Annotated in this window: 131 protein-coding genes and 2 other annotated features (1 of these 133 only partly in view); of the genes, 95 read left to right on the top strand and 36 right to left on the bottom strand. The window is 33.0% G+C overall.

Going from position 1 to position 115343, the window contains the following annotated elements:
- From BN863_RS14690 to BN863_RS14550, 29 genes are all read left to right on the top strand, one after another.
- A protein-coding gene (locus tag BN863_RS14690) for an NAD-dependent epimerase/dehydratase family protein (protein WP_038531892.1) crosses the window boundary here: on the top strand, positions 1 to 169 show its 3' end. It extends 854 nt beyond the left edge of the window; the window shows 169 of its 1023 coding nt (coding positions 855-1023); its start codon lies off the left edge, out of view; the stop codon is at positions 167 to 169.
- A 6-nt stretch (positions 170 to 175) separates the two neighbouring features.
- Positions 176 to 1036 (top strand): ABC transporter permease, encoded by an 861-nt coding sequence (locus tag BN863_RS14685; protein WP_038531891.1) that lies wholly within the window; start codon positions 176 to 178, stop codon positions 1034 to 1036.
- 26 nt (positions 1037 to 1062) lie between these two features.
- On the top strand, positions 1063 to 2325 hold the full coding sequence (locus tag BN863_RS14680) for an ABC transporter ATP-binding protein (RefSeq protein ID WP_038531890.1): 1263 nt from the start codon (positions 1063 to 1065) through the stop codon (positions 2323 to 2325).
- 175 nt (positions 2326 to 2500) lie between these two features.
- On the top strand, positions 2501 to 3184 hold the full coding sequence (locus BN863_RS14675; RefSeq protein WP_038531889.1) for a sulfotransferase family 2 domain-containing protein: 684 nt from the start codon (positions 2501 to 2503) through the stop codon (positions 3182 to 3184).
- Complete coding sequence (locus BN863_RS14670; RefSeq protein ID WP_038531888.1) at positions 3184 to 4143, top strand: glycosyltransferase; 960 nt, start codon at positions 3184 to 3186, stop codon at positions 4141 to 4143. Before BN863_RS14675 ends, BN863_RS14670 begins: the two co-directional genes overlap by 1 nt.
- 57 nt (positions 4144 to 4200) lie before the next feature.
- Complete coding sequence (locus tag BN863_RS14665) at positions 4201 to 4992, top strand: glycosyltransferase family 2 protein (protein ID WP_051774867.1); 792 nt, start codon at positions 4201 to 4203, stop codon at positions 4990 to 4992.
- Positions 4993 to 4995: 3 nt separating this feature from the next.
- Positions 4996 to 6135, top strand: a complete 1140-nt coding sequence (locus BN863_RS14660; protein WP_038531886.1) for a glycosyltransferase family 4 protein — start codon at positions 4996 to 4998, stop codon at positions 6133 to 6135.
- Complete coding sequence (locus BN863_RS18130) at positions 6122 to 7147, top strand: glycosyltransferase family 2 protein (protein WP_051774866.1); 1026 nt, start codon at positions 6122 to 6124, stop codon at positions 7145 to 7147. The genes BN863_RS14660 and BN863_RS18130 overlap by 14 nt, the downstream gene beginning before the upstream one ends.
- Positions 7148 to 7156: 9 nt before the next feature.
- A complete protein-coding gene (locus tag BN863_RS14650) occupies positions 7157 to 7942 on the top strand; it encodes a hypothetical protein (RefSeq protein ID WP_038531885.1) in 786 nt (261 codons plus the stop codon).
- Positions 7942 to 8784 carry a glycosyltransferase family 2 protein gene (locus BN863_RS18125; protein WP_051774865.1) on the top strand — a complete coding sequence of 281 codons (843 nt, stop codon included), beginning with the start codon at positions 7942 to 7944 and terminating at the stop codon, positions 8782 to 8784. The genes BN863_RS14650 and BN863_RS18125 overlap by 1 nt, the downstream gene beginning before the upstream one ends.
- The gene (locus BN863_RS14640; RefSeq protein ID WP_038531883.1) at positions 8784 to 9680 is read left to right on the top strand and encodes a polysaccharide pyruvyl transferase family protein; all 897 of its coding nucleotides are present in this window, start codon (positions 8784 to 8786) and stop codon (positions 9678 to 9680) included. Before BN863_RS18125 ends, BN863_RS14640 begins: the two co-directional genes overlap by 1 nt.
- A 12-nt stretch (positions 9681 to 9692) precedes the next feature.
- Positions 9693 to 10733, top strand: a complete 1041-nt coding sequence (locus BN863_RS14635; RefSeq protein WP_038531882.1) for a glycosyltransferase family protein — start codon at positions 9693 to 9695, stop codon at positions 10731 to 10733.
- A 29-nt stretch (positions 10734 to 10762) separates the two neighbouring features.
- A complete protein-coding gene (locus BN863_RS14630) occupies positions 10763 to 11731 on the top strand; it encodes a glycosyltransferase family 2 protein (RefSeq protein WP_038531880.1) in 969 nt (322 codons plus the stop codon).
- A gap of 16 nt (positions 11732 to 11747) precedes the next feature.
- Entirely contained in the window at positions 11748 to 12770 is a 1023-nt protein-coding gene (locus BN863_RS14625) for a glycosyltransferase (RefSeq protein WP_038533735.1), read from the top strand.
- Between the two features lies 1 nt (position 12771).
- Positions 12772 to 14037: a glycosyltransferase family protein gene (locus tag BN863_RS14620; RefSeq protein WP_038531879.1), complete on the top strand. Its 1266-nt coding sequence runs from the start codon at positions 12772 to 12774 to the stop codon at positions 14035 to 14037.
- 11 nt (positions 14038 to 14048) lie between these two features.
- Entirely contained in the window at positions 14049 to 15299 is a 1251-nt protein-coding gene (locus BN863_RS14615; RefSeq protein WP_148304626.1) for a glycosyltransferase family protein, read from the top strand.
- A 27-nt stretch (positions 15300 to 15326) separates the two neighbouring features.
- Positions 15327 to 16487, top strand: a complete 1161-nt coding sequence (locus tag BN863_RS14610) for a glycosyltransferase family 4 protein (RefSeq protein WP_038531876.1) — start codon at positions 15327 to 15329, stop codon at positions 16485 to 16487.
- Positions 16488 to 16543: 56 nt separating this feature from the next.
- Positions 16544 to 17536, top strand: coding sequence for a glycosyltransferase family 2 protein (locus BN863_RS14605; RefSeq protein ID WP_038531875.1), 993 nt, complete (start codon positions 16544 to 16546; stop codon positions 17534 to 17536).
- On the top strand, positions 17526 to 18326 hold the full coding sequence (locus BN863_RS14600; protein WP_038531873.1) for a sulfotransferase: 801 nt from the start codon (positions 17526 to 17528) through the stop codon (positions 18324 to 18326). The genes BN863_RS14605 and BN863_RS14600 overlap by 11 nt, the downstream gene beginning before the upstream one ends.
- Before the next feature lie 210 nt (positions 18327 to 18536).
- Positions 18537 to 19556 carry an acyltransferase family protein gene (locus BN863_RS14595; RefSeq protein ID WP_038531871.1) on the top strand — a complete coding sequence of 340 codons (1020 nt, stop codon included), beginning with the start codon at positions 18537 to 18539 and terminating at the stop codon, positions 19554 to 19556.
- A 66-nt stretch (positions 19557 to 19622) separates the two neighbouring features.
- A complete protein-coding gene (locus BN863_RS14590) occupies positions 19623 to 21023 on the top strand; it encodes a hypothetical protein (protein WP_038531870.1) in 1401 nt (466 codons plus the stop codon).
- Positions 21024 to 21040: 17 nt separating this feature from the next.
- A complete protein-coding gene (locus tag BN863_RS14585) occupies positions 21041 to 22036 on the top strand; it encodes a glycosyltransferase family 4 protein (protein ID WP_038531869.1) in 996 nt (331 codons plus the stop codon).
- Positions 22029 to 23168 (top strand): glycosyltransferase, encoded by a 1140-nt coding sequence (locus tag BN863_RS14580; RefSeq protein ID WP_038531868.1) that lies wholly within the window; start codon positions 22029 to 22031, stop codon positions 23166 to 23168. Before BN863_RS14585 ends, BN863_RS14580 begins: the two co-directional genes overlap by 8 nt.
- A gap of 10 nt (positions 23169 to 23178) precedes the next feature.
- Entirely contained in the window at positions 23179 to 24126 is a 948-nt protein-coding gene (locus BN863_RS14575) for a UDP-glucuronic acid decarboxylase family protein (protein ID WP_038531867.1), read from the top strand.
- A complete protein-coding gene (locus BN863_RS14570; RefSeq protein ID WP_038531866.1) occupies positions 24127 to 24672 on the top strand; it encodes a WcaF family extracellular polysaccharide biosynthesis acetyltransferase in 546 nt (181 codons plus the stop codon). It begins immediately after the preceding gene.
- A complete protein-coding gene (locus BN863_RS14565; RefSeq protein ID WP_038531864.1) occupies positions 24672 to 25427 on the top strand; it encodes a glycosyltransferase family 2 protein in 756 nt (251 codons plus the stop codon). The genes BN863_RS14570 and BN863_RS14565 overlap by 1 nt, the downstream gene beginning before the upstream one ends.
- A 161-nt stretch (positions 25428 to 25588) precedes the next feature.
- The gene (locus BN863_RS14560) at positions 25589 to 26737 is read left to right on the top strand and encodes a glycosyltransferase family 4 protein (RefSeq protein WP_051774862.1); all 1149 of its coding nucleotides are present in this window, start codon (positions 25589 to 25591) and stop codon (positions 26735 to 26737) included.
- A 70-nt stretch (positions 26738 to 26807) separates the two neighbouring features.
- Entirely contained in the window at positions 26808 to 27569 is a 762-nt protein-coding gene (locus BN863_RS14555; RefSeq protein WP_051774861.1) for a polysaccharide biosynthesis/export family protein, read from the top strand.
- 10 nt (positions 27570 to 27579) lie between these two features.
- Positions 27580 to 29973, top strand: coding sequence for a GumC family protein (locus tag BN863_RS14550; RefSeq protein ID WP_051774860.1), 2394 nt, complete (start codon positions 27580 to 27582; stop codon positions 29971 to 29973).
- A gap of 86 nt (positions 29974 to 30059) precedes the next feature.
- On the opposite strand, the gene hemN is transcribed toward BN863_RS14550, so the two are convergent.
- Positions 30060 to 31421, bottom strand: coding sequence for an oxygen-independent coproporphyrinogen III oxidase (hemN, locus tag BN863_RS14545; RefSeq protein WP_038531863.1), 1362 nt, complete (start codon positions 31419 to 31421; stop codon positions 30060 to 30062).
- Positions 31422 to 31826: 405 nt separating this feature from the next.
- On the opposite strand from hemN, the gene BN863_RS14540 reads away from it, so the two are divergent.
- Both BN863_RS14540 and BN863_RS14535 read left to right on the top strand, forming a co-directional pair.
- Positions 31827 to 33101: a DEAD/DEAH box helicase gene (locus BN863_RS14540; protein WP_038531861.1), complete on the top strand. Its 1275-nt coding sequence runs from the start codon at positions 31827 to 31829 to the stop codon at positions 33099 to 33101.
- A 3-nt stretch (positions 33102 to 33104) separates the two neighbouring features.
- Complete coding sequence (locus BN863_RS14535; protein WP_038531860.1) at positions 33105 to 33323, top strand: VF530 family protein; 219 nt, start codon at positions 33105 to 33107, stop codon at positions 33321 to 33323.
- 575 nt (positions 33324 to 33898) lie between these two features.
- Here the strand turns inward: BN863_RS14535 and BN863_RS14530 are convergent.
- Entirely contained in the window at positions 33899 to 34438 is a 540-nt protein-coding gene (locus BN863_RS14530; RefSeq protein ID WP_158409029.1) for a S24 family peptidase, read from the bottom strand.
- A gap of 303 nt (positions 34439 to 34741) precedes the next feature.
- Between BN863_RS14530 and BN863_RS14525 the strand changes: the two genes are divergently transcribed.
- The 17 genes from BN863_RS14525 to BN863_RS14450 all read left to right on the top strand — a co-directional run bounded on the left by BN863_RS14525 (position 34742) and on the right by BN863_RS14450 (position 43187).
- Entirely contained in the window at positions 34742 to 34942 is a 201-nt protein-coding gene (locus BN863_RS14525; RefSeq protein WP_038531858.1) for a hypothetical protein, read from the top strand.
- A gap of 18 nt (positions 34943 to 34960) precedes the next feature.
- Entirely contained in the window at positions 34961 to 36958 is a 1998-nt protein-coding gene (locus tag BN863_RS14520) for a hypothetical protein (RefSeq protein WP_038531857.1), read from the top strand.
- Positions 36959 to 36978: 20 nt separating this feature from the next.
- Positions 36979 to 37836, top strand: a complete 858-nt coding sequence (locus BN863_RS14515) for an AAA family ATPase (RefSeq protein WP_038531855.1) — start codon at positions 36979 to 36981, stop codon at positions 37834 to 37836.
- A gap of 12 nt (positions 37837 to 37848) precedes the next feature.
- Positions 37849 to 38490: an AAA family ATPase gene (locus BN863_RS14510; protein WP_051774858.1), complete on the top strand. Its 642-nt coding sequence runs from the start codon at positions 37849 to 37851 to the stop codon at positions 38488 to 38490.
- 1 nt (position 38491) lies between these two features.
- Entirely contained in the window at positions 38492 to 38857 is a 366-nt protein-coding gene (locus tag BN863_RS14505) for a hypothetical protein (protein ID WP_038531854.1), read from the top strand.
- Positions 38858 to 39011: 154 nt separating this feature from the next.
- Positions 39012 to 39305 carry a hypothetical protein gene (locus tag BN863_RS14500; RefSeq protein ID WP_038531852.1) on the top strand — a complete coding sequence of 98 codons (294 nt, stop codon included), beginning with the start codon at positions 39012 to 39014 and terminating at the stop codon, positions 39303 to 39305.
- A gap of 61 nt (positions 39306 to 39366) precedes the next feature.
- Positions 39367 to 40035 (top strand): hypothetical protein, encoded by a 669-nt coding sequence (locus BN863_RS14495; protein ID WP_148304624.1) that lies wholly within the window; start codon positions 39367 to 39369, stop codon positions 40033 to 40035.
- Position 40036: 1 nt separating this feature from the next.
- Complete coding sequence (locus BN863_RS18515) at positions 40037 to 40192, top strand: hypothetical protein (RefSeq protein ID WP_158409027.1); 156 nt, start codon at positions 40037 to 40039, stop codon at positions 40190 to 40192.
- Entirely contained in the window at positions 40189 to 40608 is a 420-nt protein-coding gene (locus tag BN863_RS14490; protein ID WP_038531850.1) for a hypothetical protein, read from the top strand. Before BN863_RS18515 ends, BN863_RS14490 begins: the two co-directional genes overlap by 4 nt.
- 73 nt (positions 40609 to 40681) lie before the next feature.
- The gene (locus tag BN863_RS14485; protein WP_038531849.1) at positions 40682 to 40933 is read left to right on the top strand and encodes a hypothetical protein; all 252 of its coding nucleotides are present in this window, start codon (positions 40682 to 40684) and stop codon (positions 40931 to 40933) included.
- A gap of 1 nt (position 40934) precedes the next feature.
- The gene (locus tag BN863_RS14480; RefSeq protein WP_038531848.1) at positions 40935 to 41225 is read left to right on the top strand and encodes a hypothetical protein; all 291 of its coding nucleotides are present in this window, start codon (positions 40935 to 40937) and stop codon (positions 41223 to 41225) included.
- A complete protein-coding gene (locus BN863_RS14475; RefSeq protein ID WP_038531847.1) occupies positions 41216 to 41425 on the top strand; it encodes a hypothetical protein in 210 nt (69 codons plus the stop codon). The genes BN863_RS14480 and BN863_RS14475 overlap by 10 nt, the downstream gene beginning before the upstream one ends.
- Positions 41400 to 41735: a hypothetical protein gene (locus BN863_RS14470; RefSeq protein WP_038531846.1), complete on the top strand. Its 336-nt coding sequence runs from the start codon at positions 41400 to 41402 to the stop codon at positions 41733 to 41735. Before BN863_RS14475 ends, BN863_RS14470 begins: the two co-directional genes overlap by 26 nt.
- Positions 41732 to 42196 carry a hypothetical protein gene (locus tag BN863_RS14465; RefSeq protein WP_038531844.1) on the top strand — a complete coding sequence of 155 codons (465 nt, stop codon included), beginning with the start codon at positions 41732 to 41734 and terminating at the stop codon, positions 42194 to 42196. The genes BN863_RS14470 and BN863_RS14465 overlap by 4 nt, the downstream gene beginning before the upstream one ends.
- A gap of 176 nt (positions 42197 to 42372) precedes the next feature.
- Positions 42373 to 42564, top strand: coding sequence for a hypothetical protein (locus tag BN863_RS14460; protein WP_038531842.1), 192 nt, complete (start codon positions 42373 to 42375; stop codon positions 42562 to 42564).
- A 28-nt stretch (positions 42565 to 42592) separates the two neighbouring features.
- On the top strand, positions 42593 to 42829 hold the full coding sequence (locus BN863_RS14455; protein WP_038531840.1) for a hypothetical protein: 237 nt from the start codon (positions 42593 to 42595) through the stop codon (positions 42827 to 42829).
- A gap of 121 nt (positions 42830 to 42950) precedes the next feature.
- Entirely contained in the window at positions 42951 to 43187 is a 237-nt protein-coding gene (locus BN863_RS14450) for a hypothetical protein (protein ID WP_038531839.1), read from the top strand.
- A 27-nt stretch (positions 43188 to 43214) separates the two neighbouring features.
- On the opposite strand, the gene BN863_RS14445 is transcribed toward BN863_RS14450, so the two are convergent.
- From BN863_RS14445 to BN863_RS14435, 4 genes are all read right to left on the bottom strand, one after another.
- The gene (locus BN863_RS14445; RefSeq protein ID WP_148304623.1) at positions 43215 to 43664 is read right to left on the bottom strand and encodes a hypothetical protein; all 450 of its coding nucleotides are present in this window, start codon (positions 43662 to 43664) and stop codon (positions 43215 to 43217) included.
- Position 43665: 1 nt separating this feature from the next.
- On the bottom strand, positions 43666 to 44523 hold the full coding sequence (locus BN863_RS14440; RefSeq protein WP_038531837.1) for a hypothetical protein: 858 nt from the start codon (positions 44521 to 44523) through the stop codon (positions 43666 to 43668).
- A 194-nt stretch (positions 44524 to 44717) separates the two neighbouring features.
- Complete coding sequence (locus BN863_RS18510) at positions 44718 to 44888, bottom strand: hypothetical protein (RefSeq protein ID WP_158409025.1); 171 nt, start codon at positions 44886 to 44888, stop codon at positions 44718 to 44720.
- 77 nt (positions 44889 to 44965) lie between these two features.
- A complete protein-coding gene (locus tag BN863_RS14435) occupies positions 44966 to 45205 on the bottom strand; it encodes a hypothetical protein (protein ID WP_038531836.1) in 240 nt (79 codons plus the stop codon).
- A gap of 178 nt (positions 45206 to 45383) precedes the next feature.
- Between BN863_RS14435 and BN863_RS14430 the strand changes: the two genes are divergently transcribed.
- The 3 genes from BN863_RS14430 to BN863_RS14420 are packed head-to-tail and all read left to right on the top strand — an operon-like array spanning position 45384 to position 46428.
- Positions 45384 to 45788 carry a hypothetical protein gene (locus BN863_RS14430; RefSeq protein ID WP_038531835.1) on the top strand — a complete coding sequence of 135 codons (405 nt, stop codon included), beginning with the start codon at positions 45384 to 45386 and terminating at the stop codon, positions 45786 to 45788.
- A gap of 47 nt (positions 45789 to 45835) precedes the next feature.
- Positions 45836 to 46018 (top strand): hypothetical protein, encoded by a 183-nt coding sequence (locus BN863_RS14425; protein ID WP_038531834.1) that lies wholly within the window; start codon positions 45836 to 45838, stop codon positions 46016 to 46018.
- Positions 46019 to 46020: 2 nt separating this feature from the next.
- The gene (locus tag BN863_RS14420) at positions 46021 to 46428 is read left to right on the top strand and encodes a hypothetical protein (RefSeq protein WP_038531833.1); all 408 of its coding nucleotides are present in this window, start codon (positions 46021 to 46023) and stop codon (positions 46426 to 46428) included.
- A 96-nt stretch (positions 46429 to 46524) separates the two neighbouring features.
- Here BN863_RS14420 and BN863_RS14415 read toward each other — a convergent pair whose 3' ends face one another.
- The 8 genes from BN863_RS14415 to BN863_RS14380 all read right to left on the bottom strand — a co-directional run bounded on the left by BN863_RS14415 (position 46525) and on the right by BN863_RS14380 (position 52947).
- Entirely contained in the window at positions 46525 to 47037 is a 513-nt protein-coding gene (locus BN863_RS14415; RefSeq protein WP_038531832.1) for a hypothetical protein, read from the bottom strand.
- A gap of 12 nt (positions 47038 to 47049) precedes the next feature.
- Entirely contained in the window at positions 47050 to 47562 is a 513-nt protein-coding gene (locus BN863_RS18120; RefSeq protein ID WP_051774857.1) for a phage virion morphogenesis protein, read from the bottom strand.
- Between the two features lie 86 nt (positions 47563 to 47648).
- Positions 47649 to 48818, bottom strand: coding sequence for a phage minor head protein (locus BN863_RS18505; protein ID WP_262486733.1), 1170 nt, complete (start codon positions 48816 to 48818; stop codon positions 47649 to 47651).
- Between the two features lie 107 nt (positions 48819 to 48925).
- Complete coding sequence (locus tag BN863_RS14400; RefSeq protein ID WP_051774855.1) at positions 48926 to 50221, bottom strand: phage portal protein family protein; 1296 nt, start codon at positions 50219 to 50221, stop codon at positions 48926 to 48928.
- A complete protein-coding gene (locus tag BN863_RS14395; RefSeq protein ID WP_038531831.1) occupies positions 50221 to 50640 on the bottom strand; it encodes a phage protein Gp36 family protein in 420 nt (139 codons plus the stop codon). The genes BN863_RS14400 and BN863_RS14395 overlap by 1 nt, the downstream gene beginning before the upstream one ends.
- Positions 50637 to 52151, bottom strand: coding sequence for a hypothetical protein (locus BN863_RS14390; protein ID WP_051774854.1), 1515 nt, complete (start codon positions 52149 to 52151; stop codon positions 50637 to 50639). Before BN863_RS14390 ends, BN863_RS14395 begins: the two co-directional genes overlap by 4 nt.
- On the bottom strand, positions 52148 to 52411 hold the full coding sequence (locus BN863_RS14385; protein ID WP_038531830.1) for a hypothetical protein: 264 nt from the start codon (positions 52409 to 52411) through the stop codon (positions 52148 to 52150). The genes BN863_RS14390 and BN863_RS14385 overlap by 4 nt, the downstream gene beginning before the upstream one ends.
- Entirely contained in the window at positions 52408 to 52947 is a 540-nt protein-coding gene (locus tag BN863_RS14380) for a terminase gpP N-terminus-related DNA-binding protein (RefSeq protein WP_038531829.1), read from the bottom strand. Before BN863_RS14380 ends, BN863_RS14385 begins: the two co-directional genes overlap by 4 nt.
- A gap of 157 nt (positions 52948 to 53104) precedes the next feature.
- Here BN863_RS14380 and BN863_RS14375 point away from each other — a divergent pair, with 157 nt between their 5' ends.
- The 27 genes from BN863_RS14375 to era all read left to right on the top strand — a co-directional run bounded on the left by BN863_RS14375 (position 53105) and on the right by era (position 72176).
- Positions 53105 to 54259: an ATP-dependent Clp protease proteolytic subunit gene (locus BN863_RS14375; protein WP_038531828.1), complete on the top strand. Its 1155-nt coding sequence runs from the start codon at positions 53105 to 53107 to the stop codon at positions 54257 to 54259.
- Between the two features lie 81 nt (positions 54260 to 54340).
- Positions 54341 to 55345 (top strand): hypothetical protein, encoded by a 1005-nt coding sequence (locus tag BN863_RS14370; protein ID WP_051774853.1) that lies wholly within the window; start codon positions 54341 to 54343, stop codon positions 55343 to 55345.
- Between the two features lie 60 nt (positions 55346 to 55405).
- Positions 55406 to 55855: an N-acetylmuramoyl-L-alanine amidase gene (locus tag BN863_RS14365; RefSeq protein WP_038531827.1), complete on the top strand. Its 450-nt coding sequence runs from the start codon at positions 55406 to 55408 to the stop codon at positions 55853 to 55855.
- Positions 55856 to 55857: 2 nt separating this feature from the next.
- Positions 55858 to 56337, top strand: a complete 480-nt coding sequence (locus BN863_RS14360; protein ID WP_148304622.1) for a hypothetical protein — start codon at positions 55858 to 55860, stop codon at positions 56335 to 56337.
- A gap of 7 nt (positions 56338 to 56344) precedes the next feature.
- Complete coding sequence (locus BN863_RS14355; RefSeq protein ID WP_038531825.1) at positions 56345 to 56710, top strand: hypothetical protein; 366 nt, start codon at positions 56345 to 56347, stop codon at positions 56708 to 56710.
- Positions 56710 to 57942: a DUF2586 family protein gene (locus tag BN863_RS14350; RefSeq protein ID WP_051774851.1), complete on the top strand. Its 1233-nt coding sequence runs from the start codon at positions 56710 to 56712 to the stop codon at positions 57940 to 57942. The genes BN863_RS14355 and BN863_RS14350 overlap by 1 nt, the downstream gene beginning before the upstream one ends.
- 2 nt (positions 57943 to 57944) lie before the next feature.
- Positions 57945 to 58388 (top strand): hypothetical protein, encoded by a 444-nt coding sequence (locus BN863_RS14345; protein WP_051774848.1) that lies wholly within the window; start codon positions 57945 to 57947, stop codon positions 58386 to 58388.
- 4 nt (positions 58389 to 58392) lie between these two features.
- The gene (locus BN863_RS14340) at positions 58393 to 58734 is read left to right on the top strand and encodes a hypothetical protein (RefSeq protein WP_038531823.1); all 342 of its coding nucleotides are present in this window, start codon (positions 58393 to 58395) and stop codon (positions 58732 to 58734) included.
- A 243-nt stretch (positions 58735 to 58977) separates the two neighbouring features.
- Positions 58978 to 61002 (top strand): phage tail tape measure protein, encoded by a 2025-nt coding sequence (locus BN863_RS14335; protein ID WP_038531822.1) that lies wholly within the window; start codon positions 58978 to 58980, stop codon positions 61000 to 61002.
- A complete protein-coding gene (locus tag BN863_RS18115; protein ID WP_051774846.1) occupies positions 61002 to 61616 on the top strand; it encodes a DUF6046 domain-containing protein in 615 nt (204 codons plus the stop codon). The genes BN863_RS14335 and BN863_RS18115 overlap by 1 nt, the downstream gene beginning before the upstream one ends.
- A gap of 8 nt (positions 61617 to 61624) precedes the next feature.
- Positions 61625 to 62584: a hypothetical protein gene (locus BN863_RS14325; protein ID WP_148304621.1), complete on the top strand. Its 960-nt coding sequence runs from the start codon at positions 61625 to 61627 to the stop codon at positions 62582 to 62584.
- A complete protein-coding gene (locus BN863_RS14320; protein WP_038531819.1) occupies positions 62581 to 63066 on the top strand; it encodes a hypothetical protein in 486 nt (161 codons plus the stop codon). Before BN863_RS14325 ends, BN863_RS14320 begins: the two co-directional genes overlap by 4 nt.
- Before the next feature lie 5 nt (positions 63067 to 63071).
- A complete protein-coding gene (locus tag BN863_RS14315; RefSeq protein ID WP_038531817.1) occupies positions 63072 to 63275 on the top strand; it encodes a hypothetical protein in 204 nt (67 codons plus the stop codon).
- Entirely contained in the window at positions 63275 to 63556 is a 282-nt protein-coding gene (locus BN863_RS14310) for a hypothetical protein (protein WP_038531816.1), read from the top strand. The genes BN863_RS14315 and BN863_RS14310 overlap by 1 nt, the downstream gene beginning before the upstream one ends.
- A complete protein-coding gene (locus BN863_RS14305; RefSeq protein ID WP_038531815.1) occupies positions 63553 to 63909 on the top strand; it encodes a hypothetical protein in 357 nt (118 codons plus the stop codon). Before BN863_RS14310 ends, BN863_RS14305 begins: the two co-directional genes overlap by 4 nt.
- On the top strand, positions 63910 to 64230 hold the full coding sequence (locus BN863_RS18110) for a hypothetical protein (protein ID WP_051774844.1): 321 nt from the start codon (positions 63910 to 63912) through the stop codon (positions 64228 to 64230).
- A 1-nt stretch (position 64231) separates the two neighbouring features.
- Positions 64232 to 65071, top strand: a complete 840-nt coding sequence (locus tag BN863_RS14295) for a hypothetical protein (RefSeq protein WP_038531814.1) — start codon at positions 64232 to 64234, stop codon at positions 65069 to 65071.
- Positions 65061 to 65555 (top strand): hypothetical protein, encoded by a 495-nt coding sequence (locus tag BN863_RS14290; RefSeq protein WP_038531813.1) that lies wholly within the window; start codon positions 65061 to 65063, stop codon positions 65553 to 65555. The genes BN863_RS14295 and BN863_RS14290 overlap by 11 nt, the downstream gene beginning before the upstream one ends.
- 2 nt (positions 65556 to 65557) lie before the next feature.
- A complete protein-coding gene (locus BN863_RS14285) occupies positions 65558 to 66337 on the top strand; it encodes a phage baseplate protein (protein ID WP_038531811.1) in 780 nt (259 codons plus the stop codon).
- Between the two features lies 1 nt (position 66338).
- Positions 66339 to 66989, top strand: coding sequence for a hypothetical protein (locus BN863_RS14280; RefSeq protein WP_038531810.1), 651 nt, complete (start codon positions 66339 to 66341; stop codon positions 66987 to 66989).
- Between the two features lie 7 nt (positions 66990 to 66996).
- Positions 66997 to 68238, top strand: a complete 1242-nt coding sequence (locus tag BN863_RS14275; RefSeq protein WP_038531809.1) for a leucine-rich repeat protein — start codon at positions 66997 to 66999, stop codon at positions 68236 to 68238.
- A 12-nt stretch (positions 68239 to 68250) separates the two neighbouring features.
- Positions 68251 to 68712: a hypothetical protein gene (locus BN863_RS14270; protein WP_038531808.1), complete on the top strand. Its 462-nt coding sequence runs from the start codon at positions 68251 to 68253 to the stop codon at positions 68710 to 68712.
- Positions 68713 to 69186 (top strand): hypothetical protein, encoded by a 474-nt coding sequence (locus BN863_RS14265; protein WP_038531807.1) that lies wholly within the window; start codon positions 68713 to 68715, stop codon positions 69184 to 69186. It abuts the gene before it with no gap.
- 2 nt (positions 69187 to 69188) lie between these two features.
- Positions 69189 to 69512 carry a hypothetical protein gene (locus BN863_RS14260; protein WP_038531805.1) on the top strand — a complete coding sequence of 108 codons (324 nt, stop codon included), beginning with the start codon at positions 69189 to 69191 and terminating at the stop codon, positions 69510 to 69512.
- 195 nt (positions 69513 to 69707) lie between these two features.
- On the top strand, positions 69708 to 70532 hold the full coding sequence (locus BN863_RS14255; RefSeq protein ID WP_038531804.1) for a DNA adenine methylase: 825 nt from the start codon (positions 69708 to 69710) through the stop codon (positions 70530 to 70532).
- Between the two features lie 204 nt (positions 70533 to 70736).
- The gene (locus BN863_RS14250) at positions 70737 to 71141 is read left to right on the top strand and encodes a hypothetical protein (RefSeq protein WP_038531803.1); all 405 of its coding nucleotides are present in this window, start codon (positions 70737 to 70739) and stop codon (positions 71139 to 71141) included.
- A 150-nt stretch (positions 71142 to 71291) separates the two neighbouring features.
- The gene (gene era / locus BN863_RS14245) at positions 71292 to 72176 is read left to right on the top strand and encodes a GTPase Era (RefSeq protein ID WP_038531802.1); all 885 of its coding nucleotides are present in this window, start codon (positions 71292 to 71294) and stop codon (positions 72174 to 72176) included.
- Positions 72177 to 72180: 4 nt separating this feature from the next.
- On the opposite strand, the gene BN863_RS14240 is transcribed toward era, so the two are convergent.
- Positions 72181 to 72675: a hypothetical protein gene (locus tag BN863_RS14240; protein WP_038531800.1), complete on the bottom strand. Its 495-nt coding sequence runs from the start codon at positions 72673 to 72675 to the stop codon at positions 72181 to 72183.
- A gap of 86 nt (positions 72676 to 72761) precedes the next feature.
- Between BN863_RS14240 and der the strand changes: the two genes are divergently transcribed.
- The gene (gene der / locus BN863_RS14235; protein WP_038531799.1) at positions 72762 to 74069 is read left to right on the top strand and encodes a ribosome biogenesis GTPase Der; all 1308 of its coding nucleotides are present in this window, start codon (positions 72762 to 72764) and stop codon (positions 74067 to 74069) included.
- Between the two features lie 116 nt (positions 74070 to 74185).
- Here der and BN863_RS14230 read toward each other — a convergent pair whose 3' ends face one another.
- The 6 genes from BN863_RS14230 to BN863_RS14205 all read right to left on the bottom strand — a co-directional run bounded on the left by BN863_RS14230 (position 74186) and on the right by BN863_RS14205 (position 78526).
- A complete protein-coding gene (locus tag BN863_RS14230) occupies positions 74186 to 75109 on the bottom strand; it encodes a mechanosensitive ion channel family protein (protein ID WP_051774842.1) in 924 nt (307 codons plus the stop codon).
- Positions 75110 to 75333: 224 nt separating this feature from the next.
- Positions 75334 to 76161: a TPM domain-containing protein gene (locus BN863_RS14225; RefSeq protein ID WP_038531798.1), complete on the bottom strand. Its 828-nt coding sequence runs from the start codon at positions 76159 to 76161 to the stop codon at positions 75334 to 75336.
- Positions 76162 to 76602, bottom strand: coding sequence for a TPM domain-containing protein (locus BN863_RS14220; protein ID WP_038531796.1), 441 nt, complete (start codon positions 76600 to 76602; stop codon positions 76162 to 76164).
- 9 nt (positions 76603 to 76611) lie between these two features.
- Positions 76612 to 77211 (bottom strand): LemA family protein, encoded by a 600-nt coding sequence (locus BN863_RS14215; protein WP_038531794.1) that lies wholly within the window; start codon positions 77209 to 77211, stop codon positions 76612 to 76614.
- A 14-nt stretch (positions 77212 to 77225) separates the two neighbouring features.
- Positions 77226 to 77555 carry a MerR family transcriptional regulator gene (locus BN863_RS14210; RefSeq protein WP_038531793.1) on the bottom strand — a complete coding sequence of 110 codons (330 nt, stop codon included), beginning with the start codon at positions 77553 to 77555 and terminating at the stop codon, positions 77226 to 77228.
- Positions 77555 to 78526: a M23 family metallopeptidase gene (locus BN863_RS14205; RefSeq protein ID WP_038531791.1), complete on the bottom strand. Its 972-nt coding sequence runs from the start codon at positions 78524 to 78526 to the stop codon at positions 77555 to 77557. The genes BN863_RS14210 and BN863_RS14205 overlap by 1 nt, the downstream gene beginning before the upstream one ends.
- A 227-nt stretch (positions 78527 to 78753) precedes the next feature.
- Here BN863_RS14205 and alaS point away from each other — a divergent pair, with 227 nt between their 5' ends.
- The 3 genes from alaS to BN863_RS14190 all read left to right on the top strand — a co-directional run bounded on the left by alaS (position 78754) and on the right by BN863_RS14190 (position 83190).
- Complete coding sequence (gene alaS, locus BN863_RS14200) at positions 78754 to 81372, top strand: alanine--tRNA ligase (protein ID WP_038531790.1); 2619 nt, start codon at positions 78754 to 78756, stop codon at positions 81370 to 81372.
- 3 nt (positions 81373 to 81375) lie between these two features.
- Positions 81376 to 82338 (top strand): GSCFA domain-containing protein, encoded by a 963-nt coding sequence (locus tag BN863_RS14195; protein WP_038531789.1) that lies wholly within the window; start codon positions 81376 to 81378, stop codon positions 82336 to 82338.
- A 237-nt stretch (positions 82339 to 82575) separates the two neighbouring features.
- Positions 82576 to 83190: a DUF4230 domain-containing protein gene (locus BN863_RS14190; protein WP_038531787.1), complete on the top strand. Its 615-nt coding sequence runs from the start codon at positions 82576 to 82578 to the stop codon at positions 83188 to 83190.
- On the opposite strand, the gene BN863_RS14185 is transcribed toward BN863_RS14190, so the two are convergent.
- Positions 83185 to 83490 carry a rhodanese-like domain-containing protein gene (locus BN863_RS14185; protein WP_038531786.1) on the bottom strand — a complete coding sequence of 102 codons (306 nt, stop codon included), beginning with the start codon at positions 83488 to 83490 and terminating at the stop codon, positions 83185 to 83187. The genes BN863_RS14190 and BN863_RS14185 overlap by 6 nt on opposite strands.
- Positions 83491 to 83596: 106 nt before the next feature.
- On the opposite strand from BN863_RS14185, the gene BN863_RS14180 reads away from it, so the two are divergent.
- Complete coding sequence (locus BN863_RS14180) at positions 83597 to 84355, top strand: enoyl-CoA hydratase/isomerase family protein (RefSeq protein WP_038531784.1); 759 nt, start codon at positions 83597 to 83599, stop codon at positions 84353 to 84355.
- A 175-nt stretch (positions 84356 to 84530) separates the two neighbouring features.
- Here BN863_RS14180 and BN863_RS14175 read toward each other — a convergent pair whose 3' ends face one another.
- Both BN863_RS14175 and BN863_RS18500 read right to left on the bottom strand, forming a co-directional pair.
- Positions 84531 to 85085 (bottom strand): DUF4136 domain-containing protein, encoded by a 555-nt coding sequence (locus BN863_RS14175; RefSeq protein WP_038531783.1) that lies wholly within the window; start codon positions 85083 to 85085, stop codon positions 84531 to 84533.
- Between the two features lie 233 nt (positions 85086 to 85318).
- A complete protein-coding gene (locus BN863_RS18500; protein ID WP_158409023.1) occupies positions 85319 to 85483 on the bottom strand; it encodes a DUF5522 domain-containing protein in 165 nt (54 codons plus the stop codon).
- Positions 85484 to 85532: 49 nt separating this feature from the next.
- Between BN863_RS18500 and BN863_RS14170 the strand changes: the two genes are divergently transcribed.
- The gene (locus BN863_RS14170; RefSeq protein ID WP_038531782.1) at positions 85533 to 85856 is read left to right on the top strand and encodes a hypothetical protein; all 324 of its coding nucleotides are present in this window, start codon (positions 85533 to 85535) and stop codon (positions 85854 to 85856) included.
- Between the two features lie 644 nt (positions 85857 to 86500).
- Entirely contained in the window at positions 86501 to 86821 is a 321-nt protein-coding gene (locus tag BN863_RS14165) for a GIY-YIG nuclease family protein (protein ID WP_038531780.1), read from the top strand.
- Between the two features lie 650 nt (positions 86822 to 87471).
- On the opposite strand, the gene BN863_RS14160 is transcribed toward BN863_RS14165, so the two are convergent.
- Positions 87472 to 91482, bottom strand: a complete 4011-nt coding sequence (locus BN863_RS14160; protein WP_038531779.1) for a GEVED domain-containing protein — start codon at positions 91480 to 91482, stop codon at positions 87472 to 87474.
- A 233-nt stretch (positions 91483 to 91715) separates the two neighbouring features.
- Here BN863_RS14160 and BN863_RS14155 point away from each other — a divergent pair, with 233 nt between their 5' ends.
- From BN863_RS14155 to hemL, 3 genes are read left to right on the top strand one after another with little or no spacing between them, the layout of a single operon-like run.
- Complete coding sequence (locus tag BN863_RS14155; protein ID WP_084817548.1) at positions 91716 to 92633, top strand: 1-aminocyclopropane-1-carboxylate deaminase/D-cysteine desulfhydrase; 918 nt, start codon at positions 91716 to 91718, stop codon at positions 92631 to 92633.
- A gap of 4 nt (positions 92634 to 92637) precedes the next feature.
- Positions 92638 to 93453 carry a glucosaminidase domain-containing protein gene (locus BN863_RS14150; RefSeq protein WP_038531778.1) on the top strand — a complete coding sequence of 272 codons (816 nt, stop codon included), beginning with the start codon at positions 92638 to 92640 and terminating at the stop codon, positions 93451 to 93453.
- A 16-nt stretch (positions 93454 to 93469) separates the two neighbouring features.
- A complete protein-coding gene (gene hemL / locus BN863_RS14145; RefSeq protein ID WP_038531776.1) occupies positions 93470 to 94762 on the top strand; it encodes a glutamate-1-semialdehyde 2,1-aminomutase in 1293 nt (430 codons plus the stop codon).
- A 78-nt stretch (positions 94763 to 94840) separates the two neighbouring features.
- On the opposite strand, the gene BN863_RS14140 is transcribed toward hemL, so the two are convergent.
- Both BN863_RS14140 and BN863_RS14135 read right to left on the bottom strand, forming a co-directional pair.
- Positions 94841 to 95329: a hypothetical protein gene (locus tag BN863_RS14140; RefSeq protein ID WP_148304620.1), complete on the bottom strand. Its 489-nt coding sequence runs from the start codon at positions 95327 to 95329 to the stop codon at positions 94841 to 94843.
- A gap of 64 nt (positions 95330 to 95393) precedes the next feature.
- Positions 95394 to 95978 (bottom strand): hypothetical protein, encoded by a 585-nt coding sequence (locus BN863_RS14135; RefSeq protein ID WP_038531773.1) that lies wholly within the window; start codon positions 95976 to 95978, stop codon positions 95394 to 95396.
- A gap of 499 nt (positions 95979 to 96477) precedes the next feature.
- On the opposite strand from BN863_RS14135, the gene BN863_RS14130 reads away from it, so the two are divergent.
- Positions 96478 to 97146 (top strand): response regulator, encoded by a 669-nt coding sequence (locus BN863_RS14130; protein ID WP_038531772.1) that lies wholly within the window; start codon positions 96478 to 96480, stop codon positions 97144 to 97146.
- Between the two features lie 81 nt (positions 97147 to 97227).
- On the opposite strand, the gene BN863_RS14125 is transcribed toward BN863_RS14130, so the two are convergent.
- The 4 genes from BN863_RS14125 to lysS all read right to left on the bottom strand — a co-directional run bounded on the left by BN863_RS14125 (position 97228) and on the right by lysS (position 101365).
- Positions 97228 to 97707, bottom strand: a complete 480-nt coding sequence (locus BN863_RS14125) for a hypothetical protein (protein WP_038531771.1) — start codon at positions 97705 to 97707, stop codon at positions 97228 to 97230.
- 114 nt (positions 97708 to 97821) lie between these two features.
- On the bottom strand, positions 97822 to 98697 hold the full coding sequence (locus tag BN863_RS14120) for an endonuclease/exonuclease/phosphatase family protein (protein ID WP_148304619.1): 876 nt from the start codon (positions 98695 to 98697) through the stop codon (positions 97822 to 97824).
- A gap of 43 nt (positions 98698 to 98740) precedes the next feature.
- Positions 98741 to 99664 carry an endonuclease/exonuclease/phosphatase family protein gene (locus BN863_RS14115; RefSeq protein WP_148304618.1) on the bottom strand — a complete coding sequence of 308 codons (924 nt, stop codon included), beginning with the start codon at positions 99662 to 99664 and terminating at the stop codon, positions 98741 to 98743.
- A 3-nt stretch (positions 99665 to 99667) separates the two neighbouring features.
- Positions 99668 to 101365, bottom strand: a complete 1698-nt coding sequence (gene lysS, locus BN863_RS14110) for a lysine--tRNA ligase (protein WP_038531767.1) — start codon at positions 101363 to 101365, stop codon at positions 99668 to 99670.
- Positions 101366 to 101527: 162 nt separating this feature from the next.
- Between lysS and BN863_RS18335 the strand changes: the two genes are divergently transcribed.
- The 5 genes from BN863_RS18335 (at position 101528) to BN863_RS14085 (ending at position 104995) form a co-directional block, all read left to right on the top strand.
- A complete protein-coding gene (locus BN863_RS18335; protein ID WP_084817547.1) occupies positions 101528 to 101686 on the top strand; it encodes a YqaE/Pmp3 family membrane protein in 159 nt (52 codons plus the stop codon).
- Between the two features lie 131 nt (positions 101687 to 101817).
- A complete protein-coding gene (locus BN863_RS14100) occupies positions 101818 to 102564 on the top strand; it encodes a hypothetical protein (protein WP_038533684.1) in 747 nt (248 codons plus the stop codon).
- A 177-nt stretch (positions 102565 to 102741) separates the two neighbouring features.
- Positions 102742 to 103530, top strand: coding sequence for a hypothetical protein (locus tag BN863_RS14095; protein WP_038531766.1), 789 nt, complete (start codon positions 102742 to 102744; stop codon positions 103528 to 103530).
- A gap of 11 nt (positions 103531 to 103541) precedes the next feature.
- Entirely contained in the window at positions 103542 to 104258 is a 717-nt protein-coding gene (gene lipB, locus BN863_RS14090) for a lipoyl(octanoyl) transferase LipB (RefSeq protein ID WP_038531765.1), read from the top strand.
- A gap of 44 nt (positions 104259 to 104302) precedes the next feature.
- Positions 104303 to 104995 carry a TapB family protein gene (locus tag BN863_RS14085; RefSeq protein WP_038531764.1) on the top strand — a complete coding sequence of 231 codons (693 nt, stop codon included), beginning with the start codon at positions 104303 to 104305 and terminating at the stop codon, positions 104993 to 104995.
- Between the two features lie 135 nt (positions 104996 to 105130).
- Here the strand turns inward: BN863_RS14085 and BN863_RS14080 are convergent, their stop codons facing one another.
- The 5 genes from BN863_RS14080 to BN863_RS14060 all read right to left on the bottom strand — a co-directional run bounded on the left by BN863_RS14080 (position 105131) and on the right by BN863_RS14060 (position 111073).
- The gene (locus BN863_RS14080; RefSeq protein WP_038527458.1) at positions 105131 to 106327 is read right to left on the bottom strand and encodes an IS256 family transposase; all 1197 of its coding nucleotides are present in this window, start codon (positions 106325 to 106327) and stop codon (positions 105131 to 105133) included.
- Between the two features lie 106 nt (positions 106328 to 106433).
- Entirely contained in the window at positions 106434 to 106751 is a 318-nt protein-coding gene (locus BN863_RS14075; protein WP_038531763.1) for a hypothetical protein, read from the bottom strand.
- 120 nt (positions 106752 to 106871) lie between these two features.
- The gene (locus BN863_RS14070) at positions 106872 to 107921 is read right to left on the bottom strand and encodes a nucleoid-associated protein (RefSeq protein ID WP_038531762.1); all 1050 of its coding nucleotides are present in this window, start codon (positions 107919 to 107921) and stop codon (positions 106872 to 106874) included.
- 90 nt (positions 107922 to 108011) lie between these two features.
- The gene (locus BN863_RS14065) at positions 108012 to 110444 is read right to left on the bottom strand and encodes a hypothetical protein (protein WP_038531761.1); all 2433 of its coding nucleotides are present in this window, start codon (positions 110442 to 110444) and stop codon (positions 108012 to 108014) included.
- A 29-nt stretch (positions 110445 to 110473) separates the two neighbouring features.
- On the bottom strand, positions 110474 to 111073 hold the full coding sequence (locus tag BN863_RS14060) for a ribonuclease HII (protein ID WP_038531760.1): 600 nt from the start codon (positions 111071 to 111073) through the stop codon (positions 110474 to 110476).
- 70 nt (positions 111074 to 111143) lie between these two features.
- Here BN863_RS14060 and BN863_RS14055 point away from each other — a divergent pair, with 70 nt between their 5' ends.
- Positions 111144 to 113111 (top strand): putative porin, encoded by a 1968-nt coding sequence (locus BN863_RS14055; RefSeq protein WP_038531759.1) that lies wholly within the window; start codon positions 111144 to 111146, stop codon positions 113109 to 113111.
- Between the two features lie 827 nt (positions 113112 to 113938).
- Positions 113939 to 114802, top strand: a sequence feature (16S ribosomal RNA rRNA prediction is too short).
- Between the two features lies 1 nt (position 114803).
- Positions 114804 to 115313, top strand: a sequence feature (16S ribosomal RNA rRNA prediction is too short).
- The last annotated feature ends 30 nt before the right edge of the window (positions 115314 to 115343 follow it).

The raw sequence follows: 115343 nt of genomic DNA, 5'->3' as shown, positions 1-115343 counted from the left end.
TTTAAATAAGAAAGCAAAGAAAGAAATGCTTCCTATGCAGGCAGGAGATGTAAAACAAACTTATGCAGATGTTAAAGCTCTACAAAATCAATATAAATATATGCCTAGAACCAATGTTAAAGAAGGTGTCGAAGCTTTTGTAAATTGGTATAACACTTATTATAATTAATTAAAAATGCAAAATACAATAGAAAAAGAAGATTGGGATATTGAGATTTATCCTAAATCTAAATTATTAGATTTTAATTTAAAAGAAGTTTGGCGCTATCGCGATTTATTAACTTTGTTTGTACGTCGTGACTTTGTAGCAGTTTATAAGCAAACAATTTTTGGGCCATTATGGTTTTTCATACAGCCAATTTTAACCACAATTATGTTTATGGTTGTATTTGGTGGTATTGCTAAAATGAGTACAGATGGTATGCCGCAAGCTGTATTTTATTTGTCGGGAATTGTATTATGGAATTATTTTGCAGCAGCTCTATCTACGACCTCGAATACATTTGCTACTAATAAAGGAGTTTTTGGTAAAGTTTATTTTCCACGTATTATCTCCCCTGTTAGTGTTGTTATATCTAAATTATTAACATTTGGTGTGCAATTTATGTTATTTATTGTTGTATTCGCATATTTTCTAATTTTTACCGACGCACCAATAAAACCAAATGTTTTAATGCTCTTAACACCTCTATTAATTATAATGACCGCAGGAATAGCCTTAGGATTAGGACTGATTATAACATCTTTGACTACTAAATATCGTGATTTTACATTTCTATTGGGTTTTATTATACAATTAGGAATGTACGCTACACCAGTTATATATCCCGCAAGTTCTATAGAAGGTAAAATGAAACTCGTTATAATGGCAAACCCAATGAGTTCAATAATTGAAACCTTTCGATATGCTTTCTTAGGTGTCGGGAATTTTAGTTGGATAGGTTTGGCTTATAGTTTTATCGTTATGATTATTGTATTGGTATTAGGAATGATTACGTTTAATAAAGTTGAAAAAAGCTTTATGGATACGGTGTAATTAGATTGAAATTTAAAATAAAAAAAATGAAACCCGCAATAAAAGTTGAAAATTTAAGTAAACAATACCGTTTAGGATCTGTAGGAACAGGTACATTCTCACACGACGTTAACCGTTGGTGGCATACCGTTAGAGGTAAAGAAGATCCATATTTAAAGATAGGGGAGTCTAATGACAGAACAAGTAAGGGGAGTTCAGATTATGTTTGGGCAATGAAAGACATAAACTTTGAAGTGAAGCCAGGTGAAGTTTTAGGTATCATTGGTAAAAATGGAGCAGGAAAGTCTACTTTATTAAAATTGTTAAGTCGTGTTACTGCCCCAACCACAGGAAGTATTAAAGCTAAAGGACGTATAGCTTCATTATTAGAAGTAGGAACTGGTTTTCACCCAGAATTGACAGGTCGTGAAAATGTGTTTTTAAATGGAGCTATTATGGGTATGTCAAAACAGGAAATTCGCTCTAAATTTGATGAGATTGTAGATTTTGCAGGTTGTCAGAGGTATATAGATACGCCCGTAAAACGGTATTCCTCAGGGATGTATGTGAGGCTGGCTTTTGCTGTTGCTGCTCATTTAGAACCGGAGATTTTGATAGTAGATGAAGTTTTAGCTGTTGGAGATGCCGAGTTTCAGAAAAAAGCAATTGGTAAAATGAAGAATGTTTCTTCACAGGGAGGAAGAACAGTACTCTTTGTAAGTCACAATATGGCTTCCATACAAAATTTATGTACGAAAGTATTAGTTTTAAAGGATGGTAAATTTGCATTTTGGGGGAATACAGAAGAAGGTATTAATTATTATTTAACTGATAGTAGGAAAAAAGTTTTTACTAACCTTAATGAAAGAAATGACAGAGAGAATGGGAAAAATCTTCGTCATACTAATATTGAACTTCTGAATAATAATGATGAAGTTATAGAACACGCTATAAGTGGAGGTACAATAAAACTAAAAATATCGTTTACACTGAAAAAACCATTGAGAAGTGTTGCTTTTAGAGTTGTGTTTTCTAATATAGATGGACAAGATTTATTTTTATGTAACAATGCATACTGTGCTAATAGGTTAAATATTAGTGAAGGAGGTGAATTTAACTTTATAATACCAAAATTGCCGTTACCTGAAGGAGAATATTTTATACAACTTTCAGCATATTCCGAAGATGGTACAGAAGATGATATAGAAGGGGCTATGAAATTATTTGTAGACAAAGGAAACTTTTTTAATACAGGTTTTGTTCCTATTAAAAAAGATGGAGTTTTTGTAGAACATTATTTTGAAATTTAGTTCACCTATAAAAATTAGAAACTATTTTAGGAATTAAACTAGTATGCTAAGTATTTAAATACAAGTGTAAAGAAAATACTCTAATAAATACAAGTGTTATTATGTGAATTAGATGTAATAATTTGCAATAAGTATTATGGAATTAGCAAAATTATATTAAAAAATGAAGTAATTTATGAAGTCTATTAAATCAATATTTAATAAGGAACAGAATTTAAATATTCCAAATATCCCAAATATTTCTATAGATAAAAATTTAATTTTTATTCATATACCTAAGAATGCAGGGACTTCAATATATAATAGTTTAGGATTAAAAGACTCTAAACATAGGACTGCAAAGGAATATATAAAAATATTAGGACAAGAAAAATATGATTCAATGTTTTCCTTAGCTTTTGTAAGAAATCCTTTTAGTAGGTTTATTTCTTTATATAATTATGCTAGAATGGAAGTTAGTTATTATCATAATAATATTAGTCCCGATAAAGCAATATATGGGAATCACATGGACTATGAACTTTTAAAAACAAAAAGTATTGAGGAAGCTGCTATTTTATTGAAAGAAGGAAAATTAATTCATAATCCTCCGCACATACAATGGAATCCACAAAATTTTTGGTTAAAAGATGAGAATGATAAGATAAATGTTAAATACCTAGGTAGGCTTGAAGATTTGGAGTTTAATATGAGAAATATTTCTCAAATTACTGGATTAAAAAATTCTAGTATAGTAAAAAGAATAAATGCGTCTTCAGAAAATAAATTAGATTATAAAAAATTAATTACTAATTCAACGCGAGAAATTTTAGAAGATGTATATAAGGAAGATTTAGAAATTTTTAATTATCAATTTTAATGGATATTTCAGTAATTATATGTTGCTATAATAGTGAAAGTTTACTCAAGGAGACGCTTTTTCATGTCGCAAATCAAAAAGGAATTAATGATTTCAATTATGAGGTAATTCTAGTGGATAATAATTCTAAAGATAACACTAGTGAAACTGCAAGGAAAATTTGGGATAGATATAATACGGTCATTAATTTAAAAATAGTTAAAGAATCGGAACCTGGTTTAGCTTATGCTAGAAAAACAGGTGTTTTAAATTCTTCAGCAGATATTTTAATTTATTGTGATGATGATAATTGGTTAGATGAAAATTACCTTTCGATTTCTTACAAATTTATGAGAGACAATCCAGAAGTAGGCGCATTAGGAGGTCAGTCATTTGGGGTTTTAGAAGGAGATGAACCAGCCTGGTGGAAAGAAAAGGCCTCTGGTTATGCAGTCGGACAGCAACAGAAAAATAGTGGAGATATAACAAAAAGAGGTGGTTTATGGGGGGCTGGTGTTGTAATTAGAAAATCTATTATTCTAGAGTTATATAAGGCAGGTTTTAATTCCCTGTTAGTTGGTAGGTCGGGAAGTAAAATTAGTTCTGGAGACGATAGTGAGCTTTCTAAATGGGTAATATTAATGGGCTATAAACTGTGGTATTTAGAAGAATTAAAATTTAAACATTTTATCATTCAAAAAAGGTTAACAGACGATTATGTAGATAAATTGTATCAAGGACATTTTGATGCAAGTAAAACTCTTAGACTTTATAATGTTTTTATCGAAAATGTAAAGATTAAAGAATCTAAGAGTTCTTATTATTCGGTTCTTGTTGGGATATATCAATCCTTAAGAGGGGTTCTGAAAAAAGATGAATTTTCTAAAATCTTAGGCCAAATAAAGTTAGGAAATTTATATAAGGTGCATCCTACTATATATGAAATGTTCAGGGTTTACAATCAGGTGAATAAAAATTAATTATTTTAATTTTTATCTAAGTTTGGATTGATGTAATTATAAAAATAAAAAGATTAAATGTTAAGATTTTCGATTGTCACTATAAATTATAACGATGAAATAGGTTTGAAGAATTCTATTATTAGTTTAGCAAATCAAGGTTATAAAAATTTTGAATTCATCGTCATAGATGGAGGTAGTAAAGATGGAAGTATAGGTGTAATTAAAGATAATAACGATCTTATTGATTATTGGGTTAGTGAACCTGATAAAGGTGTTTATGATGCAATGAATAAAGGGCTTCAGAAATGTAAAGGTGAATTTATCTATTTTCTTAACTCAGGTGATACATTTTATTCTGATAATGTCTTACAAGATATTAATGAAGAGATTATAAAAAATGAGCCTAAAATTATTTTTGGAAATATAAACGATATATCTGAAGAGACTGGTATCTCAAAGATTAGATTAAAACAAAAATTAAATAAAATAAATCTGTTTGATAAAATGGTTTGTCATCAGGCCCTTTTTTGCAAACGTACATTGTTTGAAAACAATGCTTTTAATCTAGATTATAAAATTAAAGCAGACTACGATTGGTTATTAAGGACAATGTTTACGAATCCAAAAATTGTAAATACAAATATTGTTGTAGCAAATTATATGCTAGGTGGCCTAAGCGCTACGCAATATAACACTTATAGTAAGAAAGAAATTCCTAAAATTAGAGACACATACTTCAGTAAGAAGGAACAAAAGGCTTTAAGAAAATACGTTTTTAATCCAAAAGTTATAAAATTACCTTTTGGTAATTTTATAAAGCGAAATTTAATTCAGTACGTAGAATATAAATATCCAAATTTAAGATAAGTTTTGAAGACTATTATTGTAGTAAGAGCCTTAGGCATTAAATCTGAGCATTGGTTGAAACGACAAATTCAGTTACTAGGAAATAGTGTTGAGCGCGTTGTGGTTTTAGGTTTATGTCCTATGAAGACAGTAGAAGGTATTCCTATAACTAGTCTTGCTTTGGAGTATGAATTAAAGTATAAAATTTTATCAAAACTTTTTAAGAAGGATATTTCAGATTTTAAACGTGAACAATTAGAAGATATTTTAACAAAATCGAAAGCCAACTCTATTATTTTCCATTTTATAGATTTTTCTTTGAACTTCAAGGAAATAATTCATAAAACTAAGAAAAATGTGTTTGTATATTGTCATGGCTATGATATCACTTGGGATTTAAAAACAAATAGTAACCCAAATGAATCTTATTTTAAAGAAAGTTACAAAACTCAAGTTGTAGAATTATCTAAAGATGTTTATTTTATTGCAAATTCTATTAGTACTTCTAATAAATTACAATCTATTGGGGTCCCTGTTAATAAAATTAGAACAAAATATTTTGGAGTAGAACAAAATATTGAAAGAAATTTACCTAATGAATTTACTATTTTATATTTAGGTCGCTTAGTAGATTTTAAAGGGCCACATATGGTGATTAAGGCTTTTGAATTTGCTAGTAAAAAGGGAATGAAGGCTAAATTAATTTTTGCAGGAGATGGGCCGCTAAGAGCAACATTAGAATTAATGCGTTTAGATTCTAAATTTAAAAATAATATTGAGATATTAGGTGCTGTAGATTATGAAACAGCTCAAACATTATATAAAAAAGCTTCTATTTTTGTAGCACATAATTGCTTAGGTCAATTATCGAATCAAGAAGAAGCTTTTGGAGTATCTATTTTAGAAGCTATGAGTTTTGGTATACCTGTAATTACGGGAGCATCAGGGGGGCCTGTAGAGACTATATTACATGGTAAAACAGGCTACTTGTTTGAGCCTTTTAATGTGGAAGAACAAGCTGACTATTTTTTACAATATTATAACAATAAGGAATTACTAGTACAGCACGGTAAGAATGCAAAATTGCATATTGAGGAATGCTTTAGTTTAGAGAAGGAGTATAAATGGTTTCAAGAAATTCTATCAATAGATGAAAAAAGTTAGTATTATAATTCCTGTTTTTAATAGGGAGCTTGTTATTACTGAAACTATAAACTCAATTCGGAACCAAACATATGAAAATTGGGAAGTATTAGCAGTTGATGATGGTTCGACAGACAATAGCAGGAGTGTGTTAAAAGATTGGTCTATAAAAGACTCAAGAATTAAATCTATATTTAGAGAAGAGTATTCCTCTATAAAAGGGGCACCAACATGTAGGAATATTGGTCTGGAAGAGGCTAGTGGGGATTATGTTATTTTTTTAGATTCAGACGATTTGTTTATTCCTGAATGTTTATCAAACAGAATTGAAAATTATAAACAAAATCCCAAATTAGATTTCATGGTTTTTCAAGGTGCTTTTTTTTCTGAGAAAATAGAAGATTCCAATATTCTTTGGAATAAATTTACTGCAGAGGATGATCTTATTAGATTTTTAAGAGGTGATATTGTTTGGCAAACAACAGGTCCAATTTGGAAAAGAGACTTTCTAATAAATTATAATTTAAGATGGGAAGAAGAGGTTGCAAGTTCTCAAGACTGGGAATTCCATATTAATGTTCTGTTAAATGATTGTAATTTCTTAAAGGAAGAATCGGCTCCAGATTATTTTGTACGCCGCGATCAAAAAGATAAAGCAAGGATTAGTGAAGGTCATTATTCATATAAGAAATATATGAATAGAATACCATTAATAGAGAAATTAATATATAAATTAAAAGAAGAGTCCCACTTTTTAGCTCTTCATAAATATTTGGTTCGAGATACTTTAAGCTGTTTAAAAAATAGTGTCGATTATAAAATAGTTGAAGAATTTAAAAACTTAAATAAACTTTTTCCTAAGACGATAAAAAAGGAATGGGATATAGTAATTAGTATCATGTATTATGCGCTTAAAAATAAATTAAATATTCTTTACCGTATTTGTAACAAGAGTATAGATGTTTTATATCCAGGATATTATAAAGGATTCAAATTAAATTACAGATCGAAGTATAAAGACATTTTTAACTAAAAAGCTAATATGCAAAGATTTTATTATTTATTAAAAGAGAAAGGGCCTAAAGCTATATTAACTCATTGGTATCATTATAGGCATGCTTTGAAAAAAGACTCTGAAAAGAAAGTAAAATTTATTGTGTTTGGCCAGGGGCGTACGGGTAGTACATTATTAACAAAATTATTAAATCAACATCTTAATATTTTTTGCGATCAAGAAATATTTGGGCAAAAAACATCTCCATTATTTTTATATCCATGTTTATTTGTTGAAAGTAACTCTAGAAAGCCTATTACATTACCCTATCATGTATATGGTTTTAAAGTCAAAGTGTATCAATTATACACCGATCAAAAAATAAAAAAAGTTAAAAACGTTTTACAGCGGTTGCATAAAAAAGGATGGAAATTTATTTTTTTATATAGAGAAGATGAAATGTCTCATAATGTATCTTCATTTAAAGCTTTTAGTTTAGGTAGATGGTACTTAGATAAAAATGAGATTCCTCAAAAAGTATCAAATGATAAGTTATATATAGACCCCATTCAGTTTAAAAAAATTTTGCTCTGGAGAAGAAAGTTTTCAGAGATGGAGAAGGAATGTTTAATTAATATGCCGCATATATCAGTTTCTTATGAAAAGGAATTGTTAGTTAGTGAGAATCATCAATCAGTTTGTGATAAAATATTTGATTATATTGGAGTGGATTCATTTCCCGTTAAGGCTAATGTAAGTAATATGAATACCGAAAACTTAGAAGATTCTATTGAAAATTACGAAGAATTAAAGTTGATTTTAAATAAAATATAATGAATAAACCCCTCGTCTCCGTATTAATGACGGTTTATAATAGAGAAAAATATATTGCAGAAGCAATAGAATCAGTATTAGCATCTACTTACCATAATTTTGAACTTATTCTTGTTGATGATGGATCTAAGGATAAATCAGTAAAAATAGCGAAGACATTTGAGAAGCTGGATAATCGAATAAAAGTCTTTGTAAATGAAAAAAATTTAGGAGATTATCCCAATCGTAATCATGCTGCATCGTTGGCAAAAGGTAAATATTTGAAATATGTAGATGCTGATGATTTAATTTACCCTCACGGTTTGGAACAATTGGTTTATTATATGGAACAATTTCCTAATTCTAGTTATGGTTTATGTTCTATAAAACAGGATAAAAATAAAATTTACCCATATCAACTTTCTCCTAAATTAGCATATGAAAAACATTATTTTCAAGTTCCGATATTTGAAAGGGCTCCGCTTTCAGCAATTATTAATAGAGATGCATTTTTGTCTGTGGGTGGTTTTAGCGGTAAGCAGCATTTAGGAGATTATGAACTTTGGCATATTCTTTCTAAAAAAGGTACAGTGGTTTTAATGCCTCCAGGTATTGTTTGGCATAGAGAACATGACGATCAACAGATGAACGATAATAGAACGGATCCTTATGTGCCTTTTAAATATTTATTAAATAGCTTAGAGCATTTAAATGCCAAGGATTGTCCTTTAGAAAATGCGGAAAAAAAAGAAGCTATTTTACTTATAAATAAAAAAATTAATCGATCAATACTTAGTGCAGCTAAACATCATTCTATTAAAAAATCAATTCAGATGTTTAAGGCCAAAAACAATTCAATATAATGAACTTATGTTATTTTAAAGGAGATATCCCAAATTTTGGAGATGATTTAAACCCTTATATTTTTAATCATTTAATGCCTAATTATAAAACAGGCAATAGTAATGTTTATATATTATTTATAGGCACTATTTTGTCTGAAGCTTTTATTAATGATCATAACCTTGGTAATAAAGATTTAAAAAAAATTGTGTTGGGGTCAGGAATAAGATTTATTAATAAAGTGCCTCAATTTGATTATAGTTGGGATTTTCATTTTGTAAGAGGACCACTGTCTTCTGCCTGTATTCAAAGTTCTTTGAAAAAAGAAATTAAGTATATAACGGATCCTGGTTATTTAATATTGAAAACACCTTTTTATAAACAGTTAAAAGCTGATAAAAAATACGATATTTCATTTATGCCTCATTTTAGATCTTTGAACCAAGTGAATTGGAAGGCTATTTGCGACGAGTTAGGCTATCACTTTATAGACCCTTCTGAACCCGATGTAGAAAAAATTATGCTTCAGATTAAGCAGTCTAAATGTCTTATGACGGAAGCTATGCACGGTGCTATTATAGCAGATGCTTTGAGGGTACCATGGCTTAGGTTTAAATGTTTTTCTCATCTGCACGAACAAAATTATGTTTCAGAATTCAAATGGTCTGATTGGCTTTATTCTATGGGGTTAAAACATGAGAATATTAATTTAGAATATTCTAGATATATTAGAGAGTTTGAAAATAGAGTTAAATTATTCAAATTGGATAATATTAAAAAAAATAAAATTATAAGTAAAATTAAGGAACTAAACATTTCTTCGGATAATTTTCAATTAAGTGATAGTAAATTATTAGAAACTAAAACAGAGGAGCTGGAAATTCAATTAAAAGAATTAATTAAATTCAATTTATAATTTTTTGATTTTATGAACATTTTATATCCAATTTGTCCAAATCAAGAAAATAGTTATTTGTTAAATATCGTAGATAATATTGAAGGGGTTGATTATGAATTATCCACATTGAGTTTTTTCGATAAATCGAAAAAATATGATATAATACACGTACAATGGCCTGAAGCTATTTTTGATTGGAATATTCCATCTGATAACAATTTATTAGAATTAGAATCGGCTTTAACACATTGGAAAAATATTGGAGCTAAAATTATAGTAACAAAACATAATGAGTTTCCACATTCTAAAAATGTTAATCAATTAAAGGCTTATCAAATTGTATATAATTATGTAGATGTAATAATTCATTTCGGTGAATCGAATATGTTAAAATCATTATACCCTAATGTTGAAAATGTAATTATTTCACATCCCTTATACGAAAATTTACCTAATAGTATTTCTAAAGCGGAAAGTCGAAAAAAATTAAAAATTTCTGATGATAGATTTGTTATGGTTTGCTTTGGTAATTTTAGAAGTAAGGAAGAATTGAAGTTAACACTTAACGCTTTTAAATTACTAAAGCATAGAAAAAAAACCTTATTGACATCTAAATGGCCAAAACTTTTTAGTTGGAAAAAGGAACCGTTAAAAAGATTTAAACATGAGTTATTATTATTTCGAAAATATTTTGATTCTAAATATAGAATAAATAATATTGATTATGTTGAGGAAAAAGATATTCAAACTTTCTTGAATGCCAGTGATTTTGTTTTTATCCCAAGGTTGGATACATTAAATTCTGGTAATATTCCACTTGCTTTTACTTTTAAAAAAGTGGTTGTAGGTCCATGTATTGGAAATATTGGAGAAATTCTGAGAACTACAGGTAATCCGTCATTTAGTCCAAAAAAAATGAATTCATTATCTTCAGCATTAGAAGAAGCTAAGGAGTCTACGATTTTGGGAAAAGGCGATATGAATTATGAATATGGAATTGAATTTTGGAGTATCAAAAATGTGGCAAAAATGCATTCCGATTTATATTTTAGGTTATTTGAGGAAAAGTAATTCAAATAATTTTAAATTTAACAAACCTTATGGTAGACAAAGTATCTATAATAATTCCTTTATATAATTCAGTATCTTTTCTAGGAGAGACTTTGCAATCTGTCTTAAATCAATCATACATTAATACTGAAATTGTTATTGTAGATGATGGTTCTACAGATGGTTCATTTGAATTCGCTTTAACTTACGTGTCTCAAAAGATTAAGGTATTAAAAAATAAAGGAAAAGGAGCTTGTGCCGCGAGGAATTATGGCTTTGAGCTAAGTACAGGAGACTATATTCAGTTTTTGGATGCAGATGATATTTTAAGTCTAGATAAAATAGAGAGGCAAGTTGAAGCTTTAAAGGGGAGACAAGATCTCCTAGCAGTCTGTAACACAGTTCATTTTATTGATGCAGTTGAATCAGGAATATGTACCGATGAGCCCTATCTTTTTTCAACATCAAAACCTGAAGAATTTTTTATAAAACTTTGGGGAGGAAATGAATTACCTATGAATATGGTCCAGACTAGTGCTTGGTTGACACCTAGACTACTCATTGAAAACCATGGTTTGTGGAATGAAAGCTTAGCTAAAGATCAAGATGGGGAGTTTTTTGCTAGATTAGGATTAAATGGTAATGGAATTGTGTACGTACCTGTTGCTAAAAACTATTATAGAAAATTTTTAAATGGTAATAATATCGCTTCAGGTAAGTCTCGAGTACACTTAGCGAGTAATCTTAAATCAACACAACTTAAAGAAGTTTACTTGTTTGGCAAAACACATGGGACTCAAGCTAGAAGTGCACTAGCAATCCAATTTAAGCAACTTGCAATTGATGCTTGGCCTGAATTTAAGGATATTTCTGAGCAGGCAATACGAGCTTCTAACAAACTAGGAGGGAGTAATTATGAACCTGCTATAGGAGGTAGAATTGTTGAAATGGTAAAAAATCTATTTGGTTGGAAATGCGCGAAATCAATGTCGTATTATTGGAAAAAAAGAAGGAAATAAATTATATTTAATGAATATGAAAATATTAATAGCAGTAGATCCAGAGATACCAGTTCCACCTTTATTGTATGGAGGAGTTGAGCGTCTAGTTGATGGACTGATAAAGGCCTATTTGAAGTACAATCATGAAGTTATTCTAGTTGCACATGAGGATAGTAAGGCATTATGTACTAAAATGTATGCATGGCCAGCTAAACATTCGAGAGGAAAAATGAATGTATTATTAAATACGAAGAGATTATTTTCTGTAGTGAGTAAGGAGAATCCGGATATCATTCATAGTTTTGCAAGGTTATTATATTTGTTTCCAGTAATGAAGTTTAAGAATATTCCTATGGTAATGACCTATGGGAGAGAGATAAGTGAAAAAACGACTAGTCTAGGTTATAAGTTAGCAGGTAATAAATTAAAGTTTACAGCATGTGGAGCACATATGTTGAAAAATTTACAAAATAAAGAACCTTTTGTTCCAATTCATAATTTTACCGAGACAGATTATTATGTTCCTGATTATAATTTAGAAACGGAATATTTGTTTTTCTTAGGTAGAATTGAAGATATTAAAGGTACTAAGGAAGCGATTGAAGTAGCACTTAAAACCAATCAAAAACTTATTATTGCAGGTAATATTCAGCCAGGACATGATGAATATTTTGAAACAGAGATTAAACCATATCTTTCAAATCAATTAATTGAATATGTAGGACCTGTTAATGATGAACAAAAGCTTAATTATTTACAGAAGGCTTCGGCATTTTTGTTTCCTATTAAATGGGAAGAGCCATTTGGAATAGTTATGGCAGAAGCTATGGCTTGTGGTGTGCCTGTAATAGGTTTTAGAAGAGGTTCTGTCCCAGAAGTTGTAAAAGATGAAGACACTGGATTCATTGTAGATAATGTTGAACAAATGGTTGAGGCTGTTAAAAAAATAGATAGCATAGACCGTAGAAAAGTTAGACAGGATTGCGTAAATAGATTTTCTCTTGATTTTATTTCTAATCAATATTTAAGTTTATTTGATAGTATGTTAAAAGGATAATATGAAAAAAAAGAAGGTACTTTTTATTTTATCGGGCAACCTATCAACGACTCCAAGGGCTTTAAAATCTATTCTTTCAATGAAAGATGATTATCACTGTGATACTCTATTAGTTAATAGAATGAAGTCATGGAAAGACAAAGATTTTGATATTATTAAGTCAAATAATTTAAATGTTACTACCTTAGAATTAGGTAGAGATCCTTTTTTTAATTGGTTTAAATCAACAATATTAGAGAAAGGTGCAAAATTAATTTATAAAAAAGCAAATAAAAATATAAGTGTTAATGCTTATGCGAGTAATAAAGCTGCAATTATATTAAAAACGCACTTGAGTACTCTAAATTTGTCAGATGTAGATTTAGTTATCGGACATAGTGAAGGGAGCATGTACCCTTGTTGGTATGTTAATAAGAAGTGGAGTATTCCGTTTGTTTTTGATGTAGAAGATTTCCATCCAGGAGAAACTATCTCTGTTGATACTATAAATGAAAAAAATCGGAGAGAGTATCTCATGAAAACAATTCTTCCCGAAGCTAGTGGGTTAATTTTTGCAAGTCCACTGATAGGAAAATATACTTTGGATTTAATTGGTGACCATCCAAATAGTGATGTTATACTAAATGGATTTAACGATACTGAATTTAAATTAACAAATAATAAGGTTCATTTCGATGAGGTGGGTGATTCGTTAAGATTTGTTTGGTTTAGCCAAAAAATTGGCTACGGTCGTGGTTTAGAGGAGTTATTTGAAGCATTGTCTAAAATATTATTAAATTCACATCAAGTAAAATTGGATTTAACTTTAATTGGAGAGTTAGACGAGAAATTTAATACAGATATAATTCAAAATTTTCAAAAAAAACTAGGTAATAGTGAAATAAAAGTAAATGTTGAATCGTCTTTACCTCAAAAAGAATTGCATGAAAGGTTAAGTCGTTTTGATGTAGGTTTGGCTTTAGAGTTTAACTCTAGTGATTTAAATCGTCAAATTTGTCTAACTAATAAGATAATTACTTATGCCCAGGCAGGATTATTCATTCTTGCAACCGACACAAAAGCACAAAAACAATTCCTCCATGAATTTACAGAATTAGGTGCTCTCTGTGGGCAAACAGTAAATGAAATCGAAAATTCTATTTTAGAATTGTTAGAACGGAATGATGAAATTAAAAGAGAAAAAGAGCAACGTTTTGAAATAGGTAAACAACTAAGTTGGAACACTGAAGAAAAAAAATTGCGTCGTCTTTGGAAAAAAATATTATAAAATTAAAGCAATTGAAAACAGTACTCATTATATATCCGCATTGGGTGCCTGCTAATTTAGCAGGGGTTCAACGACCACGATTAATAGGTAATTATTTAAAATCTTTCGGTTGGCATCCATTACTATTAACGGTAGAGTCCGAATATTACGAAGAGCCATTAGATCCACATATTGCAAAAACGGCATCAAAAGACATTGAAGTAATATATACCAAAGCGTATAATGTTACAAAACCAAGACTTATTGGAGATATAGGCTTAAGAGCCTTCCCGTTTCTAAAAGCTAAAGCCTTAGAAATTTGTAAAACACGTAAAATAGATGCTATTTGGATTCCTATTCCGTCATTTTATACTGCTATCTTGGGGCGTATACTACACGATAAAACCGGAATTCCGTACGGAATAGACTATATAGATCCTTGGGTACGTGATATTACAAATCAAAACGATACACGTGCTAAATTAAGTCAAATGGTAGCCAGTAATTTAGAGCCTTATGCCGTTAAGAAGGCAGCTTTTATTACAGGTGTTTCTACGCCTTATTATTGGCCAGTTATTGAGCGCAACTTTAAAAAAACGCCAATACATGCAGGAATGCCTTATGGTTTCGATCCTAATGATCATAAAGTCGAACTTGACCATTTAAAAATGCCATGGGATGATATTCCTAATTGCAAACCTTGGATTTATGCAGGAGCATTTTTACCCAATTCGCATATGTTTATGGATGCGTTCTTTAAAGCTATCGCAGCTTTAAAAAGCACATCAGAATGGGATTCTAATGTCCGTTTATTTTTTATAGGTACTGGGCCATATCCTGCTAAACGTATAACGGCTTATGCTGCAGATTATGGATTAGAAGATATTGTATTTGAAGATCGAGAGCGTCATCCTTTCCTTAATATCTTAAATTATATAAGTAAAGCAGACCGAGTACTTCTATTTGGAAGTACAGAAAAACATTATACAGCGTCAAAAACATATCAGTGTTTGTTAAGCGAACGTCCCTTATTTACAGTTTTACATGGTGAAAGCCAAGCAGTACAAGTAATAAAAGACGTAAAAGCAGAAGCCTATTTGGTAGAGTATTTTGAAAATGAAAACAAAGCTCAAATTGCCGATAAAATTGAACTTGTTTTAAGAGAATTCCAAAAAGAAAACGAATGGAATCCACTTTTAGAAAATATAGAACAATATTCATCAAAACAATCGGCTAGAGTTTTAGCAGATGTAATGGATGAAGTATTAGGATTATCTAATTAATCTACATTATATATCAAATCGTTTTAAATGAAAAAATTAGCAATTGTTACGACTCATCCTATTCAATATTATGCACCCTGGTTTAAATTACTTGCCGATCGTAATAATGTAGAAGTAAAGGTTTTTTACACTTGGTCTCAAGCTTCAGATGAAGTAATAGATAAAACGTTTGGTAAAACTATAAAATGGGACATACCATTATTGGACGGGTATGCATTCGAATTCCTAGAGAATATATCTAAGGATCCAGGCACACATCATAAAAATGGTATTGATTGCCCTGAATTGAATAACAAAATTGAAAATTGGAAACCCGATGCTATTTTGGTTTTTGGATGGTATTTAAAAAGCCATTTAGAGGTCATGAAATATTTTAATGGCAAAATTCCTGTTTGGTTTCGAGGAGATTCGACATTATTGGACGATACCCCTGGATTAAGACAGGTATTACGAAAGTACTATTTAACTTATATCTACGGTTTTATAGATAAGGCCTTTTATGTCGGGACAGAAAATAAAAAGTATTTCAAATCGGTAGGGGTAAAGGATAGCCAGTTAATTTTAGCCCCACATGCAATTGATAACGATAGATTTAATGATTCTGAGGAGAAGGATTACGAAAAACTAGCATTAAAATGGAGAGCAGAACTTGGGTTTAAACCTGAAGATTTAGTTATTTTATTTGCAGGAAAATTTGAATCTAAAAAACAACCAGATTTTTTGTTAAAAACTGTTCAAAAAGCAAATAAATATTTAAAACAACCACTGAAGTTGTTATTAGTAGGACATGGTCCTTTAGAGAAAGAGTTACTTTCATTATCTGAAGCGGATTTTAATATTAAATTTATACCTTTCCAAAATCAGAGTAAAATGCCCATTTTATATCGTTTAGGGAATGTATTTTGTTTACCATCAAAAGGTCCAGGAGAAACTTGGGGCTTAGCAGTAAATGAAGCTATGGCATCTTCTAGACCGGTAATTGTAAGTAATAAAGTTGGTTGTGCATCAGATGTCGTGAAAATAGGTAAGAATGGGTATGTTTTTAACTACTACGATGAACCCGCTTTAATAAAAATATTTAATACCTTGTCAATTAGTAATTTAAAAACGATGGGAGAAGTAGCTCAAAAAGATATAGAGAAATGGAACTTTACAGCTATTGTAGAAGCTTTAGAAGACGCTTTTTAGATTCTGTTTAGTTTTTATAATTGATAAAAAAAATATTCAATCATTAGAAATAAATCATGCAAACTCAAGAAACAATAGATATTTCTGTTATTGTACCCTCTTATAATGGGATGCCTTTATTTAAAGCGTCATTAGACTCAGTTTTAGCTCAAAAAGGAGTGTCGTATGAAGTTTTGGTTGGAAATGATAGCCCGTCAGATGTAGAAACTAGAAATTATTTAGATCAACTTCATTATGAAAAATTAAGAGTTTTTCATAATGAAAATAATCTCGGATTATTCGGTAATTTAAATAATCTAATCCGAAATTCTAATGGACGTATTATACATTTGTGGTCGCAGGATGATATTATGAATACAAATTGTTTATATGAAACAGTTAATTTCCACAATGAAAATCCAAACATAGCTTATGCTTTTTCTAGAGTAGAGATAATCGATGAATCCGGAACTGTTATTGATAGAATGTCAATAGATTCCAATAGTACTATGAGCAGCCAAACTCATGATTTAACTTCAATACTTACGGGTAGTGTTCCTGGTAATATTGCTAACGTTTCTATAAATAAATCTATTTTCGAAACCTATGGTTATTTTAGAGAAGATTTAAAATACTCAGGCGATTTTGAATTTTGGTGTAGAATAACAGATAGATTACCAGTTGGTATTATCCAAAAACATTTAATAAAGTTGCGACGACATACAGGCCAATTAAGTCGAAATCCAAAAATGTGGATTCATAGAATTGAGGAGAATGATGAAATTTTAACAACATTTATGGCCCGTGTCCCTGAAGATAGAAAAAAATATTTGAAAAGGGGGCTACTTTGGCGCGTTTATAACCAATATTTTGGATTGTATTTAAATTTATTACGTACTGGAGATAATAAAGAAGCTCAAGAATTTTTAAAGGTTTTAAAAAAATATAGTAGTGTACCTAATTATTATTTTAGGTATAGTATTTTAAAAAGTTTGAGTGTTATAAAAAAAGATAAAAAATTTCAACATTGGTTATATTATAAACAGGCATTTGGAAATAATGGTAAATAATAAAATACTAATTGCAGGAATGCATAGATCAGGAACTTCTTTAAGTGCAAATTTATTAAGAGAATCAGGTTTGTTTATTGGTGATGATTTGATGAATGGTGGTTTTGATAATAAAAACGGTCATTTTGAAGATTACGAATTTGTAAATTTGCAAGAGAAAGATTTACGTCGTAAAGGGTTTGAGAGTACTGGCTTAAAAAATATTGAAAACTTTAACTTTGAATTTGACAATCAAAGTAAAGCTTTAATAAAAGAGATTATAAAAAAAAGAGAAACACATGATGTTTGGGGTTGGAAAGATCCAAGAAGCACATTGTATTTACTTGCATGGAAAAAAATAATTCCAGATTTAAAAGTTATTGCAATATATAGGGACTACGATGAAGTTGTAAATTCATTGGATAGAAGATATTGGTATAAAATAAAGAATAAAGTGAATTATGATTCATTTAGACGTTTTATCCATAAGCTTATTTATCCCGTTAATAGTCAGTACTTAAAGTATAATCATTACAAAGCGTGGAGCGTTTACAATGAAAGTATTTTAAAATTTAAAGAGCTTTATCCACAGGACATTGTAATTTATAATTTACCTATTTTTATAAATAATTACAACGCTAACATTGATAATATAAATGAAAAATTTAGGATAAAATTAAATCATTTTAATGTAGATAAAATTTTCGAATCAGATACCATTAAGCACAAGAAGGATAACGGTATTAAATTTTTTAGTGAAAAAAGATTAAAGAATATTACAGGAAAATTAAATCATTCAGCAGATAAATAAAATATTTAAAGAGTCTTAAATCTTAATTGTAAGTTATGACGGACTTCTTTAGTTGCACTTACTTAGAACCCTTTAGAATAAAGTATATTATCACCCAATCATATAAATGTGAAGTATTCTGAGATGATATTTTTTTATCGACTTTATTTATTTGTGAAATATAGGAATAAGTTCAACTTAACAATATTACAGAAGTAAACTAGTTGTTTTATGAGTTTAGAAAGAGATAAAAGTTTAGATATTATATCTGGAATTATGATAATTTGGATGGTGATTTTACATTCTTTTCAATGGGGAAATTTAACCGAATCGATAATTTATATTTTTCTTTTGAAATGTTTGTATTTTTTCATGGCTTGGTTTTATTTTAAGACAGGTTTCTTGTATAAAATAGGGAGAGGATTGATCAATACTTTTAAAAAAGGTATAGATCAGCTAATTATTCCAATGTTAATTTGGACAGCAATAGGTTATCTGCTAACAATACCAGAGTTACTAACAGGGAATTATCCTTTATGGAAGATTCCGATAGCGCCATTATTTTTTTTAGTGTCAAGTGGAGATACAATAGGAAACTCCCCACTTTGGTTTTTGTTATCACTTTTTTTTATTAAAATAATGTTTCCTTTCATCGCTCGTTTAAATTTAAATATAAAAAAAATTATAGCCATTTCTTTATTGTGCTTAAGTTGGGTTTTTGAAAAGAATAATATTAAAATTCCATTTGGATTACATAGCTTTCCTTTAGGTCTTTTTTTTACTTTATCTGGATTATTATGTAATGAATTTAGAGTTCCGGATAGAATTAATAAAATACGACTATGGTTAATTTTACCATATATAGCGTTGTCAATATTTCTTGCTGGTTATGTAGATTTTCATAATAATAATTTAATGTATGGTAATTATTGGTTGTTTACCTTAAATACCTTGATTGCTATAAATCTATGTTTGGTGTTATTTAAAGATGTTAATCTAACTATTTTATCATGGATAGGTAAAAAGTCGTTGGTATACCTCGTAATACATTGGCCTATATTTTATTTAATAAAAATTAGTTTTGAATTTTTAAATATTTCTACTAAAAATTATCTATATGTGGTTAGTCTAAATATTATTGCCATATGTATTTCTACTCTTATTGCTAAATTTGTACCGTATAAATATTTAGGTTTGCAGTCATCGTTAATAGTAAACTTTAACACCAAAATTATTTCTGAAAGAAATTGAAGAAGTACAATAACTATAAATTAATTACAGTAAAGTAATATATGCAAAATACAAATCGATTTTTAAGTGAATAAAGAAGCATCTAAAATTATAGGGTTTGTAGCAATTCCATGGTTCTTGTTGGCAATAATTGGCCCGCATTTTATGTCCAGTTTATTGGCATTCTTTTCATTGTCAGTTGTAATGCAATTGTTCTTTAGGCTAAGAAACCCCATTTATGCAACACTTTTTTTTGCTTTACTTTTTCAATGGTTAGCAATAAATATTAAAATTGTATATGGAAACATTGTTAATCTGCCGTTAGAAGAACAGTTTAGTTTTTATCAGAATATATATAGGCTATATGATGCAAATTCGATAAGTAATATTGGATTAGTCTGTTTCTGTTCAGGTCTTTACCTAATGACGAAAAAAAAGATTGCTAATTTAACAATTGACAAAATAATAGACCCAAACTACTCGGTAAGAAAAATATTAATTTGTTATTTAATCTTAACTTTTGGTTTTTCTTTTCTTTTTATATTAAAAAGTTTTATTCCAGGGTTAAATACTATTCTTATGGCATTCTCTAAATTAAAATGGGGCGTGTTTCTTTGGGCTTTTATATATGCAAACTATTATAAAAATAATCTAAAATTACTATACATCGTTATTGTAGTAGAAATACTGATTGGTTTTACCGGGTATTTTTCATCATTTAAAGATATCATTATTATCGTTTTTGTCGGAATGCTAAGTGTGGTTTCCCAGATTGATACATCAAAGTTATTAAAGTTCTTTATGTTAGGTATAGTTACTTTAATGCTTGGTCTAGTTTGGACATCTGTTAAGTTTCAATTTAGAGAATATTTATCAGATGGTGGCGGACAAGAAGTTGTCGTTTCACAATCTGATGCTGTGAATAAAATGATATCTCTTTTAGAAGATTTAACATTGGAGGATATGGACGATGCTGTTGACGATTTATTAGATAGAATTAGTTATATCGAATTTTTTTCAATTACATTAGATAATGTTCCAGATAAGATACCATATCAAGATGGGGAAATTTTTACAAATGCAGTTTCTTTTTATTTTAAACCCAGAATGTTTTTTCCTAACAAAGGAATTATAGATGATTCTGCGCATACAAATAAATATACTATGTTGGGGCTAGCAGGTGGTGGTAAAGCGTCACACAGTATTGGCTATATGACTGACGCCTATATAGATTTTGGGCCTATAAATATGTTTCCCTTTTTAGTATTCTTGGGGGCTATATTTGGATATGTTATAAATTTATTTTTTAATAAATCTAAAACCATGTTTTGGGCTGTTATTTTTATTACGCCTTTCTATTTCTTAATAAGTGTTTATAGTTTTAATATGATAAAGGTTATGGGGAATATGATTACTTATGTTGTCCCTGTTTATCTCATGAGAAATATACTATATAAGCAGTTCGATAGATATTTCAGAATAACATAATAACTATTAAAGTATTAATGCTACAACAAATAAATTACATCTTCAGAAAACGATTGCCACAATATAATAGCATTGAGGAGCTATTTGGTGCGATTCAAGCTAAGCTTAAAGATAAGGTAGAGATAGATACTCAAGAACTCAAATTATCTGGAGGGAGTCCAGTTGTAATATTAAAAAATATCCTAAGTTTTAGAAAGAAGTCACCTTCTCAAATAAATCATATTACTGGGGATGTGAATTACATGGCGTTAGTAACAGGGAAAAAATCAGTGTTAACCATTCATGATATTGGTTCCATTTTAAAAGGAAATACCTTAAAACGAATATATCTTAAGCTATTTTGGTTTACTTTGCCCGCTATTTTCGTTAATAAAATTACTGTGATTTCTGAATTTACTAAAGCAGAACTTTGCAAAGTAATACCTTTTGCCTCAAAGAAAATAGAGGTTGTATATAATCCAGTGCATTCAGAATTAAGTTATTGCCCAAAAGAAAAGAATTCTGTTTGTCCAAATATTTTATTGATAGGAACTAAGCCAAATAAAAATATTGAACGTACTTTTGAGGCTTTAAGCGGAATAACTTGTAAATTAACGATTATAGGAAAATTAACAGAAAATCAATTAAAACTTTTAGAATTGTATAAGTTAGAATATAAATCCATGTTTCAGGTACCTTATGTTGATATTATTCAAGCGTATAAGAACTGTGATTTAGTTTTGTTTGCATCGACTTATGAAGGTTTTGGAATGCCTATTATAGAAGCCCAAGCCATTGGTAGACCTGTTATTACGTCTAATATAGGAGCGATGAAAGAGGTTGCTAAAGATACAGCGTATTTAGTAAATCCATATAATGTAGAAGAGATTCGAGAGGCTGTGTTAAGTATTACTTCGAATGTCGAGATGCAAAATAAATTAATAAGTAAAGGTCGGATAAACGTCGAGAGATTTCGTATTGATAAGATTGTAGAAGATTATTTAACTATTTATAAGGACGTTATTAATGCCTAAAAAAGAAAAAATATTAATTTTTATAGATTGGTTTTTACCGGGCTACAAAGCAGGAGGTCCAATTCAATCTGTAAATAATATAGTGTTTCATCTTCATGATGAATTTGATATATCTATAGTAACTTCCAATAAAGATTTAGGAGAGTCTATTCCTTACGATAATATAGAATTTAATACTTGGCAACTAAAAGCAAATTACAAGGTGATGTATTTAGATGAAAACCATCAAAATAGCGCACTTTATAAAAATTTAATTGAAGAAGAAGATTACGATTACGTGTATTATAATTCGTTATTTTCTATAAAATTCACATTACTTCCTTTATGGACATTTAGAAAAACAGTTTTAAAGCAGGTTTTAGCACCTCGAGGTATGGTCGGGAAAGGTGCTTTAGCGATAAAACCCTTGAAGAAGAAACTATTTATCTCCTTATTTAAGTTAAATGGGTTGCATAAAAAAGTAGTATGGCACGCCACCTCCAGTTTGGAAAAAGAAGAAATCGAGACACAGTTCGGACATGAGTTGGATATTCGTATTGCGCCAAATTTATCTTCAAAAATGGGTGAGTATCAGGAGAAAGAAAAAAGTAAAAAATGTTTAAATGTGTTTTTTCTTTCTAGAATAGCACTTAAGAAAAATTTATTAAAGTCTTTAGAATATCTATCTCATACAAGTTCAGAGCATACTATTAATTTTACTATTATCGGTCCAATTGATGAATCTGAATATTGGACGGCTTGCGAAAATTACATTAAGACATTACCTAGTCATATAATAGTAAATTATTTAGGGGCAGTTCCAAATTATAAATTAAAGGACGTTTTAAAAGCACAACATGTTCTACTATTACCAACTATGCACGAAAATTTCGGACACGTAATTATGGAATCTTGGCAAAATGGTTGTCCTGTAATTATTTCAGACCAAACGCCCTGGGAAAAACTAAAAGAAAAACATATAGGATATTCAGTAACTTTGTCCGAAACAGATAAGTTTGTGGAAAAAATCAATCACTTTGCTGAAATGGATAAAGTTAGTTATAATTTATGGTCTAAATCTTCATATGATTTTGCTGAGACGTTTACTCAAAAACCACAACTTGTAATCGATACAAAGAAATTATTTAAATAGAAAATATAAAATGAAAAGAATACTAATAACCGGCGGAGCAGGTTTTGTAGGTTCACATTTATGTGAACGTTTGTTAAAAGAAGGTAATGAAGTTATTTGTATGGATAACTATTTTACGGGAAGCAAAAAGAATATTGAACATTTAATGGATCACCATTATTTCGAATTAGTTCGTCATGATGTTACACAGCCATATATGATAGAAGTAGATGAAATCTATAATATGGCCTGTCCTGCATCTCCAGTACATTACCAGTATAATCCTATTAAAACGATTAAAACGTCGGTTATGGGAGCTATTAATATGTTAGGATTGGCAAAACGTGTAAAAGCTAAAATATTACAAGCTTCAACAAGTGAGGTGTATGGTGATCCAGCTGTACATCCTCAACCAGAATCGTATTGGGGAAATGTAAATCCAATAGGGTTGCGTTCATGTTACGATGAAGGAAAGCGTTGTGCAGAAACGTTGTTCATGGATTATCATTTGCAAAATGAAGTGGCTATTAAAATTATTAGAATTTTTAATACTTACGGTCCTAATATGAATCCTAATGATGGGCGTGTAGTTTCTAATTTTATAGTACAAGCTTTGAAGGGTGAAGATATTACAATGTTTGGTGATGGTTCTCAAACACGATCTTTTCAATATGTAGACGATTTAGTTGAAGGAACAATTAGAATGATGAATAGTAGAGATGGTTTTACAGGTCCTGTAAATATTGGTAACCCAGTAGAATTCACCATGATGGAACTTGCTAGTAAAGTTATAGAATTAACAAATTCTAGTTCGAAAATTATTAATATGCCTTTACCTCAAGACGATCCATTACAACGTAAGCCAGTTATCGATTTGGCTAAAAAGGAATTAAGTGGTTGGGAGCCTAAAATTCATTTGGAAGAGGGACTTATTAAAACGATTAGTTATTTCGATAATTTATTAAAAGCAGAACAATAATTGAAAACAGATTTATCGACATATAGTAACTTGTGGTATCAACCTGGTAATAAACTAAAAATTATATGTTGGTATTTTATAAATGTATTGTTTTTTATAAATCCCTTAAATCCTATTTCTGGTCTCAAAATCCTTCTTTTGAAATTATTTGGTGCTAAAATTGGTAAAGGGGTGGTGATTAAACCAGGGGTAAATATTAAGTTTCCTTGGTTATTGACTATTGGTGATTACACATGGATTGGTGAAAAGGTATGGATAGATAATTTAGCCGAAGTTATAATTGGAAAGAACGTTTGTATTTCACAGGAAGCAATGCTTTTATGCGGAAATCATAATTATAAAAAATCCACATTCGATTTAATGGTGGGGAAAGTTAATATAGAAGATGGAGCTTGGGTTGGTGCGAAATCTATAGTTTGTCCAGGAGTAACCATTGGGTCTCATGCCATACTAACTGTAAATTCTGTGGCTACAACAAGACTTGATGCAAATAATATTTATCAAGGTAATCCTGCTAAACAAATTAGAAAAAGAGTAATAGAGTAATGAAAGTTTCAATTATAACAGCAACGTATAATAGTGAGAAGACCGTTGGAGATTGTTTGCAGTCGGTTTTAAATCAGGATTATAAAGATATTGAATACATTGTAATAGACGGAGCATCTAAAGATGATACTTTAAATATAATTAATGAAATTCAACAAAAACATGAAAATGTAATTAGTGTGTCAGAACCTGACAAAGGTATTTATGATGCACTAAATAAAGGTATTGAAAAGGCTAGTGGTAATATTGTTGGTTTCTTACATTCTGATGATTTTTTTGCTTCAAATCAAACTATTAGTAATATTGTAAAAGCCTTTAAGACGGATGATATAGATGGTGTGTATGGCGATTTACATTATATAAATTCAACAAATTCAGATAAAATAGTAAGAAATTGGAAGAGTAAACCTTTTTCTGACGATTTATTAAAACAAGGGTGGATGCCAGCTCATCCAACCTTATTTTTGAAAAAAGCAGTTTATAATAAACACGGATTATTCAATTTAAACTTTAAAATAGCAGCAGATTACGATCTAATGTTGAGAATTTTCAAGGATAAATCTCTTCAATTTAATTATTTACCAGAAGTGATTACAAAAATGCGAGTGGGTGGAGCAAGTAATAGGAGTTTAAAGAATATATGGTTAAAAACGAGAGAAGATTATATGGCGGTAAAAGGTAATAAACTCGAGAATCCAGCACTAGTAATATGTTCCAAAAATTTATCTAAAATACCTCAGTTATTTAAAAAATAACCTTCTTTTAGTATTTAGAAGTTAAGCTTCTAGAGTTTGTTGTTTTTTTACTAGCTTGCGTCTCATTTTTATATCGGAAAATTTCGATGTAAGATTTAAATCAAACCCCAAAATTGCTCAATTTTTCTTAAAGTTGTATATTTGAATATAAACCGCTGTTAATGAATTTTATAACCGAAATTATCGAAAACGGAAATGGCACAATGTTATTGTTGTTACCTTTTCTTTTAGCACTAATTACCGCTTTTATAGCTTTTCCAACTATTATATTTATAGCTCATGCCAAACAATTAGTTGATGTGCCAGATAAACGTAGTGTACATTCTAAAACAGTGCCAACATTAGGAGGTATTGGTATTTTCTTTGCGGTAGCAATAGTACTGACGCTTTGTGGTGCTTTTTTAGATGCAAAATTACTAATGCCAGTAGTTGGGGCTTTAATTATATTATTTTTTTTAGGGGTTAAAGATGATATCTTAATTTTGTCTCCTAAGAAAAAAATGTTAGGGCAGATAATTGCAGCTTTAATGGTTATTCTCATTACAGACTTAAGAATTACAACGTTCTCGGGTATTTTAGGAATAGAAAGTATTCCATATTTTTTATCTATAGGCTTCACATTGTTTGTGTTTATCCTAATTATAAATGCCTACAATTTAATTGATGGATTAGACGGATTAGCAGGGTCAGTAGGTCTTTTGGTCTCATTGTTTTACGGCTTCTTGTTCTTTAATATGAATGAAATGACTTTAACAGTTGTGTCATTGGCACTTGTAGGAGCATTAATTCCATTCTTATATTTTAATTTTTCAAAGGTTAGGAAAATATTTATGGGAGATACAGGGTCTATGGTTGTCGGGTTTTTATTAGCATTTCAATCTATTGCTTTTATTAATATTAATCAATTAAATCCTTTGGCTCAATTTCACTTAAATGCACCTATAATTGTTTTGGCCATATTATTTTTCCCACTTTTAGACACCCTTCGTATATTTTATGTACGTGTAGTCATACTTAAAAAACATCCATTTAGTCCAGATAAAAACCATATACATCACCATATGCTTCAACTAGGATTAAAACACTGGCAAGTGACTTTAGTAATTTCAATAGCTTCTACATCTGTGCTGATTTGCACCTTATTAGCTCAGAATTTAAGTGTAAATATTCAACTTTTACTGGTTGTTATGGCCGGTTTATTTATGTTCTCTTTACCCTTCTTTATTAATTATAGTGTATTCAATAAAAGAATTAAACTAAATAGATTGTTGAAAAAGATTAATAAGACTAACCTTTCTAGAGCTAAATAGCTAAAATAAAAAAGATGTTAATTGTTTCTACAGTAATTCCAACTATATTCGTAAATTAAAATTAAGATAAGTGAAATTTCAATCATTTTTAAAGATATTCTTCTGTGTTTTATTGGTCTCATCATGTGCGACCCGAAAAGAAATTTTATATTTTCAAGATTATGAAAATATACCAAAAGACGTTATTATAAACTCCCCTAAAATTCAGATAAATGATATCTTAAGTATAACTGTCAAGTCTTTAGTAGCTGAAGCTGCTGAGCCATATAATAGAAATAATGGTGCAGGTTCTGGTAATAATACAGATATGATGAAATTACAAGGGTATTTAGTTTCTCCTTCAGGAGAAATTACATTTCCTATTCTAGGAAAGCTTCAAGTAATAAATAAAACGACAAAAGAACTAGAAGATTATATTAGAAATATTTTGATAGACGGTGGTCATTTAAAAGATCCTACAGTGATAGTTAGAATCGTGAATGCAAAGTTTACTGTTCTCGGAGAGGTAAGTAGTCCTGGTACATATGATTATGATGAAGAAACAATAACATTACCTCAAGCATTAGGTTTGGCAGGAGATTTATCGATAAATGGGGTTAGGGAAGATATTATGATTATAAGAGAAGTTAATCAAGTTAGAACTGTAGCTCATATTGATATGACAAAAACAGATTGGTTTACAAGTCCATATTATACAATTAAACAAAATGATATTATTGTGGTAAACCAAAACGGGCCTGCTGTTAAAAAAGCAGGTTACATATCTAATGTTGGTGGTCTTCTAGGAATGGTTTCTTTTATTATAACCCTAGTTGTATTATTAAAAAGCTAAGATAAGAGAAATGGATAAAGAATTTTCTGCTAATAACCCGGAGCCAAATGAATCAGGGCTGAATATTAAAGAAGAAATTTTAAATTATTTACATTATTGGAAATGGTTTGTTTTAAGTGTCTTAATAGGAACATTAATCGCTTTTCTATATTTAAGATATACGCCAGAAACATATAGTACCTTTGCTAAAATAAAGATTTTAGATGAGTCGGAAGGTTTAGAATTGTCTAATCAAACAGGGGGCTTGTTTAAAGATTCAAAAAATTTAGATAATGAAATTCAGATTATAAAATCTAATCGATTATTATCTAAGGTTGTTGATAGTCTAGATTTACATATACGTTATTTTATCGAGGGTAAATTTACATCGAAAGAAATTTGGCAAGGACCTTTAAAATTAGTTCCTATAATTCCAAAAAATGATGTGTCTTGGTCAACGTTTTATATAGAAATTACTGATACAGGTTTAATAATTAGTAAAAATGAGGAGTTTGATAATTCATTCACAATAGATGGTTATAATTTAAATTCGCCTAAGAAAGATTTTCCTTTTTTAATCCAATCAGAAGCATGGTTAAAAAAATATATCGGTTTAACCTATAGAATTTCGTTACAACCTATAACTTCAGCAGCAAATGGATTGTCAGGAGCCATATCTATAACTAAATTAGGAACCACAGATATCTTGCAGTTATTTATGGTTGGTGAAGATACTAAAAGATCAGAAGCAGCTCTTAATAAAGTATTAGAACAATTTAATTTGGATGGTGTTCAAGATCGACAATTAGTTTATCAAAGGACAATTGATTTTGTAGATGAACGTTTTTTGTATTTAGCAGAAGAATTAGATTCAATTGAGATAGGAAAAAAGGAATTCCAGCAAGACAATAATCTAGCCTCTTTTAGTTCGGATATTTCATATAGTATGGCTAAACGATCTGTTACAGAAGAAGCTGTATTGGCGTTGGAAAATCAGATTGCTTTATCTAAGTTACTTGAAGCCCCTTTAAAAGATAATAACCTAAGTACATTAATGCCAGAAAATATTGGTATTGAAAATGCAAATACAAATGGAATAATTACGCAGTATAATACTGTTGTATTAGAACGTGAAAACTTAATTTCAAGTGCAGGAGAAAGTAACCCTATGGTCGTGGCTTTAGATAATAGACTTTTAGAACTTAGAAAAAGCTTAAGAAGTTCATTAAATGCCTATTATAATCAACTTAACCTTTCATTAAGTCGTTTGAAAAAAGAAGAGAATAATGCGGTTGGTTTGGTGAAAAGTATGCCGCAAAAAGAGAAAATATTAAGGTCCATTGAGCGTCAGCAAAATTTAAAAGAAAATTTATATTTATTATTATTACAGAAAAGGGAAGAGGCTGCAATTAATTTGGCAATTACTTCACCTTCTATTAAAGTAGTTGAATTTGCTTCTAGTTCGAGTAGACCTATAAGTCCTGATTCAAAGGGTATTTATATGAAAAGTATACTAGGAGCTCTTTTAGTACCTTTTGGAATTTTATTTTTAGTTTTCAAATCTGATAATAAAATTCATGATAAATCCGATATTTCTAAATTTACTCGAAGAATTCCTATTATTGGAGAAATACCTGAATTAAAAGTTGAACACAAATTATTTGAAAACCCTCATGATAGAACAATCTTAGCAGAATCATTTCGAATACTTAGTACCAATTTAAAGTATGTATTAAATACAAAGACTGAGGATAAGGCTCAAGTGGTATATGTTACGTCTACTATAAAGGGAGAAGGTAAAACATTTGTTTCTGTAAATTTATCGTTAGCTTTTTCTAGTATAAATAAAAAGGTCTTATTAATAGGAGCAGATTTAAGAAACCCTAAAATTACTGTTACAGATGGACCAAAAAATGCAAAGGGTTTATCTGATTTTCTTTTTCAATCAGATAATAAGTCATGGAAAGATTATCTGCAAAAAAGTAAGTATAACACTACGTTTTTAGATATTTTAACAGCTGGTACTATTCCTCCAAATCCTACGGAATTATTATCTAATGGTAAATTAGAAGATTTAATTGAGGAAGCTAAGCATTTATACGATTATATCATTATAGATACAGCTCCTATAATATTAGTAACAGATACATTATTAATTTCTCAGTACGCAGATGCTACTGTCTATGTTACTAGAGCAAATTATACAGAAAAAAAATTATTAGGTTTTTCTAGTGAATTATACGAAACTAAAAAACTTAATAATATGGTTTATGTTGTTAATGGTATTAGTGAGTCTAAAACATCTCGTGGTTATGGCTATAATTATGGATATGGTTATGGATATCATCAAGATGATAAAACGCTTAAAAAATATTCTTGGAGTTGGTTTAAAGAAGGACTTAAAGAGAAAATCAGAAAATTTTAACATATAAAAAATAAGAGCGACAATAATGTCGCTCTTATTTTTTATATGTTTTGTTAATGAAATTGTGTTAGTGCTAAAAAGAAAGACTATATCGTCATTGAAAATAATTTGGTTTCAGGTTTGCTTTCATGCAGTTTTAAATCGAATGCCATGCAAATATTTCTGATAAACATGCGACCCTCTTCTTTTACAACTAAATGATTTTCAAAAACATCTAGAATGCCATCAGCTTCCATTTCTTTTAAATGCGATAATAATTCAGGAAGTGCATTTAGTTTCATCTCAGGAGATTTCCAAGACGTTTGCAGATTACACATAATATTAAGAATGTGTTGTCTCACCACTAAGTCTTCAGTAGATAATAGATGCCCTTTAAATATAGGTAATTCATTAGCTTCTAAACGGGCATAATAACTATCTATATTTTTTTCATTCTGAGCAAAACTATACCAAGAATCGCTAATAGACGACACGCCTAAACCAATCATGAGTTTTGTTTTTCCAGAAGTATATCCCATAAAATTACGGTGCAGACTTTTATTTTTCATGGACACGTACATGCTGTCTGTTGGCAAAGCAAAATGATCCATACCAATTTCTACATAACCCGCATCAAAAAAGAGTTGCTTTCCTAGTTCGTATAGTGCACGTTTTTCATCATCCTGAGGTAAGTCTGTATCTTTAAATCCGCGTTGTCCGTTTCCTTTAATCCACGGCACATGTGCATAGCTATAGTACGCAATACGGTCGGGTTTTAATTCGACTGTCTTTTTAATAGTTTCGCGTATACTCTCTTCGGTTTGGAATGGCAAGCCGAAAATTAAATCGTGACTAACAGAGTCGTAACCAATGGCACGAGAATTTTTTGTAACACGTTTTACGGCTTCAAAAGATTGTATTCGGTTAATCGCCTTTTGTACTTTAGGGTCGTAATCTTGAATCCCAAAACTATTACGTGTAAATCCTAAATCGAATAATACTTGCAGTTGCTCTTTGGTGGTGTAGTTGGGGTGGCCTTCATAACTAAATTCAAAATCTTCAGCTTTATTGGCTGTTTTAAAAATACCATGAATTAATTTCGATAAATTTTCAGACGAAAAAAATGTTGGGGTACCACCACCTAAATGTATTTCTTTAATGTTTGGTTTGTCTTCTAGAATATCGCAATACATACTCCATTCTTTTAACACCATATCTACATAAGGTACTTCTACACTATGCTGTTTTGTAATGCGTTTATTACACGCGCAAAACGTACATAAACTTTCGCAAAACGGTAAGTGAATATAAAGGCTAATGCCTTCTGTTGTATTCGATTCTTTAAAAGATTTTTTAATTGTTGAAATCCAATTATCTAGTGGAATCCCGTCTTTATCCCAATACGGAACGGTTGGATAACTAGTATAACGTGGCCCAGGGATATTGTATTTTTGAATTAAATTATGCATGCTGTAATAATTATTAGCTTTAGAATATAAAGGTGTTATAAAGCCGATATTTAATAGGTAAAAATACGATTAATTTAACGGATGTTTTACTCTTTTTTAGATTATTGTTGATTGACTTCTATACTTAAAAACCGACTTATTTAGGTGTGTTTTTAGGTTCTATAAGAAAATTATTGTTACTGTTAAATTTATCATCCTTAATGTTAATACTAAATAAGGAGTTTTATTTTGTTTAAACACTTAAAATTAAACGCGTTAGTTGTTACTCATTTTTGTGCTTAAGATAGTGTGTTTTGTCATCTTGTCTTAAAATGATGCTATTCATGAAAAATTAAACGTACTTTTGTAACTTCATAAAGAATGATATCAAAACAAATAGGATATCATTTTCTTCAATACTAATGTATGTCATTTAATTCACTAGGCCTATCTGATGCCTTATTGAAAGCAATCAATAAAAAAGGATACGACACGCCATCTCCAATACAAGAAAAAGCAATTCCACCCATTTTAGAAGGGAAGGATGTATTGGCATCGGCACAAACAGGTACAGGTAAAACCGCGGGTTTTACATTACCATTACTTCAAATTTTAAGCGAAGGAACAACAAAAAGACACCGCCCAGTTCGCGCCTTAATATTAACGCCAACTCGAGAATTGGCTGCTCAGATTTTTGAAAACGTAAAAGAATACAGCGAATTTTTAGATATAAAATCGGCAGTGATTTTTGGGGGCGTTAATCAACGTCCACAAGCTGCAACACTTAAACGTGGTGTAGATGTTTTAGTCGCAACACCAGGTCGATTATTAGATTTATGTAATCAAAATATATTGTCTTTAGCAAGTGTAGAAATATTTGTTTTAGACGAAGCAGACCGTATGCTAGACATGGGGTTTGTTAGAGATATAGAACGCATAATTAAGTTGATCCCTAAAAAACGTCAGAACTTAATGTTTTCTGCAACCTTTTCTAAGGATATTAAAAAATTAGCAAACGGTATCTTAACGTATCCAGTTTCTGTTGAAGCTACGCCAGAGAATACAACAGTTGAAGTGATTCAGCAAAAAGTTTTTCGTGTAGCAAAAGGCAAGAAAACAGGATTAGTTATAAAATTAATTTCTGAAGGCAATTGGCAACAGGTTTTAGTCTTTACAAGAACTAAGCATGGCGCTAATAATTTAACTAAGAAATTAATTTCTTCAGGTATAACAGCAGCTGCAATTCACGGAAACAAGAGTCAAGGTGCCAGAACTAAAGCCTTAGCAGGTTTTAAAGATGGTAGCATTCGTGTTATGGTTGCTACAGATATCGCGGCTAGAGGCTTGGATATTCCGTTATTACCACATGTAATAAACTTCGAAATCCCAAATATTTCTGAAGACTATGTTCACCGTATTGGTAGAACTGGTCGTGCAGGTGCTAGTGGAGAAGCGATTTCATTAGTAAGTGCAGATGAAACGTCTTTCTTGGCCGATATTCAAAAATTAATCGGAATGAAAATTCCTGTTGAAATTGTTGAAGGTTTCGAACCAGATCCAAACGCTTCAACAGAGCCTATTAAACAAGGTGGCGGAAGAAGCAGAAGTCCAAGAGGAGGCGGAAGTAATAAATCTAGTAAAAGTTCAACTAAAGGTGGTTCTTCTAATTCTGGTCGAAGAACCCGAGATAGAAGAAATTAAGTTATGGAAAGTCAACCAAATAATCCCCTACATGGAGTTAAACTAGAGCAAATTTTACTTGATCTTGAAGCTCATTATGGCTGGGAATATATGGGCTATAATATAAAGATACGTTGCTTTACAGAAAATCCTTCTATTAAATCGAGTTTAAAATTTTTACGTCGTACACCTTGGGCAAGAACTAAGGTTGAACAGATGTATTTAAAAATGATCACAAAATAATAATTTAACAGTTTAGGGGTATTAAATTAAATAGTACAAAGTAACTAATATAAAAAAGGTCGAAAAAAGTCTTATTTTACGGGGGGTTCGGCTGTTTTTTGTTCTTTCTGCTAAAAAAATCAAATTGTACATTACTATCATTTTGCTATAATTGCAATATAATCATAAATATAAAAAAGTATCATTAGTTTCTTAGAACTTTAATTTTAAAGCTTAAGTCTTTGTATAACTATCATTTAACGCCATTTAAGCATTGTTTAAATGGCGTTAAATGTTTAATACCATATCAATTATACAAGCTTAGTTTAGAGTCCTAAAAAACGCCTTATTTTATATGTTTTTCATTAGGATGGACAATAGGATGGACAATAGGATGGACAAAACGCAATAAAAAACACTGCTTAACAACATTAATTAATAGTTAAAAGATGTTGTAAACACTTGTTTTAATGCTTAAGCTAGGGGGTTAATGCATTAAAAAAAGATTACAAAACAAGTCTAAAAACATGTTTTTTAGTAGGTTACCGTAAAAAACGATGATTTTTAGATTAAAATTGAGTGTACAATATGCTTTATTAGGATAATCTTTCTTTTATCATGGCTAATTCGGCTTCAAGATCATTAACACGATCAACCAAAGTTGCTGGGTCTAAAAGATTAAATACCATAGCTAAGCTTACTTTCCAAACTTCTTTTATTTCCTCTGTTTTAATAGGGTAAGAAGGGTACTCTAGTCTGTTATCACTCTTTAAGTAGAGATTACCATATTTTTCAATACGATTTAATACACGTTTAACAACAACTCCTTCATCTGTTACCAGTATATAGATTTGATTATCTTTTATATTACTCCAGTCCTCTTCCCACTCCCCAACAACAATACAGCCTGAGTGTAAGGTTGGAAACATTGAATGACCTTTTACCTCAAACATTCTAAATGTACCGTTATTTAACTTAGGTAACCTGTAAGTTGGTAGTGTGCTAATAAAATCCTGATCACCATACCCATTAATATAACCTGCTTGAGCAGACACAGGAACCATTACTATATTTTCATTTCCCTGCGTGTCTACAGTTACCAGTTTAGGAAGTTGATTGTCTTCATTTACTTCCATTTTTTTTGACACTATCGGAACATGGCTTATTTCTCCAGTAATTAAATAATTAAGATCTGCATTCTCAAACTTTTTTGAGAGATCTTGTAAAATAGCAAACGAAGGCTTTGCATCTGAGTTTCTTTCAAGCCTATAAAGCTTTTCGGGGGACTTATACTCTAAGTATTCGCTTAACTTCTGGGCGTTCTTGATGCCTTTAGTACTGGCTAACTGCATCATTCTCTCAAAAAAAGTTGTGTTATTTCTCAAAATAGTTTGGTTTTCTCAAAATTGTTTGTAATATTTGTTCAAATATTTGAACTAATGTACTCAAAAAAATTTATTGCACTAAACCCTGAAGAAATAAAAATGGTGAACGCATCTGCATTAGCTAAAAAATTTGATTGCACATCAACTTATGTATCAAGGATTTTGAAATTAGAAAATGAGCCAACAAACGAAAAGGCTCAAAATATTCATCAAGCCGCTAGAGAAATAATTGAAAAATACAATCAGATAGATTAACAAAAGTTTCGAATTAATATGTACGAGAATTATTTAAACATCATTTGTGTAGACCAAGAAGTCTTTTATGATAGCCTATCTATTTTAAGCTATGATAATTTTCAGAAATGGGTACAACGTGGTAAACTAAACAAAGTAAGAACTAAAGGTCGTGGTAGAACTGGTTTAATAGAATTTGACTCCATACCTGAAGACTTAAAGAACTTAATTATTCGCACGTTTGGTAATCCGTACTTAAAAGACAATCGCGAAACCTTCACTAATCAATTAGCTACAGACGACGATGCTATTGTGTTTTTTAAAACCTACAACTACGAAGATGGTCGTGGTATTTCAGACAAGAAGCAAGCTCAATACATCTGTGAAGCCGAAATTTTAAACTTATACAACACCACAATTAATAATTATGAAATCAAAATAAAAGCACAACGTAAAAAATCTAAAAAAGGTGCTTTAAAGAAAAAGTTGTCTAGTATTATTAATGATCTTAAAACAGAATGTTACCCAAACACACAAACTAAAAAGTATCCTCATAATTTACCATCAAACGTTCGCGCCTTAGATAGAAAAGCACAAGGCTATATAGATGAGGGTTATGACTTTCTTGTACATAAGAATGCAGGAAACAAAGCTGCTCAAAAAATTAAAGGCGAAAATGCTAAATGGTTAATTGCAACCTACTCTATGCCTAATAAAATTGTTGTACCTGTATTGCATACGCTTTATATGCGAGAAGCCGAAAAAAGAGGCTGGTGCGATCTTTCAGAATCGGCAATCTACAAATGGCTGTATGAACCAGAACAGGAAAAGGTATGGTTGGTTTCTCGTGATTTAAACGAATACAAAAACAAATATGGTCACAAATTAGTTAGAGATAAAGAACAATGGTTCCCTAATGCATATTGGGCGATTGATGGCTCTAAGATTGATTGGATGCACTATTATGATAATGATCTTGGTGCAGCTGCTAAATTTAAGATAGACCCTGTAGTAGATGTTTATAGCGAAAAAATAATAGGCTGGAGCTTTAGTGAAACTGAAAACCATATAGATCACTTTACAGCAGTTAAAATGGCTTTCCAAGAATCGCAGTCTAGACCATTCTTATTCACTTACGATGGTCAGTCAGGACATACCTCTACTCGCATGCAAGAATTATACGGTAAGATGGTAGCAAAAAAAGGCGGTTTACATTATAAGCATGCAGCTTACGAACACAGCTCGCCTGTAGAAGGTATTTTTAACCGTCTACAACAGCAAGTAATTAACGGTTGGTGGTTTAGTGACAAACAATCTATTACGGTTCGTACTGAAAAGAATAAACCCAACATGGATTTTATTTTAGAGAACAAACACAAACTTCCTAAGAAAGAAGAACTTTTAAAAGCATGGAAATTATGTGTTAATGAATGGAATAATTCTACTCATCCAAAATTTAAAAAAGAAGGTCTTACAAGAAGTCAAGTTTATAACCAAGAGCCGTTACTACACGAACCTGTAAACTATCTAGATATGATAGATTTATTCTGGTGCTATACCCCAGAACCAATTACTTACAGAGCTGATGGTTTACGTGTAGAAATAGCAAAAACCAAATACCACTTCGAGGTTTACAACGTGAATGGCGATATCGATTTAAGGTTTAGAGAGCAATGGGTAAACAAAAAATTCTTTGTGAAGTACGACCCAGACCAGTTAGACAATTATGTAAGTCTGTACTTAAAACTTCCAGATGGAGATAAACAATTTGTAGCCGATGCACAACCTGTGCGCAAACAACAGCAAGTACCAGTATTAATGCAAGAAGGCGATAAAGAACAATGGGCTAAAGATTATGAAGTACGTAAAATTGAAGAGGCGGCTGCCCAATCAAAAATTAAGAGAATACAACGCGAAACTGGTATTACACCAGAAAAACTAATAAGCGATCAAGAGTTAAAAATGAAATTCGGAGGTAAACTACCAAAACAGTTGCGCAACGAGGTTGAAGCCGAATCTTTTATAGATAGAATGTAGAACCAATTTTTTTCAAGTCAATGAATCAAGAACAAAAATCACAAATTGCCAACGAGCTTACACGCTTATCAAGAAAGATAAGCCAGAAGCAAATCGCTAATCAAGCAGGCGTTTCTACGGCCTTAATTAGTCAAATCATTAACCACAACTGGGCATTAATTAGCGATGCTATGTGGCGTAAAATTCAAGTCACCTTACGCATAGATCCTAACTGGGTTACCGCCAAAACATCAAACTATAATCTTGTTTACGATTTAGTAAAAACGGCTAAAGATACCAGTGTGAGTATAGCTATTAGTGATACTGCAGGAAAGGGTAAAACTCATGCTTATACTGATTTTGAACGCATACATGAAAACGTTATTTACGTGGAGTGCAAAAACTACTGGACTAAAAAATCTTATATCCGTCAATTACTTATAAGTGCAGGATTAAATTCTTTAGGTACTACAGAAGAACTAATTAATCGCTTTATAAAGCATTTAAAATCACTTAACAATCCGCTATTAATTATAGATCAGTTTGACAAGTTAAAAGACCCACAGCTTGATTTATTTATGGATTTCTATAACGATCTAAATGGCCATTGTGGTTTTGTTATTAGCGGTGTAGAAGCTTTGGAGATTAGAATAGATAAAGGTGTAAACCGAAACAAAATAGGTTATGCAGAATTGTACAGCCGAATTGGTAGAAAGTTCATAAAGCTAGATCCTATTAGTTATAACGATGTGGATTTAATATGTAACGCTAATGGTATAACCGCCCCCGACGAAATAGATTTTATATACCAAAACTGCGAAGACGATTTAAGACGTGTACGTCGTGACATTGAAAAATATAAACTCAAACAAAAAAAGCAATTTAAAAAAACTGCCTAAAACCTACTGCAATTGAAAAAATTGAAAAAAGCAGTTTCAGTTGACGAATTACTAAAGAAAAAGTTCATTGAAATACCTCTAACAGGACGACTTAGAGAATTAATAGGAAGACCAGAAGCTAACGGCACATGGTTCTTAAAAGGAAAATCTGGACACGGTAAAACCACCTTCATGCTTCAGCTTATAAAAGAGCTTACCAAATATGGTAAAGTTATTTATAACTCGCTTGAAGAGGGCGCACGTAAAAGTATGCAAGATGCCTTTGTAGAACTCAATCTGGACAAAGCAACACGTAATAAAATAAAGTTGCTACACCGCGAACCTATTGATGAAATGAGAATACGTCTTCAAAAAAGTAGAGGCATCAGGTTTGTTGTTATAGACTCCATACAATATGCATTTATGACCCTTCAGGAATATAAAGATATGCAAGCAGAAAACCCCAACATAGTATTTATTATAAATAGCCATGTAGACGGTAAAAATGCAGTAGGAGCTTTAGCCAAACGCATAGAATACGATGCCGATATAAAACTAGATGTCGAGGGTTTTAAAGCCTTTTCTCGTAGTCGCGCCTCTAGAGGTACAATAACCAAGCCTTACACCATTTGGGAAAAAGGCGCACAAAAATACTGGGACGATTTAAAACTATAATATGGAAACAAATCCGCTAATTACTCAAATTTTAAAAATAGACTACAGGTCTTATGACGATTACAGGTTTAGCTGCTTTTTTAAGTGGTGTAGTTTGTATTCAGAATTAGGTGTGCCATTACAAGCCTTAACAACATCTAAAGCCCTGTATAGCTGGTATTGCCAACAATGGTTAGGTCTTGTAGAAAAGGCTTTTAAAAACGACTGCAAGCCTTATCTAGACGCAAAGATTCAAGACGCTATTGTTTATTTAGATTTCCTGTCTACTTACCCTGAAGCAATTGAAGGATTCTATCCATCTGTATTAATTAACAAGATTAAAAACGATTTAAAGCCATTAAAAAAAGAATGCAAGCATACACCCTAACTGGACTTAATAATAAAGTAAAAGCCCTAAAACTAGAACTAGATAACCCATTATTACCAAACTCTAAACGAATTAACCTAGAAAACCGCATTAAGCATTTTATTAATAAGCTCGTAGAGCTGGAACAAAACCCAAGTCTAAAAACTATTAAAGCATGACCAGAACACAATACACAAATCACCTACTTAATATCCTTGCGTTCGATGCTATAATACAACACTTATCTATTGCATGTCGGTATTGGTTACACCGTGAAATTGTAACCAACAGTAAAAATGTAATAGACGAAGCTATAGTATCTACAGCGTCATCGCACATTATGCAACTAAGTGAAACCATTATTAATAACAACTGGCAACGCCCAGAATTAAGATATAACAGCGATCGAGAGTTAGAATATTTAGACGGGCTGTTTTGGAAAAAATTTAACCCCAAAGACCATGTGTAAAAATATTTTAAACATAGAAGTCGTAAACCCCATAATAATAACATCAAATTCAAATAGTAAAATGAGTACAGAAACCTTAGACCTAAAAAAATTAACAGCTTCAGAAAAAGCAGAATTAATGAAGCAACTAGCTAAAGACGCTAAAGCCGAAAAGCAAAAAATAAAAGAAGATCGCAAAGCCTATAAGGAGCTTACATACGACTTTGTAAACCGCAATATAGATGGTTTAATACACCATAATGATGTAACAGGAATTATTATTCAGAAACTTTTTGAAGATTATGCTCCTGTAAAATCTATAAAAAATGAAGTGTATGGACACGAACCTCAAGACAGCCATACTTCTACTTTATCAGATGGTTCTGCAAGTATTACCATAGGCCATAACGTAAGTATAAATTTTGATGGTACAGAAGCTTCTGGAGTAAAAAAGATTAAAGATTTTATTAAATCACTATTAGATGAAACTGCAGACGATAAAACTAAGAAACTAGCTAAGATGGTCGACATCTTTTTAAAAGAAAACCCTAAAACAGGAATGCTAAATCCAAGTAAAATTATAGAGTTAAGCAAATTAAGAGATGAGTTTGACGATGAGCGTTTCGACGATGGTCTAGATATAATTTTTAACGCTCAAATACGCGTTCAAAACAGCATGTATGTAAGTGGTTGGAAGTTTATAGAGGTCGATGGTATTAGCAAAAAATTAAGCTTTAGATTCTCTGTATAGTATGTCTGTTATTATTTCTCCACTAAACGAAGACCAGCTATTTGTAAACAATAAAATTGTAGAACGTGATAGCGACAACAACTGGATCGCTCGAGTAGAACTTACTCAAGCCGAACAAAAAGCCTTTCAAAAGTATATTAAAAGCCTAATGTCATGATTAAAGCAGACGCTAAACAAAAACAAATTATTGCAATACTTACTAAAGGCGATAAAGATTTTAAAGCTGAGCTAGTAGAACATCAAACTAAAGATGCTAGTAAACGCAGTACTAACGATCTTTCATTTTATCAAGCCAATCAAATTATATCACAACTTGGTGGTACAGCAGTACAAAACCGTTGGTGTTTGTTTAACGTAAACTCGCGTGCACATCTTAATATTTTAAGCTTGTGCATGCAATTAGGCTGGCAATGGTATAATGACACTCAAGGGCGTTACTACGCCAATATGAACACCTTTGGTGGTTGGCTTCAAACTAAAGCTCCTGTTAAGAAACCTTTATTAGATATGCAACCTCAAGAAGTTTCTAAAACTATTGCGGCTCTAGAAAGCATGATCTCAAAATCGTATTAAAAAAAACCGCGTTACGCCAATAACGCGGATAAACCTTAAAACAAGTTTAATTCTTAAAATTCACATCAAAATTATGAAAAAATTAATTGTACTACTTGCTGTATTAACAGCATTTAACTGTAAAACCGCAAAAACCATTAACGATCCTAAAGGCAATGCTACGGGTGTTATGGTAGAGAGAAGATTACCTGTTAAAAATAAACCAGGACTCTATAAGTATTTCATGTCTCCATTAAATGGTAAATCGCGCTCCTTTATAGTGATATCAACCGCAAAATTCGAAGAAAAAAAGCCTGTTTACTTTAACCAAACCCCAGTACAATAGTATGCTAAATTTTGTGTTAGCCATAGGGGCTATTCTTTTAGGCTTAGCCCTTTTTGGTCTATTTATATTAAAATACCGTTTCAGTCTAGACGATCTAGACCCATTTAGTTACAACAACGAGTTTTATACAGATCTAGCACCAGAATCTAGGCCAAAACTCCCAGAGTCCTTTTGTAAACACCTAGGCGAAAAGACAGATGTTATAATAAACTCTACTGTAACCTGCGAAACGATACAAACAATTTGCGACGATTGTGGAACCCCAATAAAAGAACGTACAGAATGCCTTTAAAACCCGCTAGAAAAATACCTGAAGCCACATTAAACAGGCTTAACCAACAAAACACCCGTGACCTTAATTTATTAACCCATTTCTTTTACGAAGTTATTTCTCCAAACAATGTTGGCGGCACATCAAAGCCAACCCCACAACAAATGCTTCGTTTTGTAAAACAATACAATAAAGATGAAGATAGAACTGAAACTAAGTAACGATACTCTGTTAGCAACCCACGCCATTTTACAATATGTATATGTAGTAAGTTATGGCAATAAAACACTAGAAAATGTACATAAAAGCATTGGGTTTGAATTAGCAGATAAGTTCGATAAAAAAGTAAAAACCCAAAAAAAGAAGGCGACGCTTTTCGACCAGAAAAAGAAAATAAGTGTCACTTTAAAATATTACGAAGCTTGGGCTTTAAAAGCCATTGCAACCGACCTTATTTATACCTGCAGTAGCGACTATTCTAAAAACCTCGTACAAAGTTTAATTAACGTATTAGACCAAAAATTACAATGACAGAGATTTATACCACCTATACCGTGCAAGGGCTTGTTAAAGGCTTTTTATGGGAGTTTAAATACGATTTAAACGGACGTTTACGATCGTTTAAAATTATAGACGGTGACTTAACAGGCAACCAAATGAAATGGTTATTTAATAACTCTAATTTTCCAGCCAGTGAAACTTTAATGAAAACTATTTGGATAAATAATAAGGAACTAAAAACCCTTATGAAAGTTACCATTGGAGAACCCGATTTAACTTTCGACACATTTTGGGATGCTTATGGCCATAAGCTAAAAAAAATAGACACTCAGAAGTTCTGGAGCAAAATGTCTAAAAAAGATAAGATAGACGCCATTGCCTATATAAAAACTTACGATAATTATTTAGCTAGAAAAGGTGTCGCAAAAACGAACCCACATAGATATTTATCTAAACGTTACTGGGAAGATAACCACGCTAGTATTCATTAAAATGACGAAAACCAAATACAAAAGTGCCTGCTGTAATGCAGGCACTTATAAAACCATACAAGCCCACAAAACACAAGACAAATCACTTTACATATGCAAACAATGTGGAGGTGTTTGTAAAACAGAATAAGCTTAATAGCTAATAATTTAAAATATAACCTTTAACACTAATAAAAATGAGTAAGGATAAAACATTAATTGTTCTAATTATAGAAGAACCTCCCATCGGGGTGTGGTGCTTTGGAAAGAAAGGTGCTTCTTTTAAGGTCGTAGATAGAGGAGATTGGTATTTACTAGCATCAGATATAAATAAACCATCGGGAGAAAAACGGTGTATTGTAAAATCATTCGTTTCAATAATTGAGTAAACAAAATCTTGAAATAACACTAATAGAAATGAGTAAAACCATAAAAATAAAAGGCTCGATTAAAATGTATTTCAACCAACAAATTGAAGTTACTGAGGAACAATTTGAACGACTAAAAAATTTAGGCGTAGAAGATGTTTACAGTGGAGACAATTATGAATTGTTTCACGAAATAGAAGGTTTAATTGACATGGCTGATATGTACGGTATAGACGATACGTTTGAAGATGTTGAAGTAACCGATAAAACAGACGAATATGCATGATCGCGAATGGTTAGACGATCCATATTTAGGACGCCATCCAGACCCCAACCCATTGCCAGTAATAATACTGCTATTAATAGTAATACTTATAGTATTGAAAAACATTTAAACCCATTTTAAAATGACAAGATTTGCAAAACTAATTGAATTAAGAAATAACGAACAAGTATTGTTGACTATAGATTATAGCGTAGATAATGATGTCTACGATATGCTAACAAGAACAAATATTAAAGGAATTTCAGTGAGTATAAAGTCAAATGCTCGTAATATGAGTAATGCAATTGAATGGCTAGACAATTATTCTCTAGAAGATGCTGAATCGTTTAGGACACGTATTAACCGTTTGTTATTGTAGTATAAAATAGGCTGGTATCTTACTAGCCTATTTTTTTTTGTTCATATTTTGAATTTCTTCAATAGTAATAAACACAGCCTTGCCTGTGTCCCATAAGATATAAATCGAATAAGTTAGTACTGCAACTAAAATTACTTCACAAAAAGAATCCTTTAACTTAAATTCCAATATAGCGCTGTCTTTAACTAATAAAGTGGCAATACTTACAATAATTAGAATAATCTGCTCTAAGAGAGACATTTTCATCTCTTTAATCACATCGGAAAAATCTAGTGATGGATACGGGATAAGAATATCTTGAATTTTTGATGCTATAAGTCCAAGAGTCGCAGTATTTATTGCAAGAAGAGTTAGAAGTAATCCTATAATGTTATCTTGTAAATACTTGAATAAAGATTTAGACTCTAACATATTGCCTAATGTGCAAATTAGAATTCCAATTATTATATAAAAAGATATGTTTTTTATTAACTTCAAATTACATTAATGTTTTATAGAATTTAGTTACTGCTTCCGGAGAACCTTCAATTTCGACCTCATCTATTTCTCTCATCTGTATTATTTTAGGATTGTCCTCAGTTTTTAATTGAGTTCTTACTCCCTTTACTTTTAATTTAATACTACCAGCTCCATTGGAGGTATAATCAACTAATCCTGCAATATCTTGATTTTTTTGGCTAATATTTTCTAAAGTACCTTTTTCAGGTGCCTTAATTGTTATATGGCTATCGTGGCTATTAGTTTTATTTGCAAAATCTTTAAAAGCTTCTGGAAGACTTCTAGATATATTTGCTAAATTAGGTTTTATGAACTGAAAATTAATATAAGTAATTTCTTTTTTATGTTCATTTACATACTCCCAGAACCCTTTTTTGTCAAAAAGTTGTTCTATTTCAATGTTTAAACCATATTTTTCAAGTCCTTTTCTAAAAATTTTCCCTAAATTATTTTTAACTACAATCGGTGAAGAGAAAGCTTCGTTGTTATCACTTATTGCTATCTTTTGAACTGTTGGGTCGTTATCAAAAATAACATAAGAGAAAGGTTCATTGGCTATTATCTGATTTTTGAAGTTTTGGGTGATTTTAGTAGTCTTTTTATTTGCTATCTTGAAGATATATTTTGTGCCTTCATGATGTTCTAATTTTAATGGATGATTCTTATTCTTGTAAGAAATTAGTTCATTTAAAATATTTCCAAAAAATTCGTTTTTTCTTTCTTTAATTTCTTCAAATGATAAGTCTGAATTTTCGAACATTTCAACTTGTTGATTTTTTTTATTTAGAGGTAGAAGATGGTACCTGAAGATGTGAAAATTTATTAATTTGTTTTCCATTTATTAGAGGTTAAATTAGTTTAATTTAAATTGAAAGATAAAAATGGTTGACAATTTAGTAAAACTAATTTTCAAATGTTAATTATTTAGTAGCAAATAAAAGCTAGATAACCTCAAAACGATTTAAAGTAGATAAGTATATACCTTTTTTTTAAAGCTATGGTAACGACAAAAAAGTCGTTACCATTTTTAGTTTAAATGTATTTTCTTTCTACTAAAATGTAATATACATTAAAACCAAATTTCACATCTTTAACAATGTATTTCATGTCTTTGCTCAGTATAACCTCGTTCAATTTAGGTAAGCTGCTAGCCCAAGACATAAACAAATCTCCACTTTCAATAGTGTAATAAGATACTAACATAATTAATAAGTTTAAATTAGTTCCAAACCTAAAACTAACTGTTGAAATTGTTTAAGACATGAAATCCATGCTTAATTTTAGACTACCACAATAGGATCCGAAAAAGGAATTCTCTTAGATGTTTCCGTTTTAAAAAATGAAGTATCTGTAGGACTAATTAATACCCTAATTAATTGTCCTGGACTATAGAATACATAATCTACTATGTATTGTAAATCATCATAAATAATAAACTCTTTGCGTCTAGGAACAGCTTTCAATTTAAATTTGAATAACTCTTTTTCTGTGTCTGTTTGAATAAAACTAATGTTTAACATAATAATATATTTTTAAATTAAATTTAAATGTAAAACAAAGGAGTATTACATAAAAGGACAACTCATTTACATGAATTGAAACTTACACTTTACAGGCTAAAACCTTTATTACAACCAATATTTTTACAAAGCTTGCTATTTTATAGTAGGCTTTGTTATTTTTAGAAAAATTAAACTCATGAGACAACTCTTAATAATAGCCGTTTTATTGTTTACAGCTTCATTGCACTCGCAAAGCTTAACCGATGTTTTTAAACAATACATACAACCACAATCTTCTACTGAAGATTTACGAACAGGACTTAAACAGATAGAAAAACTGTGTACAACTAATCCAGAAGCCAAATGTAATAAGGCTAAAGCTTCAGCTTTATATCTATTAGCCGATCATTATTTTGAAGCTGCATATCAAGTGTATCAAGTAGATCAGACATTAGTAGATCCTATTTTAGCAAAAGCTAATGCATTGTTTGCTCAAGCCAATTCGTTTATGCCTATAGAAAATTTTGATCCGTCTCAAAAAAATATGCTTTTGGAATCCAAACAAAAATATGAGACTGGTTTAAAATACGCGGTCAACTAATAAAAACTGCTTTTGGTAAATTGGAGGGTTTATATTTAATTTGTGTAATGGCCGCCAAAAACACAACCAACCAATTTTACGACACCATACGCAAGGAACACGAACGCCTAACCAATGTAAAAGAATACGGTGTGCAAAAGTTTTCAGACGAGTGGATTCGTCATAAACTTGCAAGTGCTTTTTTTCGAGAAGTTAAAACCATAGAAGACATTATTTTTCAACGCGTTTAATTATGAAACAATTTATAGATTTAGGTAGTGACATTACGAATAATGGCTTACATGCCTTTTCTTTTTTCTGTACAGAGAAAGGTACTATCGAAACTTTTAATGGTAAGCAACATTGGACATCTTTAAAAGCTTTTGCTTCAGATTACGACAACGAGGAGATAGATATTCAATTCTATTTAGGACTTATACCATTTAAGTTTAACGTAGATGATAGTTTTTTAACTGTAGAACTTAATGAAACAGAAATAGAACTTGAAAAATTAAGACCAAATACTTATTTAGAACCTATTGCAATTACCGATTTAGAAGCCGATTTAAAACGAGCTGTAGACGACAAAAATTATAAATTAGCACATTATATCTCTGCTAAATTAGAATACCTAACAAAAGGCAGTCATTCAGAAGTTTGATAAAAAAGACTATATTAGCACTCTAAAGTGTTAAGAACACCATACAATTTTGAACGTTGTAAAAAACCTCACTAATTTTAGTGAGGTTTTTTTGTGTTAAGATACATCGTAAGGTGTATCGTTTTGCTCAATTGCCAAATCTTTAATTTCGTGATCGTCGTAAGCTTTCACAGCAGAATAATCCATTAAAGTGCACTCATAACTTATTCTGTATAAATTGCCTGCATTACCTGTATCTACAGGAGCAAAACCTAATCTACGCATGCTGCTGTAGTTTTCGCCTTCAGAACCATGAAAGGCTGCGTTTATCGTATCCATAAGGTCTATAAAATTTAACGCACTATCCTGGTTAAATGAATCTCTATATGTGTCTGCAAATGTTTCGTAATACAAGTACACATCTACTTGTACACGTACATTTTGCACCTTATTACTAACGTCTACAGTGCTTAATGTTCTATAACTTAAAAATACTGCAGGTGTTGGGAATGGATGTTCCGTGGTTAAAAAATTGACTTGGTTATGCCATAAATCTATCCACCGAACCGCAGTTGCTTTATCTGTTAATAAGGTTGCGTGTTCTTTATAAAGTGATTTCCAGTCTTGCATTTTAATGGTATTTTAAAGGTGTTTAAATCGTGTTATAATTTCGTTTATTGCATGGGCTTCCCAATCTGAAGTAAAGATCTCGGAGTCTCCCATAAATTGTCGTTTATCTATTTTTACAGTAAAACGTTCATTTTTTGTTAGTGCCATCCATTTCCATTTTTCCTCTCCAGTTGCTTTAAACATAAACCAAAAGAATTTTCTTGAGCGTTCTGTTATTGGTATATTTAAAACCCCACCTTCATTGTGTATTTGTGCATATGGTGCATCGGCTTCCCATATTACACGCTCAGTAGTACTAGAGGCTACTTGGATAGAGTTAAATAAATAGTTTGTTACACGAAGTAATTGATAACTGTTACTTTGTTTTTTTTGCTCCCAAGCTTCAAAACTTGATCCGTGCCATCCTTCTTTATAAAAATTGTTATGAATAAAATCTGTACCCATAATTTCGGCATCACTCTGGAGGTCGAGCTTTAGTTGTTCGGCCATAGCCATAAAATCGGGCATTTGGTTTATGGTATTCATTTTTTTGTATCTTTGTAATGTGACGAAGTTCGCGAGTAACATCAAGAATGTGCATTCACACCAAAGCAGCCTTCGGGTTGCTTTTGTTATTTTACGGCACTTCGTTTAATGCTTTCTATTGTTTTACGGTCTTTAGATATTAAAATAATTTCCTTGATTGATGGAAATCTATCTTGTCTGCTTAATTGCTGTGTTAATACGGCTTTCACATTTTTATAAGGGTTTGGATTATCAACTAAATCAATAACAACAACCTCGCTACCTTGTTTAACCGCTTTACGTAACACGTTTCTAAAGTTTAGTCCTTCTGGAGCTTTGCGCTCACCAGTTTTATTATTAATTAGATACTCGGGATTTTTCGTATTCAGTAACACGGCACCATCAATATGAGGTCTTAATTTTACATTGAGTTTAAGCGTATTTGAAATTAAAACCGCATTCGAGTAATTGTCGTACAAGTCTACTGGATCTGCAAACGGGTGTACAAATATTTTGCTGCCCGTTGGCGAAGTGTATTTTGCTTTACCATAGGCCAAACGCAACTTCATACTTTCAAAAGCGACTTGCATGCGTTTTTCGTCTTTTTTCGGGATTATAAAATACGGGTGTGCTTGATCGTTAAACACCACGCCTGTTTTACCAACATTTACACTAAAGGCAGGTTTCATAAACTTTAAGTCTGGTACGGCATCGTCTTCTGGAGCTTGGTTAGTTTGCACTACATAACAACGGCATCTCCAATCGTTTGGTGGGTATATTCTATCCCAAATAGGATCATCTATATGAGCAATAAAACCGTCTAAACCTGCATGGTCGTCGCGTACGTGTTCGTCTCCAACAGTTTTATATTTTAAATACGGATATCGTGTTTTGTTACGCTGAAACCCCTGCCATTTAGCCGCCATTTGTCCAGACGCTTTTGCCGTTTGGTATTCTGCCTGCAGGTAGTTTTTATTGTACTTCGGGTGTTTGTCTAATACCAGTTTTTTAAAATCGTTAAACGATCGTTCTTTGCCGTTTTCATCGGTTAAAAAGCTATTGTATTCTGCTAATTGCTGGTAGGTTTTAGCCGCAGAAAACTGGTAAAGATTTTGTTGTAAACGTTGTACTGTAGCACTGTTTTGCTCGCTGTATTGGTGGTAACGTGCACCATAACCTTCAGCGACACCACCATTTAGAGTGTCGTATGTTTTTTGTACAAGTTCCTGGTCTAAATCCGACGGTTTAAGTTTACCTGTATGTAGCTCTTTTGCAATTCTGTTTATTACCTTATTCCACGGATTTAAATTTACTGCTACTGGATCGGGTAATACATGACTACATTTAGGTGCTGCATAATACGCCTCTATTTGTGCTATAGCATTTACTTTAGGCTTTTTTTTTTAGTCGTTGGTTCTGGCTCTGGCTCTGGGTCTGGAACTGGAACTGTAGGAGGTTCAGTTGAAGTTTGTTTAATGCCAGTAATTGGTAGCCCTGTACGGTTTTCTAGTTCTTTAATATCGAATTCGTAAAAACTACTTAAATCTTTAATGGCTTGTAAAAGTTCTTTTAAGGTTAAACTTTCGGTGTCGTCCCATTCAAATTTTAAATGAGCTAAAGATGCATAAGCAGGCGATAACTTAACCAGTCTTGGTATAAGTTGATTGTTAATTATAACTTTTATAAAGAACTTGTCTAGCTTATGCTTGGTGCCTAAAATATCGGCATGTACTTGTGCTGCTCCTACGTGACTCTTTTCGTCGCTCGTACCTGTAGCACCAACAATACGTTTGCTCATTTCACTATTTGCACGCTCAATAAGTCTATCGAAAGTATTATAGGCGTCTGTTCCTGTGTCTTTACCAATCTCGAATTTCTCTTGTCCTCGCCCAACCATAAAGTTGTTGGACTTGAAATTTAATAAAGCTTCATACAATTGGTCTAAACGTTCCTGGTCTTCACGATCGGTAATCGCGAAAATGGAAGGCACACCATATTTTTCTATATAATCTAACCAACTCCCAACCCCCAGTTTTTTAGCAAGCACAATTGGAGCTAGTTGGGCTAACATCCCTAAGAAATTATCTTTGCCTACTTGAATATACATATCTGCATAAACACCTTCTTTATAGTTCCAACCTTCTGTGCCTCCTGCCTCTTTTAAAATTAAACCTTTACTAGGTACAATGTGACTTAATGGTATTTCTACCACGTCTTTTAAAAACATATTGTCGTCCAGATCGTAAAGTTCTATTACTTTAGTGCCTTCCCATTTAGAACTCATACAAATACCAACAAACTCGATAAACCATTGCGCCTCAAATAGGGATTTAGCATCTTCGTTTTCTTTACCGTTTGCATCTACAAATTTAAAATCTGAGCCTTGTACTGGTTCTGTACGATTTTCAAACTGAGACACCAAATGATTGTCTAAACGTAAATTTTTATACAGTTTGTCTAATTCTGCACGACTTGGTTCTTCAGGATCACTAGCTAACAACAATGCCATTTTCCATTGTTCGAGGGTTTGAGCCTGCATACTAATAGATTCTTTTGTTGTTAGATCTGATATACGTTTGTTACCCGATTTTGTTTCGGCTACAACACGTAACACACGTTCGTCTGTATTACGTAATACATACTTAGCAATGGGGTTGTATAAAAAAGGTGGTATTTTCATTAGATGTAAAAGTTTTTGTTGGTGTTATTGCCCCAAATGGTGTCGCTGGTTGGAGCCCCAGAACTGGAGGTTATTAATGGAAGATCTAACACCAAACGTCCTGCGTTTATTTTCTCGAGTTGTTTCATTGCCCAATCGTAATCGTCTTTTAGGTCGGTAGGTAGTTTTCTAGCTGCATTACGTCCAAATATTTTACAAGTGGTAAGTTTTGTAATAATTTCAACTAAAAATTCATCACGTACAGGAGTTGTTTCATCGAAAATAAGAACCACATCATAACGCCCTTTTAAAAGAGTTTTGGCAATGCCAATGCTTTTCTCTTCGGCTTTGTCTATTACCGTAGGAAAGTCGCTTGTGCTTTCGGTAATAAACCGCTCGAAACTCTCGGTTTTTAAATCGTCTTGAGTAATATAAATCATATCCGTTCGTTTTTAGGGCGCATTTTGCCTTGGTGGTAATTAAGCCCTGTATTAGGTTGGTTGTAAGGTTCTAAAAATGCGATTCCTTGTTGGTGTGTATCTGGAAAATCGTCGTGCGTTTTATAGTTGGGTTCTATACCTAGTAATTGCGCAATACCTACTTGAGTATCGTTGTGGCTTTTTAAATTTTCGTTGTAGAAAATGCGACTATTTTGGTAATACGGATGCAGGGTTAACACACGGTCGTACTTTTTAACTTTAGGCACAGTAAACTTTACAATGTTTAGTTTAATACCAAAAGCGGTTTCGGTTTCTTTAATAATACGTTCTACTTCGTCGTTCCAGAACTGAGCTTCAAAACGCCAATGCACAATAACAGTTTTTGGTAATCGCTTTTGAAAATCGCACATGTAGGCAACAGCATCGCGCATTTTACATTGCTTTACAAAAGTGTCTATAACATAAAAATTTTTATTCCATAAGCCTTGTACAGCTATAGCATTATAATCTCCTGTAGACTTCCCAGAATATGCAACATCCCAAGTTCCAACAATTATTTTATATTGATTAAGCTTTGGTAATGGCGACCACTGTATGTGTTCTTGTTTAAAGATAGCACCTTCTACATGGGGTATTTGTAAATATTCAGCTTGACACGCTAATGTTCCAATTTCAGATTCCAACTCCTTGTAATACGTGTCTGAGTATTTCTCAGGCCATGTAGGTTTATAGGTTATAGGGTCGTAAGCTTTAACGTGAATCACTTTCCATTTTGGATGGCGTTCCTGTAATTTAGTTTGAATCATTACAGGAGCAAAACGGTTATTTGCATAAGTAAAACGACGTATATCCCCATCCATAGTCGGGATAAGGTCACGCTCAATCCACTTTACTAAATCATCTTGTCGTTTTGGGTTTTTAATCGTTTCTTTAGTCTCTAAATCATCGACCACTATGTAATCTGGACGTCTACTTTTTACACGTAATCCTCTTACAGATTGACCTGCACCAAGAGCCTTACCAACAAACCCACTTTTAGTAATAAAGAACCCTTTTTCCCATTGTCCAATATTGTATTGCTCACCAAAATCATGTATAATTTTGGGATTACCTTCAAACTCAGCTCGTATGTCTTCTAGCAATTCTGAAGCACGGTCTTTACTTACTGTTACAACAACCATATAATGAGCTTGGTCATTCATCCAAAGCCATATTGGAATAAGCACATTGTCCATAACAGATTTACCAAAACCACGAGGCATCTCGTCAAACTTTTTACCTGTTTTGTGCTTTAGTATGTAGTTTGCCGATTCTAAATGACTGGCTGCAGGTTTTGAAGTTGCATAGTGAGGAAAGTATTCGGTACACATAGATTCGTAAGACGATTTACAACGTGCAATCCTATTCTTTTGTTCCTGTGTAGTCTCAAAAGGATTGACTTCGCCTGCACTTCGCGCAAATTCTAACCGCTTTTTATAGCGTTCTAATGCTAATTTATCGTCCCTTTTCAATCCAGCCTGTATTTGTTATTCTCGTTAATTAATTGCGTTTCAAGTACACTATCAACCTTATTATGTCGTAAACTATACGTAATATCTTTAACCACCCAAACCTTTAAGCTTTTGCCTTTTATATGGTTAATTTTCTTTTCTCTTATAATTTGGCCAACCTCATAGCCAACTCCTTTTTTTAGAAAATAGACACCAACTTCTATAAAATATTGTCTTGGTTCTGCTCCATTCCAAAGCAGGCTTAATAATTTTTTTATCATCCTATTTGTATGCTTACTTTGTTAATGTGTTGTTCTTGAAAGTCTAGAGTTGTCATGTAAATACTACGATCGTAACTTTGCAGATCCTTAAAAATTTCGTCCATAACATACAAGTAACTAGACAATGAAACTTTGTTTTCCTTATCGAAGTTTTCTAAGGTTTTGTTCCATTTGCTTATGGCATCATCGTAACCAACAATTTCCTTTTTTATGTCGGAAATCATGTCTTTGTTTAGCTGAATTTCGTCTTCATCTTTGGCTTTAAGAGCTTCTTTTAATTCAGCCTTTAACTCGTTTAATCGAATACGAGCAGAACTGCGATCTTCTGTAATATCATCAATCACACTTTTAATGTTATCGACACGTTTGTCTACAGAGTTTTCTCGAGCATTACGCTCCTCTTTCCATCCGTATTTTTTTACCCAAGCCCCAACAGTAAGCTCTGTTAGTTTTAATTTACTTGCAATCTCTTTAGCTGTTTTGCCTTGGTCTACATACCAAATTCTAGCAATGCCGCGCTCTTTATCTTTTGCCATTTTACATTCGTATTACAGGGCAAATATCTAACAGTGGCATGGCTTATTAAATTTCTTATTCTGAATCGGTAACCAAATCTTACCGAATCGGTACTCAAAAGTTACCGAATCAGAATGCCAATTTTTTTGAGGGTCTAATCTGCTGCATTTTTGCCTTGTGAAATGGAATAAAATTATAGCCTTTACAGAAGGCAAGAAACAAGTTGGCAGCATAGAAGCGGCTGTTAATAACAATGTGGCTTACTTTAATATAGTTGGTCGCATTTGGTCTTGGAGTGCAGACCAGGAAAGTATTTTAAGACGCGAGGTAGAAAACTCTATAGCCGCTGGTGTAAAAGATGCAATTATAGAAGGTAGCAGTGAAGGTGGTTCTGTATTTGCCACTAACGACATGAAAGCTCTTTTTGACAAATACGATACCGTACAAATTAAAGTACATGCTTTAATGGCATCTGCATTTACTTATCTAACATCGCATTACCACACCACTGTAAAAGCCAATACTCAAGGTATGATACATATGCCTATTTTAAGTGTAAAGGGTAATGTTAAGGAAGTGAGAAGTACTTTAAAATTGGGTGAAAACATTACAGAAGATTATGCTAAAGCCTATGCTAATAAAACAGGAAAAACGGTAAAACAAATTAAAGCCTTATGGGATTCTGGTGACTACTGGATGAATGCAGATGAACTGCTTAAAGAAGGTTTTGTTGATGCTATTGAAGGCGAAGTAGAAGCCTTTACAGATACCGATGTGATGTCTTTAGTTGCCTGTGGTGCGCCTATAATTCCAGAAGTACAATCCGAAACTCAAGGGAAAACCGAACATAAATCTAAAACTAATATTATGGATAAAGATGAATTGATTGCCTTTTTAGGGCTTGATTCCAATGCTACCGATGAACAAATCGAGGCAGCTAAGCGCGCTATGAAAGTTGACGCTTTAAAACAACGCTCTCAAGCAGAAGCCGATAAAGACAAGGCCGAAACTGAAGCCAATACAAAAGTAGAAGCCTTAGTAAATAAAGGGATTTCTGAAAAGAAGTTTTCTGCAGATGAAGCTCCACATTATACTGATTTGGCTAAAGCTAATTTTGATGCAACCGAAAAGGTTATTGCTGCAATGCCTTCTAAAGAAAAATTAAGCGCACAGCTTAAAGGAGAAGAAAGTACTACAGGTAGTGCATCTGTTAAAGCCAATTGGACTTTAGAAGATTATTTAGATAATGATCCTGAAGCCTACGAAAAATTAAAAGCAGAAAAACCAAAAGAAGCTGAAGCCTTAGAAGCGGCTTACTTCAGTAAACAATAAACCCCAATTACCTATAAATATATACGTTCAAAATCGAGGATTATTAACCTAATTAAACATCATTTAAAACCTATTTAAACCATGAAAAATATTTCAAAATTTGTATTAGCAATCGTTGCTATTCTTTTAGTGACTGTAGTTGGTCACGCTTTTACAGGATCGTCTGGCGGTGCTGTATCTTTTGCTGTAACCACAGTAGCCTTACCTGTTAAAAATCAATTAGCAGAAAAGGAAATGATTAAGCAGTTACGCCACGAACACACGTGGGCGTCTGAAATTAGATCTAAACAAAGTTGGGTAAACAACGACACCATTAAAATTCCTAAACGTGGTGCAGCACCTGCAGTATTAATAAACAATACCAATTACCCAATTGTAAAGAATGGTAGAGACGATAGCCACGTAGTGGTGTCTTTAAACAAGTTTGACACAGAAAACACCATCGTTACTAAAGATGAACTTTACGCATTACCATACGAAAAAACAAGTGATGTACAAATGCAGCACCGCGAAACTCTAGAAGATGAAACTATGGAGTACGGTATTTGGGGATTAGCACCTCAAGAAAACGATGAGGCCGAAAATCAATTTGTTTTAGAAACAACTGGAGAAAATGACGGAACTGGACGTTTAAAGTTAACCACTAAAGACTTGAGAACTTTACAAGCTAAGATGAACAAAAAGGGTATTAATAAAAAAGGTAGAATCTTAATCTTATGCGACGATCACGTGTCTGATTTATTAGAAGAGGATAGAAAATTCTATACGCAATACCACAACCAAACAGAGGGTGTAATTAGTGGGCGTTACTATGGATTTAAAATCTATGAAGATTCTACAACTCCAGAATACGACGATACCACATTAGCTAAGTTAGCTTACGGTTCTGTAACTATTGGACGTAAATCTTCTGTAGTATTCCATAAAGGTTCTACAGCTAAAGCTGCAGGAACAGTAACACGTTTTGCGAGACCAGCAGAACTAGATCCAGAAAACAGAGAAAACACAGTTGGTTTCCAAGTGTATCATATTATAGTAGCCTACGGTATTGAAGGTAGTGCAGCTATTATCTCTGGTAAAGCTTAATCTATTACAAACCAAATTAGCAGGCTTACAACGCTGAAGCCTGCTTTTAAAACTCCTTTAATGAGAGATATTAAATACATAGTTGTGCATTGCTCTGCCACTCAAGCAGGAAAAGCCTTTACGGCTAAAGATATTGACCGTTGGCATAAAGAACGCGGTTGGAAAGGTATTGGTTATCATTATGTAGTTAATATAGATGGTAGCGAAGAGACAGGCCGTCCAGAAGAGCAAATTGGAGCCCATGTAAAGGATTACAACAAAAGCAGTATTGGGGTATGCTACATTGGTGGTTTAAACCGAATGAATAAACCAGAAGACACCAGAACACCACAACAAAAAACAGCCCTATTGGCGTTACTAAAACGCTTAAGACGTAAGTATCCTAAAGCCAAAATTGTTGGGCATCGCGATTTGTCTAAAGACCTAAACGGCAATGGAACAATAGAGTCTTTTGAGTGGTCTAAAGCCTGCCCATCTTATAACGCTTCATTAGAGTATAAGAACCTTTAACTATGAAATTTTGTATTAGCCTTTTCTTATTATTGACCTTGGCGTGTGGCTGTGGGGGTACGAAACGCCCAACGGAGGACATAGTAAAAACCATACGTTACGATTCCATAAAAAAAATCACAGTCACTCCAAAGGTCGATACTATAAGATTGCCTTCAGAGTATTTATTGGTTACAGTACCATTAAAAGACTTATCAGAAACACCTATTCAAAATCAAACACCTAACGGTCGCTTAAAATCAACTATAAGAAAAGTTGGAGACCAACTGGAGGTAAATTGTTTTGTAGACGAATACATAAAAATTATACAAACTCAAGAAACAATTATCGAGACTCTTATTCGTCAATTAGAGACTTTAGACACAACGCAAACCATAACAGAAACCGAGTCGCCTTGGTATATGAAAGCTTTAGCTTCTTTAGGAGTTGTGCTTTTACTCATTATCATTTTTAGCCTCGGTAAAACATTTATTAAATCATAATAGTATCATGAAAAAAACATACAGTAAAGCCGACTTACAGAAAAAAGCACAAGGTGTTTTTAAAAGTTATCCAGATGCAGACAAACTATTTGCTACTACAGACGGTCAATTCTTTTTAGATCAAAACCGCGCCAATTTACACGCAGGTGCTAAAGGCAAAGTAATAGAAGTTGAGAACGATGCTGTTTTAGAATCTACAGAAACTAAAACAGGAAAGACATTGAAAGCTGAAGACTTAATTGCAAACGCTAAAGACATTGAAACTATAGAAGCTGTAGAAGCTGCTATTGTACAGGAAACTGAAGGTAAAAACAGAACAACTGTTTTAGCTGCCTACGACGCACGAATAGACGAATTAAAAGCAGATAAATAATGAGTTTTAGAGGTGTAAATATTAACAAGTTAAACGGTGGTTTAGGGCGTAGCAACCCCAACGAAGACAATATTTTTATATTGGCTGCGTGTATGCCTATTACAGGTACAACCGTAACACTTTACGAACCTGTAAAATTGTTGCAGCATGAGGATGCTGTAGCATTAGGTATTGATGCTGCTTTCGATGCTAATGAAAGTGTCCTGGTTTACAATGAAATTAAAGATTTCTTTACGTATTGTCCAGATGGTGTATTGCATTTAATTCCAGTTGCCGAAACTTTATCGCCATCAGGGGTTGTTGCTGTTGAAGCATTTATTACAGCGGTAAGATCTGTACCAGAGGCTAAAGTAATTGGTATAATGAACACTACAACCGCCGTTCCAGAAATTGACGAAGAGGTTGAAGCTGTGCAATTGTTTGTAGATAATTTTCGTGAAGAATTTAGATATATAGACAATGTATTATTAGAAGGGCGTGGTGAAGCTGCTGCAATAACACCCGTTGCGAATTACCCAGACCTACGTGCTAAAAATGCACCAAACGTTTCGGTAAGTATTGCTCAAGATCCAGCTGTTGCGACTATTGATGCTGCTTATACTAAATACGCTGCTATTGGTTCTGTTTTAGGCATGTTAGCTGTTAGACAGGTAAACGAAAACCTAGGTTCTGTAGATATTTTAAACAAACCTATAGGGTTTAGAGGGCGCGAAGATTATCCGCTTACTATAGATGGTACAAGCCGTTGGGAAGCCTCAAACTTATCAGACGGGAATACGTTCGAGACCTTATCATATGCCGACCAAAAAGCCTTAACTAATTCAGGCTACATCTATGCAGGAAGCTTTAGCGGATATGGTGGTGTATTTTTTAACAGTGCGCCTACTTGTGTGGAAAAAGCAGACGATTACGCTTATATAGAAAACAATCGTGTATGGAATAAAGCCGTGCGAATTATTAGAGAAACCTTAATTCCCCGTGTACGTGGTATTGTAAAAAAAGATGCTCTAACTGGTTATATAAAATCTACAACCATTTCCGATTGGAATTCACGCCTTAATAAGGCTATGGAGGTTATGATTACCAATAACGAAATAAGTGGTTTTGAGTTTTACATAAACCCAAAACAAACTTTAAGCGAAGACACACCGCTAAAAGTAACAGGGCATATTGTTGTAGACGCTATTGTGTTTGAGTTTGAAGTAGATTTAGGATTAACCGATAAATTATAATTATGAGTACAACCTCTACAACTATTATAAACAAGTTTGGCCAGATGTCTGGTTGGAATAACATTACACTAAACTTGTTATCTCGAGATGTTGAAGGTATAACCGAATTAAGTTATACCGATGAAACAAAAAAAGAAAATGCCTACGGTGCAGGGAAATATCCTGTTGGTCGTGGCGAAGGTAATTATGAAGCTCAAGCTTCCATTACTTTATACAAAGAAGAGATTAATGCTATTAAAGCAGCTTTACCACCAGGATCTAGATTACAAGATATATTACCTTTTGATGTAAACGTACAGTACGAAGGTAAAGACGGATCTATCCTAAAAGACCGTATTAGAAATGCGGAATTTATGACCGACGGTGTCGAGGTAAAAAACAACGATGGTACAATCTCTATAAAAGTAGATTTAATTGTTTCGCACATTGAGTGGAACGTAATATAAAAGGATGAGTCAAGAGTATCAAAAATACACAGATATCACACAAGACATGAATTTGCAGTGGGAAGCAAAATTTGGAAAAAAACGCATTTCAGATTTATCCATTGAAACTTCAGATGGGGAAACCGTCAATTTTGTAATTCGTAAACCAGACCGTCAGGTACTGGAGGCAATGGGTAAACATGCTGCTGTTAAAAATGTATCTGCTACCAATAAGGTATTAATTTCTAATTGTGTTTTAGGTGGAGATATGGAAGCTCTCGAAAAAGATGGCGAAGTATATATTGAAGTTTTAGCGCAACTAAACATGCTTAAACAGCAAGCCAAGGCAACGGTAAAAAAGCGTTAGACCTCTTCCAATTAGAGGTCGAAGCACCCGAAGACGATCATCAACAAATATCTAAAATCAATGCGCTTTTACGTAGCCATTACAAATTAGATCCTGAAACGCTCTCTAATAAAGAATGGGCAAAACACTATCAGGAATATGCCTATGTAAAAGCGATTGAATATAAGAATCTCTTTAAAGTAACTGAACTAGCAACAAAAAAAGCAATGGCCGAAATATTAGGTCAGGTATTTAGTAAATAATATGTCAGGTAGTAGTACAACAACACAATGGATTTTAGAGCTTATGGACAAGGTGTCTGCACCCATGCGTGGTGTAGATAAAAGTACCAAGGCTGTAGATAAAACATTACGCAATGTTACAGCTGCTTTAGACGATATGGACGATACTACACGATCTACTGCAAACCAAGCCATTCAAAGTTTTAACGATCTAAGTTCTGAAATAAAAAAGGAAGAGACTCACATTAAATCCCTAAAAGATCATTTAGCAAGTTTAGGCGATACTGTAGATCCGTTAACGAGAAAACAAATAGACTTTGATGTAAAACAGGCTGAAACTAAAGTTAGACGTTATAAAGAGCAATTAGTTGAAGTACAACACGAGCTTGAGGATATTGAAAAAGGTCCCGATTCGGAAAAACTGAAAGCCAACTGGGGTGCTGCTGTTGTTGTAGCAAATCAAACTGTTGAATTGGTTAACAAGGCTATTGATGGTTTACGGTTTACTACAGAAATTGAAGATTTAAAAACAAACATTGAACGGTTCTCTGGAGCTTCAGGCGATGACTTAGACAATTTAACAGCTAAAGCGTATAAACTTGGTGCTGTATTTAAAGAAAGTCCAGACGAAATTGCCAAAGCTGCTAATGCTATGACTAAACAAATTGGTGGTAGTTACGAAGAGAACTTTGCGCTTATTGAAGCAGGATTTGAAAAAGGTGCAAACATTAATGGTGATTTTATAGATCAACTTAAAGAATACCCAACCTTTATAGAGCAACTCGGTTTATCGCAATCTCAAGCTATCGCATTAATGGCTCAGGCAGGTAAAGATGGGATTTTTAGCGACAAAGCCATCGACTCTATTAAAGAAGCCGATTTGTCTTTACGTGAATTAGGACAACCACAAATAGATGCTTTAAAAGGTATTGGTTTGGCTGCTGAAGATTTAGCAGGTAAAACCTCTTTTGAAGCCGTGCAAATGATTAGTAAATCTATGGAAGGTGCAACTACTCAAGCCAAACAACTGGTTTTAGCCGATATTTTTAAGGGGGCAGGCGAAGACGCTGGGCTTGGTTGGATTGAAGGTTTAGGAAGTATCGATTTAGATATAAATAATATTCCATCTATAAAACAAGCTAATGGCGGTATTCGTGGTTGGTTAGCCGACTTAAAAACGTCGTTCAGTTCTACCTTTGGAAGTATAGCGTCCTCAGTCGTGGAATTGTCTCCAGTAGTTACAGGTATCGCGTCCATGATTCCTTTAATGTCTACATTAAGCAAGGTAACTTGGATACAAACAGCAGCAACAAAAATAGGAACGGCTGCACAATGGTTATGGAATGCTGCTTTAACAGCAAACCCAATAGGATTGGTAATTGTAGGCGTTGCTGCCTTAACTGCAGGAATAATTTGGCTAAGTACGAATGTTACAGGTTGGGGCGAAGCGTGGGAACATACTTGGACAGGTGCAAAATTATTATTTAGTGCCTTTGTACTAAAAATTCAAGCCGATTTTAATACCATGACTAACGGCTTAATGCTTGGTATAAACCAAATTAAAGAAGGTTGGTATAAGTTTAAACTTGCAATGGGGATTGGGGATACAGCCGAAAACCAAAGCATGTTAAACCAAATAAACGCCGATACTGAAGCTCGAAAAAAGTCTATTGTAGATGGTTATCAAGAAGCTGCCAAAGTTGCCTTAGAATCTGGTCTTGCATTTAAAAAAGCAGGCGGTTCTTTAAGCCTTGTAGAAGATACTGAAAAACAAAGTGCTTCAACTTCGACTTCTAGTTTAGGCAATTTCACAAATTTACTAGATGGTAAAACAGCTCCAACAGGAACTAGTGGTTCTGGCGGTTCTGGAAGCTCAAGCAGTTTAAACGGTATTGGTAAAGGTGCAGGCAAAACCGTTACCATGAACTTAGACATTAAAAACTATTTCAATATAGATGGTAATTGGCGCAACGACATCGATAAAATAGCCGATGCCGTAACAGGAAAAATTAACGATCGTTTACGCGATTCGCTTATCTCTTTATAATGAGTACATATAGACCCGACATATCGCAATTGTTTAACGCCGCATTTGGTGTAATACCTATTACTTATAAGGTAGATAACCAAGCGCCTAATAATGGTTTGGTAAACTACCAGTCGATTCCTGTAAAAACTTACGAGGCCGCAAAGAAAATGAGTTGGATGGGTACGCCTATTATGTTTCCGATGAAGTTTAAAGGTGGATCGTACCAATATTATAAATCGACTGCAGTATTGGCACAAAAGCAATTAAACGATTTTGAATTGCCACCTGCTACAATGGTTGATTTTAGACGTGCCAAGAACATTACTAAAACTCAAGTATTAGGAAGTAACGGTACTGTAAAGGAAATATACGGTTTCGACGATTGGCAGATACGTATTAGAGGCTTGTGTCTAGATACACCAAATCAATCGGCTTATGAACAGCATTTGAGTTTATTGCCTTGGGAAGGCTTGGCCGATAGTATAGAGGTATTAGGCGAACTGTTTATTGATAAAAGTATTTATAGAATTACTCTAGAGGATGTTGATTTTAAACAGGCTCAAGGCAAAGAAAATGTAATCCCGTTTGAGATTACCGCAAGTAGTGACGAACCCTTAGAATTGGTTTTATGACACTAGCGATGAATATAAAAATAACGTTTCCAGAATTTAATGGAAGGCGTGAGATTATACTAGATAAGGTGTCCTCTGTAGAAGTTGAATCTAGTTTTAAGTTACTAACGGATAAGGCTATTATTCGTTTACCTAGAAACGTAAAGTTCTTTGATAAAAATAAGGTTCGAGAAGTGTTTAGACGTGGTGCTCCAGTAATGATTGCTTTTGGTTATAACGGGACATACAATACCGAATTTGAAGGTTACGTAACTCAGGTATCGGCAAACATACCAATAGAGATTACTTGCGAAGATGAAATGTGGAAACTAAAACAGTTACCTGTTAATGTAAGTTTTAAAACAGTTACGCTTAAAAAACTATTAGAAACCATTGCACCAGGATATAATGTTGATGCTCTAGAAGGTGTAGAATTAGGCGGTGTTCGTTTTGCTCAAACAAACGTAGCAGCTGTTTTAGATAAGTTGCAAAATGCACCGTATAACTTGTTTAGTTATATGAAAGGCAAACAGCTTGTTTGTGGTAAATATTATAGTGACGATACTAACCAGGACACCGTGAATTTCCATTTAGAACGCAATGCTGTTAGTAACGATCTAAATTATAGAAATGCTGAAGACGTGATTTTAAAAATAAAAGGCGTGTCGGTATTAAAAGACGGTAAAAAAATAGAAGTTGAAATTGGCGATGATGGTGGTGATACCTACCAATTAACTTATTACAATATTGAAGTAGAAGCTGAAGTAAAAAAGCTTCTGCAGAAAGATTACGAAACTAAAAAACGTGGCGGTTTCGATGGGAGTTTTACAGCCTTTGGTATACCATCGGTAAGTCACGGATTAAGAGTCAAGCTCGAGAGTAATTTATACGAAGACCGCCAAGGGATTTATTATATAGAGTCTGTTAAAAAAACATTCGATAGGTCTAAAATACGTCAAGTAATCACTTTAGGAGGTAGTGTGTTATGAAAAAAAACGGACAGGAAATACAAGAGTTTGGGAATCTTATTACTAAGACTTTTAATAAAAACACCAAAATACAAACCCATTGGGCTGAGGCCATTTCAGTAAACTGGGAAGACAAAACAATGGTTGCCAAAGGAACTGCAGATAACCTCGAGTTTCATGATGTGTTATTAGGTGTTGGAGATTGTTTTAGGAAGCCAAAAAAAGGCGCACGTTGTCTTGTAGGTACAATTTTAAACCAAGAGGCTGCAACGTTTTTAATGGCTTGTACAGACCTTGAAGAAACGGTTATTACAGCCAACCAAACACAGTTAACAGTTAAAGAAACTGGGTTTATAATAAAACAGAATAACGAATCTCTAAAAGATGTTTTAAACGACATGATAGATGAGATTAATAAAATAAAAGTCATTTACGGTAATACCATTAATATTCTAGAAATGACCGCGATTAAAGAACGTTTAAACACCATTTTAATAGAATAATAATTATGCCAATTACACAAGCACAGTTATCTGCAAAAATTAAAGCAGCTATGGAATTAAATAGTGATAATCCAGATGTTAACATTGAAGAGGCTAGGCAACATTTGGCTGATGAAATAGCAGCTGGAGTTGCAGAATTCACAATTGGTAGATTAACAACAGGAACCGCTTCTAATGGCGCGAGTGTAACAACTACAATTCAAGTGTAATGGAACAAGATATATTATTAGATGATACCGACGATTTGCTTATTGAAAATGGCGATTTTAAAATAGGAGATAGTTTAACTCAAGAAGTCGGTATTATTTTAAGAATGAATCAAGGCGAGCTTAAAGAAGATCCTTTACTGGGTGCAAACCTTTTAAAGTTTATTAATAGCAGTGTAGATAATAATGAGCTGCAGACAAAAGTGAAGTTGCATTTGCAGCGTGACGGTAAAAATTACGAAGACATAAAAAACTACATAACATTAAAAAGTAACACATTATGATAGAAGTTTTAAAACCATATATAAGTGAAATCATACTAGGTATAGGAGGTTTGGGTGCATGGTTATTTGAACGTAAAAAACGTATCCAAGGCTTTAAACAAGACGATGCCGATTTAACCTCTAAAATTCAAGGTATTTATAAAGATATGGTTGCAGATAGCGATGCTAGCTTAGATAAAATGCGTGGAGATATGGAGCTTCTAAAAAAAAGACAGGGTGAGATAGATGAACAATGGCGTCAAAAAATACAACAGGTAGAACGTAGATGGCAAACTAAATATAGCCGTTTGCAAAAAAGCTATAATGAGCTACTAAAGGAATTCGAGGAATATAAATTAGCACACGAAAAGTAATTGGAAATACGAGTAAAATATAATCAGAGTTTGTTAGATATCGCCATACAAGAGTATGGCAGTATTAACGAAATGCTTGATCTAGCAGTTGCAAATGGCTTGAGTATATCCTCGGTTATATCTACTGGAACGGTATTGCAGATTCCTGGTCTCGAAGCTTCAGAACCAAGCATACAAAATTATTATAAACACAAACAACTAAAACCAGCAACATCTACAAATCTTGAAACTACAGATACCGAAGGCGGTGGAGACACAGACCCTACAGAGTTTGAAGGTATAGGTTATATGGCAATTGAAAACGATTTTATAGTTCGATAATATGGCACGTACAATATCCGTAATACATACAGAAATTCTAAATAACATTCTAGGTGATGTGAACTTAGCAAACTTAACCAGTACTAGTCAAGTATCCATTTATCGTTTGTTTGCTTATGTCATAGCTGTGGCAATTCATACCCACGAGCTGTTGTTCGATTTACATGCTACCGAGGTAGATACTCAAATTTTAAATCAGAAAAACGCCCGATTACCGTGGTATAGATTTATGGCGTTAAAATACCAGTATGGTTTCGATTTAATAACCGACACCGATAATTTTGATAATGACAACGCAACCGAAGAGCAAATTGAAACATCAAAAATAATTAAGTATGCTGCTGTTAACGAAAGTGAAGTAGACAGCCGTGTTATACTAAAAATTGCAGGCGAAACTAGCGAAGAGCTTTCTCCTATTACTCTAGAACAACGTAGTGCATTCGATGCTTACATCGCTGAAATAAAACCTGCAGGTGTAAAAGTTACTATTATTAATTACGAACCAGATATTTTGTATTTAGACCTACGTATTTATAGAGACCCCTTGGTACTTAGTGATACAGGTATGAGTATTCTAAACGGTAACTATCCTGTAGAAGATGCTATTAAGGAATACATGAAAGAACTCCCTTTCGATGGTGAGTTTATAGTGCAAAGCTTTGTAGACAAACTGCAATTGGTTAATGGAGTAAAAATAGCACATATTGTAAATATTGAAAGTGCTTGGATAGATCCCCAACTAGACGATTACGGAGATCCTGTGCCAGTAGATGTAAAAACCATTCCAACATCAGGATATTTTAAAGTCAATAATTTCGATAACATAACCTATGTGGTATAGTATTAATTATAAACGATTAGCCATTCTGGTATTGCCGATTAACATTCGGCAACCTCGAGTAATAGCGTATTTACATGCCTTGATAAGTCCGTTAGTAAATCTGCATTACAATTGGCGTCAATACCGTTTAGCAAACATTTACAAATTAGAACACAGTTGGCAGGTATGCAGTATGCGTGGCGCACTTAACGATCGGTTTGATGCAGAACAGCGACGCATTTTTATAAACGATGGCGATGTCCATGCTGCCTTCTATATTTATACTGAAGGCGAAGATCGACCCAATTACATTTATACAGAAACCGAAATAGGTTTAGGCGCAAATAAAACGTGGCTGTATAATGAAAATGAACTTGTAGGTTCTGCAGCCGATTTTACGGTGTACGTACCTCTAGAAATAATGAATTTACAACAATATGAAGTTATTGGGCTGATTGATTTTTACAAACTAGCAGGCAAAAACTATAAAATAATTACCATTTAAATATGAATCATTTAAACTTTAACCAAACGGGCGGTTTCGGACTAAGCACAAACATTTTAGATGCACTACAAAGTAGTTTAGCACTATTGGGAGGGCTTGGAGAAATGGCAGGCGATAAAACCATTTTAAAAGGCTGCGAGCTTGTAGGGGCAAATGTTACCGACGGTATTGTTTACCTTAACGGAGAAGCTTTTGTTTTTAAAGGAGGTACACCTTTAATTTCTGTAAAAATATATGAAACGGCAACACAAAAAATCTTTGAAAATGGAGATGTAAAAGATGTGATTTTTGAGCGTTGGGTTGGATTTGGAACAGGAACAGGTGCTATACCGTGGAGCGATTTTGTAAAAGTAGATACCCTTAGAAATCTAAAATCTCGTATTCTACCTGCAGGAACAAACCCACAACTATACAGCGGTTCTGTAACTCAAATTCCAAGTGGTTGGCAATTATGCGACGGAACCAATGGTACACCAAACTTAAAAGGACGGTTTATTGTTGGTTACGATTCTTCAGATTACGATTATAACACCATAGGGAAAACGGGAGGAGAAAAGAAGCATACGTTAACCGAAGCCGAACTTCCTGCTCACGATCACGATCTTACTAATACCGTTTATAGTAACGAATCTGGAGGTATTAACGCAGGCGATAAACTATCTCACGATGGGAACATATATGCGCGAGAAGTTACAAAAACAAACAACGCAGGAAGCGGCCAATCTCACGAAAACCGACCACCATACTACACTTTAGCATACATAATTTATATAGAAAACTAATATGGCTACAGCACTTACAACAATAAAAAACTGGTTTAAAACAGGGTTAAAACCTACACAGGCGCAGTTTTGGGCAACTTGGGATTCTTTTCGGCATAAAGACGATAAAATTCCCACTACAGATATTCAGAATCTAGACACTTATTTAGACCAAAAAGTTGATAAGGTTAACGGTTATGGATTGAGTGAAAGAAGCTTTTCTCAGGCTGAAAAGGATAAATTAGAAAATCTAGTATCTGGAGACGATATCGATATTTCAAATAAGGTAGATAAAATAGAAGGCAAAGGCTTGAGTACAGAAGACTTTACTACTGAAGAAAAAGCACAAGTAGCCGATAACAGTTTAAACAAACAATTAGAGGTTACAGATGCTACTGGAGACCTTACCCTTACCGATGCCCATTTTCGCCAAACCTTTTTTATAAATGGTACGGTGGTACGGAATATTACTATTCCAACAGGCGTATTACGCGACGGCTTTGTATGTTTCTTTATAACCATTGGAACAGGGCAATTAAACATTTTAACCGATGGTGGTGGTGCAATGTTGCTAGCTCCTAATGGTACATTGTTAAGTAACGGTTACCGTGGTATGGTAGAAAAGAAATTAACCAACGACACCTTTTACGCCTCTGGCGAATGGGAAGTATAATAATACTATGAGTTTGATACAGCAAAAATATATTAATGGTATTAGTAACCCGTATTATGAGCCAAACACATTTATAGGAGGAGTCTCTACAGACGTACCAGATAAGTTGGTTTTAGCAAGTAAACTAGGAATAAACGCATCAAACATACCTTACTTCAAAATAATAGGAAGTGATGTAGAAGCTTATATTGATATTGATTACGAGATAACGGGAACTCAGTCCTTCCGAGATAATTTAAATTTAACATATTTTAAATGCTTAGAAGGCAGACTTAAGAAAGGGATATCTTCTAACATATTTGGAGGGTGTGCTAATCTACAGTATTTTGAAGCTGTAGGTTTAACGTATATAGGGTACGGGTTTTTGCAAAGCACACCTAATTTGATAGAGATTAAAATGCCTGCTCTAACAGACCCATCTTCAGAGACAAATGCGTTTGTAGGGGTAAACCCTGATTGTGATATATATGTTCCGATAGAAGCTATGACGGCTAATAACGGCTACCCTTTAGGAGTTCTATATTCTACAGGAAATTGGGAAGTAAACTATATTGGATATGTAGATAATCCATTAGATTTTAATACCGAATTAGGAGGGGTTCAGAATATTTTGACATCTAGAGCCTTAGTAGGGGAGAAAATAGGGGTTAAGGCTGCTAGGATAGTAAATCTATCCATTGACTCCGATAGAATTAAATTTAAGGTTTTAGCTCCTTCGTACAGCATAGCTAGTTACGCATTCCAAAACGACCAAAACCTTACTTTTTATAATGACAGTGATTTAGTTGTTGGTTTTGGTTCTAATGCTTTTTATAATTGTGGGGTATCTCAATTAACATTTAACGGGGTTATTAACTTCAACTCTGGAGGGACTTTTAGAAATATGAGCAATCTCACTTCACTTGTAATGAATAATTGCGTTACGTGGCGAGGAGGACAAAGCATTAGAAACACTCCATTATTGGTAAATTGGGAAATGCCTTCATTAGAAGCTATACTAAGTGGAAATCTTACATTTTATGATTTCAATACCAACTTAACAGCTAAAAAATTAAAACAAGCAGGACCAACAGTAGGAGACGACACTATGTTTACTAATGCATCAGGAAATAGAACGATAAAAGTACATGAGTTCTTAGCTACTAGCAACGGAGGTTTAGCTGACGAGGATTTACAGTATTTAAAAGACTCAAGAGGTTATACTGTAGAATTTTACGACGACAACGGGGATTATGTGTCAACACTATAATAATTTAAGAAAATGAAACAAATACGAACAACATCAACAGTGCTGTTAGATGCACAAATTAATAAGCGTGGTATCGCGGTTGTAAAACTAGAAGAGTTTAAGTTTTTAGGCAATACAAGTGTGGTACTTGTAGGCTATTACGAACAACAGGAAAATGCCACCCCAAGTGTAGGGGCACCGCTTTATAATCTTATGCCGTTACCTGTAAAAGACGGTATTGCAGGCCGCCAACACGTTAAACGCCTTACGCTTTTAAAAGCCAATATGGATGCTTTGTTTACAGCTGCTAATACAGATGTGTTAGTGTCGGAAAGCTTTAGTACTCAACTTACAGAAGTGCTAACAGATGCCACACTAATTAAAATAGTGGCAGACGAAAACTACAGTAAAGTAGATGAGAATAATATGCTAACACCCCTTACAGCTTCAGACTGGGAAATTATACACGAACAGGAACTAGTAACAGAAGCGTAAATGAAAGAAGCAGTAATAAACATTGGTAAAGTGCTATTAGGCCTTGTATTAATAGTTGTAAGCTTGGTGTTATTTATAATAATAACACCGTTGGCATTTCTCTGGAAGGTTGTCTCTAGTATTTCGCAAGAAAAACGTAAAGTAAGAGATATTTTATCTGGCACCTCGTTATTCTTTATACAAATAGCAGCAAGTTACGACCAGTTAGGTAATGCTGTATTTGGAGGCTTCTTTAATTGGTTGTTTCTGGTGCAAAAAGATTTGCGTTACGCCTTTGGAGACAAAGACGATACTATAAGCGAAGTATTGGGTTGGAATGCAGAATTAAACGCCTTAAACCGCTTTGGAGTGTTAATGGTTAAACTACTAGACTATATAGATAAAAACCACTGTTATAATGCCATGTACAGCGGTGTGTTACGTGCCAGAACCAAAGTACACCAATACGAGAATATAAATCTTTTACAATCTTAAATATGAAAAAAACACTATTAATAATCGCTTTAATGGTAAGCGTTTCAAGCTTTGCACAAAAGCAAACCCTTTACAAGAAAATTGCCATCGTAACAGATATTATAAGTGATCGCGCCATAATAAGTGCAGGAATGCATTCTAATTACAACGTAAGCGCAAAATCTCTAGAAAAAGGAAGTTCTTATGTGTTTTATTTAGAAATATTAGAAGACGGTACAACGCCTAAAGCAAACATTAAAGGCGTTTGTAAAACCACTACACAAGCACAAAAAGATATGAAACAAACGAGGGAAGCCCTCGAAAAAAACTATACAATAATCGATTAATCAACGATTATTAAGGTGGGATTATATAAAAGTCCCCCAGCGTTTAAAAATCTCTCACAACCTTTAAAACACAAGCCCAAAGGCTACTGGAGGACAATATGTCTTTCAGAGTCTTTGGGCTTTATTGTTTTGGGTTGTGAGAGGCACAAATATAGTAAACATCAATCAATCATTAATCAAAAAACGAATAGTAAAATGAGTAAAAAAGTGTACAACACTGCGCCTTTGCCGTTTATGGGTCAGAAACGGAAATTTATTAAATCTTTTAAGGATGCTTTGCATAACTATCCCCCAGACGGAATATATGTCGATTTATTTGGTGGGAGTGGTTTGCTAGCACATACAGCAAAACAACACTATCCAAATGCTACAGTTGTCTATAATGACTTCGATAATTATCGTAAGCGTATTAATGCGATACCTGAGACCAATAACTTATTAGAGAAACTACGCATGCTAATAAGCGAATGGCCAAAGGATAAGCGTATTACTGGTGTAACCAGAGAAAACGTCTTAAAAGCGATAAAAAGACATGAAGACCAATATAACTATGTAGATTATATTACGTTGTCTTCATCTTTATTGTTTAGTATGAAGTACGTGCTTAATTATGAGGATTTAGTAAAAAGCACTCTGTATAATTGCATTAGAATGAGCGATTATAAAGCTGAGGGATATTTAAACGGATTGGATATTGTGAGCTTAGATTATAAAGTGTTGTTTGAACAGTACAAGGATAGCGATAAGGTTGTGTTTTTAATTGATCCACCTTATTTACAAACAACGTCGGTAACGTATAAGAATTATTGGAACTTAACGGACTACTTAGATGTCCTGAGTGTTTTAGAAGGACATAGATACTTCTATTTTACTTCAAATAAGTCTTCAATTATAGAGCTTTGTGAGTGGGTTGGTAACAGAACATTAACTACTAATCCGTTTGCTCATGCTACCAAATTGGAGGTTAATACCAGTGTTAATTACAATAGTAGCTACACCGATATTATGTTATTTAAGTAAGTTTAGAGTGTTTAACCACCGTTTAAAAGGCATTTAATGGCTGTTTTAACGGTGGTAATTTATGTACATTTGTTAAAATCTTTGTACAATTTGATTTCAAAACGTGTACAATTTGATTTCCCGATTATAAGTTATTAATTTTGGAATAATTTAACAAATAAGTAGTATTTTTATCAAAAAATATTAACCATTAAATTTAAAACCATGAAAAAATCAGTATTAGTAATTGCTATTGCATTATGTTGCACAACATTCTTTAGCTGTAATTCTTCAAAATCAACAGCAGCAGATGCAGCTACAACAGCTGTGTCAGATATGAGTGCAGACCAAATGAAGTCTTATTTTATGAATAATCCTGAAGCACAAACTAAAGTAAAAGAAGCTTTAGTAGATAAGGATTCACCTCTTAGAAGACAAGCTACAGAATATTTAAAATCTAACCCAGAAACACAAGCTAAGGTTACAGATTTTATCACGAAAAACCCTGATGCTAAAGGTCAATTAATGAAATATGTTATGGATAATCCAGAATTAACTCAAAAATTAATGAGTTGGATTTCTAGTAATCCAGACATTTTAAAGAAAGCAATGAGTTTAGTAGGGATGTAATCTTATTAAAACCAAATATAAAAAGCGATTAAGACATAGTCTTAGTCGCTTTTTTCATTTATATTGAATTGAAAACAAAGTATTATGTTCGTAAAAGCGGATTTAATAAACCAAGGTTGTAACTTTGCAACTTCTAAAATGTAGTTAAAGATGAATCATAAAGCAGGTTTTGTAAATATTATTGGAAATCCAAACGTAGGAAAATCAACATTAATGAACGCGTTTGTAGGTGAGAAATTATCAATAATCACCTCCAAAGCACAAACCACGCGTCATCGTATTTTAGGAATTGTAAATGGAGACGATTTTCAGGTGATTCTTTCAGATACACCTGGGATTATTAAACCAGCTTACGAGTTACAATCGTCTATGATGGATTTTGTAAAGTCGGCCTTCGAAGATGCAGATGTTTTAGTTTATATGGTTGAAATTGGTGAAACTGAATTAAAAGACGAAGCTTTTTTTAATAAAATTACAGCTGCTAAAATCCCTGTTTTATTACTTTTAAATAAGATTGATAAATCCGATCAAGAGCAATTAGAAGCTCAAGTGGGGTTATGGAGTAGTAAAGTGCCAAATGCAGAAATTTTTCCTATTTCGGCTTTAGAAGGTTTTAATGTGTCTGAAGTATTTAATCGTATTATCGAGTTGCTTCCAGATTCTCCACCATTCTATCCAAAAGATCAATTAACAGATAAACCAGAGCGTTTCTTTATTAATGAAACCATTCGTGAAAAAATTCTACTTCATTATAAAAAGGAAATTCCTTATGCTGTAGAAGTAGATACAGAAGAGTTTTTTGAAGAAGAACAAATTATTCGTGTGCGTTCTGTAATTATGGTAGAACGTGAAACACAAAAAGGAATTATTATTGGCCATAAAGGTTCGGCTTTAAAACGGGTTGGAGTTGAAGCAAGAAAAGATTTAGAAAAATTCTTCGGAAAGCAAATCCATCTAGAGTTATACGTGAAAGTGAATAAGAATTGGCGTTCAAATGCTAATCAATTACGTCGTTTTGGATATAATCAGAAGTAAAACGTTATAAATTTAGGCTTTTCTTCATAAATTGATGTAAAAGCATCATATCGTTTTTTCCTTTTGCTCGTCCTGCACGTCCAATAAAATAAAGAGCAAACCATGCAATAACCATTGCTATACAAACTCCCAATTGTAAGCCATAAGCTGTTTTTAATGCCCAATTAGAATAGCCCCAAATGGCGAAACCAATACATAGCATAGCGACTATAAAATGTAAAAACATAAACATAGTCCATACTGTTGGATTTGGTCCGAAAAGCCCATGTAGCTTACAGTTATTGCCTTCTGTTTCATTAATTTCAAGGTGTAATTGAGGCGACCAAAAATGTTGTTTATGTTTTGGAATTCTAATAAATACATGGTCATCTACACGAGAGACTATAAATTCTGTTTGTGTATCTTTAAGCTTTTCAAAGCTAGATAAGACATCTGTATTACTTTTAGGAATGTTTATATTAAATCTTGGGCGTAGTGCAATGTCGTTATCTATTAGCATATTTTTTCTCTTGTTTAAAAGAATGCGTTAAATTACAGTTTTTTCTTAAATATCTAAACACTACCTTTGCAGACAATTAAAAGTATATGAGTAATATAGTAGCCATAGTAGGAAGACCAAATGTTGGTAAGTCAACATTTTTCAATCGTTTAATTCAACGACGTGAAGCCATTGTAGATGCAGTTAGTGGGGTTACTCGCGATAGACATTACGGAAAAAGTGACTGGAACGGGAAAGAATTTTCGTTAATCGATACCGGAGGATATGTAAAAGGAAGTGACGATGTGTTCGAGGCAGAAATTGATAAACAAGTGGTATTGGCTATAGAAGAAGCCGATGCTATTATTTTTATGGTAGATGTAGAGACTGGTGTAACTGGAATGGACGAAGATGTCGCTAAATTGTTACGTAAAGTCACTAAGCCTGTTTTTTTAGTAGTTAATAAAGTAGATAACGGGAAACGTGCCGAAGATGCTGTAGAATTTTATTCTTTAGGTTTAGGCGAGTATTTTACTGTAGCAAGTATAAATGGTAGTGGAACAGGAGATTTATTAGATGCCTTAGTTGAAGCCTTACCAGAACAAGAAGAAGAGGAGGAAGAAGATGCTTTACCTCGTTTTGCTGTCGTGGGACGTCCTAATGCAGGGAAATCATCATTCATTAACGCCTTAATCGGTGAGGAGCGTTATATTGTTACAGATATAGCAGGAACAACGCGTGATTCTATCGATACCAGATATAATCGTTTCGGATTCGAATTTAATTTGGTCGATACGGCTGGAATTCGTCGTAAGTCTAAGGTAAAAGAAGATTTAGAATTTTATTCAGTAATGCGTAGTGTGCGTGCTATAGAGCATAGTGACGTATGTATTATTGTGCTTGATGCCACTAGAGGTTTCGACGGACAAGTTCAGAATATCTTTTGGTTAGCAGAGCGTAATAGAAAAGGAATTGTTGTACTTGTAAATAAGTGGGATTTAGTTGAAAAAGAAACAAATTCTGCTAAAGAATTTGAAAGACAGATTCGTCGTGAAATGGAGCCGTTTACAGATGTGCCAATTGTGTTTATTTCAGTATTAAATAAACAACGTATTTTTAAAGCTATTGAAACTGCTGTTGAAGTATATAAAAACAGATCTAAGAAAATTAAAACAAGTGTTTTAAACGAAGTGATGTTGCCGATAATTGAAAGCTATCCTCCACCAGCATATAAAGCAAAATTCGTAAAAATTAAATTTATTACACAGTTGCCAACACCGCAACCTCAATTTGCATTCTTCTGTAATTTACCGCAGTATGTAAAAGATTCTTATAAACGATTTTTAGAGAACAAATTGCGTGAGCATTTCGATTTTAACGGGGTTCCCGTAAGTGTATATATGCGTAAAAAATAATTAAATATTACAGTAATATACAGCCCATTCTGAAAAGAATGGGCTTTTTTATGTTTATAAATCAAGTTCTGCTTAAATAGTTGAAAGGTAAAAATAGACATTAGGCTATCTTCTTATCAAAGGTCTAAACCATTTTTTTCTATAACTACACGCGTTCTTGGTAAACTGTTTGGATAGTTTTTTTGTATGTATTCTATCATCTTTTCGCGAATATAGACTCTCAAATCCCAAGCGGTAGGTGAGTTTCTTGCACTGACTAAAATTCTAGATTCTACGGTTGTTTCTTTAGATTCTGTAACTTGTAATACATTTACTTTTCCATCCCATAAATCACTACCTTCTAGTAGTCGTGTCAACTCCGTTCTTAAATCATCAAAAGGAATATTATAGTCCGTGTATAAAAATATAGTTCCCATAATATCGGCATTATTTCTAGTCCAATTTTGAAATGGAGTTTCTAAGAAATAAGACGATGGTAAAACAAGTCGTCTTTTGTCCCAAATTCTAATAACCACATAGGTTAAGTTAATTTCTTCAATCCAGCCCCATTCACCTTCTACAACTACCGCATCGTCTATTCTAAAAGGTTGCGTTATGGCAATTTGTATTCCAGCAAGTAAAGCTCCAACAACTTTTTGAGCAGATAACCCTAATATGATACCTGCCACACCCGCCGAAGCAAATAGGCCAACTCCAACTTTTCTAATGTTTTCGAAAGACAATAATATTAGGCCTGTTGCTATCATAATAATAATGAAAATAATGACTTTTTCAAGAATATTAAATTGTGTATAAACTTTTCTAGAATGTAAATTGTCTTCTTGAGTAATGTCGTAATATGTTAAAAACCTTTTCTTGAGTTTGTGTAACACTTCTATACTAATCCAAGCCATTACAGCAATTAAGAAGTTGTGTTTTTGGTTGGTTAAAAATGAAAAATCTAAGGTCGTAATTCGTGTTAAAAGCTCTGCAATAGGATTTAGGCATAACACTATAATTAGTAAGGAAACACTAAATATTAAGTTTGAATATTTTTTCATGGCTTGATACTTTTTGGATTAGAAATACGAATACATCTAATGTAAGTTAGCTATGAAAAATAAGAAATTACACCCTAAAGTTTATTGGTATATATAGAGAAATCATAGCCTTTTATATTAAAGTTAAACAAAAAGGATATAACAAAAAAAGTATAGAGGTATGAACTGATTAGAAATCAGATTTAAAGAAAATAAACGGGATATAATTGAAAATATGATAATTGTTACCAGCTACCACCGGCTCCACCACCGCTAAATCCTCCGCCACCGAAGCCACCACCAAAGCCGCCACCGCCGCCAAAGCTACCGCCACCGAATCCTCCGCCAGAAGATCCAAAGCCACCGCCGTAACTACCACGGCCCATATTACTTAAAATAATGGCATCTAAAATACTAGTGGGTCTACGGTTGTTACCGTTGCCTCCACCGCCACCGCCGCGTTTATTTTTAGAAATAGCTATCATAAAAATAATAAACATTATAATCATGAACATGGCCAATCCAGGAGGGAACCCTTCAGGCTCTGCATTTTGTCTAGATCCTTGGTATTCTCCCATTAGAAGTTGGAAAATAGCATCGGAACCTTTATCTAAACCGGCATAGAAGCTTCCGGTTTTAAACTCTGGAATAATAACGTTTCTTGTAATTTCACCAACAACACCAGCTGTAAGACGGTTTTCTACTCCGTAACCTGGAGCAATCCAAATTTTACGATCGTCTTTGGCTAATAATATAAATATACCATTGTCTTCTTTAGCTTGACCAACACCCCAAGATTGCGCCCATTTTGGAGCTAAGAGCCCGATGTTTTCACCTTTAGTTGTGGCAATTATTGCAACTACAATTTGTGTTGAAGTCGTGTCTGAATACTTTACAAGTTTTTGCTCTAAATTACTTTTCTCGGAAGGAGATAGTAAATTGATATAATCGTAAACACTGGTTTGAAATTCTGGTTTTGTTGGAATATCAAATTGCGCAGTAAGCATTTGTGAGAAACAAAATGCGATACATAAGCATGTAAATAACCAAGTGTTTTTAAGTTTTAGCACGATTTATCCGTTTGAAATTTCGTTAGGCAATTCGTTGATGTCTGATGCATCCCAAGGGAAATTAGCTTGAAGTTCTTTTCCAGCTCTTAATACGCCTTCTACAAGACCTTCTTTAAATTTTCCTTGTTTAAAATACGACTGAATAACATCTTTAGTGGTATCCCAAAAATTATCATCAACCACATCATTAATGCCTTTGTCGCCGTAAATTACAAAGGTTTTATCTTCTACTGCAACATAAATTAGTACGCCGTTTTGAAGCTTAGTGTTATCCATTTTAAGGACATGGAAAACTTCCATAGCGCGTTCGTAAACGTCTATGGAAGCTGTTTTTTCTATATGAATTCGGATTTCACCGGAGGTCTGATTTTCGGCTAAGCGTATTGCTTCAACGATTTCGTTTTCCTCTTTACGACTAAGAAATCTTTCTACTTTAGAATCCATTATATAATTTTATTTGAAATCAAAATCGACATCTACAGGCTTTTCTGCACCCGCTTCAGCATCGAAATATGGTTTTGCATCAAAGTTAAACAAGCCTGCTAACAATGAGTTAGGGAATGTTTTAACATGATTGTTATAAGGTTTAATCGCTTCGTTATAGCGAACACGAGCCGTTTGTATAGTGTTTTCAGTACTTGTTAATTCGTCTTGAAGTTTTAAAAAGTTCTGATTAGATTTTAAATCAGGGTAACGCTCTACAGATACCAATAATCTAGACAGTGCACTACTTAATCCGCCTTGAGCTTCATTAAATTGTTGTAATTGTTCTGGAGTTATATTTTCAGGATTAATTGTTGTAGACGTAGCTTTAGCACGAGCCTCGATAACATCTGTTAATGTTGATCTTTCAAAATCTGCTGCACCTTGAACTGTTTTAACAAGATTTCCAATTAAATCATTTCTACGTTGGTAAGAGGTTTGTACATTACCCCAAGCTTCGCTCACGTTTTCGTTTAATCTAACTGCAGTGTTATTAAATCCTACTCCCCAATTGTAGAGACCAAATGCAATAGCTGCAATAATAATTACGGGAATTAACCATTTTTTCATGATTGTTAGTTTTTTTAAAGTTGGTTTTTAATTCTAATTAGCTGATTTTTTATGTCTTCTAATTTTTCTATTATATCAAAGTTAGTTAAAGTTTTCTTTTTTTCTACCTTTAAGTGGATTTTTGCGCCATCTAGCGTAAATCCTCGTTCTTTAACTAAATGATAGATTAATTTTAAATTCTTAATATCTTCAGGCGTAAATTTTCTATTGCCTTTAGCGTTTTTTTTAGGCTTAAGCACATCGAATTCTTTTTCCCAAAAGCGGATTAAAGAGGCATTAACACCAAATGCTTTGGCGACTTCGCCAATACCATAATATCGTTTTTCTGGTAAATCTATATGCATTAATCTAAAGATTGATTTTCTAATGAAGCTTTTTCTAGCAGACTGTTATATTCTTCTGGAGTTAAACTTCCGTAATAGAAATTTGTTGGGTTAATACGTTCGTCGTCTTTAAAAATTTCATAATGTAAATGCGGTGCTTCAGAACGTCCTGTACTTCCAACAAATCCAATTAAATCGCCACGTTCTACTTTCTGATTTTTCTTCACATTGTATTTGTAAAGATGCGCATATAAACTCACATAACCATAGCCATGATCTATTCTAATATGATTTCCGTAACCAGTAGAGTGATTATCGGCACGAACTACAACTCCATCTCCTGTGGCATATACTGGAGTGCCACGAGGTGCTGTAAAATCCATTCCGTAATGAAATTTACGAGCCTTAGTGAAAGGATCGGTTCTGTATCCATATCCCGAAGCTATTCTGGTTAAGTCTACATTATTAACAGGCTGTATGGCAGGGATTGCAGCTAATAATTTTTCTTTGTCTTCTGCTAATTTTGCAATTTCGTCTAAAGATTTAGATTGTACTACAATTTGTTTTTGAAGAACGTCTAATTTTTTACTGCTTTCAATAATAAGTTTAGAGTTATCGTAACCTTCTAAACCTTTATAGCGGTTTATTCCTCCAAAACCAGCAATACGCTGTTCTTTAGGAATTGGATTTGCTTCAAAATAAATACGATAAATGTTATTGTCTCGATCTTCTATACTCGCTAAAACTTCAGAAGCTTCATTCATCTTTTTATTTAACATATCGTAATGCAATTGCATATTCGATAGTTCGCGCTTTAGAGCTTTCTCTTTAGGCGATTCAACAAAATGGCTTGTAACAAAAACAGTTAAAAATCCAAATAAGGCTGAAGCCGTAATAAATCCTAATATGTACTTAAACGTCTTACGCTTTTTACGCTCTATTTTACGATAGGAAAGCGTCTCAGGATCATAATAATATTTTACCTTACTCATTATTTAATTTATACTATTTTTGCAATTATAAAGGTGAAACGTGTTTGTTAAACCTAGGGTATTCTAGCAAACCTACTAAAATATTTTCATTACAAATTTAAAAAAGTAATGATAATAATTTAGCTCTAGCTTCAAGCAAACCTGAATTTAACAATATATTTGCACTTTAAAATCGAAAAATGACTCTTTAAAAGTAGTCAATAAAATAACAGTTTGTTACATATCATATGAAATCTCAAGACATTCGCTCTAAATATTTAGAATTTTTCAAAAGTAAAGGTCATACTATTGTGCCGTCTGCACCAATGGTTTTAAAGAACGATCCTACGTTAATGTTTGTTAACTCTGGAATGGCACCGTTTAAAGAATACTTTTTGGGGCAAGCAAAACCACCAAATACGCGTTTAACCGATTCTCAAAAATGTTTACGTGTTTCTGGTAAACATAACGATTTGGAAGAGGTAGGGTATGATACGTATCATCACACGCTGTTTGAGATGCTTGGAAACTGGAGTTTTGGAGATTACTTTAAAAAAGAAGCTATTGCATGGTGTTGGGAGTTATTAACCGATGTTTATGGCATAGATAAAGACATATTGTATGTTACTGTTTTTGAAGGTGATGAAGAAGATGGTACTCCTATGGATCAGGAGGCTTACGATTTTTGGAAAGAAATTGTGCCTGAAGACCGCATATTAAAGGGGAACAAGAAAGATAATTTCTGGGAAATGGGCGATCAAGGTCCTTGCGGACCATGTAGTGAAATCCATGTAGACATTCGTTCGGCTGAAGAAAAAGCTAAAGTAGATGGGAAATCATTAGTAAACGAAGATCATCCACAAGTGGTAGAGATTTGGAATTTAGTATTCATGCAATACAATCGTAAGGCCAACGGAAGTTTAGAAATGCTTCCTAATAAACATATTGATACAGGTATGGGCTTCGAGCGTTTGTGTATGGTTATGCAAGGTGTGCAATCTAATTACGATACCGATGTATTTACACCAATTATTCGTGAAATAGAAACCATTTCTAAAACAGAATATGGTAAGGATGAAAAGGTAGATGTTGCCATTCGTGTAATTTCTGATCACGTACGTGCTGTAGCATTTTCTATTGCCGATGGACAATTGCCAAGTAATACAGGTGCAGGATATGTTATTCGTAGAATATTACGTCGAGCCGTACGTTACAGTTTTACATTCTTAGATCAGAAAGAGCCATTTATTTATAGATTAGTAAATGTACTTAGTAATAAAATGGGGGAGGCATTTCCAGAATTAAAATCCCAAAAACAACTGATTCAGAATGTTATAAAAGAGGAAGAAATGTCTTTCTTAAGAACATTAGATCAAGGTCTAGTACTCCTAAATGGTGTAATAGAGCATACTTCGGATACAGTTGTTTCTGGAGAAAAAGCATTCGAATTATACGATACGTATGGTTTTCCAATCGATTTAACGTCTTTAATCCTTCGTGAAAAAGGGTTAGAATTGGACGAAGCTGGTTTTCATACCGCTATGGAAAAACAAAAATCAAGATCGAGATCGGCTAGTGAAATGTCTACAGACGATTGGACTGTTTTAATAGAAGACGATATTCAGGAATTTGTAGGTTACGATACCTTGGTAACACCGGTTAAAATTACACGTTATAGAAAGGTAGTCTCGAAAAAAGAAGGGACCATGTATCAACTTGTTTTCAATTTAACGCCATTCTACCCAGAAGGTGGAGGACAAGTGGGGGATAAAGGTTATATTGAATCGGCTAACGGAAACGTTACCTATATTTTAGATACTAAAAAAGAGAACAACGTTGTATATCATTTAGTAAAAGAACTTCCAGAAGATCTAAATAATGTGTTAAAGGCAGGTGTAGATGAAACACAACGTTACAGAACCTCTTGTAACCATACGGCAACGCACTTATTACACCAAGCATTACGCGAAATTTTAGGAGAGCATGTAGAACAAAAGGGGTCTGCTGTGCATTCTAAACATTTACGTTTCGATTTTTCTCACTTTTCTAAAGTAACTAACGAGCAATTACAAGATATAGAAGATTTCGTAAACGCACGTATTGAAGGGAAATTACCATTACAAGAGCAACGTAATATACCAATGCAAAAAGCAATAGACGAAGGTGCCATGGCATTGTTTGGCGAAAAATACGGCGATACAGTTCGTGCAATTCGTTTTGGTAAATCTATTGAATTGTGTGGCGGAACTCACGTGCAAAATACATCAGAGATTTGGCACTTTAAAATCAAGTCAGAAAGTGCTGTAGCGTCAGGAATTCGTAGAATTGAAGCTATTACCAACGATGCTGTTAGAGAATTTTACACAGATAGTAGTAAGATTTATTTTGAAGTGAAAGAATTGCTTAACAATGCTCAGGATCCTGTTAAAGCATTGCAAAGTTTACAAGATGAAAATTCAAATTTAAAAAAGCAAGTAGAAGCACTTTTAAAAGAAAAAGCTAAAAACGTAAAAGGCGAACTTAAAAATGAAATTGAAACCATAGACGGAATTCAGTTTTTAGCAAAGCAAGTCGATTTAGATGCAGCTGGAATTAAAGACTTGTCTTTCGAGTTAGGGAGCAATTTAGATAATGCTTTCTTAGTTTTTGGAACAGAACAAAATGGTAAAGCACTATTGTCTTGTTACATCTCTAAAGACTTAGTAGAAACACATAAATTAAACGCAGGACAAGTGGTTCGCGAATTAGGAAAATATATACAAGGAGGCGGCGGAGGTCAGCCGTTTTTTGCTACAGCCGGAGGTAAAAAACCAGAAGGTATACCAGAAGCATTAGAAGCTGCCAAAAATTATGTCGTAAAGGCCTAACCTATGAAATTTTTTACCGAGATCCCAATACAACAACAAACCGAAAATCAAATCGATTATCAGTCTAAAGTGTTGTTATTGGGGTCTTGTTTTGTAGAAAATATTGGGCAAAAGTTCGATTTTTTTAAATTTAAAAACCTTCAAAATCCCTTTGGTGTTTTGTTTCAGCCAAAGGCTATAGAACACTTAATAACACATGCTATAAAGGGTAAAGTATATACCGAAGATGACTTATTTCTTCAGAATGAACTTTGGCACTGTTATCAGGCGCATTCCAAATTAAGCGGAATTGACAAGACAGAAGTTTTAAACGGATTAAATGTAGCATTACAACATACCAAGCACTATTTAGAAAGTGCAACTCATATTGTTATTACATTAGGAACAGCATGGGTATATCGGCACTTAGAATCTAACACTATTGTCGCTAACTGCCATAAAGTCCCACAAAAGGCATTTAAAAAAGAGTTACTTAGTAGTGTTGAGATCTTAGAATCGTTACAACATATGTTGGATGAAATTGCAGCAGTAAACCCGAAAGCGAATGTTATTTTTACGGTTTCACCTATTCGTCATACTAAAGATGGTATGGTGGAGAATACCCGAAGTAAATCCCATCTTATTTCAGCAATTCATCAACTTGTAGAGATTAATAAAAAACATCAGCTTTATTATTTTCCTTCGTATGAAATTATGATGGACGAACTTCGAGATTATCGCTTTTATGCATCCGATTTAATTCATCCGAATCAAGTTGCTATCGATTATATTTGGGACAAGTTTAAAGCGTCATGGTTATCATCTACTACAACGTCGTTAATGAAAGAGGTGCAAATCATTCAAAACGGATTACATCATAAACCTATAAATGCTTCCTCTGTTCAACATCAGAAATTTCTTAAAGATTTGCATGCGAGAATTACAGCAGTAAAACGGGAAATAGAAGGTGTTTCTTTCTCTTTGTAAGAAATTATTTTAATTAATTCATTTATAAAGCTTTATGACTAATATTAATGTTAGTCATCTAAAAAAATCGTTAAATATTTAAAAAAAAATTATTTTAGCCTTGCTATTAATCAATCTGTTAAAAGCATCAATCTCAGAAAGGCATCTTGTATGTGAGTAGGAAATTGATGCTTTTTTTATGTTTAAAAACGACGGGTTAAGAAACATATTTTATACCTTTCATTAAAAATTAAATTAATGAAAAATATAACTTTCGGAGTTCTAATTGCAATTGTACTATTCTTTACGCTTAGGTATTGTAATGAAAAGAAAGCAGACGATGCCCAGCTTATTGAAAACTCTATGTTAATTCAGGAGCAGATAAAAAATGTGGGTAAATTGGTCGTTACCGAAGGTCATTTTAGCGAAGTATTTTCGTATAAAGATTCTAGAGATGTATTTCCGTATTTGGTTACTGCCGAGAAAAAAGCCTTGGTGGTTGTAAATGCCGACGTTACTATAGCTTACGATTTAAGTCAAATTACTTACGATATTGATGAGGTGAATAAAGTTCTCAACATTACTTATATTCCTAAAGAAGAGATTAAAATTAGTCCAGAATTCGAGTATTATGATATTCAGGCCGACTTTTTAAATCAGTTTGAAGCTAAGGATTATAATAAGATTAAGAATAAAGTAAAAGCATCACTTATGAAAAAAGTGGAAGCTTCAGATTTTAAGAAAAATTCGAAAAACAGATTAATTAGTGAATTGGCAAAGTTCTACGTTTTAACCAATTCTATGGGGTGGACTTTGCAGTATAATAATACGCCAATTACTACTGAAGATACGTTTGAGAATATAAAATTATAGTAACCTTTTTAAGGTTTGGTAACTTCCGCCGTTGGTAGCTTCAATACCATTTATTAATAAAGATTTTACAGCTTTAGCCGATCTAACACCACTTGCACAACAAACTATAAAAGGTTTTTGAGTAGATTTTAGTTCGGAAATTTTTAAATGTAAATCTTTAATAGGAATATTTTCTGAACCAATAATATGCCCTTTATTATACTCTTTTTTAGTACGAACATCTAAAATAATGGCACCTCTAGACTTGAAATATTCAATATCACGTTTTTGTTTTCTGAATAAATAATCTAGTAATCCCATATCCTTTTTTATAAAAATACGAGTTTTCTTAGGAAAATGAAAGCATTACAAGTAGCAACTTAAAAAAATCTGTATCTTCGATATTCAATATTTAGGCTAATAAAAAATGGAAAATTCTTTTGTAAATCAAGACGTGTTAGATGGTGTTAGCACCATTACATTCAGCAATCCGCCTCATAATGCATTGCCAAGCACTTTGCTTTTAAAATTAGAAATAGAAATTAATTTGGCAGCTGAAAATAGTTTTGTTCAAGTTATAGTTTTACAAAGTGCTGGAGATAGAACGTTTTGTGCTGGAGCTAGTTTCGATGAGCTTATTACAATTGAAACTGAGGCGCAAGGTGCGTTATTCTTTTCAGGGTTTGCGAAAGTAATAAACGCCATGCGTAAATGTTGCAAGTTTATAATTTGTAAAGTTCAAGGTAAAACTGTTGGAGGTGGTGTGGGGCTAGCAGCTGCAGCCGATTATTGTTTAGCAACGCAGTATGCATCTATTAAATTAAGTGAATTAAGCATCGGGATTGGCCCGTTTGTTATAGAACCTGCGGTTAGTCGTAAAATAGGAATTTCAGCAATGTCTGAACTGACTGTGAATGCGGAACAGTTTTATAGTGCAACATGGGCAGAGAATAAAGGATTATATGCTCAAGTTTTTGAAACACAATCTGAATTAAATGCGGAAGTAGATACTTTAGTTAATAAGTTAAGAACCTATAATCCTGAAGCTGTAAAAGCCATGAAAACAGTAATGTGGCATAACACCAATCACTGGGACAAATTACTGTTAGAGCGTGCGAAAATTAGTGGAACTTTAGTTTTAAGTAATTTTACAAAGGAAGTTTTAAGCAAGTATAAAACAGTTTAAACATAATTAAAAATAGAGGAGTTTTACATCACGAATACTTTTAGAACCTATGTCAGCTTACAGTTAATGAGGATAAAAGTAAATCTGATATTTTGCATACTAATGTATTTTTAGAAACAAAAAAAGGAACCCATTTCTAGGTTCCCAGCACTAATTTTCTTTTTCAGGGAAAATATTATTTTTTAAGCTCAGGCGGATAATTTTCTAAAATTTTACCCACGAACTCATTTATACGTTCTTCTTTTTTATTCATGTTTTCGGTTAAATAACCAGAACCCACACCTTGCCAAACTAATTCTTTTTTGCTAGCATCTATAAGGTCTATAAATAATGTGCCTTCGGTAGAGCTTGTTACAGAGGTGTTATTAAAATTGTTGTAATAATACGGACTCCATCCCCAACCATAACCATAAGGACCCCAGCCCATATTGTTATTATTGTATATGTTTATTTCTTCTCTAGCTTTAGTAAAGATACTTATTAATATGTCTGGATTTTCAGATTTCACAAAACCTTTATTAGTCATTTCTGTTTCTATAGCTCGTAGAATACGTTTTTTATCTAAGTCACTAATTTCAGCCTTATCAATCCCAGTTTTATAAAAAGCATAGGTTTTGTATTGTTCGAACGTAGTTCCTTTTTCGTAATCTGAAGCTACTTTTATAGAACTACAGGCACTTACTATAAGAAGCAAGATTAAAACAGGTGTAAATTTTAAGAGTCTTTTCATATGTTTAGTTTATTAGTAAGGATTAAGTTTCCATAAATCATATTTGTAAAAATATGCCTTTAAAAATAGATTCAATCTCTAATGTATATTTAATGGTCTAGATACGTGTGTAATAGAATCAATAATCGTACCAAAATATTATTTAAGACGTCGTCCTGTTTAATGCCCTCAATGATGAGGTGGACAGCAATAGCACTAATCTCACCTTTATTAAATTAAAGTTTAACTCCGATTTACTTTTTAAAAGTATCGGTTTTCTTGTCGTAACCATAAGGGCAATGTCTGCAACCACTTTTACAACAGTAACCTCTTTTTAAGTGATATTTCTCGGTAAAACAGCGATATCCTTCTGGAGTTAAATAGTAGTCGCCTTCTTCTAAAGGTATTATTTTTTTCATCTTTTACAAAGATAATGTAATTTGGATTGGTTTTTGAAAGTGTTTAAATATGATTTTAATTTCAAAATATATTACTCCAAAAGGTTACCAAGGCATTACCTTATATCCGTTTGTGTTTTTGCGAGATTCTAAATTAAAACGTAATGTTGTGTTGATCAACCACGAACGAATTCATTTAAAGCAGCAATTAGAATTACTTATTTTACCATTTTATATATGGTATGGTATCGAGTTTTTGTTTCGATTATATCAATTTAAAAATTGGAATTCGGCTTACAACAATATTTCCTTTGAACGTGAAGCGTATACAAACGAAAAAGACCTCAACTATTTAAAGTCAAGGCCTTTGTTTTCTTTTAAGAGATTTTTGTAATGTTGTTTTTTAAGTCAAGGTTTTTTTATCACTATTGGTATTGAATCTATACACTAACAATACACTATCTATACTTCATCTATACACTATCTATGGCTTTGATGCGTAATTATAATACTGTTTTTCTGTTTAAATAGGGTAGTTATGTTGTTTTATATATAGGTTTTTAGGATCCGTTAGTTAATGCTGTTTTCATGATTATGTCACATCGAGCGCAGCCGAGATGGTATCCATTGACTATTATTTGTTTAGAACGTTTTCGATTCTTTTTAAGACAAGACAGAATGTAGAAATGTGATGCTTTCTTAATATAATAACAAAGATTAATGTTATGGTTTCGTTTTTTGGTTTTCGACTAAAGCGGGTTCTCGACAAACTCCGTTCGCTAGCTTCAAAACAATTTCTCAAATTGCTTTTCACTAATGCTCGAACTGACAAGTCGGATACGACTGAAAGTATACTTGAGCTCTTGACAAACTCATAATCTCTAGTAAATGTATTTAGTTTTAATCAACCTTTAATTGCTGTCTAGTTTATCTTATAATAATTTTTCACTAGCTATTATGTCACATCGAGCGCAGTCGAGATGCCAGCTTTCGCCTTTATTCTTTTAACCTTGTATTTTTTTTGTAAATTAGTTTAAGATGAAACAGTATTATGTATACATATTAAAATGTAATGATGGGACCTACTATACTGGTTTCACGTCTAATTTAGAAGAGCGCATACAAAATCATAATTCAGGAAAATATAAAGATGCTTACACATTTAAAAGAAGACCTGTTTTGTTAGTTTTTTATGAATCATTTTTTGAACCGAATCAAGCTATTATGTTTGAAAAACAGATCAAGAAATGGAGTAAGTCAAAGAAAGAGGCTCTAATTTCTGGTGAATTCGATCGCCTTCAAGCTTTGGCCGAATGTAGAAATGCGACACATTCTAAATATAAACCAAACAATGGTTGATGATATGTTTGGTGCTTTTGGTTCTCGACTAAAACCGGTTCTCGACAAACTCCGTTCGCTAGCTTCAAAACAATTTCTCAAATTGCTTTTCACTAATGCTCGAACTGACAAAGGGGTTTAAGCGTGTTTATTCTTTTATAACAGATTTCGTGATTATGTCACGCGAGCCCATTCGAGATGCTAATTATTTGTAATCTAAACGAAGGTTGTTTGTAGGTTTAGTTTTTAGGGGGCTCGACTGCGCTCGAACTGACAAGTAGGATGCGAATAAAAGTGTACTTGAGTTCTCGACAAACTCCGTTCGCTAGCTTCAAAACAATTTCTCAAATTGCTTTTTAATAATGCTCTAACTGATAGCTTATTAGCTCTTGTAAATGTATTTTATTTCATTCAAATTTTTCGATATAATCTTACAATAACATTCCCTAAGCTATAATGTCACATCGAGCGCAGTCGAGATGCTATCCAAATACCAATTATTTTTAAAGTTAGATCATCAGACTTAAAAGCTCGAACGGATAATTTGGGTTAAATTATTACGTTTCTCAAACTTGAAGCCCATGTAAACGAAAAAGACCTTAACTATTTAAAGTTAAGGTCTAAATTCTTAGTTATTAATTATCTTAAATAGTTAATGATTTTGCTATTCACTAATAAATAACTTTCTGAGTTTTTTCTTTACCATTACTTAGAGTAGCTCTAACAATTAACGGACTATTAGTTGGTTTAAACTGATCTAATTTAACCTCTGAAGCATTTAATGTATTTACTTGATAAAGTACTCGACCTAACACATCGTACACCACAATAGTGTTAATAGTACTAGTGCCCGTACTAACCTTTATAAATTCTTGAGTAGCTATTATTTTAAAGGTATTGTTTGTAATCACATCATCCACAGAAAGTGTTTTTGCTTGATAACGTAACACAAAACGATTGTTAAATGTTCCTGCTTCCGATGTGAAACTATAAGCAGACTTTCTTAAATCGTGAGTTGTATTAGTGTAAAGGTCTTCTAAATATATGTTTTGATTTTCAGATTCAAATACACCATCTACTTTACTAATACCTATACTATATTGGTCTTTTTTAGTTGAAATAAAACCTAGTGGTATAATATCATCTTGCTGTATTGGGTTTCTACGACCTTGAATAACCATGGCCTCATCATCAATAAGTGAATACAAACTCATGGCACTATTGTCCATAATAATTGCATCGTAAAGAGGATCTTTAGCATTTACAGCCCCATCAAAATAACCTAATAGCATTTCTGTAGCAGTTTCTTTGCTATCGATTAAATTTAGCCATACACGGTTTTTTTGATCGTTTGATCTGTAAAAGGCATCGTTTTTATATTCAGAAGAAAAGCTACGCATATCATTTGTAAATGTTGCATTACTTTTTGACTGGTTTGCGGAAGGCTTCATTAATACAAAGAAACCTTGTCCAGAGGCAATATAACCGTCGAAACCAGATGGAGAAGACCCGGATAGCGTATACGCTATATAGTCATCTGTATTATAGCTTGATCCTTCACTAGCATAAAATGGATCATCGTAATCTGAACTAAGTTCATTGGCGTGAGTCCAAATGCGAACACCGCCTTCAATAGTTCCTCCTGATACAGATCCACCAGGATCTAAAGAACCGCTGTTTTTTGTTATGAAATCATCTGCACTAATGGCAGAAGGATATGGGTTTCCAATTAAATTCCAATTGTCATCTTCTTTTGATATTTGGGTGCTTGAATTATCGTTGTAGTCATCTCCATCGTAAGTTCCTCTAGTAATACTCGCATTTATAGTTCCGTTGTTAGGTTTGCTATCTTGGAAAGATGCTGTATAATTATGACCTCTTATAATATAACCCTTTCCTGGTGTCATATTAATATTTGAAACTTTTGACCAATTTCCATACTTATTACCTACTGTTGGTAACCATTCATAACGATGAGATGTAGTCGAAATACCATCTATATTAAATTTTTCTACAGGAGAAGACCAATACACGTAATCTGTGCTACGTGCCGTTTCGGGAGTTCTGTTTACAGTAAATGTACCAGTAGATACATTCCTGTCAGTTTCATTAGTTTGAATAAAACTGGCATCATCATTTAAGGTGATATTACCTCTTAATGTCAATAAATCGTCTACGGTAATGATACTTTGATCTGAGGCATTTAAATTACCGGCTACCGTTAATATATTATTTACGGTAAGAATACCTTGTCCAGACACGGATAGTTCTCCGTTTATACTTAAATCATCTTCAACCGTAAGTGTACTGTTAGATTCTAATGTTAGAGAAGCACCAGCTTCAATATAAACAGAGTAGGCTTTTGCATCTTTATTATCATTATTATTATTATTATTATTATTATCAAGTATAGGATATTGGTCCTCGTCTAGACTAGGTATAATTACACAATCATGTTGGTCTGGAACAGTTTTAGGATTCCAGTTGTTTTGATTGTCCCACTTGTTATTACCTGTCCCAGGCTCCCAGGTTATACATTCTCGCTCTATAAATAAAGGGTATTCTTCAATCTGACCATTATTATAGGTTACCTCTTCATCTTGAATTTCATTAAAGCAAGCCCAAGTAGAAGAACCATCGTCCTCTCCAGTTTTTACGATACGAATACTAGTAAGACCAGGTTTTGCATTTAATGGAATAGCTATTTCCGCTGTTACTGTATCATCATCATCTTCAAGTTCTACTAGCTTAAACTCTTCTCCTCCATTATTACCATCATTCTGTAAGGAATTATATTCGCCATCGCCATCTAAATCGATATATGCTACAAAAAAGTTTTTATCGCCATCTAAAACACCTTCTAAAGAAATGGTGTAGGTGTCCCCAGCTACTAAATTTCCGGTAACATTACAAAAACGTTCTACGGCTTCGTTACTAGAACTACTTGAGTAATTATCTATATTAGAAAATTTAACTCGGGTAATCGGGGAAACGTTATCGTATTCTGGGTAACATGTTGATGTAAAAGGATCGCAATCTGAACCATCATAATCTTCAACTATAAGGGTGTATTCTTCTGCTTGCCCTTCGTCGTAATTATCACAAGGATTGTTAGGAGAGCCACCATTCCTTTTGATAATTCTAATGGTAGTGGTTCCTAATTGGGCATCTGCCGGAACTACAAGTGTCCCTGTTCCAGACGACTCGTTGGATGAAAAATTAGTAATTTTTTGTCTTTCATTATCATCGTCATAATTTGTTTCTTCAAATTCACCATCCTGATCCCAATCTATAAAAGCTACAAAATATACATCCTTTCCATTGGTCTCACCGCCTAAGGTCATGCTGTAGCTACTTCCTCGAGTTACGGTTCCAGTTACATCACAAAAGCGTTCTAATTCATCGTTACTTGAACTGTCTGAGCTGTTATCTATTCCTGCAAATGTAACTTGTGTAATAGGTACTACCTCGTCGAATGTAGGTTCGCAATCGTAAACAATATCTGTACAACTATCATCATCCTCGTCATCTTCATCTTCAAATTCTTTTACTACAAGCGTATAGTCTTCTGCTTGTCCACGTTTATACTCTTTACAAGCATCTGTGGCAGAACCATCATTATTCCCGGTTTTTATAATTCGCATAGTGGTTGTACCCAACTTAGCATCACTTGGAACTTTAATATTTTTAACTAAGGCTTCACTATCAGGAGCTCCCGTTGAATTTTTAAGTTCTCCTAGTTTTTGTTCTTCATACTCATCATCTCCAAAAATACCATCTTGATTCCAATCGATATAGGCTACAAAATAGTTTTTCTTATTACCATTTGTGTTTCCTCTTATTATTATTTCATTATCATCACTTCCTCGAACAACAGTTCCGACTTCATTACAGAATAATTCGTTTTCAAGACTCCCATTAACCGTAGCGCTAGAAGTATTGTCTATACCTGCAAAAGTGATTTGGGTTATTGGTTCTACAACTTGAGAATAGGTAGTTTTACAATATTGTGTGTTTTCGGTATCTCCATACATGGTAATACGAATCATACCATCTCCACCATCTCCACCTTTAGCAGGAACACCATTAACCATGGTACCACCACCTCCACCGGCAGCAGGGCCGCCAGGGAAACCGTCTCCGGCGTGATTTGCTTGACCACCTGTTCCAATAATATTGCCATCTTTATCATTGATTGCATTTACTCCATTTTGGGCAACATCCGTAGAGTTATTAGCTATGTCTCCACCATTATTACCATTCGCACCAACCCATGTCCAACTACCAAATTGTAATTGAATAAAGGATTGGCCACCATGATTACTTCCTGAAATGTTTCCAGTTGCACCTTTAGCAATTGAATAATCTAAATCACCACCCGCAACAACATTAATATCTTGTGCAATTGAATAATATCCAGCAAGACCAGCATATCCACCACCTCCTGAAATAGAACTTCCTCCTCCTGCCCCTCCCGAGCCCCAGACTTCGATATCAATTTTATTGATCCCACAAGGCACAACAAATGTCCCTGTTCCAGGTTGGTCTAGAATAATTACAGTTTGCGCATTAGAAACTAAATTCAACAATCCAAATACAAGAAGTAAAGCAAATTGTTTAAAAATAGTAGTATTAAAAGAAGTGGTTCCAAAAGGAACGCTATAAGTAGTTTTTGTAATCATAAGTTTTTGTGTTCAAAAAAAAATCGAGCAAAAATAATCAATTTATCGGTTTAAATGTAGCGAGTTGATTGCTAATGCATTATTTAATCATTAAAAAAATCTTTTTTGCTCCTATAAATAAAGTTTAAGACATGATAATCTAAATCTTCTGTCGATTTTACTTAAAAAGCATTGTAAACCATTCATTTCCTTTATTTTGTAGGTCAAGAAAGTTTTAAAAATCAAGTTATTTTATGCTATTTTCTACACTTCCTAAACAGATTCCTAATGTGCCTATTCCTATAGCATCTAAAACTGGCATACAGTTAAGTATTAAGCGTGAAGATGAAATTCATCCGTTTGTTAGTGGGAATAAATACCGAAAATTACAGTATAATGTATTAGAAGCTCAAGATTTAGCTCACGATACCTTGTTAACATTTGGTGGTGCATATTCTAATCATATAGCGGCAGTTGCCTATGCAGGGAAAGTTTCAGGATTTAAAACCATTGGCATTGTTAGAGGTGAAGAATTAGCGCTAGAAACGCAATTAAACCCGACGCTCCAATTTGCAACCGATTGTGGTATGGATATTAAATATGTAACACGAAGTGATTATAGACGTAAAGAAGACAACGATTTTATTGAACACTTACAGCATGCTTTTGGTAATTTTTATTTAATTCCTGAAGGTGGAACGAATGCCTTGGCAGTAAAAGGCTGCGAGCATATTTTAACATCAGACGATTCAGAATTCGATTATATTTGTTGTGCTGTGGGAACAGGAGGTACTATTTCTGGACTTATAAATAGTAGTGAGCCACACCAAACCGTTTTAGGATTTCCTGCACTAAAAGGTGATTTTTTACAAAACAATATTAGTAAGTTTGTAACCAAATTAAATTGGGAATTAATAACCGATTATCATTTTGGAGGGTATGCTAAGATAAACCCAGATTTAGTGTCGTTTATAAATACATTTAAATCCAAATACACTATTCCTCTAGACCCTGTTTATACAGGAAAGGTTGTGTATGGTGTTATGGATTTAATTGAGAAACAATATTTTCCAGACGGTTCTAAAATATTAGTTATTCACACAGGAGGATTACAAGGTGTTGCAGGAATGAATTTGCAATTAGAAAAAAAGAAAATGCCCATAATTATATAAGTACATGAAGCAAATAGTTGTTATAGTAATGGTAGTTAGTGTACTGTTTAGTTGTGGTTCGCGTAAGCGTAAGCATAAGTCGTCTAAGTCTAAACATAGGACGGAGCACGTACAACGTAAAGAGGATTCACGAAAAATAGAAAACACAGACACTCCTGCAGAAACCCAGGAAATTGTTGTTCCAAAGGCTGTAAGTAGTACCGATGAATATATTAAATTATACAGTGATATTGCCATGGAAGAAATGAAATTTTATAATATCCCGGCAAGTATTACTCTAGCCCAAGGAATTTTAGAATCGGGTTCTGGGCGTGGTCGCTTAGCTGTAGAAGCCAATAATCATTTCGGAATTAAATGTCACGAATGGACAGGAGCTAGTATACGTCATGACGATGATGAAGACCAAGAATGCTTCAGAAAATACAAAGATGCTAAATATTCGTATCGAGACCACTCCTTGTTTCTAACAGAAAGAAAGCGCTATTCAGGTTTATTCGAATTAGATATAGACGATTATAAAGGCTGGGCTAAAGGTTTACGTGCCGCAGGTTATGCCACCGACAGAAAATATCCTGAAAAATTAATTTCCTTAATAGAACGCTATCAGTTATATACTTATGATGATGTTGTTACTGGAAAAGCACCAAAACGTGCTAAATCTAGTCTTTCAAATCCAGAAGATGTACACTATGTTGTAAAAGGGGATACTTTGTATTCCATTTCTAGGCGTTATAATATTTCGGTAAAAGAACTACAAAAACTAAACGGATTACGTGATACTACAATTTCTATTGGGCAAGCGTTGATTGTAAAATCCTAAACACAAAATTTATAGAATGAAATATACTAGAAGTAGTGCATTATTTGCTAATGCAGAACAAGTTATTCCTGGAGGTGTAAACTCTCCTGTTCGTGCTTTTAAAGCTGTAGGAGGAACTCCTATTTTTATAAAAGAAGCCAAAGGTGCGTATTTAATTGATGAAGATGATAATACGTTTATAGATTATATAAATTCTTGGGGACCTATGATTTTGGGTCATGCGTATCAGCCTGTGGTCGATGCCATTATTGAAAAAGCAAAATTAGGAACTTCGTTTGGGGCGCCTACAGAAATTGAAACTGAGATTGCTGCTTTGGCTGTTTCTATGGTTCCGAATATTGATAAAATACGTTTTGTGAATTCTGGAACAGAAGCTTGTATGAGTGCCGTGCGTTTGGCTCGAGGGTATACAGGGAAAGAAAAAATAATAAAATTTGCCGGGTGTTATCATGGGCATAGCGATTCGTTTTTAATTCAAGCGGGTAGTGGTGCTGTAACGTTTGGAAGTCCGAATAGTCCAGGGGTAACAAACGGTACGGCTCAAGATACTTTACTTGCAAAATATAATGATATAGACCATGTAAAATCCATAATTGAAGCAAATCCTAACGATATTGCTTGTATTATTTTAGAACCCGTTGCAGGAAATATGGGATGTGTACCACCACAAGCTAATTTTCTACAAAAATTAAGAGCGCTATGCGATGAGCACAATATACTGCTTGTTTTCGATGAGGTTATGACGGGCTTTAGATTGGCACGTGGAGGCGCACAAGAACTATTTAATGTGAAAGCCGATATTGTGTGTTTTGGAAAAGTAATTGGTGGCGGATTGCCAGTAGGAGCTTTTGCTGCAAGCGAGGAGATTATGAATTATTTAGCTCCGCTTGGTCCTGTGTATCAAGCTGGAACTTTAAGTGGGAACCCGTTAGCTATGGCAGCAGGTTTGGCCATGTTAAAAGCCTTAGAAAGCGATGCGGAAATTTTTAACCGTTTGGCTGAAAAGACCGAATATTTACATAAAGGGATTACAAAAGTATTAAACGATCATAAAATCGTACACACCATAAACCGTGTGGGATCTATGATTTCAGTGCATTTCTCGGGAACGCCGGTAGTCGATTTTGAAACTTCTGCAAAAGGGAATAACGAAAATTTTAAAACATTTTTTCATGGTATGTTAAACCAGGGCGTATATATAGCACCAAGTGCTTTCGAAACGTGGTTCATTACCGATGCTTTAACCTACGAAGATTTAGATAAAACCATAAATGCAGTACATAAAGTAGCATCTACTTTACAGAAATAAATAGGTAAAACTATAATTTAAATACAACAAAACAGGCTTTCTCTAATTTAAGAAAACCTGTTTTGTTGTATTTGTATTTTATCTTGCCGTAATCGGGTTCCATAATGAATTCAAATTAAAGTCGTCTTGAAACATGCCGCTATAGGGATTAAATCCTTCAGGAAGGAATTTTTTTAAATCGGGACTTAAATAATTAATATCGTCTAGGTGATTTTCAATGCTTATATTATTTAAATCTATAATTGTAAAAATGTTAAACGATTGTAAATTAGACACTGTTTGATTATGAAAATTTAAATGTTCTGAATCACTGTTTAATTTATGTTTTAATGAAGGGTTTGATGATGGAATTTGAGGCGATTCATAATTAATTGGAATTTCAAATTTAGATTTTGTGATGATATAATTTACTTCAGGTTGCTTATTCTCATTCACACTATAAACAGCTTTTAAATTGAGGCTTTGAGTACTGGCAAATTCTATTCCTACCTTTTTAGAACTCATTTGTGCGCTTAAAGTATGAGTGCTAAAAAGTAAGAGTAGCGCACTTATTACTATCCATTTCATAATTACTGTTTTTAGGTTGATTTAAAATCTAATTAATATATAATGGGAGAATTATAAATTAGGTTTAGATAATGTTTCCTTTATCATCAGACTTAACGGTTTTAGATTGTTTACCATTAGATATTTTTACTTTGTATGTGGTTACGTGTCCTTTATTTTTCTGATAAACTACACTACAGATGTTGGTGTTAAATCTCCAGTCTGGATATGCTTTCATAATATTTACTATTACCGCTTTTGGTAAAGCAACATTTTTATATTGCTCTTGAGAAGACTTAATTTCTCCAGAATCGTCGTAGTTTACAGACATATTTCCACGTTTGGTATTGAAAACAACATTGTAACTAGATTTAGATTTTTCGTTATAATTTTCAGAGTTCTTTACATCATATTTTGCGGCACGTTGTTGTAAAACCTTTACATAAGTTGCATTATCAGTAAAGACAGCGCTATTAATGTATGTAGCATTAACACCAGTAGTTGTAACCGATCTTTTAGAGGTGTTTAAATTTGTGATAGCTGCTAAATCTTTACTTTGATTTACCGCAACAGACGTTTTAGATTCGAAAGCTTCGGGTGATTCGATAATTTGTGCATAGAAGTTGTTTATTAAAAACAAGCTAAATAAAAGTGCAATGAGATTTTTCATGAGTTCTAAGTTTTAAAGATTAATAATGTATTTGAATCAAATTTAGAATGTTACATCCCTTTTTTTTAGCGAGTAAGTACCAGAAAAAATTAAAGGGGTTTCTACCTAAGCAGATGTACGTAATTTTAAAATCAGGATTTTGTGAGCTTTTTTTGTTATATTTAATTGAAATTGCATCTGTTGAGTAAAGTTTCTTTTCTTGTTCTAAAATGATTGTTATTAAAGATAGGATGAGTTACTTGAAGATTTTAGCGTAGAAATTTCTCATTTTTATCTAGGTGTTTATACGTGTTTTCTAATGGTAACCCTTAATTATCTCCCAAATTTATATTAAAGAGCCTATCTTAGCTTCAAAGGTTCTTTTTTAAAATTAATAGCACAGTTATCATTTTTTAGTTCTATAAATAGATACGATTAAGTATTTGTTTGAAGATTACCAACTAAATGGTGTAACAACATTACAGACGATGAGTCTTTATTAGTAGTTAATGTAAAGAAAATGGAATCTACTCCCATACACGTGGTTTTAGCTGACGACGTTCAATTATTTCGAAAAGGCATTTGCTTCCTTCTGGAACGTGATGAGGAATTGGTTGTGGATTATGAGGCCTCAAATGGTAAAGAATTAGTTGCCTATTTAAGAACCTCTAAACTTCCGGATATTGTGTTAACAGATTTAAATATGCCAGAACTTAATGGTGTAGAAGCTACTAAAATTATCCATAAAGAATTTCCAGATTTAAAAATTGTTGCTTTAACAAGTTATAATTCTAAACCTTGTATTTTAAATATGATTCATTTAGGAGTGGCGTGTTTTTTGCCTAAAAATGTAAAACCTGCTGAATTGGTAAGTGCTTTAAAAGAAGTGTATAGTTCGGGGTTTTACTATTCTAATGAAGTTATGAGATTTATTCATGAAAATTTAACTCATAAAGGAAAACCTGTTAAAAGCGATTTTGATAAATCGTATTTAACAAGCCGAGAGCTTGAAGTGTTAAGTTTAATTTGCAAACAGTTTAAAACATCTGAAATTGCCGATAAATTATGTATTAGTCCGCGTACTGTAGAAGGACACCGAAATAATTTATTGCTAAAAACCGAATCTAAAAATGTAGTAGGATTGGTAACCTATGCAATTAGAAATAATTTATTAAATTTTTTAAATTGAACGAACTAGCAAGCATTTAAAACAAAAGCGGCAAAACTATCTAGTTTTGCCGCTTTTGTTTTAAATGCTATATGGAATTAATTATCCTCGTCTTCCTTCTTGTCGTCCTTTGTCTTCTCTGCTTCCACGGTCATGTCTTCCTTTGTTGTGGTGTTTTAGATTGCTTTCCCAAGTAATATATTGGTCACTTTTTAGGATGCTTTTCATCTTGTTTTTAATTGTAATCTGGTTGTCTAATCTGGCTACCATTTTATCGTAACGCTCTTGATTTGTTGGTTTAGTACCAGACTCTTTAGCTTTTTTAAAGGCTTCACGAGTTTTTTGTCTTTCTTTAGCTTGTACTAAGTTTAGGTTGTAAACCTCTTTTTGCTGAGCATCTGTAAGGTCTAATTCTAAAGTCATTTTTTTGGTGTGAAGCGTTGCTTGTTGTTCAGGAGTAAAATTTGCTCGCTGCATGCGCATTTCGGTGTTATTTTTTCCTTTTTTTTCGCCTCTTTCTGGGTTCTGGGCAATTGCACTAAAAGAAATTAATGCTAATGCTAAAATCATTACTTTTTTCATGGTTCTTGTGTTAAAAATTATACTATTAAGACCAATGCTTTTTTAAAAAGTTTAAATGGAATGTCTTTTTTAACAGTGTATTAACGCAAGAAAAATTAAAGTAAACTCTATTTATTAACGAAGTTTAAATTGACCAATTAGCATGGCGTGGTCTGAATTTATTAAGAAGTGTTTGTTTAATTTTAAGGGTTCCCATCTTCTATTTAACCAAAACTGATCAATTTCTAAGAGTGGTAAAACGGTGGGCCATGTGGCTGTTATGCCGTTGTTATATTTATGAAAACTTTCAAAATTAGTATTAAACTGTTTAAAGTAGAAACTTTCGTAAGGGGTATTAAAATCTCCTATTACAAAATCTATATTTTGAGATTCAGCGATTTCTCGCACTTTGTTGAGGTCGTATTTTTTAGACTCAGAAGGGTTAGCCAACAAATCTGTAATTAGAATGGTAATTCGATGATTATGAATGGTTGTTGAAACAAAATTATACTTAGAACTTGCTGAGATATCTTTATAATCTATAGTATTGATTTCGCCTTTAACGGCAATAATCATCTCGCCTTCCAGCTGTTTAATAACATAAGACGGAAACTGTTTTTTGAATTTTAATAAGTCTCCTTCTAAAATATCTTTAGCTTCAACCAAGACAACCAGCTCTGGTTTATAGGTTTTCATATTTCTAAATAAAAGGTCTAGAGGTAAGTGTTTAGGTCGTGCAATATTCCAATATAGAATAGCGTGTGTTTTTAATAATTCCTGAGCCGAAGGCGCTTCAGTTTTAAAGTAATAATTATTATACCAGTAAGCAGAGAGTAATAGATTTATGCAAAGTAGAACTGTAGCTAGTGTTTTATGTTTGTAAAGAAGTAAGCAGGTGAGGTAGCCAAAAGCGACTATTAAAATTAATGGAACCGCATTAAAAACAACTATAAATGGTTGTATTTGGTCTTTGAGTATAAAATGAATACTTAATAAAAATACATATACCATAATAAGGTATATTTTATACTTGAAAAAAACTTTAATCATGATGTTATGGCCTTCTTTTAAATTTTCCAACCATTAGGCCGTGATCAGATTTAGAATTAAAATCTTTGTGTAGTAGTATTGGTTGCCATTTGTTATGAAGCCACATATGGTCTATTTCTATTAGTGGTAATTTAGAGGGCCAAGTTCCTGTAAATCCATTGTTATAATTGTGGAAACTTTCAAAACGTGGTTTAAAACTATCAAAAAAGTGGCTTTCGTAAGGTGTATTAAAATCTCCTATGACAAAATCAATAGGATTTGAATCGACTATGGATAACATATTTTTAAAATCCTTTCGTTTAGATAACGCAGGATTAGCTAACAAATCTGTAATCAGAAATGTAACTTTATAATCCTGAATGGTCGCTGTAACAAGGTTCGATTTAGAACCATTCGAGATTTTATTAAATGTTACAGTGTCAATTTTTCCTTGAACAGCAATAAGCATTTCACCTTCTAAATGTTTTATATCATATAAAGGATATTGTTTTTTTAAAGCTAAAAGGTCTATTTCCGACACGTCTTTAGCTTCTACAAAAGCAATAATTTCAGGGTTATAAGTCTGAATGTTTTCTGCAATAATATCTAAAGGCAATTTGTCAGGACGAGAAATATTCCAATAAAAAATAGAATATGTCTGCTCTGCAGAATTAAGGGTAGTATCGTAAGTATTATAATGGAAATTGTTATACCAATATATGCAAACCAAAATATTCATACAGAGTACAACAATGGAAATCACTTTATGTTTATATACCGATAATGACACTAAAAATCCATATGCTATGACCAATATTAGCGGACAAGCATAAAAAATAAAGATTAGTGGTGAAATACGATCCTTTAAAACAAAATGGATGAGCAATAAAAAAGCATACCAAAAAAGAAGGTATGCTTTTGCTTTGTATTTAAAAATGAATTGAATCATATATTATCCATTAAGAACAACAAACAAACCATCGTCTGTCTTGTCTACCTTGGCAATTCCTAATTTAGTTAAACCTTTAATGGTTTTATCCCATTTCTTGTTGCTTAATTGAGACTGCGATTTAAGCGCATTTAAATCTATAGGTGAGTTTGTTTTCAGAATATTGAAAACTGCTTTTTCATCTTCAGACATATCTACTTGTTTTTTCTCCGGACGCATTTGCGGGAAAAACAATACTTCTTGAATCGATTGATTGTTGGTTAAGAACATGATTAAACGATCCATACCAATTCCCATACCAGAGGTAGGAGGCATACCATATTCTAGAGCACGTAAGAAATCGTAGTCTATAAATTCTGTAGCTTCGTCGTCTCCTTTTTGAGCTAATTTTAATTGGTGCTCAAAACGTTCTCGTTGGTCTATAGGGTCGTTAAGTTCTGAATATGCATTTGCAATTTCTTTACCACAAACCATTAACTCGAAACGCTCAGTTAATTCTGGGTTGTCTCTATGCTCTTTGCAAAGCGGACTCATCTCTTTAGGATAATCTGTAATGTACGTTGGCTGTATGTAGTTCCCTTCACATTTTTCACCAAAAATCTCATCAATCAGTTTTCCTTTACCCATAGTGTCGTCAACTTGGATACCCATACCTTTTGCAGCTTCACGAATTTCATCTTCAGATTTTCCAGTAATATCAAATCCTGTAAAATGCTTAATAGAATCTGCCATGGTTACACGAGCGTACGGTGCTTTAAAGTCTATTTCATGTTTCCCGAAAGTTGCTTTTGTAGTTCCATTTACAGCAATTGCACAATGTTCTAAAAGTTTCTCACAGAAATCCATCATCCAGTTGTAATCTTTGTAAGACACATAGATTTCCATTGCTGTAAATTCTGGATTGTGAGTTCTGTCCATTCCTTCGTTACGGAAGTTTTTAGAAAACTCGTAAACACCATCAAACCCACCAACAATTAAACGTTTTAGGTATAATTCGTTAGCAATTCGCATATATAATGGAATGTCTAAACTATTGTGGTGCGTAATAAATGGACGTGCCGCAGCACCTCCAGGAATAGGTTGTAAAACAGGCGTCTCAACTTCAAAATAACCAGATTCGTTAAAGAAGCTACGCATTGCGTTAAATAACTTAGTACGTTTTATAAAAACTTCTTTTACATGTGGGTTTACTACTAAATCGGCATAACGTTGTCTGTAACGTTGTTCAGGATCTGTAAAAGCATCGTGTACTTTTCCTTCGGTATCTACACGAGGTTGAGGTAACGGGCGTAACGATTTACTTAAAATAGTAAAGTCTTTTACCATGATGGTTTTTTCGCCTACTTTGGTGGTGAATAATTCACCTTCAATACCAACGAAATCTCCTATATCTAATAATTTTTTGTAAATAGTATTGTACTTGGTTTTATCTTCGCCTGTACAAATTTCATCACGATTAAAATAGACCTGAATACGGCCTTCGCTGTCTTGCACTTCTGCAAAACTTGCGTTTCCTTGTATTCTACGTGACATTAATCGTCCGGCAATTATCACTTTCTTGCCTTCTTCAAAATCGGTTTTAACCTGTTTACTAGTGTGGGTTAACGGATAAAGGTCTGCTGGATAAGGATTAATTCCTAACTCACGAAGTTTGCTCAGCTTTTCTCTTCTTACGATTTCTTGCTCTGATAATTGCGACATATTAAGTTGTTATGTTTAATTTTTAACGCACAAAGATAATTACTATTGGTAACACTATCAATATAATATTATCTAAATACTGTTTAGAATTTTTTTAGTGTAACAATCGTTAAGTTGATGCGTCTTATTTGTGCATCATCAATCAATTTAAAATCAATTAAAATGAGCATTTGGAGAGTTCTTCTTTCAATTATTTGCCCGCCCTTGGCTGTAATAGGTAAGGGATGTGGATCGGTACTTATCGTGTTTCTGCTGTGGCTTTGTGGCTGGGTTCCTGGAGTTATCGCTGCATTAGTCATTTTAAATAATCCAAAACGCTGATTCTTGAGCGTTTTTTTTTACCTCCCAATATTCAGGGATTTTAATCGGGATGGAAGTCATTAGGTGAAAAATGAGACTGCTTTTTATAGATAAGTAAGTATCTTTGTCACTACTATTAAATGAAACCAACCATGAAAAAATTTTACGTATCGAGTTTATTTATAATGTTACTGACGTTGTGCAGTTGCAATTTCTCTGAAAACATTTATATTAATGAAGACGGCAGCGGTAAAATGTCATTTAAATTTGATGGCTCACAGCTTATGCAAATGGGCGGAGAGACTTTAACAGATTCTAATGAAAAGGTTCTAGATTCAACAATTATTTTTAAAGATTTTTTAGAAGCTAAAAAAGATAGTATAGCAACACTTCCTAAATCGGAACAAGAAAAGCTTAAGGCTTTAGAACGCTTTAAGATGCATATGTTAATGGATCCTAATGCTAATAAAATGCTTATAGATGTTAACACCGATTTTAAAGATGTAAACGAACTAGAAGATATGTTTGAAGTGCTTAATAAAGCCAACGAATTGAAAGAAACCAACAAGTCGCAGCAAACCAGTCCGTTAGCAAAAATGGGAGCAACAGAGGCTAGCGAAGTGAGTTATAGCTATTCTGGAAATGTGTTTAAAAGAATTGTCACTGTAGCAGATCAAGAACTTTTAGAAGCAACAAAAGATAGTTTGGTTGACGCTGAAATGATTTTGGCAGCATCTACCTATACTTTAAATTATCATTTTCCAAAGAAAATTAAATCGGTATCTCTAGAAAATGCCATGTTTAGCGAAGATCATAAAAGTTTTACTGCCGAACTCAGTTTTAAGGACTATTTAACCAACCCGGAGAGTTTTAACGTAGAAGTAATTTTAGAAGATTAAAAACGTCTAAACACATAGCAAAGCTTTTACCGTTCGGTCATCGTATTGGATTTATAATTATCGGGTTTAAAAATAATACTTGATTTTATTTCGTAAACTAAATGAAGCTTGTCAAATTACTCAAAAACGATAAAACTCTATCTTTGTATGCTTAACAATCCTTTTAATACCATATAAATGCCACGTTTTTTTATTTTATTTGTTTGGTTGTCAGCTTTTGTTTTAACGAGCTGTAACTATACCGAAGAAATTACATTTCACCCAGATGGTTCTGGAGAATTTCTTATGAGCTATGATATGAGTGAGGCTATGACGAGCATCAAGAAAATAGGAGGAAATGAAGAAGCTTATAAAAAAGAGGAAAAGGTAGATAGTATCATCTATTTTAAAGATATTTTAAAAGAGCAAGCCGATAGTATTTCAAAATTACCACAAGACGAACAGGATAATTTAAAATCCTTAGAATCGATGATGATGCGTGTGCAATCGAATTACGAAACCGAAGTGTTCAACCTTGGATTTGGTTCTGTTTTTAAATCTATTACAGAATTTCCTGAAATCTTAAAAAATATAGGTAAAGCAAAAGCGTTTAATGCAAGAGGAAGCACCGAGTTTTCTAAAATGGATAGGAGTGAAGTGGCAAAATCGGTTAATAATATGCTTAAACATCTACAGTTTGCTTTCGATGGCAAACAGTTTTCTAGAACGCTTAAAGCTGGTTACGAACCCTCGGCCGAAGCCCTTGCAAAATTAAACGAAGAAATGAAAATGATGGGTGAAGAAGAAGAAACCCTAAAAGCAATGACATATACTCTTGTTTATCATTTTCCGAAAGAGATAAAATCGGTTTCTAATACACATGCATTGATTAGTGAAGACCGAAAAACAGTGACTCTTGAACAGAACTATATAGATATGATTAAAAATTCAGAATTAATGATTTTAAAAGTGGTTCTAAAAGATTAAAAAATTGCACATTGAATAAGACAGTCCAATTACAAGATTTAGGTTTAAAAGATTATAAAGACACTTGGGATTACCAAGAAGATTTATTTAAACAAATCGTTGATTTAAAAATTCAGAATAGGAGAGAAGGTACCCAAATCCCGACTCCTAATTATTTTCTTTTTGTAGAGCATCCTCATGTGTATACTTTAGGTAAAAGCGGACACATGTCTAATATGTTATTAGACGAGGAGCAATTAAAGGAAAAAGGAGCAACGTTTTATAAAATAAATCGAGGTGGCGATATTACATATCATGGTCCAGGACAAATTGTTGGTTATCCTATTTTAGATTTAGATAATTTCTTTACAGACATACATAAATACTTACGTTTTTTAGAAGAAGTTATTATACTTACATTAAGTGAGTATGGGGTAGCTTCTGAACGTAGTCCAGGCGAAACTGGAGTTTGGTTAGATGTTGGCACTCCGTTTGCTAGAAAAATTTGTGCTATGGGTGTTCGTGCGAGCCGTTGGGTAACAATGCATGGTTTTGCCTTAAATGTAAATGCCAATTTAGGGTATTTCGATAATATTATTCCATGTGGTATTCGAGGAAAAGCGGTAACATCTTTAAATGTTGAATTGGCTGTTAAAACAGTAGATGAAATAGAATTGAAAGCTAAAATTCAGAAACATTTTTGTGAACTCTTTGAAGCAGAATTTATTGTAAAACCTATCGAATATTAGATATTATCTATAACGTTTACATCAATTAAAAAATGAAATCAATTATGAAAAATGCAATTAAAAGCGTTTTGTTTATAGTGGTATTAGTAAGCTGTTTTTCTGCTCTAGGACAATCTTGTAGCGATTATTATCCTATGGAAAAAGGCGTGTCTTTTGAATTAACTCATTTTAATGATAAAGGAAAAGAAGATGCGGTTAGACGTAATACAATAATTGAAGATTCTATAGGTGTGGCTGTAATTAATACAGTTGTTACAGATGTTAATGGGAAGGAAACAATTAATGCCGAATATAAAATAACTTGCGATACCGAGAATGTTACTATAGATATAAATGAGGTTTTAAGTGAAACTTTAAAATCAGCGCTTTCTGAATCGGATAAAGAAGTAACAGCTTTAGTAATAGGAGGCAATTTAATTGTACCAAATGATTTAAAGCAAGAACAAATTTTACCGAATTCGGATATCGAAATGGATGTTGAAGTGGGAGATTTAAAACTTAAATTTAGAGTTAAAACAACAGATAGAAAAGTTGTTGGTGAAGAACGTATTTCTGTTCCAGCTGGTAATTTTGATTGTATTGTGATTTCTCAAAAAGTTGAAACTAAAATGATGATGACCAAAAGAGGTGAGTCTAAAATTTGGTTAGCTCAAGGTGTAGGTGTTGTAAAACAGGAAGACTACGATGAGCAAGGCAAAGTAATCGCTTCGGAGAAATTAACTAAATTCTCGAAATAAGATTATTAGTTTAAAATTTAAAAAATCCCAATAGGTTTTAAAGCCTGTTGGGATTTTTTATAGAAAGAATTGTTTTAATAATCTATGACACTATCCTAAAAAGTGTGTAAGTTCAAAATTTCAGGGTTAGGTTATTTATAACTTAATCCTGTTTTCAAATATAGCTAAAAATTGATTTAGTATCACTCCCCAATTTCTGATTGGCATGGTCCATTTTTTAGTGCTTTCTCTCAAAGCTAAAAACACGGATTTCATAACTGCTTCATCGGTTGGAAACGAGAGTTTGTTTTTTGTGTATTTCCGTATCTTTCCATTTAGGTTTTCTATAAGATTTGTGGTGTAGATTATGGTTCTTATTTCAATAGGAAAATCAAAGAATACTGTAAGCTCATCCCAATTATTTTCCCAACTTTTAATGGCGTAAGAATATTTAGAATCCCATTTAGTTTTGAAGTCATTTAAAGCAGCTTTGGCAGCTTCTTTTGTAGGAGCAGTATAGATTTGCTTCATGTCACGAGTAAATTCCTTTTTGTCCTTCCAGACCACGTAACGACACGAATTTCTTATTTGATGCACAACACAAATTTGAGTCGTTGATTTCGGAAAAATAGTTTTAATAGTATCCGTAAATCCATTTAAATTATCGGTAGCTGTGATAAGTATATCTTGAGTTCCTCGAGCTTTAATATCGGTTAAAACACTCATCCAAAAGGCTGAAGATTCATTTTTACCTAACCATAATCCTAGGACTTCCTTTTTGCCATCTGTTCTCAGGCCTACTGCAATATAAATAGTCTTGTTTATGACTTTAGAGTTTTCCCTAACTTTAAATACGATGCCATCCATCCAAACAATTAGGTAAGTGGCCTCCAAAGGCCTGTTCCGCCAAGCAATAACATCTTCTGTAATCTTATCTGTAATCCTTGAAATAGTGGATGTAGAAATATTAAAATCGTACAGCTCACGTATTTGTTCTTCAATATCACTGTTACTCATGCCTTTGGCATAAAGCGATATAATAATATTTTCGATGCCTTCTGTTGTACTTTCTCTTTTCTTTACAATTAAAGGATTAAAAGAACTATCACGGTCTCGAGGAACTTGAATCTCTGTTTCTCCTAAAACGGATTTTAATTTCTTTTTAGTGTAACCATTTCGAAGGTTGGCTGCTTTACTTTTTTTGTGCTTATCGTAGTCTAAATGGGCATCTAGTTCCCCTTCTAGTAACTTCTCAATACCACGTTTGTGCAACTGTTCTAAAAAGGATGTTAGCTCTGGTGCATTCTTGAATTGTTTTAAAAAGTCTTCGTTTAATAAATCTTCTGGTTTCATAAGTGTGTAAAAGTTAAAATTAATGAATAAAAAAATCTCAGATTAATATTTAACCTGAGATTTTAAAACTTACACAGTTTATGAGATACTGCCTAATCTACTCTAGTTATCTCGCCAATAATTTCTTAGACACTTTATAAGTTGCAGTGTATTGCATACCTTCTTGCTCACGTTTTAAATGGCTAAATTCTCTTTTATACCAATTTACATCAGTTGCTTTTTTTCTAAACATATCGTGGTTTATGGTTTTGTGCTCTTCACCATTAAACATTGTTTTAATATCGTAAATAGCAATTCCGAAATGTTCAGATTGTTTTAAGACTTCAGAAAAATCTTCTTCAGAGAAATAAAAATTACCATTATTGTCGTCATGCTTTGCTAATCCAGCAAATACATTTTTTTCTAAAAATTCTTCTTGTGTCATTTTATAATGCTTTAAGTCTGTTGTACTAATGTAACTGTTAATGTTATTAGGGTGAAATCTGTTATAAATGTTCCTGCCTTTTTACGAAAGCAAAGTTAAATACTTTTACGGTAAAATGTATTATCCTTCAGTATTAAAGAACACCTTATAATAATACATCTTTTTTTCTTCGTCGAAACCGCGTTCTAAATATTCACTTGCAGCGTCTGGTGCATCAATATCTAGCTTAATTTGTATTTGAGTATCGAGTTTAATTTCGGTTTTAATTTTAGCCTTTTGTTTTTTAACTACGGGTTCGGCAACATCAAACTGATTTAAAATAAGAAACTCCTGTTCGCCTTCAAACGACTTCTTGTAATCGTCGAATAAGGTTTTATGTTTATCATCTTCAAAAACTTCTTCCTTGAAGTTTTCAATATTTACAAATTCGTGTTCCTTAAAGTAGTCAACTGTTTTTGCTAAAAATATATTTTGTTCTTGGTTTCCGTAACTGGTTTTTAAAACTTCAGTAGAAAACTCTTTACATAACTCGATATAATTTTGGGTATGCGAATTAAAATCGTTGGCGTATTTAATGTTTAAGAAGTTATTAATCCAATATTGTGCATCGTAATTGTTATTATCTACGGTTAATACAATAGGGCCTTCGGCGTCTGTCTGATTTAATATTAAACACCCTTTGTCTACTTTCTTGGTGTTTATTCCTTGTTGTACGGCAACGTCGTAACTATTGCCTTCTAGGTATGTTTGAAAGAAATTCGATTTGCTCTCAATTTTAAAAATGCCGACAGCATTCGTTACGATTTCGTTAAATTCTATCCCTTCAAAAATAGCGACTATAACATCTCCAGTTTTAATTTGTGCAGAGTTCGATTGCTCGTATAAATGCTTTACAACGTTTTTAGAAACATCTATAAAATGAGTTTCATCAGCAAAAATATCTCCAGCGTAATTGTTAATTTCATTCAGTTTAATATCTGCATGGTGATTAAAACGATGACTCTGCACTACAGATCCGAATGGTCTTAGTAAGAATGGTAGCATTAAATCGTAACTCGCTTCGTCAAACTGTATTTCATTTTCTGAAAAAGCATTCTTAGTATCGTTAAATTTATTTCCAACTTTATGAATTATAAACTTAGAAATCGAGGCGTTATTACGTTTTATCATGTCTTTTTAATCTTAAAATTTAAGGGATGCAATAGTACTAAATTCGCTTCAGCTTTTATAATAAAAAAGCGTTGTAAACCATGTTAGTTTTTAATTAATCTGATATATAATTATTGCATTGTCGTTGCCTTTGGTAACAGCTTCTAAAGGCTTGTCTTTATCTAGATTAGCTAAATCTATGGCGCTTGTTCCGTAAACAGGGAAATTAGAAATTTCTACACCTTGGCTGTCAAACACATAAACTTTTTGAGCTTGTAAATCTGTGGTGGTTACATAGATTTTATTATTTATAAGATACAATTTTGCAGGCGTATAACTTCCGAAATCTAATTCTAAGGTTTTATCTCTTATAGTTAGTTTGTTGCCCGATTGCGCAACCATGGTTCTAGTTGTTGCATCTATATGATGATTTTCTCCAAGATTTAAATTCTCGCTAGAGACTTTTCCGTTTGTATCTACAAGAATTAAATCACCTTGGTCTGTAGTTGTTGCAAATTTATTATTGTACACATATACAGCTTCTTTAGAAAAGGTGAACGATTTATTAGGTGTAACACGTACTTGACCTGTTCTGCTTAATATGTATAGTTTATCGCTTGTTTTAAAAACTAAATAATCCTTTCCGCGAACTCTAAAATGTTGTGGCTTGTGGATAATGGTTTTGTTTGCTTTCTTAAAATTAAAACCTTTAACCGTTTTTCCTTGGGCATCGTACATTAACACGTCTTGATCCTGAATAACCAATAATCTATACTTCTTATTATTGTCGTAATCGAAAACAGCTAATGGTTGCGTAACTTTATCTTTAAAGTTTATTGGGAACGGTTTGGCATCTCTTCCGTTTCTGTCTAATACATATAAGTGGTGAGCTGTGGTGAATGCTAACTGAAGTCTACCATTTTTATACATATCTATTTGAGAAATCTCTCCAAGAATAGCTTCGTCTAATTGTTTTTTCCAAAGCACTTTCCCTTTATTAGAAATTAAATACAAGTTATTTTTTACATCTTGTACTACAATTTCCTTTTCGCCAGAAATATGATTGGTTACAAATTGTGGATTGTTTAAAAGCTCTGCATCTAATTTGATGTTTAACTCTTGGCTAACCGAGTTTTCTTTAGCTTTAGTTCTAGTTTTCTTTATAACAGCGTTTACATGCGCAAAATTATAGTCGTATATATATTGTATGGCCGAAATGCGGTAATCGTTAGTTTTTACTTTAGAACCAACATTAAAGTTAGACTCTAAGACATCTGCTAATAAATTAGAATTTCCTACTAATAATAAAGACGATGCATCGCTCAAGTCTTCAGTAATGCTATGATAAAAATCGCGTTTAGATAAAGTTGAGTTATTTTGAAAAGCGACAATTATATTTTGAAGTAACTCTAAGTTATCTGAAAACACAAAAAAGGAATCTAATTCTGCATAATAAGAAGCGGTTGTTGTTTTAATAAGCGGAGAGAATGTATTTACAAACCAGTCAGGATGTTCAAACTTTTTAATCTCTATTTGGCGAAAGGTCTCTAATGGTTCTTGCGAATCGAGTAACGCTTCATTAGTTGCAATAACGTCTAAACTTAGTAAAGCGATTGCGCGATGCTCGTTTTTATAAATTACACCAATTTCATTTGTGTTGTCAAATAAGGTGGTTTCTGGTGGTTCTTGGTTATTATATGCAACCAAGTTGGCTTGTAAGTTGCTAAAGTCTTGGTAGGTTAAACTTAAAAATCCATCTGAATCTTCTGGAGTAATTTCAGAGATTCTGTTTTCCTGTGGAATGGTGTTCTTAAAAATATTGATTAATAAATTTGTAGAATCAGGAGCTTTAGTTATACCGTTTAAAGTAATTTGGTCTTGGGTAATATCGGTGTCTAAAGCAATGTATTTTGTGAAATTTTGAAGCGGAATAGAATCTGAACTAAAAAATACTGTTGATGGTTTTAAATTTTCGGTATCTAAGATTACCGCGAATGTTTTTTCTGTAGCTGTAGTGTTATATATTCTTTGAAATTCTGCACTTACTGGTTTTATGTTTAGACTGTTTTCAATTATAGTTTTCGAGGTAGAACCTATAAAAACACTATCTATAACAACACTATATAAAATCTCGGTGTTGAGTTGTGTTTTTGTAATTGTGGTATTTTTAAATTTTGAATGTTCTTGTTTTGGTTGAGATAACGAATCGAACTGAAATAAATCTGCTGTGTATTTTGTAATTAAGGTAACTTGTGTGCTATCTAAATTATCTTCAGAAAAACAGAAAAGAGCTTCAGACTTTGGTTTAAAAGCTGTTGTGTTTTTAAAAACGTTATCTAATGATTTGTAAAATGATGCCGTTTTAAATTCCTGAATTAAATCGTTGTTAGTTAGGCTGCTCTTAAGGTCTTCAATATTATTAGTTTTTATTAAAGTTGAAGTTCCTTCGGGAACAAATTCAATTAAACTACGATGTGTAGAAGTATTAGTTTCGCAACTAAATAGAAACATACTAACAAATAGGGCTAAGAAAAGCACTCTCATAAACGAAATTTTTTTACAAATATAGAAAGTTATATATCTAATTTTAACTGATCGGGCAGTAATCTAAAAGATAGACGGTGGTATTTCGTTGGGCCATATTTTTTTATGGCAGCACGATGTTCTTTTGTAGGGTATCCTTTATTGCGTTTCCAATTGTACATAGGGTATTCTTCATGAATAGAATTCATGTAAGCATCGCGATATGTTTTTGCCAAAATAGAAGCAGCAGCAATGTTTAAATATTTTCCATCACCTTTAATAATAGTTTCAAAAGGGACGTCTAAATACGGTTTAAAGCGGTTACCATCTACAATAATAAATTCAGGTTTCGGATTTAATTTGGCTATAGATAATTGCATGGCATGAATAGACGCGTTTAAAATATTTATCTCATCTATTTTATTAGGAAAAACATGTGCAACTCCAAAAGAAATGGCTTCCAGTTCTATGATTGGCTTGAGTAAATCTCGTTTCTTTTCAGATAATTGTTTGGAGTCGTTTAATATAATGTTGTTAAATGTTTTTGGTAAAATTACGGCAGCAGCTGTAACGGGTCCGGCTAAACATCCGCGTCCAGCTTCGTCTGTGCCACATTCATTATCGAATTCAGAATAGTTAAGAGCAAGCATTTAAATTATAGTTTTGTTTAATACGGATATCATATTTTGTATTTACCTTTGCAAGGTCTAAAAAATAATTATGAAGCAAATCATTCTGTCATTCTTTTTATTGTGTTTTACTCCAATGGTCTTTTCACAAGTTAGTGAATTTGATAAGAGTACTCAAGGTGAAAGAGACGATGCTACAAATAAGAACGAATTAAATCAAAAATTACAAGATACTACAGTTGCAATGCGAGGTGATCAAAAACTTGCTAAAATTGAACAATACCTTATTGTATCTAATTTAAACGATACAACCTATGTGGACACCACTTTGTCCTTGAAGAAAGAATACAAATTTAACTATTTACGAAAGGATAACTTTAATCTTATTTCGTTTTCCAATATGGGACAAACGTATAATACATTGAGTTACGATTTTAAGTCTGAACGTTTAATGCCCGAATTGGGCGCAAGAGGAAAATCTTTTGCATCTAGAACTGTTGAAGATGTAAACTATTACCATGTGCCAACTCCATTAACCGAATTGTTTTATAAAACAGCTTTCGAGCAAGGTCAGGTGGCTAAGGGCTTTTTTACAGTAAATACATCAGAACAATTTAATTTCTCTATTTCGTATAAAGGAATGCGTTCCTTAGGGCATTATCAGCACATTATTGCAAGTTCTGGCGATTTTGAATTTACTACAAATTATAAAACTAAAAACGAACGTTATATAGTAAAATCTCATTTCATTGCTCAGAAATTAGAAAATGAAGAAAATGGGGGGTTAACAGATGAGGGCATGGGGTATTTTGAGTCTGGAGATCCAGAGTTTTTAGACCGTGGTGTTTTTGATGTTAATTTTGAAGATGCCGATAATTTACTAAAAGAGAAACGTTTTCATTTAGATCATCGCTATTATATTGTAAAGCCAAGCGATTCTTTAGCGAAGCACAGTTTAAATGTAAACCACATACTTACGTTTCAAGACCAATCTTTTCAATTCAATCAAGATGCTGCAAACGATTATTTTGGAGATGCGTTTAAATCGACTGGGTTAAGTGATCGTGCTTCATTAGAAGATTTTTATAATGAACTACAGCTAAACTATAGCAATACCCTTTTAGGGGATTTACAGTTTAATGTAAGTCATGACAATTATAATTATGGTTATGACCAAATTGTGATTTTAGACGGACAAAACATTACGAATAGATTAAAAGGGAATGTTTTAGCCGTTGGAGGTAAATATCATAATAAATTTGGAGGGTTCGATATCTACGGAGATGCAGGTTTAAATGTAACAGGCGATTTCGCAGGAAACTACTTTACTGGAAAAGCGGCTTATCAGTTTACAGATGATATTTTAATGAGTGCAGAGATTAATCATAATGCCTCTCAACCTAACTACAATTTTTTACTGTATCAAAGTGATTATCTAAATTACAATTGGCAAACTAATTTTAGCACAGAGAAAACTCAGCAGTTAAGTTATAAATTAGAATCTGATAAGTTATTGAATCTAACTGTGGATTATTCTACAATAACAGATTATGCTTATTTTGCAAAAGATGAAGATGGAGGTGTTAAGCCGTATCAAAACGGAGAAACCATTACCTATTTAAGAGTCCGATTGGATAAAGAAATTAGGTTCGGACATTTCGCTTTAGATAATTCTATAATGTATCAGAACGTACAGGATGATAACCAGGTAATGAACATGCCTGAATTTGTAACACGTAACACCCTATATTATAGAAACGAATTTTTTAAAAAAGCTTTACTTTTAGAAACAGGAATTACGTTTAATTACTTTACAGAGTATTATATGAATGCATATGATCCATTGTTATCGGAGTTTTATGTGCAAACAGATCGTGAGTATGGGAGTTTTCCTCGTTTAGATTTCTTTTTGAATGCAAAAATTCAACAAACACGTATCTTTTTTAAAGTTGAACATTTTAACGCACCTCTTACGGGTTACGATTATTATTCAGCGCCTAATTATCCGTACCGTGATTTAACCATACGTTTTGGAATTGTATGGAACTTCTTCTTGTAATATGTAAATTATTCTTTTAACCGATATAAGTAGCCCCTTGTTTTAATTACTGAAACAAGGGGCTACTTATATATAGTCAGTTCTGTTAGTTTAATGAGTGAGAATAGGAGATGTAAAACAGATTTATAGTTTATGTAAGTTGATTTTTCTGGATTTTCTAAATAATCTAATGGGTTTACGTCTATATATAGCTGGTGTTAGATGTCTTTAAAAGATTTAGATATAGAGTAGAATCTCGCATTCCGTTTAAGGTTGAGTATTTTAATTAGTTTGTAACCCATTAGTAACAATGTATTTACAAATTATTTCAAAAAAAGGTTATAATAAATTAGTTTAATAAGAAAGAAAGGTGGTATATTTGCACCCGCTTAGCGACACAACTACGGTAGTTTAGTTAGGCAAAATGTTCATTAGCAGAGTTTTATTTATTAGATTTAGATTAGTTTCAAAAAAAGATAAAAAAAGCTTGTTAGTAACAAAAAAGGGTGTAAGTTTGCACCCGCTAAAAACGGCAACGTTTTTAGAAAAGAAAGTTCTTTACAAATTGTTTTATTGGAGTTGAAAACGTTTTAAAAATGGGTTCAAAAAAAAACTTCAAAAAAACATTGTGAGATTAAAAAAAGGGTTTTATATTTGCACCCGCTTAACGAGGAAACGAGTTAAGAAACACAGAGAAATAAGTTCATTAACATATTGAATTGACAGCGTAGATAATAACTGGAAACGGTTATTATCAACAAAAAAGAATAAACCATTTTGAGTACCAACATTTAATTCCATTAGTTGTTAAAAGTAATAGTCGAAAGACTTAAAAATTTAACGATGAAGAGTTTGATCCTGGCTCAGGATGAACGCTAGCGGCAGGCTTAACACATGCAAGTCGAGGGGTAACAGGGAGCTTGCTCCGCTGACGACCGGCGCACGGGTGCGTAACGCGTATGCAATCTACCTTTTACAGGGGAATAGCCCAGAGAAATTTGGATTAATGCCTCATAGTATATAGTTGTGGCATCACAATTATATTAAAGATTTATCGGTAAAAGATGAGCATGCGTTCTATTAGTTAGTTGGTAAGGTAACGGCTTACCAAGACTACGATAGATAGGGGCCCTGAGAGGGGGATCCCCCACACTGGTACTGAGACACGGACCAGACTCCTACGGGAGGCAGCAGTGAGGAATATTGGACAATGGGCGAGAGCCTGATCCAGCCATGCCGCGTGCAGGAAGACTGCCCTATGGGTTGTAAACTGCTTTTATACAGGAAGAAACACTGCTACGTGTAGCAGCTTGACGGTACTGTAAGAATAAGGATCGGCTAACTCCGTGCCAGCAGCCGCGGTAATACGGAGGATCCAAGCGTTATCCGGAATCATTGGGTTTAAAGGGTCCGTAGGTGGACAATTAAGTCAGAGGTGAAATCTTGCAGCTCAACTGTAAAATTGCCTTTGATACTGGTTGTCTTGAGTTATTATGAAGTAGTTAGAATATGTAGTGTAGCGGTGAAATGCATAGATATTACATAGAATACCAATTGCGAAGGCAGATTACTAATAATCAACTGACACTGATGGACGAAAGCGTGGGTAGCGAACAGGATTAGATACCCTGGTAGTCCACGCCGTAAACGATGGTTACTAGCTGTTCGGACTTCGGTCTGAGTGGCTAAGCGAAAGTGATAAGTAACCCACCTGGGGAGTACGTTCGCAAGAATGAAACTCAAAGGAATTGACGGGGGCCCGCACAAGCGGTGGAGCATGTGGTTTAATTCGATGATACGCGAGGAACCTTACCAGGGCTTAAATGTAGATTGACAGGACTAGAGATAGTTTTTTCTTCGGACAATTTACAAGGTGCTGCATGGTTGTCGTCAGCTCGTGCCGTGAGGTGTCAGGTTAAGTCCTATAACGAGCGCAACCCCTGTTGTTAGTTGCCAGCGAGTCAAGTCGGGAACTCTAACAAGACTGCCAGTGCAAACTGTGAGGAAGGTGGGGATGACGTCAAATCATCACGGCCCTTACGTCCTGGGCTACACACGTGCTACAATGGTAGGGACAGAGAGCAGCCACTGGGTGACCAGGAGCGAATCTATAAACCCTATCACAGTTCGGATCGGAGTCTGCAACTCGACTCCGTGAAGCTGGAATCGCTAGTAATCGCATATCAGCCATGATGCGGTGAATACGTTCCCGGGCCTTGTACACACCGCCCGTCAAGCCATGGAAGTTGGAAG

Origin of the sequence: Formosa agariphila KMM 3901 (assembly GCF_000723205.1) — a bacterium.
Classification (GTDB): Bacteria; Bacteroidota; Bacteroidia; order Flavobacteriales; family Flavobacteriaceae; genus Formosa; species Formosa agariphila.
Note: the sequence above shows the minus strand (reverse complement) of the source record. Positions and strands in the feature narration are given on the sequence as shown.

What these genes read in the sequence shown, in the direction of transcription:
- BN863_RS14685 (WP_038531891.1), top strand. Translation starts at nt 176, where the DNA reads ATGCAAAATACAATAGAAAAAGAAGATTGGGATATTGAGATTTATCCT.
- BN863_RS14680 (WP_038531890.1), top strand. Translation starts at nt 1,063, where the DNA reads ATGAAACCCGCAATAAAAGTTGAAAATTTAAGTAAACAATACCGTTTA.
- BN863_RS14675 (WP_038531889.1), top strand. Translation starts at nt 2,501, where the DNA reads ATGAAGTCTATTAAATCAATATTTAATAAGGAACAGAATTTAAATATT.
- BN863_RS14670 (WP_038531888.1), top strand. Translation starts at nt 3,184, where the DNA reads ATGGATATTTCAGTAATTATATGTTGCTATAATAGTGAAAGTTTACTC.
- BN863_RS14665 (WP_051774867.1), top strand. Translation starts at nt 4,201, where the DNA reads ATGTTAAGATTTTCGATTGTCACTATAAATTATAACGATGAAATAGGT.
- BN863_RS18130 (WP_051774866.1), top strand. Translation starts at nt 6,122, where the DNA reads ATGAAAAAAGTTAGTATTATAATTCCTGTTTTTAATAGGGAGCTTGTT.
- BN863_RS14650 (WP_038531885.1), top strand. Translation starts at nt 7,157, where the DNA reads ATGCAAAGATTTTATTATTTATTAAAAGAGAAAGGGCCTAAAGCTATA.
- BN863_RS18125 (WP_051774865.1), top strand. Translation starts at nt 7,942, where the DNA reads ATGAATAAACCCCTCGTCTCCGTATTAATGACGGTTTATAATAGAGAA.
- BN863_RS14640 (WP_038531883.1), top strand. Translation starts at nt 8,784, where the DNA reads ATGAACTTATGTTATTTTAAAGGAGATATCCCAAATTTTGGAGATGAT.
- BN863_RS14635 (WP_038531882.1), top strand. Translation starts at nt 9,693, where the DNA reads ATGAACATTTTATATCCAATTTGTCCAAATCAAGAAAATAGTTATTTG.
- BN863_RS14630 (WP_038531880.1), top strand. Translation starts at nt 10,763, where the DNA reads ATGGTAGACAAAGTATCTATAATAATTCCTTTATATAATTCAGTATCT.
- BN863_RS14625 (WP_038533735.1), top strand. Translation starts at nt 11,748, where the DNA reads ATGAAAATATTAATAGCAGTAGATCCAGAGATACCAGTTCCACCTTTA.
- BN863_RS14620 (WP_038531879.1), top strand. Translation starts at nt 12,772, where the DNA reads ATGAAAAAAAAGAAGGTACTTTTTATTTTATCGGGCAACCTATCAACG.
- BN863_RS14610 (WP_038531876.1), top strand. Translation starts at nt 15,327, where the DNA reads ATGAAAAAATTAGCAATTGTTACGACTCATCCTATTCAATATTATGCA.
- BN863_RS14605 (WP_038531875.1), top strand. Translation starts at nt 16,544, where the DNA reads ATGCAAACTCAAGAAACAATAGATATTTCTGTTATTGTACCCTCTTAT.
- BN863_RS14600 (WP_038531873.1), top strand. Translation starts at nt 17,526, where the DNA reads ATGGTAAATAATAAAATACTAATTGCAGGAATGCATAGATCAGGAACT.
- BN863_RS14595 (WP_038531871.1), top strand. Translation starts at nt 18,537, where the DNA reads ATGAGTTTAGAAAGAGATAAAAGTTTAGATATTATATCTGGAATTATG.
- BN863_RS14585 (WP_038531869.1), top strand. Translation starts at nt 21,041, where the DNA reads ATGCTACAACAAATAAATTACATCTTCAGAAAACGATTGCCACAATAT.
- BN863_RS14580 (WP_038531868.1), top strand. Translation starts at nt 22,029, where the DNA reads ATGCCTAAAAAAGAAAAAATATTAATTTTTATAGATTGGTTTTTACCG.
- BN863_RS14575 (WP_038531867.1), top strand. Translation starts at nt 23,179, where the DNA reads ATGAAAAGAATACTAATAACCGGCGGAGCAGGTTTTGTAGGTTCACAT.
- BN863_RS14565 (WP_038531864.1), top strand. Translation starts at nt 24,672, where the DNA reads ATGAAAGTTTCAATTATAACAGCAACGTATAATAGTGAGAAGACCGTT.
- BN863_RS14560 (WP_051774862.1), top strand. Translation starts at nt 25,589, where the DNA reads ATGAATTTTATAACCGAAATTATCGAAAACGGAAATGGCACAATGTTA.
- BN863_RS14550 (WP_051774860.1), top strand. Translation starts at nt 27,580, where the DNA reads ATGGATAAAGAATTTTCTGCTAATAACCCGGAGCCAAATGAATCAGGG.
- hemN (WP_038531863.1), bottom strand. Translation starts at nt 31,421, where the DNA reads ATGCATAATTTAATTCAAAAATACAATATCCCTGGGCCACGTTATACT.
- BN863_RS14540 (WP_038531861.1), top strand. Translation starts at nt 31,827, where the DNA reads ATGTCATTTAATTCACTAGGCCTATCTGATGCCTTATTGAAAGCAATC.
- BN863_RS14535 (WP_038531860.1), top strand. Translation starts at nt 33,105, where the DNA reads ATGGAAAGTCAACCAAATAATCCCCTACATGGAGTTAAACTAGAGCAA.
- BN863_RS14530 (WP_158409029.1), bottom strand. Translation starts at nt 34,438, where the DNA reads ATGGAAGTAAATGAAGACAATCAACTTCCTAAACTGGTAACTGTAGAC.
- BN863_RS14525 (WP_038531858.1), top strand. Translation starts at nt 34,742, where the DNA reads ATGTACTCAAAAAAATTTATTGCACTAAACCCTGAAGAAATAAAAATG.
- BN863_RS14520 (WP_038531857.1), top strand. Translation starts at nt 34,961, where the DNA reads ATGTACGAGAATTATTTAAACATCATTTGTGTAGACCAAGAAGTCTTT.
- BN863_RS14515 (WP_038531855.1), top strand. Translation starts at nt 36,979, where the DNA reads ATGAATCAAGAACAAAAATCACAAATTGCCAACGAGCTTACACGCTTA.
- BN863_RS14505 (WP_038531854.1), top strand. Translation starts at nt 38,492, where the DNA reads ATGGAAACAAATCCGCTAATTACTCAAATTTTAAAAATAGACTACAGG.
- BN863_RS14500 (WP_038531852.1), top strand. Translation starts at nt 39,012, where the DNA reads ATGACCAGAACACAATACACAAATCACCTACTTAATATCCTTGCGTTC.
- BN863_RS14495 (WP_148304624.1), top strand. Translation starts at nt 39,367, where the DNA reads ATGAGTACAGAAACCTTAGACCTAAAAAAATTAACAGCTTCAGAAAAA.
- BN863_RS18515 (WP_158409027.1), top strand. Translation starts at nt 40,037, where the DNA reads ATGTCTGTTATTATTTCTCCACTAAACGAAGACCAGCTATTTGTAAAC.
- BN863_RS14490 (WP_038531850.1), top strand. Translation starts at nt 40,189, where the DNA reads ATGATTAAAGCAGACGCTAAACAAAAACAAATTATTGCAATACTTACT.
- BN863_RS14485 (WP_038531849.1), top strand. Translation starts at nt 40,682, where the DNA reads ATGAAAAAATTAATTGTACTACTTGCTGTATTAACAGCATTTAACTGT.
- BN863_RS14480 (WP_038531848.1), top strand. Translation starts at nt 40,935, where the DNA reads ATGCTAAATTTTGTGTTAGCCATAGGGGCTATTCTTTTAGGCTTAGCC.
- BN863_RS14475 (WP_038531847.1), top strand. Translation starts at nt 41,216, where the DNA reads ATGCCTTTAAAACCCGCTAGAAAAATACCTGAAGCCACATTAAACAGG.
- BN863_RS14470 (WP_038531846.1), top strand. Translation starts at nt 41,400, where the DNA reads ATGAAGATAGAACTGAAACTAAGTAACGATACTCTGTTAGCAACCCAC.
- BN863_RS14465 (WP_038531844.1), top strand. Translation starts at nt 41,732, where the DNA reads ATGACAGAGATTTATACCACCTATACCGTGCAAGGGCTTGTTAAAGGC.
- BN863_RS14460 (WP_038531842.1), top strand. Translation starts at nt 42,373, where the DNA reads ATGAGTAAGGATAAAACATTAATTGTTCTAATTATAGAAGAACCTCCC.
- BN863_RS14455 (WP_038531840.1), top strand. Translation starts at nt 42,593, where the DNA reads ATGAGTAAAACCATAAAAATAAAAGGCTCGATTAAAATGTATTTCAAC.
- BN863_RS14450 (WP_038531839.1), top strand. Translation starts at nt 42,951, where the DNA reads ATGACAAGATTTGCAAAACTAATTGAATTAAGAAATAACGAACAAGTA.
- BN863_RS14440 (WP_038531837.1), bottom strand. Translation starts at nt 44,523, where the DNA reads ATGGAAAACAAATTAATAAATTTTCACATCTTCAGGTACCATCTTCTA.
- BN863_RS18510 (WP_158409025.1), bottom strand. Translation starts at nt 44,888, where the DNA reads ATGTTAGTATCTTATTACACTATTGAAAGTGGAGATTTGTTTATGTCT.
- BN863_RS14435 (WP_038531836.1), bottom strand. Translation starts at nt 45,205, where the DNA reads ATGTTAAACATTAGTTTTATTCAAACAGACACAGAAAAAGAGTTATTC.
- BN863_RS14430 (WP_038531835.1), top strand. Translation starts at nt 45,384, where the DNA reads ATGAGACAACTCTTAATAATAGCCGTTTTATTGTTTACAGCTTCATTG.
- BN863_RS14425 (WP_038531834.1), top strand. Translation starts at nt 45,836, where the DNA reads ATGGCCGCCAAAAACACAACCAACCAATTTTACGACACCATACGCAAG.
- BN863_RS14420 (WP_038531833.1), top strand. Translation starts at nt 46,021, where the DNA reads ATGAAACAATTTATAGATTTAGGTAGTGACATTACGAATAATGGCTTA.
- BN863_RS14415 (WP_038531832.1), bottom strand. Translation starts at nt 47,037, where the DNA reads ATGCAAGACTGGAAATCACTTTATAAAGAACACGCAACCTTATTAACA.
- BN863_RS18120 (WP_051774857.1), bottom strand. Translation starts at nt 47,562, where the DNA reads ATGAATACCATAAACCAAATGCCCGATTTTATGGCTATGGCCGAACAA.
- BN863_RS14400 (WP_051774855.1), bottom strand. Translation starts at nt 50,221, where the DNA reads ATGAAAATACCACCTTTTTTATACAACCCCATTGCTAAGTATGTATTA.
- BN863_RS14395 (WP_038531831.1), bottom strand. Translation starts at nt 50,640, where the DNA reads ATGATTTATATTACTCAAGACGATTTAAAAACCGAGAGTTTCGAGCGG.
- BN863_RS14385 (WP_038531830.1), bottom strand. Translation starts at nt 52,411, where the DNA reads ATGATAAAAAAATTATTAAGCCTGCTTTGGAATGGAGCAGAACCAAGA.
- BN863_RS14380 (WP_038531829.1), bottom strand. Translation starts at nt 52,947, where the DNA reads ATGGCAAAAGATAAAGAGCGCGGCATTGCTAGAATTTGGTATGTAGAC.
- BN863_RS14370 (WP_051774853.1), top strand. Translation starts at nt 54,341, where the DNA reads ATGAAAAATATTTCAAAATTTGTATTAGCAATCGTTGCTATTCTTTTA.
- BN863_RS14365 (WP_038531827.1), top strand. Translation starts at nt 55,406, where the DNA reads ATGAGAGATATTAAATACATAGTTGTGCATTGCTCTGCCACTCAAGCA.
- BN863_RS14360 (WP_148304622.1), top strand. Translation starts at nt 55,858, where the DNA reads ATGAAATTTTGTATTAGCCTTTTCTTATTATTGACCTTGGCGTGTGGC.
- BN863_RS14355 (WP_038531825.1), top strand. Translation starts at nt 56,345, where the DNA reads ATGAAAAAAACATACAGTAAAGCCGACTTACAGAAAAAAGCACAAGGT.
- BN863_RS14350 (WP_051774851.1), top strand. Translation starts at nt 56,710, where the DNA reads ATGAGTTTTAGAGGTGTAAATATTAACAAGTTAAACGGTGGTTTAGGG.
- BN863_RS14345 (WP_051774848.1), top strand. Translation starts at nt 57,945, where the DNA reads ATGAGTACAACCTCTACAACTATTATAAACAAGTTTGGCCAGATGTCT.
- BN863_RS14340 (WP_038531823.1), top strand. Translation starts at nt 58,393, where the DNA reads ATGAGTCAAGAGTATCAAAAATACACAGATATCACACAAGACATGAAT.
- BN863_RS14335 (WP_038531822.1), top strand. Translation starts at nt 58,978, where the DNA reads ATGTCAGGTAGTAGTACAACAACACAATGGATTTTAGAGCTTATGGAC.
- BN863_RS18115 (WP_051774846.1), top strand. Translation starts at nt 61,002, where the DNA reads ATGAGTACATATAGACCCGACATATCGCAATTGTTTAACGCCGCATTT.
- BN863_RS14325 (WP_148304621.1), top strand. Translation starts at nt 61,625, where the DNA reads ATGAATATAAAAATAACGTTTCCAGAATTTAATGGAAGGCGTGAGATT.
- BN863_RS14320 (WP_038531819.1), top strand. Translation starts at nt 62,581, where the DNA reads ATGAAAAAAAACGGACAGGAAATACAAGAGTTTGGGAATCTTATTACT.
- BN863_RS14315 (WP_038531817.1), top strand. Translation starts at nt 63,072, where the DNA reads ATGCCAATTACACAAGCACAGTTATCTGCAAAAATTAAAGCAGCTATG.
- BN863_RS14310 (WP_038531816.1), top strand. Translation starts at nt 63,275, where the DNA reads ATGGAACAAGATATATTATTAGATGATACCGACGATTTGCTTATTGAA.
- BN863_RS14305 (WP_038531815.1), top strand. Translation starts at nt 63,553, where the DNA reads ATGATAGAAGTTTTAAAACCATATATAAGTGAAATCATACTAGGTATA.
- BN863_RS14295 (WP_038531814.1), top strand. Translation starts at nt 64,232, where the DNA reads ATGGCACGTACAATATCCGTAATACATACAGAAATTCTAAATAACATT.
- BN863_RS14290 (WP_038531813.1), top strand. Translation starts at nt 65,061, where the DNA reads ATGTGGTATAGTATTAATTATAAACGATTAGCCATTCTGGTATTGCCG.
- BN863_RS14285 (WP_038531811.1), top strand. Translation starts at nt 65,558, where the DNA reads ATGAATCATTTAAACTTTAACCAAACGGGCGGTTTCGGACTAAGCACA.
- BN863_RS14280 (WP_038531810.1), top strand. Translation starts at nt 66,339, where the DNA reads ATGGCTACAGCACTTACAACAATAAAAAACTGGTTTAAAACAGGGTTA.
- BN863_RS14275 (WP_038531809.1), top strand. Translation starts at nt 66,997, where the DNA reads ATGAGTTTGATACAGCAAAAATATATTAATGGTATTAGTAACCCGTAT.
- BN863_RS14270 (WP_038531808.1), top strand. Translation starts at nt 68,251, where the DNA reads ATGAAACAAATACGAACAACATCAACAGTGCTGTTAGATGCACAAATT.
- BN863_RS14265 (WP_038531807.1), top strand. Translation starts at nt 68,713, where the DNA reads ATGAAAGAAGCAGTAATAAACATTGGTAAAGTGCTATTAGGCCTTGTA.
- BN863_RS14260 (WP_038531805.1), top strand. Translation starts at nt 69,189, where the DNA reads ATGAAAAAAACACTATTAATAATCGCTTTAATGGTAAGCGTTTCAAGC.
- BN863_RS14255 (WP_038531804.1), top strand. Translation starts at nt 69,708, where the DNA reads ATGAGTAAAAAAGTGTACAACACTGCGCCTTTGCCGTTTATGGGTCAG.
- BN863_RS14250 (WP_038531803.1), top strand. Translation starts at nt 70,737, where the DNA reads ATGAAAAAATCAGTATTAGTAATTGCTATTGCATTATGTTGCACAACA.
- era (WP_038531802.1), top strand. Translation starts at nt 71,292, where the DNA reads ATGAATCATAAAGCAGGTTTTGTAAATATTATTGGAAATCCAAACGTA.
- BN863_RS14240 (WP_038531800.1), bottom strand. Translation starts at nt 72,675, where the DNA reads ATGCTAATAGATAACGACATTGCACTACGCCCAAGATTTAATATAAAC.
- der (WP_038531799.1), top strand. Translation starts at nt 72,762, where the DNA reads ATGAGTAATATAGTAGCCATAGTAGGAAGACCAAATGTTGGTAAGTCA.
- BN863_RS14230 (WP_051774842.1), bottom strand. Translation starts at nt 75,109, where the DNA reads ATGAAAAAATATTCAAACTTAATATTTAGTGTTTCCTTACTAATTATA.
- BN863_RS14220 (WP_038531796.1), bottom strand. Translation starts at nt 76,602, where the DNA reads ATGGATTCTAAAGTAGAAAGATTTCTTAGTCGTAAAGAGGAAAACGAA.
- BN863_RS14215 (WP_038531794.1), bottom strand. Translation starts at nt 77,211, where the DNA reads ATGAAAAAATGGTTAATTCCCGTAATTATTATTGCAGCTATTGCATTT.
- BN863_RS14210 (WP_038531793.1), bottom strand. Translation starts at nt 77,555, where the DNA reads ATGCATATAGATTTACCAGAAAAACGATATTATGGTATTGGCGAAGTC.
- BN863_RS14205 (WP_038531791.1), bottom strand. Translation starts at nt 78,526, where the DNA reads ATGAGTAAGGTAAAATATTATTATGATCCTGAGACGCTTTCCTATCGT.
- alaS (WP_038531790.1), top strand. Translation starts at nt 78,754, where the DNA reads ATGAAATCTCAAGACATTCGCTCTAAATATTTAGAATTTTTCAAAAGT.
- BN863_RS14195 (WP_038531789.1), top strand. Translation starts at nt 81,376, where the DNA reads ATGAAATTTTTTACCGAGATCCCAATACAACAACAAACCGAAAATCAA.
- BN863_RS14190 (WP_038531787.1), top strand. Translation starts at nt 82,576, where the DNA reads ATGAAAAATATAACTTTCGGAGTTCTAATTGCAATTGTACTATTCTTT.
- BN863_RS14185 (WP_038531786.1), bottom strand. Translation starts at nt 83,490, where the DNA reads ATGGGATTACTAGATTATTTATTCAGAAAACAAAAACGTGATATTGAA.
- BN863_RS14180 (WP_038531784.1), top strand. Translation starts at nt 83,597, where the DNA reads ATGGAAAATTCTTTTGTAAATCAAGACGTGTTAGATGGTGTTAGCACC.
- BN863_RS14175 (WP_038531783.1), bottom strand. Translation starts at nt 85,085, where the DNA reads ATGAAAAGACTCTTAAAATTTACACCTGTTTTAATCTTGCTTCTTATA.
- BN863_RS18500 (WP_158409023.1), bottom strand. Translation starts at nt 85,483, where the DNA reads ATGAAAAAAATAATACCTTTAGAAGAAGGCGACTACTATTTAACTCCA.
- BN863_RS14170 (WP_038531782.1), top strand. Translation starts at nt 85,533, where the DNA reads ATGATTTTAATTTCAAAATATATTACTCCAAAAGGTTACCAAGGCATT.
- BN863_RS14165 (WP_038531780.1), top strand. Translation starts at nt 86,501, where the DNA reads ATGAAACAGTATTATGTATACATATTAAAATGTAATGATGGGACCTAC.
- BN863_RS14160 (WP_038531779.1), bottom strand. Translation starts at nt 91,482, where the DNA reads ATGATTACAAAAACTACTTATAGCGTTCCTTTTGGAACCACTTCTTTT.
- BN863_RS14155 (WP_084817548.1), top strand. Translation starts at nt 91,716, where the DNA reads ATGCTATTTTCTACACTTCCTAAACAGATTCCTAATGTGCCTATTCCT.
- BN863_RS14150 (WP_038531778.1), top strand. Translation starts at nt 92,638, where the DNA reads ATGAAGCAAATAGTTGTTATAGTAATGGTAGTTAGTGTACTGTTTAGT.
- hemL (WP_038531776.1), top strand. Translation starts at nt 93,470, where the DNA reads ATGAAATATACTAGAAGTAGTGCATTATTTGCTAATGCAGAACAAGTT.
- BN863_RS14140 (WP_148304620.1), bottom strand. Translation starts at nt 95,329, where the DNA reads ATGAAATGGATAGTAATAAGTGCGCTACTCTTACTTTTTAGCACTCAT.
- BN863_RS14135 (WP_038531773.1), bottom strand. Translation starts at nt 95,978, where the DNA reads ATGAAAAATCTCATTGCACTTTTATTTAGCTTGTTTTTAATAAACAAC.
- BN863_RS14130 (WP_038531772.1), top strand. Translation starts at nt 96,478, where the DNA reads ATGGAATCTACTCCCATACACGTGGTTTTAGCTGACGACGTTCAATTA.
- BN863_RS14125 (WP_038531771.1), bottom strand. Translation starts at nt 97,707, where the DNA reads ATGAAAAAAGTAATGATTTTAGCATTAGCATTAATTTCTTTTAGTGCA.
- BN863_RS14120 (WP_148304619.1), bottom strand. Translation starts at nt 98,697, where the DNA reads ATGGTATATGTATTTTTATTAAGTATTCATTTTATACTCAAAGACCAA.
- BN863_RS14115 (WP_148304618.1), bottom strand. Translation starts at nt 99,664, where the DNA reads ATGATTCAATTCATTTTTAAATACAAAGCAAAAGCATACCTTCTTTTT.
- lysS (WP_038531767.1), bottom strand. Translation starts at nt 101,365, where the DNA reads ATGTCGCAATTATCAGAGCAAGAAATCGTAAGAAGAGAAAAGCTGAGC.
- BN863_RS18335 (WP_084817547.1), top strand. Translation starts at nt 101,528, where the DNA reads ATGAGCATTTGGAGAGTTCTTCTTTCAATTATTTGCCCGCCCTTGGCT.
- BN863_RS14100 (WP_038533684.1), top strand. Translation starts at nt 101,818, where the DNA reads ATGAAAAAATTTTACGTATCGAGTTTATTTATAATGTTACTGACGTTG.
- BN863_RS14095 (WP_038531766.1), top strand. Translation starts at nt 102,742, where the DNA reads ATGCCACGTTTTTTTATTTTATTTGTTTGGTTGTCAGCTTTTGTTTTA.
- BN863_RS14085 (WP_038531764.1), top strand. Translation starts at nt 104,303, where the DNA reads ATGAAAAATGCAATTAAAAGCGTTTTGTTTATAGTGGTATTAGTAAGC.
- BN863_RS14080 (WP_038527458.1), bottom strand. Translation starts at nt 106,327, where the DNA reads ATGAAACCAGAAGATTTATTAAACGAAGACTTTTTAAAACAATTCAAG.
- BN863_RS14075 (WP_038531763.1), bottom strand. Translation starts at nt 106,751, where the DNA reads ATGACACAAGAAGAATTTTTAGAAAAAAATGTATTTGCTGGATTAGCA.
- BN863_RS14070 (WP_038531762.1), bottom strand. Translation starts at nt 107,921, where the DNA reads ATGATAAAACGTAATAACGCCTCGATTTCTAAGTTTATAATTCATAAA.
- BN863_RS14065 (WP_038531761.1), bottom strand. Translation starts at nt 110,444, where the DNA reads ATGAGAGTGCTTTTCTTAGCCCTATTTGTTAGTATGTTTCTATTTAGT.
- BN863_RS14060 (WP_038531760.1), bottom strand. Translation starts at nt 111,073, where the DNA reads ATGCTTGCTCTTAACTATTCTGAATTCGATAATGAATGTGGCACAGAC.
- BN863_RS14055 (WP_038531759.1), top strand. Translation starts at nt 111,144, where the DNA reads ATGAAGCAAATCATTCTGTCATTCTTTTTATTGTGTTTTACTCCAATG.